Genomic DNA, 114108 nt, shown 5'->3' with positions numbered 1-114108 from the left:
GCCTTCGCCGCCGATAAACGCCGCCACTTCACCTTCGTTTTGCCACATGCGCTGCAGATACAGGCGCGGCCCGCGCAGCACCAGCGGCGTAGCGCTACTGCCGTCACCGACCGCTGCGCTGGCCGCCAAACGCTGCTGCCAACGCGCGCTATCCGGTCGCCCGGCCGCCTCCCACACCGCCAACGCCAACGCCGGCTGGCGCCCATCAAACAGCGTGTCCGCCTGCAGTTGCTCCAGCATCAGACAGACGTGGCCGGCCCCCGCCTCTGCGCTCAGGCAGGCGGCGGCCAGCAAAATATCGGGCTCGTCTTCGTTCGCCACCACGCGGGCGAACTGCACGTCCAGCGGGCGCAGCACGCCAAGCGCCACCGCCTGCTCCAGCAGTGCGATCATGATCCTTCCTCCGTCGCCGCAGCTTCGCCGCTGAACAAGCGATCCATCCCCTCCACCAGCTCAAACTCGGGGAGACAGGTGAAAATGCCGTTGCCCGGGTGCGCCGCATCCACGCCGCGCAGGAACAGATAAATCACCCCGCCAAAATGGCGCCGATAATCGTAATCCGGCAACCGATGACGCAGATAACGATGCAGCGCCAGCGTATACAGCTGGTATTGCAGATCGTAACGATGCTCCGCCATCGCCTGCTCCATCGCCGGCCGGGTATAGGCGCTACTGTCTTCCCCCAGCCAGTTGGACTTGTAGTCCAGCAGGTAGTATTTGCCCTGCCAGCAGAACACCAGGTCGATAAAGCCTTTCAGCATGCCCTGTACCTGATGAAAATCCAGCTCCGGACAGCGGGCGGAAAGCGGATCGTAACGCTTCACCAGGGCATCGAGCTCCTTCGCCTGCAACAGCCGGTTGATCGGCAAATAGAACTGCAGCTCGGCCTGCTTGTGCTGCGGCGTCAGCGCCGCCAGCGTCACGCCGCTGTCGGCAAGCGGCGTATTGAGCAATACCCGCATCCACGCCAGCAAAATCGGCTGCCAATGTTCGGCGAACCCGTGCTGTTGCAGCTGCGCCAGCAGCCACTGTTCGTCCAGCGGCTGAGTGAAGTCCAGCGTTTCGAACAGGCTGTGCAAGAAGGTGCCGGGCGTTGCGCCGCGCGGGAAGGTATGCGGTGTGAGCGCTGGCTCACTTTCTTCCCCGCGCTCGCCCGCGGCGTCGACATCCAGACGCGGCAGCAGATCCTGCATCAGGCTCGCGCCGTGCTGTTGCAAACCGGTATAGCTGGTCACTCGCCAAAAATCCTGGATCCGCCGGGTAAAGTTTTTCGCCGCCAGCGCTTCAGCCAGCGCCACCTGGGGCTGCCAGGGCGCCTCGTCCGGCGGTTCCACCAGCGACAGCGCAATGCCGCCGCCCGCCAGTTGCTGCAGCCGCTCCTGCAGATACGCGGCGTCGCCGGCCTGCCCGCCCTGCACAAGATAACCCAATGCGCTGCGGTGCAGATCGGTCTCGCCCTGTTTCTTGCGCGTGCCCTGGAACAACGGCGCGATGCCGATGCTGCAGTGGTACACCGAGCGGGTCAGCGCCACGTACAGCAGACGCAGGTCTTCCGCCAACCGCTCCTCCTCCGCCCAGGCCTGGCTCTCTTCATTGGCGTCGAGATCCAGCAATGCCTGGAAGCTGTGGCGATCGTGATACAGCGCCTGTTGCTGCTGGCGGAAATTGCCGACGAACGGCAGCCATACCAAATCGAATTCCAGCCCCTTGGACTTGTGGATGGTGATCACCTGCACCAGATGCCGGTCGCTCTCCAGCCGCAGCTGTTGATTGTCGGACTGGCGATTAGGCTGGGCAATCTGCTGCGCCAGCCAGCGAACCAGCGCATGCTCGCTGTCGAGCTGCGCCGCCGCCTCTTGCAACAGCTCCCCCAGGTGCAGCACGTCGGTCAAGCGACGCTCGCCGCCGGCGCTGGCCAGCAGGTTCTCCGCCAGCTGGCGCGCTTTCATCACCTCGCTCAGCATCGGCAACACGCCGCGGCGCAGCCAGAGCGTGCGGTAATTGTCGAATTCATTAACCAACGCGTCCCAGGCGCGCTCATCACGGCTCAGGCCGTCCAGCGTCGGCGCGTCCAGCCCCATCAGCCCGGTAGCCATGGCGCTGCGCAGCGTGCGCTCCTGTTCCGGCGCCAACACCGCCTGCAACAACCACAGCAGGTCTTTGGCCTCCGGGGTGTCGAACACGCTATCGCGGTTGGACAGATACACCGACGGAATGGACAGCGCGCTCAGCGCATCGCGCACCAACGCCGCCTCATTCCGGCTGCGCACCAGCACTGTGATATCGGAGGCTTGTACCGAACGAGGCTCCTTGCCGCCCTGCAGCCACGCCTGGCCCTGCTGCCCGGCGCTGAGCCAGTCGCGAATTTGCGTGGCGCACAGGCGCGCCATCAACTGTTGGTAATCACTTACACCGACGCCTTCCCCCTGCTGCAGCCAGAACTGCATCGCCGCTTGCGGCTTGCCGTGCAGGTCAAACGCCAGCCCTTGGTTCTTTTCCGCCGCGCTGACCTCGATAAAGGGGATTTGGCCGAACAGGAAAGGCTTTTCTACCTGAGAAAACAGGTGATTGACGCTGGCGACCATCGACGGCGACGAGCGCCAGTTGGTCTCCAGCGTATAGTGGGCGCTCACCTCTGAACGCGCCCGCATGTAAGTAAAAATGTCGGCACCGCGAAAGGCGTAAATCGCCTGCTTGGGATCGCCGATCAGCAGCAGGCCGCAATCGGGCCGGCCGACGTAAAGCTTTTGGAAAATACGGTATTGCTGCGGATCGGTATCCTGGAATTCATCGATCATCGCCACCGGGTAGCGCTGACGGATCGCCTGTGCCAGCTGTTCACCACCGCCGCTTTGCAGGGCGCCGTCCAGCCGGCTGAGCAGGTCGTCAAACCCCAGCTCGGCGCGCTGGCGCTTTTCCTGCTGAATGGAAGTGCGGATCTCGCTGAGCGCACGCGCCATGATCAGGTCGCGCAGCGTCAACGGCTCATCGAACAGCTCGTCGATCGCCGTGAACAGCACATGCCGCGGCGGCTCGCCTTTCTTGGTCTTCTCCAGCAGCACCGACTGGCGAAATTTATCCAGTTCCTTCGGCAGCTGATAGTCCTGAGTCTCCTGCCCGCTCCATTCGCCGACCTTGTTCAGCCAGTTCGGCAGGTGCTTGCTGCTGTAACTGCGCTTATCGACGCCGGACTGGGCGATCAACGCCTCCAGATCGCCCGCCGCCGCCCGCCATTGCGCCTTGATGGCGTCGATACGCGCGACGATCTGCTCGTGGCGCATCAGGACGGTTTCTTCGTCCTTCGGCGGGCGACGCAGCGCCGGCGCCTCACCGTGCAGATAGCCGGAAAGATCGGCCAGCAACGCTTCCGGGCCGCTCCACTCTTGGCTGACCGCACGCGCCACGCCCAGCGGCAACGGATAGCAGTGGCGACGCCAGAAGTCGGCACAGGCCTGCCGCCGCAGCGGCAGCTCGTCCTGCACCAGCGTTTGTTCAAACAGCATGCCGGACTCGAAGGCGTTGTGCGTCAGCATTCGTTGGCAAAAGCCGTGAATGGTGTAGATCGCCGCTTCATCCATCTGCCGCTCCGCCGCCAGCAACTGCGAGGCGGCGTCGGTCAAATCGTCAATTTCAGCCATCAGCGCCGAAAACAGCGGGTTGGCGCTGACGCCCCGCACGCAGGCGATGCGTAATCCGTGAATGTTGTCGCGGATACGCCCGCGCAGCTCCTCGGTGGCGGCCTCGGTAAAGGTCACCACCAGGATTTCTTCTACCGTCAGCGGGCGAGGAAACGCCGCTTCACCGCCCAACCCCAGCAGTAAACGCAGGTACAGCGCGCCGATGGTAAAGGTTTTGCCGGTGCCCGCCGACGCCTCGATCAGGCGTTCGCCGAACAGCGGCAGCGTCAGCGGCTCCAGCCTCTGCGGGGCCGTTTCCGTCATGGCGTCGCCACTTTGCGCGGTAGGATCTGCTGCAATGCAGACGCGTTCGGATAGGTGACCCAGTCCTTAGGCGCCGCGTAATCCGCCTTGTCTTGCCCGCTGCCGCTCACCTGTGACAGCACCGCCAGCCCCTGTGGCTGGATCACCGCCTGGTGGAAATAATCCGCCAGCTTGGCCGGCGTCAGCTGCTGCACCTGCGCGATCAGCTTCTGACGGGTATCGAAGGCGAAATTGCCGCGATCGAAATCGTTGGCGAACCGGCTGGCCTCTTCGCTCAGGGTTTGCGGCCGCTGCTTCAGCTCATTGATGAGCGCCTGTTTGTACTGCTCAAAGTCCGCCTCGCTCATGTCGCGCAAGCGCTTCTCGGTTTTCGGGTAGAAATCCTGATAACGCTGGTACAGGTAGGCCGGCTGCTTGCTGTTGCTCTGCAACAGGAAGCCCACGCCCCACTGGCGCCCCACCGACATCGGGAAGGCAAAGACCGCATACCCCAATTGCTCCTGAGTGCGCAGTTGGCTATAGAACCACGGCTGAATAATCTGCCCCAGCAGCGAGCTGTAGGCCATGCCGGTCACTTCGTCGTAGCCGGTCGGCACATAGACCGCCGCCAGCGCCGAGTCAGTGCTGCTGCCCACCTGTTGCAGGTTGGCCAGCTGATTCTTGTCCACCACCACGTCTTCGCCGTGCCACCATTCGATGCCGGTACAGCCCAGGCGATGTTTCAGCGTCGACGCCAGCGTGTCGACCTGCTGCTTGCTCATGTTGCCCACCACCAATAGCTCTGGCGTGGCCTCGGCCAGCAGGCTATCGCGATAGGCCAGCACGTCTTTCAGCGTCAGCGTCTTCAGCACTTCGCGGCGCTCGCTGCGTTCGGAATACGGCACGCGGGAAACCATCTGCACCGGCTGAATGGCCAGCTCAAACGCCTTGCCCTTCTCGGCGGCGTCCAACTGTTCCAGATACCAGGATTTGGCCTGCGCCAGCTGATCTTCCGTCGGCGTGAAGCTGGAATAGCCCTCGATCAGCGCCGTCAGCAACTGCGGCAAACGCTGGGTAAAACCGTTGGCGTTAAACATCAGGCCGTTGTTCGGCGAGGTCGAGAAGCTCAGTCCGCCGACCGATGCCTGATAGCTAAGCTGATCCAGCGCGAGGCCGGCCAGATAATCCGTCAGCGAGAACAGCACCTGGTTACGCGCGGAATCCATGGTTTTGGCGTTGCGGAAAGCGACGGTGACGTCGGCCTTCGGCTCGTCGGCGAAGTAACGGCTCGGCATGTACAGCACGCGCAGGCCAGGTTTATCCACCACCATTTCCGGCTTTTTGAACTCGTGCGACGGCTTGGTCAGGGTAAAGTCATCCGGGATGTACGGGTTGAGCGCTGGCAACGACAGGGAAATGCCGCTGCCCAGCTGCTGCCACTGCGTAAAACGCTGCGGCGTGATTTTGTCGACCTGGTAAGGCGCGTTGACGAAATAGGCCGTCTTGTTGTGCGGCTCATCCGGGCTAACGAACCAGATGCGCGCGTTTTGCGGCGTCATGGCATCCAGACGTTCGGCGATCGCCTTAGGATCATAACGATCGGCCAGGTAAGGCGCGTCCAGCGCATGCTCAACCGGCACGCGCAGCATGGTGTCCACCAGCCATTCGATGTAGTCCATGTCGCGCGTGATCGACGGATAACGGAAATCCAGGTTCAGAACATGCGAGATTTCATCGAAGTAGCTCTGCTTGATGCCTTCGCTGCGCAGCATTTTCAGGTAGTTGAAAATGGCGGCGACGACTTCGTCGCGCTGGGCCAGGCCTTTGTCGGTCAGTGAAACGCTGATGGCGAAGACGCCGCCGTTGCGATCGACCATCGGATCGGCGCCGGCATTGATGGCGTCCGCCAGCCCCTGCTTCTGCAACCAGTCAGACAGGGTGTTCTTGCTGCGGTTGCCGATCAGGTAGCTGATGTAGGTATCGGTTTTGCTGCGAAACGCGGCGCTGTTGTTATCGATGCGGAACTCGACCTTCAGCTGCTTGCGCGGCTGCGCCGGCACATAGTGAATGATGATGCCCTGCTGTTCCGGCGTCACGGCCGGCACGGTGATCGGCGGCACGCTGGCGTCGTGATTCGGCACGCGGCCAAAGGTTTTTGCCGCAATATCAGCCAGCTGCGACAGTGGCTGATTGCCGTACAAAACGCCCATCATCAGGTTGGCGGAGTAGTAGCGTTTATAGAAGCCGGTCAGCTCATCGTGCAACTTGCTGTCCGGCTTGTCTTTCAGCGTATCGAGATTACCGCCGGAGAAGCGCGCGCTCGGATGCGCCGGGTTAAGGGTTTCCGCGCCGACCTGCGCCATACGCATGCCGTCGCGCGAACGTGCCATCGTCAATTCGGCGTTCACCGCGTTGCGCTCGCGATCGGCATTGCCCGGATCCAGCAGCGGCTCGGCAATGGCGTCGGCCATGCGATCGACCGCCGGCTCCAGCGCGTCATTTTCCACTTCCAGATAGAAGGCAGTGCGATAAGAGGCCGTGCTGGCGTTGTGGCTGCCGCCGTGCTTTTTCAGGAATTCGGACAGGTTCTCCGGCTCTGGGTAACGTTTGGAGCCCATCAGTACCATATGCTCCAGATAGTGCGCCAAGCCCAGTTGGCTGTTCGGATCTTCGAGTGACCCGACCGGCAATGCCAGCGCCGCCAGCGATTTCGGTGCCTGGGCATCGGACACCAGCAACACCGTCATGCCGTTAGCCAACTTGATCGCTTCATACTGACGTGGATCGTGTTCGCTCTTGTTGATCTTCTCCGCCAGCGGTTGCCATCCTTGCGCGGCCCAACTCAACGGTGCCCAACACATAGCCAATAATACCAGCCCGGCGATACGGGCCAACTGTCTGCGCATATCCAAAATAAACCCCTATTCTGACGTCGCTACGCCCACTCCCTGACGTTGGCGACGTGCATCAAAACCACATAATCAAATCGGTACTCGCCGGGTTCTTCGCCAATGTGGCGGCCCGAAACACGGCGGGTATATGCCTGTACGTTATGTAAGACCGGGAATTACCCCAATGGTTGAATATAACCTTCGTTATTTTTACCACCTCCCGCCGCACAGCACCACCGGGGGATTGTTACCCCAGGTTATGCCGCGCCACCGGCAACAGATAACGCTCTGTTTCGGCCAGTATTTGCGCCAAGTATTCATTATCCAATTGGCGGAACACTCGCTGCACGTAGGGGTCCTCCCCTTCTCCGGGAATGCGCTGATCGCCCTGCCAGGCCTGCAGCAGTTTGGCGCGTGCCTTAATTTGCGCTTCTTCCTCCCAGTCGATTTCCTGCGTTTCCGGCAGATAGCACTGACTTAGCCACGCCCAGCCGCTCTTGTTCAACAGCAGCAGCGGCTGACTCAGACCGCGCTGATAGCCCGCCAGCAGTTCCGCCAGCTGCGCCTGCGCCTCTTCTGGCGCCAGCGCGGCAAAGCGCCAGGCGGAATTCTTGCGGCCATACATGCGGCTCTCGCCGGTGCCGCCGGCGCAGCAGTACACCAGGTGCTCCAGCCACAGCAATATGCCGTCCACCGCCGACAGCGTAGCGGGCCGCCAGCGCAGCAGGCCGTCATCCTGCACCTGATGCAGCCAGCCGCTGAGACGTACGCCGGCGATATCGATATCCAGCTCCAGGCTATGGCTCTCTGCGCGTTCCGCACGCACCTGCTCGGCCAGTTCGCTCATCTCCTCCTGCTGCTTTTGCCAATAGATTTCGCCGAAGGCGCCATAGGGCAAGCCGCCGGCGGCGCGCACCCGCTGGAACAACCGTTCGGGATCGTCGCCGTCTATCAGCGTATTCAGCAGCTGGCTGTTGAACTGGTAGCGGCTGAGGTTATCCAGCGTGAAGGGTTCTTCGTCGGGCAGCTCGGTCTCTTCCAGGATAAAACTGACGCCCAGCCGCAGTTGGAAAAATGCGCGAATCGGATGGCGGTAAAATCGCAGCAGCTCATCCAACGATATTTGCTGCAGCGCTTCGGCAGGCAGCGGCTGGTTGAACGCCGGATGCGCCGCACCGCGCCCATCGGCGGCGGGCAGCCACTCGGCGGCATAGCTTTGCACCTCCGAGCCCGGCAAGAAATTCTCGGCGGCGAACGGCATGCGCGCGTGCCACTTCAGCAAGTGCTCACCAACCCGCCGGGCGCTGTCGTCTGCGCTGAGTTCCTCATCTCCCGGCAGACAATAGCTTTGCTCCAGGTACTCCAGCAGCTCGGTGACCAGCACCGAAGGGTAGCGCGGGCTGTTGTCTTGAATGGAACGGCCGATGAAACTGATATACAGCCGCTGCTGAGCGGACAAAATCGCTTCCAGGAACAGATAGCGGTCGTCATCGCGACGGCTACGGTCGCCGCGTTTGACCTGCTGCGCCATCAGATCGAACCCCAGCGGCGGCAGCGTGCGCGGATACACGCCGTCGTTCATGCCCAGTAGGCACACCACCTTGAACGGAATGGAACGCATCGGCATCAGCGTACAGAAGTTGATTTGCCCGGCGAGGAAGCGCTGGCTGATGCGCTCCTGATCGAGGCGCGCCGCCAGATCGTCGCGCAGAATGGTCAACGGCACCTCGTCGGGATAGCGCGCCGCCAGGCCAAAATTGATGGCCTGCTGCCACTGCTGTTCGATCAGCGCCAGCACAACTTCGGTGTCGCTGTCCGCAGCGAAGAAGGCATCCAGCAGTTGCCGGCACAGCGGCAGCCACGCTTCGAGCGGGCGCGCTTCGCTCAAGATTTGCCGCCAGTGGCTGAGCTGCGCCAGCAGATCCGCCAACTGCCCCGCCAACTCGGCGACCAATCCGCTCGATTCGTCATAAGGTAAAATGCCCTGCCAATCGCCGGCATTGCTGTCCATCGCGTAGCCGAGCAGCATGCGCGTAATGCCGAAACGCCAGGTATGCTGGCCGGTGGCGGGCAGATCCAGTTCGCGCACGTTATCGTCGTCCAGGCCCCAGCGCACGCCGGATTCACCGACCCAATGACGCAACAGGCGCAGCCCCTCTTCGCCAATGGCGAAACGGGCGGCCAGGGCCGGCACCTCCAGCAGCGCCAGTACCTGTTCTGAGGTAAAGCGGCTTTGCGGCAGATCGAGCAGTGAAATGAACGCCTGCAGCGCCGGATGCGCCTGGCGCGCTTTACGGTCGGAAATGGCGAACGGCAGGTAGCGCTCGGCGGGGGCATTGCCGAACACCGCCTGAATGTAAGGCGTGTAGCTGTCGATATCCGCCACCATCACGATGATATCGCGCGGCGTCAACGACGGATCCTGCGCCAGCATGCTCAGCAACTGATCGTGCAAAACCTCCACTTCCCGCTGCGGGCTGTGGCAGGCATGCAGGCTGAGGGAGCGGTCGTTCTCATCAAGCGGACGTTTGCTGAAGCTGCTTTCCAGCGTTTCCGCGGTAATACCGATTACCGCATGGTCTTCCAGCTCCAGCATATCGCGCTGAACGGCGTGCAGCATGGTATCGGCCGGGATATCGACAAAGGCGTCGACCTCTTGCGCCCCTTCCATCTGCGACAGCAGATAGAGGTGATCGCGCCCCAGCTTGCCCCAGGAGGCCAACAGCGGGTTGCTGAGCTGCTGCTGGCCTTCGGCGTCAAACAGGCGCGCCGCGTCATCCGGCTCGCGGAACAGTCCCTGCTCACGAGCCTGGTGGTAGTGACGGCGCTTGCGGCTCTGCAAGCGAGCCAGGAAAGCGTAATCCTGAATGTCGCCCCAGTAATAGCGACAGGGGTTGGTGAACATCAGGTGGATATCGATATGCCGCCCCAGCGCCTGCAGCGCCTCCAAATAGACCGGCGGCAACGCCGAGATGCCGCAGATAAACACCCGCGGCGGCAAACCGGGCGGGCACGTTTTTGCCTGCTCCAGCGCGTGGATAAAGCGGCTGTACAGATTGGCACGGTGCCATTCAGGCTGCCCCAGCTCTTGCGTGTACTCCACCAATCGCGCCCAGAGCGGCGCCTGCCATTGCTGAGCTTCCGCCAGACCGTCGATATGCTCACCGCGCTGCCAGCTCTCCAGCCACTGCGGGCGATAAACCAAATACTGGTCGAACAGGTCGGCGACCCGGCCGGCCAACTGGTGGATCTTGCGCTTGTCGCCGTCATCGGTCAGATAGTGCTGCAGTGGCGCAAACGCCGGCTGGGTCAGCATCTCCGGCAACAACCACATCAGCTTCCAGGTCATGGCGTCCTTGCTGAAGGCGCTCTCTTTCGGGATATCCGGCAACACCCGGGTGAACATGTCCCAAATAAAGGTCGCCGGCAGCGGAAACGCAACATTGGCGGCGATGCCGAACTGTTCCGCCAGCTGCATCTGCAGCCATTGCGCCATGCCAGGGCTCTGCACCAGCACCACTTCCGGTTGAAAAGGATCGGCCAACGGATCTCTGGCTATCAGCGCGCTGGTCAGCGTTTTCAACAAATCCAGCTGATTGGAATGATAAACCGTGAACATCAAGGCTCCTTTAAAACAAAAGACATACCGGCTTAAAAGCGGGTGCAATACCAGCGGCTCAGCGTTGCCCACTGCCGCTGCGGCGTTTGGATCCTGATCGTCAATCGGCGGCAATCACTCTCGGCATCGTCAAGCGCCGTCTCGCGTCGCCACCCTTCCGGCAGCGGTTCAGCCTCGAGCCGCCCGGTGGCGGCAAACGCCTCCAGCTGCTGATGCGCCAGCCCCCAGGCTTGCCGGTAGTGCCACTGGCGCTGAAACGACTGCAACAGCACCTGATGATACTGTAACAAGCCCAGCAGCGACACCGAGAACAGCAAGGCCGCCACCAACACTTCCGGCAGGCTGAAGCCGTTGCGGGATAGCCGTCCAGCCCGAGCGTTAGCCGTCACAGTCGGCCAGCCTTTTCTCGGGGCAAAAATCCAGCCGACCGCCCGGCTGTGCTTGCACCTTGCCAGCGGCCTCCGCGCCGTTAAAGGTGCCCCATTGATACAGCCATAGCGGTTCACCGCCGCGCATCTCGCCAAGGCCGCGTACCGTCACAACGCCCGCTCTGGCAGACAGCCGAGCGCAGGCCGTCAGCTCCGCGCGCTGCCTGCATAACCAGGCCGCCGCACTCAGCTCAGCGCGTGGCCAGCGCTGGCTCATGCCCCAACTCAGCGCCGAAGCGGCCTGATTGTAAGCCTGAAGGTAACGCTGCTGATCGGCAGCCAGTAACAGCGCGTTATCCAACTGCCGATGCTGAGCGTTAAGCAACATCAGTCCGAGCGCCAACAACAGCATCACCGCCGCCAGGGTGCTACCGCCTCGCTGGGTGCGCCGGTTCATGGCAGCGCCGCCATTTCGACGCTCCCGCTCAGGCTGCGCCCGATACGCGCATCGCTGGCGGAGCGCCCCGCCAGCGTCAGGCGAGCCAAGGTCGCGCCGTGATTGCCCCGCTCTATCGCCACATGAAACCGCTCAATGCGCACCTCGTCATGGTCGAGTAGCCGCTCCCAGCCACCGCCATCGCATTGGCTCACGCCGCGCTGCCCTTCCAAGCCGCCATTGCGCAGCCGGTAACCGAAATAGCCTGCATCCTCGCCCGAAGTGAGCCATTGCCCGCTGCGAGCAATGTCGTAGGCGACGATAACGCAGCTGCCCGCCGCTTCTCCCGCAGCCTGGCCGATCAGCAGCGGCCGGCCGGCGCACTGCCCGGCGCAAAAACCGGCGCGGCGCAGATCTTTCTCAATGCCGAACGCCAACTGCCGCAGCGTTGACTCCAGCCGAAAGTGCTGGCCGACGGCCACGCTTTGCTGGCGCAACAGCGGGTAAGTTTTCGCCGCGCCGAGCGCGATTACGCTGCCGAAGACCAACGCCAACATCACCTCCGGCAAGGTAAAACCGCGTTCTAAAGTCAACATAGCGCCATGCCCCTGAGCCGCTGCCCTTCGCTGCACAAACGCAGCCGCCCACGGGCGGAGAGCACCAACCGCAGGCTGCCTGCATCGTTGCTGAGAAGGATGTGCCCCGCCTGTGCGGTATTGCGCAAACCGTAAAACCCAATCTCTTTGCCGGTGTAGCCGCTCAGCGCAACGTCGCGATAAGACGGCGAGAAGACAGAGCCTTCGGCGGAAGCGCAATCCGGCGGCGGCACGCCACCGCCCAGACACCAGGGCGTGCCGTTCTTGAACCACAGCAGCGTCGTGCGGTTACGCCAGTTGGCGTCCGCCTGCAAGCGCATCAGAAACGCCAGCAGCTGTTGGGCCGTATGTTCCAGCCGTAGCGCTTGCTGATGATAGCGCCATTGCCCGACGCCCCAGCCGGTCAGCATGGCGGCGATCAATATCGCCGCCAACAGCTCAATCAACGTCATGCCACGCTGGCGATCATCAATGTTCGAGAGAGTATTGTCGTTCATGCCGCCAGTGTAAGGGCCGTAACAACGCGGTAAAGCCACATGCGCAAGCGCTGCGGCAAGCTGCGCAATGTTTCCTCTACGACGGCAGGCGGCGACAAAAAAATGCGGCGCGGTGCGCAATGCGGATAAAAAAAGGGGCGCAATCGCTGCGCCCCTGATGTGATGCGGTTAAGGTCAGATCGCGACCGGCGCCTTGATGGCCGGATGCGGATCGTAACCTTCGATCTCGAAGTCTTCGAAACGGTAATCGAACAGCGAAGCCGGTTTGCGTTTGATCACCAGTTTCGGCAACGGACGCGGTTCACGCGTCAGCTGCAGCTGAGTCTGTTCCATGTGGTTGCTGTACAGGTGGGTATCGCCGCCGGTCCAGACGAAATCGCCCACTTCCAGATCGCACTGCTGCGCCATCATGTGCACCAACAACGCGTAGCTGGCGATGTTGAACGGCAGGCCGAGGAAGACATCGCAGGAGCGCTGGTACAGCTGGCAAGAGAGCTTGCCGTCCGCTACGTAGAACTGGAAGAACGCGTGGCACGGCGCCAACGCCATCTGATCCAGCTCGCCGACGTTCCAGGCGGAAACGATGATGCGGCGCGAATCCGGATCCTGCTTCAGCTGTTGGAGCACGTTGCTCAGCTGATCGATCTGACGGCCGTCCGCTGCGCCCCAGGCACGCCACTGTTTGCCGTACACCGGGCCGAGATCGCCGTTTTCATCGGCCCACTCGTCCCAAATGGTGACCTTGTTGTCACGCAGGTAGGCGATGTTGGTATCGCCGTTCAGGAACCATAACAGCTCATGAATGATCGAACGCAGATGACATTTTTTGGTGGTCACCAACGGGAAACCTTCCTGCAAGTTGAAACGCATCTGGTGGCCGAAAATCGACAACGTGCCAGTGCCGGTACGGTCGGCTTTAGGGGTGCCCTCGGCGAGCACCTTGTTCATCAAATCCAGATACTGTTTCATTTGTCCCTCACGACAGTTGTTGCTGCGGGCGACGACGGTACGCCCAAATCATCATAATAACACCGGCCACCACCATCGGGATGGACAGGATCTGCCCCATGCTGATCACGCCGTCGAACAAGCCAAGCTGGGCATCCGGCTGGCGGAACGCTTCAACGATGATGCGGAATGCGCCATAACCGATCAGGAACAGGCCCGATACGGCGCCCATCGGCCGCGGCTTGCGAATAAACAGGTTCAGAATGATAAACAGCACCACGCCTTCCAGCAGCAGTTCATACAGCTGCGACGGGTGGCGCGGCAGTACGCCGTACTGGTTCAGCAGCGGCAGCAGAGAAGGATCGGCGGCGGCGAGGGCCACGTCTTCGCTGCGCGAGCTTGGGAACAGCATTGCCCAAGGGGTATCGGTGGTCACGCGGCCCCACAGTTCACCGTTGATGAAGTTGCCGAGGCGGCCGGCACCCAGACCGAATGGGATCAGTGGCGCGATAAAATCGGAAACCTGGAAGAAGGTGCGTTTGGTGCGGCGAGCGAACCAGAACATCACCAGAATCACCCCCATCAAGCCGCCGTGGAACGACATGCCGCCATCCCAGACCTTGAACAGATAGAGCGGGTTATCCAGGAACAGCGGCAAGTTGTAGAACAGCACATAGCCTACGCGGCCGCCGACGAATACGCCCAGGAAACCGGCGTAGAGCAGGTTTTCAACTTCGTCTTTGGTCCAGCCGCTGCCCGGCTTGTTGGCGCGGCGCACCGCCAGCCACATGGCAAAAACGAAGCCGACCAGGTACATCAGGCCGTACCAATGCAAAGAAACCGGGCCAATGGAGAAAATGACCGGATCAAATTTAGGAAACGCCAGATAGCTATTGCTCATCTATCACCACAACATGTCTGTTATTTTTCCCCATGCGGGGGCGGCAGGTGCCAAGCGGCGACGGAGATTATCCCGCGCCTTGCAAACGGCAGCGTTAGCCGCTGTGGTGTGCAAGGCGACGAGCATGCGCCGCGCTGAGGTTGCGCATCATAACATAGGCTTAGCGCGGTCCGGTCCGGCAGGGCGGGAAAAGTTCTGTAAAAAAATCACACCGCACGGCGGCTATCGGCCCCCGCGGATCAGCCCGCCCATGCCGCGCCGCTCCATAAACGCCGCCACCAGATGGCGCACTTCGGTGGTCATCTGGGTGTTCAACACCCGCTGCGCCAGCACTTCGGCGTCGGCAAGGTCGATATGCCGCAGCAGGTATTTGATGCGCGCCACGCTGCGGCCGTTCATGCTCAGATTACGATAGCCCATACCCACCAGCAACAGCGCGCCCATGGGATCGCCGGCCAGCTCACCGCAGAGGCTAAGCTGCAACCCGGCTGCTTTCCCCTGCTCGGCAATCAATCTCAGCACCTGCAACATCGCGGGATGCAAACTGTCGTACAACGAGGCGACCCGGGTGTTGTTGCGATCCACCGCCAGCAGGTACTGCGTCAAGTCGTTAGTGCCGACCGAGATGAAATCAACGCGACCGGCCAGATGCGGGATCAGGAAAATCATCGACGGCACTTCCAGCATCACGCCGATTTTCGGTTTCGGGATCGCGTAGCCGAGCACTTCTTCCACCTCGCGCCCGGCGCGGTCAATCAGGCGCTTAGCCTCGTCGACCTCTTCCAGGCTGGTGACCATCGGCAGCAGAATGCCCAGGTTGCCGGTGCCGGCGTTGGCACGCAGCATCGCGCGCACCTGAATCAAAAAGATCTCCGGCTGATCCAGGGTAATACGGATGCCGCGCCAGCCCAGGCAAGGGTTCTCTTCGCTGATCGGCATATAAGGCAGTTGCTTGTCGGCGCCGATGTCCAGGGTGCGCAGCGTGACCGGCTTGCTCGGGTAAAGCTGCAGCATGCCCTGGTACTGCGCGACCTGCTCCTCTTCGGAAGGGAAGCCGCTTTGCAGCATGAACGGGATTTCGGTGCGGTATAGCCCCACGCCATCCACCCGGCCGCCCAACAGCTGTTCATGTTCAGGGCTGAGGCCGGCATTCAGCATCACCTGAATGCGCTCGCCGCTTTTCAACTGCGCCGGCTGCTCGACGTCGTCTTCCGCCAGCTTGCTCAGCTCCAGCTCTTCGCTGATCAGCCGTTGATATTCCTGCACCAGTACCGGCTCAGGATCGACCAGCAGTTCACCGCGATAACCGTCGACGATCAGCAACCGCTGGCTGAGCAGAGAAGGCTGGATGTCGGCGCCCATCACCGTCGGCACCCCCATCGCCCGCACCAGAATCGCCGCATGCGAGTTGGCGGCACCGTCGCGCACCACCACGCCGACCAGGCGATCCTGCGGCACTTCGGCCAGCAATGTCGCGGTCAGTTCATCCGCCACCAGCACAAAACGCGCCGGCCACTGGGTGGCCCCCTGGGTGGTGTCGTCGAGGTGGAACAGCAGGCGCTGGCCCAGCGCGCGCAGGTCGCTGCCGCGCTCGCGCATGTAGGTGTCCTGCAGTTTGGCGAACTGCTCGGCAAAGGTTTCTATTACCTGTTTCACCGCCCACTCCGCCACCGAACCGTTGTCGATTTCGGCGAACAGTTCGCGCTTGAGACGGGCGTCGTTTAACAGGTGAGAATAAAGATCGAAGATCGCCGCGCTCTCTTTTTGCGAACTGGCGGCAAAACGCTTGCTGAAGCGGCGAAACTCCGCGCCGGCCTCTTCCAGCGCCAGCGTCAGGCGCTCGCGCTCGCTGGCGGTGTCCAGCGTCGACGCGCGGTAAACCTGATCGAGCGAAGGCTGGCTGCTGTCCTGCCATCCTTCCGCCACCGCCACGCCGGGCGAAGCCGCCAGCGCGCGCACGCGCGTTTGGCGATACTGGCCGAAAATGGCGTTGAGCTGCGACTGTGACAGGATCCCGGCCATCTGCGTGGCCAGGGTGACCATGAAAGACTCTTCGCTTTCGTCGAACTGGCGCAGTTCGCGCTGCTGCACCACCAGCACGCCCAGCAGCTGGCGCCGATGAATGATCGGCACCCCAAGGAAGGATCGGAAACGATCCTCTTTCACCTGCGGAACGTATTTGAAACTGGGGTGGCTTTGGGCATCGGCCAGGTTGATAGGCTCGGCCCGGCGGCCGACCAACCCGACGACGCCCTCGTCAAACGCCAATGCGATAGTGCGCCCGCGCGGCTTTTTCAGCCCGCGCGTGGCCATCAGGTAGTAACAGCGGCGATCGTTGTCCGCCAGGTAGATGGAACACACTTCGGTGTCCATCGCCAGACAGGTTTCATTGACCAGCAGATCCAGCGCATCCGTCAGACTGGCCGCCGCGGCCACCTTCTCTACAATTTCTCGCAAGCGCGTGAGCATAGTCGGCTTAACTTAACCTCTCTTTCGGCGATAAGCGGGGGCCTGCCGCGGCGCCGCCTGCTCTTGCATCGGCATCACGGTCACGGCGAATTCTTTCATCACCCGGCGGTAGACGTCACGTTTGAACGACACCACCTGGCGCACCGGATACCAGAAGCTCACCCAGCGCCAACCGTCGAACTCCGGCGTGCTGCTGCGCTGCATATTGATATCAGCGTCATTGCACAGTAGCTGCAACAAAAACCATTTTTGCTTTTGGCCGATACAAACCGGCTTTGTGTCCCAACGCACCAAACGTTTCGGCAATTTATAGCGCAACCAGTTGCGGGTCGAAGCCAGGATGCGCACATCCTTTTTACTCAGCCCCACTTCTTCGAACAGCTCACGGTACATCGCCTGCTCCGCAGTTTCGCCAGGGTTAATCCCACCTTGGGGAAACTGCCAGGAGTGCTGACCGTAACGGCGGGCCCATAAGACCTGCCCCTGACGATTACAGATTACGATACCAACATTCGGGCGGTAGCCATCATCATCGATCACCGGACTACCTCGATAAGCTTAAATTCGCATAGATGTCCTGATTGTTTCACACAAGCTACAGGCGGTAAACCACTGCTTTACGGCGCTGCGGACCGGATAACATTAGGATAACTCACAGATATAGGCAAAGTTATAAACATACCCCAGCCTTTCGGGCCGGTTTTATTCACTTTTTCTGTGGATAGGTGTGTGCAGAACTCGAGGGATAAGCCGGTACAACTCTTAAACCCCAAAATCCCCCACCGCCCCCAAAAACACATATTTATTTTAAAAACATATGTTTAATTAATGCCGCATCATTATATACAGGGTAAAAATGTGATCTATGCACGGTAAGGATCTTACCCTGGCGAAAGATCCACCAACGCCGTTTTTATCCACAGATTATCCGAGCAAGTTACGCACAAAACGGACAAATTCGTAAAAAACCGCCCGAGTCAAGGCTGTAAATTGAACCAGTGATCGGTAAAAATTTGGGTTATCCCATAAATCTGTGGATAAATAGGTGTAAGATCCTGTTTATTGTCGGTGGCTTCAGGTGAACAAGCCCCGCCAGTGCATTGCCTCCCCCGCAAGGAAATTAAAAAAGTCATGTAAAATCATGCTACTATTATTCTTTTCCCCAGGCGATGACGGTTATCGTTCGTCGTGCATAATTGCAGTACGTTTTTCAACCAAATTCGACAGGCTTGATTTATGGCGTTTTTATCCCCTTTGCCGCCCCCGCCGGAAAATGAACGGCAGCTGTTCGAGCGTGCTCAGGCGCTGGCCGGCGCCAGCTTTGGCGAGCTGGCCGACCGCGCACAGCTGCCGATCCCCAAGGATCTGAAGCGCGATAAGGGCTGGGTGGGCATGCTGCTGGAGCTGTACCTCGGCGCCATGGCCGGCAGCAAACCGGAGCAGGACTTTCCCGAACTGGGCATCGAGCTGAAAACCATTCCTGTCGACGCCGCCGGCAAACCGCTGGAAACCACTTTTGTCTGCGTCGCCCCGCTCACCGGCAACAGCGGCGTCACCTGGGCCAGCAGCCACGTTCGCCACAAGTTGGCGCGCGTCTTGTGGATACCGGTAGAAGGCGAACGGCAGATCCCGCTGGCCGAACGCCGCGTCGGCTCGCCGCTGCTGTGGAGCCCGAGCGCCGCAGAAGAAGAGAGTCTGCGCCGCGATTGGGAAGAGTTGATGGATCTGATCGTACTCGGCCACGTAGAGCGCATCACCGCGCGCCACGGCGAAGTGTTGCAGCTGCGCCCCAAAGCCGCCAACAGCAAGGCGCTCACCGAAGCCATCGGCGAACAGGGGCAACCTATCATGACGCTGCCGCGCGGTTTCTATCTGAAAAAGAGTTTTACCGGCGCGCTGCTGGCAAGACATTTCTCAATCTAAGCGATTTCGTTTAACTCTGGTTTAGCTAACCCTGTCAGCGCCACGATAAACGCGTATAATTCACGCTTTGCATTTATTAAGTATTAAGGTGTGCCGGGCAATGTTCGAATGGATTATGGATCCCAATGCCTGGTTAGCGTTAGGTACGCTAACCATTCTTGAGATCGTACTGGGTATTGATAACATCATTTTTCTGTCGCTGGTGGTGGCCAAGCTGCCCAAAGCGCAACAGAACAAAGCTCGCCGGCTCGGTCTGGCCGCCGCCATGATTATGCGCCTGGCGCTGTTGGCCTCCATCGCCTGGGTGATCCGCTTGACGCACCCGCTGTTTACCGTGTGGGATCACGCCATTTCCGCCCGCGATCTGATCCTGCTGTTGGGGGGGCTGTTCCTGATCTGGAAAGCCAGCAAAGAGATCCACGAAACCATCGAAGGCACGGAAGAAGAGCACCACACCAAGGTGCACAGCTTCTTCGGCGCGATCGTGCAGATCATGCTGCTCGATATTATCTTCAGTCTGGACTCGGTGATTACCGCCGTGGGCCTTTCCGACCATCTGTTCATCATGATGGCGGCAGTAGTGATCGCCGTCGGTGTGATGATGTTCGCCGCCCGGCCGATCGGTGAGTTCGTCAATCGCCATCCGTCGGTGAAAATGCTGGCGCTGGCGTTCCTGATCCTGGTGGGCTTCACGCTGATGCTGGAAAGTTTCCAGGTGCACGTGCCGAAAGGCTACATCTACTTCGCCATGTTCTTCTCGATGTCGGTAGAAGCGCTCAATCTGATGCGCAGCAAGAAAAACCGCTCGCCGGAATAGCCCTACCCGGAAGCCGCCATCGGCGGCTTCCATCGCTTCGTTGACCTCTCATTTCACTTTTTCTTATCAGATAAAGACTTATCTGAGACGCCCTTCGCCGAGAGTTTGCTAATCTTGAAATAACAACCTTTTCTGGATAATCGAGGATCCGCAGGATGAAAAAGTGGGTAATGGCAGTGTCTGCGCTGGTGATGGTGGCCGGCCTGGCGGGATGTTCCAGCGACTACGTGATGGCGACCAAAGACGGCAACATGATCCTGACGCAAGGCAAGCCAGAGATCGACAAAGATACTGGCCTCATCAGCTATAAAGACGAGAAAGGCAACCACCGCCAGATCAACGGCGATCAGGTTTCCCAGGTTATCGAACGCTAATCACCGCCCGCCGGCTATCGCCCGCGCGTGCGCGGTAGCCCTCATTCGTGTCCGCACGGAATCCGCTTCCCCCATCTTCACCGCTTGGTTATAGTCAGGAAAGGCGACATCGCCGCCCGACGGACTTTGCGCCGTCTTCTGACATTGGGCTCCTGTTTCACCGGGCCGCGCGGCCCGTCAGCGCTAACAAGAAAGGAAGGCCGTTAATGCAATACCACCGTATTCCCCACAGTTCTTTAGAAGTGAGCGTGCTGGGACTGGGCACCATGACCTTTGGCGAACAGAACACCGAAGCCGACGCCCATGCGCAACTGGACTATGCATTGGCCGCAGGCGTGAACCTGATAGATACCGCCGAACTGTATCCGGTGCCGCCCCGCCCGGAAACCCAGGGCCTGACCGAGAGCTATATCGGCAGCTGGATCAAGGCACGCGGCAATCGCGAAAAAATCGTCCTGGCCAGCAAAGTCTCGGGCCCGGTGCGCGGCACCGACAGCAGCATCCGCCCGCAGCAGGCGCTCGATCGCAAGAACATCCGCGCCGCTCTCGACGCCAGCCTCAAGCGGCTGAACACCGATTATCTCGATCTTTACCAATTGCACTGGCCGCAGCGCGCCACCAACTGCTTTGGCAAACTCAACTATCAATACACCGATGACAAAGCTACGGTTACGCTGCTTGAAACGCTGGAGGCGCTGACCGAGCAGGTGCGCGCCGGCAAGATTCGCTATATCGGGGTTTCCAATGAAACGCCCTGGGGCGTGATGCGCTACCTGCAGCTGGCGGAGAAACACGAGCTGCCGCGCATCGTGTCGATTCAAAACCCGTACAGCCTGCTGAACCGCAGCTTTGAGATTGGCCTGGCCGAGATCAGCCAGCACGAAGGGGTGGAACTGCTGGCCTATTCCAGCCTGGCGTTCGGTACTCTGAGCGGCAAATACCTCAACGGCGCTAAACCGGCCGGTGCGCGCAATACGCTGTTCACCCGCTTCAACCGTTATTCAGGGCAGCAAACCCAGCTGGCGATCGCCGAGTACGTGGCGCTGGCCAAAAAACACGGGCTGGATCCTTCGCAGATGGCGTTGGCCTTCGTGCGTCAGCAGCCGTTCGTCGCCAGCACCCTGCTGGGCGCCACCACGGTGGAGCAGTTGAAAATCAACATCGACAGCCTCGATGTGGTATTGGATGAGGACGTGCTGCAGGCGCTGGAAGAGATCCATACCCGGTTTACCATTCCGGCACCTTAATACAGCCGGGGCGCAGCCTGGCTGCGCCCCGTTTTTTACCGCCGCTGCGACCACCACAGCACGCTAATCGCCAGCGCAAACACCACGCCAAACCCTACGCCGACGCCCACCACCGGCACGCCCAGCTTCACCACCAGCGAATACAGCGCCAGCATCAGCAACATGGCGGCGTTTTCACCCAGGTTTTGCACCGCGATCGCATTGCCGGCGCCGACCGAATGCTTGCCCCGCTCCTGCAGCAACGCATTGAGCGGCACCACGAAGAAGCCCCCCAGCATGCCGATGATCGCCAGCAAGACATAGGCATTGAGCATGGTGGTTTGCAGCGCGAACACCGCGACCGCGACGCCGATCAGGATCCCGGCCGGCATGCAGCGTTTTACCGTCTTCAGCGTGACGAAGCGCGCGGCAGCGCCGGCCCCCACCACGATACCGACGGCCACCATGGCGTTCAGCAGCGTCGGCGTGGCGTTATCGGCGATGCCGAGCGCCACCGGCACCCACAGCACCAGCAGAAAACGCAGCGTCACGCCAGCCCCCCAGAACAGGCTGGTGCCGATCAAGGAGAAACGCGTCTGCCCATCGCGCCATAACGTGACGCAGGCGGTAAAGAAGCTGTTCGTCATGGCCCGCGGGCGCCAGGAGGCCCCCGGGCGCGCCGCCGCCAGACGCGGAATATACAGGTTGGCGACCACCGCTCCCGCGTAAACCAAGGCGCAGGCCGCCAGCGCCGCGACCACATGCCAGTCCGCCAGAATACCGCCGGCCACCGACCCGGTCAGAATGGCGGCGATGGTCGAGGCCTCCATCAGGCCGTTAGCCTTGACCAGCTTCTCGCCGCTGGTGATCTCGCCCAGAATGCCGTATTTGGCCGGCGAATACGCGGCGGCCCCCACGCCGACCAGGCTGTAACCGAGAAACGGGTTGAACCCAAAGCAGATCACCAACGCCCCTGCCAGCTTCAGGGCGTTGGCGAACATCATCACCCGTCCTTTGGCGAAGCTGTCGGCCACCTGGCCGACAAACGGTGCCAGGATGATGTAGGTGGCAACAAAGGCCATCTGCAGGATCGGCTGGCTCCAGTCCGGATACAGCTGCTGCTTGATCAACGCAAGCGTGGCGAACAGCAGCGCATTGTCGCCGAACGCCGAGAGGAACTGCGCGCTGATGACGGCGATCATGCCGCGTGACAACAAAGGGGATTCGGTCGAAGGATTCATCAGGCACTCTCCGGCTGTTCGGCCATATGACGCAGGGTGACAAAATCGGGTTTGCCGCTGCCGAGCACCGGCAGCGTTTTCAACAGGCGAATATCACGCGGCACCGCCAGCTCCGGGCTGCCCAGCTCGCGCGCCACCCGCAGCAATGCCTCGCGGGTGATGGCGGGATCGGTGGTGAACAGCACCAGCGCCTCGCCTTTGCTGCTATCGCTTTTGGCGGTGGCGGCATGCAGTTTTTCCGGCGACAGCCGCTGCGCCAGCAATTCGACGCTCTCGAGCGACACCATCTCCCCCGCCAGCTTGGCGAAGCGCTTCACGCGGCCGCGAATGGTGCAGTAACCCTGCTCATCCAGGCTGACGATATCGCCGGTGTCGTACCAGCCCGGCTGCAGCACGCCGTTCTCATCTTCCGCCGCCGGCGGCTCCAGCTCGCCGGGGCGCTCAACCCGCAGATAGCCTTTCATGATATTCGGCCCCTTCAGCTGCAGGCGGCCGCCGTTATCGATGCCCGGCACCGCGATCAGGCGCGCCTCCATCTGCGGCATGATGCGGCCAACGGTGCCCACTTTCGTCGCCAGCGGCACGTTAATGGAGACCACCGGCGCGCACTCGGTCACGCCATAGCCTTCCAGGATGCGGATGCCGTATTTGTCCTGGTAGATCTGTTTGGTGCTGTCCACCAGTTTTTCCGCGCCGGCCACCACGTAGCGCAGGCGGGCGAAATCATACGGATGCGCGAAGCGCGCATAGTTGTTGAGGAAGGTCGCCGTGCCGAACAGCACCGTGCAGTTGCGGTCATACACCAGCTCCGGCACCACGCGATAATGAAGTGGGCTGGGGTAGAGAAAAATGCGGCTGCCGGTGATCAGCGGCGTGAGCAGCCCCACCGTCAGACCGAACGAGTGGAACAGCGGCAGCGACGACATGAAGCGGTCGCGCGGCGTGAAGTCGGCGATGGTGCGAATTTGTTCTACGTTGGCCAGCAGGCTGGCGTGCGAATGCACCACGCCCTTGGGGTGGCCTTCGGAACCGGAAGTGAACAGGATCAGCGCCGCGTCTTCCGGGCGTTGCGGCAACGCCGCGCGCTGCGGCTGCAGCAAATGCCGCAAAATCCACAGCTTGTCCGCCAGCGTGACCGTATCTTTCAAATCTTCCAGATACACCCAGTTGGCCTGCGGCACCTGTTCCGGCAGGTGAGTCAGCTTGCCCTTTTCCAGAAACTGGCGCGAGGTGACGATGGTCTTGATGCCGGCGGCAGTCATCGCGCTGTTCAGGCCGTTGGCGCCGGCGGTGTAGTTGAGCATCGCCGGGATGCGGTTACGCAGCGAAGCGCCGAAGATCGCCGCCGCGGTGATGATGGCGTTCGGCAACAGCAGGCCGACGTGTTCCCCTTCGGCGGTAAAGCGCTGCAGAATACGGCTGACGCCCAGCGATTTCTTGATCAGCGTCTGGTAACTGTCTTCTTTGAAAGCGATGTCTTCGATACAGGGCTTGCGGCGCCCGTAGCGGTGCTGCGCCGCCAGCAAGGCATGGAACAGCGTCTGCGGTTCACGCGTATCCATCCGCGCCCGCATCATGATCTGCATCAGCCGATCGCCCGCCAGCGCCCGGCGTTCACGCGCGCGCGGCGCTTCCGGCATCGGCAGCGTGGTCGGCGGCAAGATGCGGATGCTGATTCGCGGGAACCAGCGGATCTTGAATACCCCGGCCATGCGGCCGAACGGGCTGAATTCAGGGCCGTCGATCCGCACCGGCACCACGGTGGCACCCGATTTGGCGGCGATAAACGCCGCGCCGTCGTAGATTTTCATCAGCGCGCCGGTCACGGTGATGCGCCCTTCAGGAAACACCACGATCGGCCGCCCCTGCTCGACCATCCGCACCAGCTGTTTGATGGCCATCGGCTTGGTGGGATCGAGCGAGACGAAATCGATGTAGGGCCGCAGCCAGCGCATAAACCAGCTCTCGCCGATGCTGGCGTAAACCGCAAACACCGGTTTAATCGGCAGAAACAGCGCCAGCAGCACGCCGTCGAGGAAAGAGACGTGGTTCGGCGTAATCAGCAGTTTTTGCCGCTCGAAGTGCTGGACATCCCCTTCGACCCGAACCCGAAACAGCAGGCGAAACAGCGCGCGCAGCAGTGAAAAGATCATGCCCTTCTCCCTTGGCCATGGAGGCGTAAATCGTTGTAGGGAAAAGAATACTATATGGCAGGCAAAAAAAAACCTACGCATCCGCGTAGGTTGGTGCAATTGAAAATGGCTTCAACATACAGAGTATGCTGATTTCTCACCAATCAATACCTCTGGGATCACCTACTCTAGAGAGATGGCGTGCAGGAAACTACCGGCGAATCGCAAGAGTTCTGCTCCAAATGCAACCAGCTGTAAATTTCCCGCGATCTGCTGTAATAACTCAATGAAACTTAAACCTTCCCGCAGCGGCGAAAAAATAAATATAACAACGACGGCGAGCCGGTTATCCCGACGTGAAATCGTCATTCATCGCGCGCTGACCTCCACCAGGCAGCTCATGGCGTTCGGCCCCTGCGTCAACGATGAGGTGCCGATATCCAGCGTCAGCACGTTCGGGTTGCCCGCCTGTTCGACCGGCCGGCGCTGCGCGTCGTAACCCGGCTCGAACCAGGCGCCGGTCGCCATCAACACCACGCCGCGCGTCACGCCGTCGGTGAGGGTCGCCCCCGCCAGGCAGCTGCCGCGCGCATTGCTGACCAGCACTTCGCTACCCTCTGCCACGCCGCGCTGCGCCGCGTCTTCGGGATGCATATACAGGGTTTCGCGCCCGGCGGTCTTATTGCCCTGCGCCAGCGGCGCCGGATCCATCTGGCTGTGCAGACGATCGCTCGGTTGGATGGAGATCAGATGCAGCGGCCAGGTTTTGGCCTGCGGCGCGCCCAGCCACTCCACCGGCGGCCGCCACTGCGGATGCGGCGCGAAATCCTCGTAGCGGTAACCGGCGATCCGCTCGCTGAACAGTTCGATCTTGCCGCTGGGCGTCTGCAGCGGACTAGCCTGCGGATCGGCGCGGAACGCGTCAAAAAAGACGAACTCCTTGGCCGGCGCGGGCAGCTCGACATAGCCCCGGCGCCAAAAATCCTCAAACTCGGGCCAGGCGACGCCGGCACGCCGCTGCGCCGCGCCGCATTGCCGATAGATCTCTTCGATCCAGGCCCGCTCGTCGCGGTTTTCGGTAAAGCGTTCGCGATAGCCCAGGCGCTCCGCCAGATCGGCGAAGATGTCAAAATCGTTGCGCGCCTGATGCTGCGGCGCAATCGCCTGATGCATCGCCAGCACGTAGCGATCGCGCGAGGAGCCGCCGATGTCGTTGCGCTCCAGCGAGCTGGTGACCGGCAACACGATATCCGCCATTTTGGCCGCCGCCGTCCACCAGATATCTTGTACGATCACCGTATCCGGCTTCTGCCAGCCTTCCACCAGCCGGTTCAGCTGCTGATGATGATGGAACGGGTTGCCGCCGGCCCAGTGCACCAGGTGGATATCCGGGTAATGCCGCGTCTCGCCGCAAAATTGATAGGCTTCGCCGGGGTGCAGCAGCATGTCGCAGATGCGCGCCACCGGGATCGCCAGCCCGGCCGGGTTATCCCCTACCGGCATGGTCGGCGCGGGGGTGTCCACGCGCGGGTTGCCGACGCCGTTCATCGAGCCATGGCCGAAGGAAAAGCCGCCGCCCGGCAGCCCCACCTGGCCCAGCATCGCCGACAGCGCGATCATCATCCAATACGGTTGCTCGCCGCGGTGCGCGCGCTGCACGGAGTAGGAACAGGTGATAAAACTGCGCACGCCGATCAGCTGCCGCGCCAGCCGCGCGATGCGCGCCGCCGGAATGCCGGTAATGGCGCTGGCCCAGGCCGGCGTTTTCGTCACGCCGTCGCTCACGCCGTTCAGGTAATCCGCCAGCTGTTGATAGCCTACGCAGTGGCTGTGCAGGAAGGCTTCGTCCTGCGCGCCCATCTGCTGGATTTCGTAAGCCAGCGCCAGCATCAGCGCCACGTCGGTATTCGGCCGGATCGGGATCCACTCCGCGTTGACGAACCCGGGGCAGTCGTCGCGCATCGGGCTGATGTTGACAACCGGCGTGCCCTTCTGCGCCAGCTTTTGCAGCCAGGGCTTGAGCGCATGCTCCGCCGCGCCGCCGGAAGAGACCTGGGCGTTTTTCAGCGCCAGCCCGCCAAACGCCACAAACAGCTCGCAATGCTCCACCACGCTCGGCCAGCTGGTGACGCGCCCGGTCAACGGCGAGAAAGTGCCGATCACATACGGCAGGAAAAACTGCGCCGCGCCCCAGCTGTAGTTGCCCTGCTGATCGACCCCGCCGCCGCCGCTGAAATAGAACCGCCGTACCAGCGAACGCGCATGATGCAAACGCCCGGCCGACGACCAGCCATAAGAGCCGGTAAACAGCCCGGAGGCACCGTAGCGATCGCGCACCCGGCGGTTCTCCTGCGCCACCAAATCGAGCGCCAGCTCCCAGTCCACCTCGACGAAGTCTTCCCTGCCGCGCAGTGTGCGGTCGCTGCCCTCGCGCTTTTGCAGCCACGAGCGGCGCACCGCCGGCTTGCGGATACGTTTATCGGAGTAAACCATCGGGACGATGGAATCGAGCAGCGGCGAAGGATCGGGATCGTCGGCGAAGGGTTCACAGCGGATAAGCCGGCCGTCTTCAACCACGGCGGTATAAGCGCCCCAATGGGCGAGCTGCGGATAGCGTTTAATGGACATGGCGTTCTCGGCGCAAATCGGAATGCACAGACGTTACCTCAGCCCGCCGCCAGAGCCAACGTACAAATTGCGCTATCGTTCGGCGGCCGATGGTTATGCGTACAGACGCGAAGAGATTCTGCAACGGCCGCCACAAGTTGCGCACGAGACCGCTTGCAGCCCCGGTTTTTTTCCGCAAAACTGAGGGATGTAAGCGATTACCCAGGATGTGTTGACTGATATGGCTACGATAAAGGATGTTGCCAGGCTGGCGGGTGTTTCCGTGGCCACGGTGTCCCGCGTGATAAATAATTCCCCCAAGGCCAGCGAAGGGTCGCGCACCGCGGTGCTGGCCGCCATGGAACAGCTGCAGTATCACCCTAACGCCAACGCTCGAGCGCTGGCGCAGCAATCCACCGAGACGCTGGGCCTGATCGTCTCCGACGTTTCCGATCCCTTCTTCGGCGCGATGGTCAAAGCGGTCGAGCAGGTGGCCTACGCCACCCACAATTTTCTGCTGATTGGCAACGGTTACCACGACGCCGAAAAAGAGCGTCAGGCGATTGAACAGCTGGTGCGGCACCGCTGCGAAGCGCTGGTGGTGCACGCCAAGAGACTGAGCGATCGGGAACTTTGCGGCTGGATGCAACAGATCCCGGGCATGGTGCTGATCAACCGCACGCTGCCGGGTTTTGAAACGCGCTGCGTGGCGCTCGACGATCGCTACGGCGCCTGGCTGGCGACCCGGCATCTGATCCAGCAAGGGCATCAGCGCATCGCCATCATCTGCTCCACCCACCAGATTTCCGACGCCACCGATCGCCTGCAGGGCTATCTCGACGCGCTGCAGGAGCACGGCATTGCGGTGGATGAAAAGCTGATCGCCTACGGCGAGCCGGACGAGATCGGCGGCGAACAGGCGATGACTGAATTGCTCGGCCGCGGCCGTTCGTTCTCCGCCGTTACCTGCTACAACGATCCGATGGCCGCCGGCGCGCTGTCGGTGCTGAGCGACAACAGCGTCGACGTACCGGGGGAAATTTCGCTGATCGGTTTCGACGACGTGCTGATTTCGCGCTACCTGCGGCCGCGCCTGACCACCATTCGCTACCCGATCGTAGCGATGGCCACCCAGGCGGCGGAACTGGCCCTGGCCTTGGCCAATCGCCAACCGCTGCCGGAAATCACCAACATGTTCAGCCCGACGCTGGTGCGCCGCCACTCGGTCGCCACCCTCAACAACGCGCACGAACAGCCGTAATTCGCGCCGCCGCATGACGCTGTAAAGCGGGCGCAGCACGCCCGCCCGCTTATTAGATAAGCTCCAGCGCGATCAGTTCTTCGATGGTTTGCCGGCGGCGGATCAGGCGCGGCTCGCCGTTTTCGAACAGCACTTCAGGCAACAGCGGACGGCTGTTGTAGTTGGAGGACATCGATGCGCCGTAGGCGCCAGTGTCGTGGAACACCAGATAATCGCCGATCTGGACCGGCGGCAGTTCACGGGTTTCCACGCCGCCGCCCGCCTGCTGGGTGAACACGTCGCCGGATTCGCACAGCGGCCCGGCGATCACCGTTTCGCGCAGCGGTTGCCCCGAGGTATCGCGCCCATCGGCCGGCAACAGCGAAATATGGTGATAGCTGCCGTACATTGCCGGGCGCATCAGATCGTTAAAACCGGCGTCCACCAGCACGAAGTGGCGGCTGCCCATGTCTTTTACCGCCCGCACTTCGGCCACCAAGACGCCCGCTTCCGCCATCAGGAAACGCCCCGGTTCGATCTCCAGCTGCACCGGATGCCCCAGATGCGCGGCGATGCGTTCACGCGCCCGGTTCCACAACCCGAAATAGTGTTCGGTATCGATCGCCTCTTCGCCGTACTGGTACGGGATAGACAGGCCGCCGCCGGCGGAAATGGCGCTGATGTCATGACCGAGATCGATCACCTGCTGCACCATCGCATCACAGACCCGTTCCAGATGCTGGTAATCGACGCCGGAACCGATGTGCATGTGCACGCCGATCAGCTTCAGGCCGTAGCGGCGGATCTTCTCCACCGCCTGCGGCAGGTCGGCATACCAGATACCGTGCTTGCTGTTCTCGCCGCCGGTGTTGGTTTTCTGGCTATGGCCGTGGCCAAATCCCGGGTTAATGCGCAGCCACACCGGGTGCCCTGCGGAAACCTGGCCGAGCTGATCCAGCATGTCGATGGAACCGGCGTTGACCGGGATCTTCAATTCGCTGACGCGCGCCAGCGTGGCGTGATCCAACACGTCCGCAGTAAACACGATCTCGCTCGGTTCGCCGCCCGGCTGAAAACCGGCCCGCAGCGCCCGCTCGATCTCGCCCAGCGACACCGAATCCACCTTCACGCCCTGCTCGCGCATCAAGCGCAAAATATGAATGTTCGAACAGGCCTTCTGCGCGAAACGGACGGTATCGAAATGGCGCAGCTGAGCGATGCGCTGGCTGATGATGTCCGCATCATAGGCCCAGACCGGGCAGCCGAAACGTTGCGGCAAGGCCAACAGGTTAGCGGCGTTCAACGCGGTGGAGGTGTCGTGCAACGGGCGTGGCATGGTGATATTCCCAATTCGAAAATGACGGCAGATAACGCCATAGTGCCGCACGCTGAATCGGGTGGAAAATATCTATTTAGCCGTAGTCTATTCATTTATGATATGGCTTTCCCCTTAACCGAGCGTCCTCGCCATGCACAGCATCTCTTTACGGCAGATCGAAATCTTTCGGGCGGTGATGACCACCGGTAACCTGACCGAGGCGGCGGCCCTGCTGCAAACTTCGCAACCGACCGTCAGCCGCGAGCTGGCGCGCTTTGAAAAGCTGATCCGGCTGCAGCTGTTCGACCGGGTGCGCGGTCGCTTGTCCCCCACGGTGCAGGGCCTACGGTTGTTCGAAGAGGTGCAGCGCTCCTATTACGGTCTCGATCGCATCGTCAACGCCGCCGCCGGCATTCGCCAGTTTCAGCAGGCACAGCTGTCGATCGTGTGCCTGCCGGTATTTTCTCAATCGCTGCTGCCGGCGGTGTGTCGGCCCTTTATCGAACGTTACCCGGAAGTCAGCTTCAGCGTCATCCCGCAAGAGTCGCCGCTGCTGGAAGAGTGGCTGTCTGCCCAGCGTCACGATCTCGGGCTGACGGAAACCACCCTGACGCCGGCGGGCACCGAGCGGGTGACGTTGATGACGTTGAACGAAGTCTGCGTGCTGCCGACGGGCCACCCGTTGCTGGTGAAAGATCGGCTGACGCCGCAGGACTTCGCCGGGCAGAACTTTATCAGCCTGTCGAGCACCGACAGCTATCGCCATCTGCTGGATGCATTGTTCGGCGAACAGCGCGTCGAGCGCCGCATGGTGATGGAAACGCACAGCGCGGCGTCGGTGTGCGCCATGGTGAGGGCCGGCGTGGGGGTGTCGATCGTCAACCCGCTGACGGCGCTCGACTATGCCGGTAACGGTGTGCACGTGCGGCCGTTCAGCATCGACGTGCCGTTCACCGTCAGCCTGATCCGGCCGCTGCACCGCCCTTCATCGGCGCTGGTCACCGCCTTTATCGACCACCTTCATCAGCAGGCCGCCGCCTTTGCCGCCCGGCTGGCCGCCGCCGTCAGGCGCTGAAAGCGGCGTGGGAATATTGCCGAAGCATCAGCGCAGCGTCGCCTGCCACTGCGGATCGGTGGCGAACCACTCCACCAGAAAGTCCAGCATGGTGCGCAAGGTGGCGGGCATCTGGCGGCGTGAGGTATAGATGCCGTAGATGCCCATCGACTGCGGCCGGTAATCCGGCAACAGTTCGACCAGTTCGCCGCTGGCCAGCAGCGGCGCCGCCGAATAATAGGGCTGCATGGAAATGCCTGCCCCCTGCACCGTGCCGGCCATCAGCACCACCGACTCGTTGGCGCTCAGGTTGCCGCTGACCGCCACCGCCGATTTCACGCCCTGAGCATCGAAGTGCCACAGGCTTTTGCCGAAATAGGAGTAGGTCAGGCAGTTGTGCAACGCCAGATCCTGCGGTTGACGCGGGGTGCCGTGCGCCGCCAGATACGCTGGCGCAGCGCACACCACCGATGCGCAGGTGGACAGCGGGCGGGCGATCAGGTTGGGATCCAGCTCGTTGGTGATGCGCAGCGCCAGATCGATGCGCTCTTCCACCAGGTTCACCGCCCGGTTGTTCATCTGCAGATCGACCGCCACCTGCGGGTGACGCTTCAGATACTGAGCGACGGCCCCCACCAGCGCCGTTTGCCCGAGCGACTGCGAACAGGTGATGCGCAGCAGGCCGCGCAGCTCATCGCTCTGCCCTTCCTCCACCAGGTCGATCTCCCCCGCCAGCGCCAGCATTTGCCGGCAGCGTTCCAGAGTACGCTCCCCGGCGTCGGTCAGACTAAGCTTACGGGTAGTGCGGTGCAGTAAACGCGCTCCGGCCCATTGCTCCATCTGCGCCAGGTAGCGCGTCACCATCGCGCGCGACATCTCCAGCGTTTCCGCGGCAGCGATCATGCTGCCGCGATCGACGATGGTGACAAAAACCTCAGCGGCGGTAATGCGATCCATAATTAGTCCGATTTATGCAACGAATAATTGCTTATTATCTGGTTTTTCTATCGCTTTATGCAACCTAACATCATTACAACATTAACCGATACCCAAGGACCTCTGCCCATGTTTAAGAAATCACTGTTAACTCTGGCCTTCACCGGCGTCGCCACCCTCAGCACCTACGCCACCGCGGCCGATACCCTGACCATGGAAGTGTATAACCCGGGCGAGAAAAGCGTGTTCCCGGTGTCTTCCGAAATCATCAGCGGCAAACACGAAGTGGCGCTGATCGACGCTCAGTTCCAGCGTAACGATGCCGAAGCGCTGGTGAAAAAGATCAAGGCGACCGGCAAGAAACTGACCACCGTTTATATCAGCCACTCAGACCCGGATTTCTATTTCGGTCTGGACGTGATTAAAGCGGCCTTCCCGGAGGCGAAAATCATCGCTTCGCCAGGCACCATCAAGGACATCAACGCCACCAAAGACGGTAAAGTCGCCTATTGGGGCCCGATCCTGAAAGACAACGCGCCGAAAACCGTGATCGTGCCGCAGCCGCTGCAGGGCGACAGCTTCACCATCGACGGCCAGAAAGTGGAAGTGAAAGGCCTGAACGGCCCGACCCCCGATCGCACCTTCGTGTGGATCCCGGCGCTGAAGGCGGTCGTAGGCGGTGTCGCGGTCGCCGGTGACAACATCCACCCGTGGATCGCCGACAACCAGAGCGTGGAATCGCGCCAGCACTGGCAGCAGACGCTGAAAAACATCGAAGCGCTGAAGCCGCAGGTCGTCGTGCCGGGCCACTTCCTGCCGGGTGCAGCACAAACCCTGGCATCGGTGCACTTTACCCAGAAATACCTGACCACGCTGGAAGCCGAACTGCCGAAAGCCAAGGATTCCGCCGCGCTGATTGAAGCGATGAAAAAGCACTACCCGACGCTGAAAGACGAGTCGAGCCTGGAACTGAGCGCGAAAGTGCTGAAAGGCGAGATGAAGTGGCCGCAATAAGCGCCCGTGCGTGATTGAACCAGCCCTGGCGCCGCGGTGAGCTGCCGCGCGCCAGACGAGGAGTAAAGATGACCGAAACCACTCTGCATTACATTTTCGATCCGCTGTGCGGCTGGTGCTACGGCGCCGCGCCGCTGGTGAAAGCGGCTCAGAGCCTCCCCGGGCTGAAGGTCGTGCCGCACGCCGGCGGCATGATGACCGGCAACAACCGCCGCCAAATTACCGACGAATGGCGCAACTACGTCATTCCGCACGACAAACGCATCGCCGAGATGACGGGCCAGCCTTTTGGCGAAGCCTATTTCAACGGCCTGCTGCGCGACACCACGGCGGTGATGGATTCCGAGCCGCCGATCACCGCTATCCTGGCGGCGGAAAAGCTGGCGGGACGCGGGCTGGACATGCTGCACCGCATTCAGCAGGCACACTATCAGGAAGGCCGGCGCATCGCCGACACGCCGGTGCTGGAAGCGTTGGCGAAAGAGCTGGGGTTGCCTTCGGCGGCGTTTATCGCCGAAATGCGTTTCAGCAGCGGCGCGCCGACCGCGCAACACATCGCGGAAAGCCGGGCGCTGCTGGCCAAAGTGCAAGGCCAGGGCTTCCCGACCTTTGCGCTACAGGACAGCGAAGGCCGCCTGCATCTGCTGCCGGCCGGCAACTATCTGGGTAATGTAGAAGCCTGGAAAAACCTGCTGGGCGCCGCCGCGCTGGCGTAACCAACCTTTCTCGCCCCGACTGCCGGGGCGGGTCATTCGACCCGCACGAACCGCCCTTCAGCCCGCACGTTGTGACCGAACCCGCAATCCCCGCGCGTGTGCATCTCCAACGTTTGCTCACCAAACGCCAAAGTGACGTCGCAGACCTGCGCGCTTTCCGAGTCATGCTGATGATAAACAGCTTTGCCGTGCTCGATCGGCAGCTCGGCGGTGAAGTCGCCCATGTTCGGGCCGTAATACAGCCCCATCTGCGGCATGGCGTAGCCGGAGAAATCGATCAGCCAGCGCTCGCCCTGCGGCTTCACCACCACTTCGCTCCACACGCCGCGCCCGGCGTATTGCCAATACACGCCGCCCGGCCCCTGCGGCTGCGGCCGCTGCGCCAGCCGTTGGCGCAACAGGCTCATGTTGTGCTGCGATTTGTCATCGTGCGGCGCCAGCGCCAGATAGGCCTGCGCCTTGAGCAATTCGCCGGCGTGCATCAGCGACAGCGCCACGTTGTTGTAAGCCGTGGCGACGGCCTGCTCGCTCAGGCCGCAAAACTCGCTCCAGGCTGCCTGATCGCGAAAGATGTCGGCAGCTTTGGCGTAATCCTGCCGCTGATAGGCCTTTTTTCCCAGCTCGGCGTAGCTCGCCACCTTTTGACAATCGGCGGCGATGTCCGGCTCGTCAATGTGCGCCCAGGCCCGGGCGCTGGCGAAGACGCCGCAGGTCAGCAACAGGGGAACCCAAGCCTTCATCGTTTATCCTTTCTGCAAAAATTCGGCGCCAGTATAACCGCCCGGCGGCGGAGTGTATGCCGCAATTGCGCCCATCTGCGCACCGCTGACGATTCAACCGCCTTATTTCAAACGGTTAGCGAGGTCAAAACTGCTTACAGTCGCGGTTTGTTTGTTACCGGCCCGCGGCCCATGCTGAACAAAATGCCGCAATTAACGAGTCGCTATGAACGCAACCCCCTTGCAGAAACACGCCGTTTGGCAGCTGATCAAACCCTTTTGGGTGTCGGAGGAGCGATGGCGCGCCTGGATGATGCTGATCGCCATCGTCGTCCTGTCGCTCGGTCTGGTCTATATCAGCGTGCAGATCAACCAATGGAACCAGGTGTTCTACGATGCGCTGCAGAACAAAAACTACCCGGTATTCAAGGCGCAGCTGTGGCGCTTTACCTATCTGGCGCTGATCTTCATCGTGCTGGCGGTCTACAAGATCTACCTGACTCAGGGGCTGCAGATGCGCTGGCGGCGCTGGATGACGGAAAAGTTCATGGAAAAATGGCTGGCGCACCAGGCGTATTACCACACCGAGCAGCAGCAGATCGTCGATAACCCCGATCAGCGTATTGCCGAAGATCTCAACGTATTGACCCAATATACCCTGTCGCTGTCGCTCGGGCTGCTCTCCAGCCTGGTGACGCTATTTTCCTTTATCGACATCTTGTGGCACGTCAGCGGGCCGATGACCTTCGCGCTCGGCCAGCACGCCATCACGCTGCCCGGTTATATGGTGTGGTTCGCGCTGCTGTATGCGGTGCTGGGATCGCTGCTGATCTGGTGGGTCGGCAAACCGCTGGTCATGCTGGGCTTCAATCAGGAACGGTACGAGGCGAACTTCCGTTTCGGCCTGATCCGCATCCGCGAAAACAACGACGCCATCGCGCTGTACCACGGCGAACCGCGCGAGGCGCAGCAGCTGGGCGATCGTTTCGACACCATTCGCAGCAACTGGTGGGCAATTATGCGCATTACCCGGCGGCTGAACATCGCCACCAACTTCTACGGCCAGCTCGCCATCGTGTTTCCCCTGCTGGTGGCCGCGCCGCGCTACTTCTCCGGCGCCATTCAGATGGGCGGCCTGATGCAGATAGCCTCAGCCTTCGGCCAGGTGCAAGGTGCGCTGTCATGGTTTATCGACGCGTTTAACGATTTGGCGACCTGGAAAGCCTGCGTCAACCGTTTGGCCGGCTTCAACGCCGCCGTCGATCAGGTGCATCATCAGCCGCGCGGCGTTCAGCTGCGGGAAGAGACCGCCCATCCGTTAACGCTGGATAACCTCAGCCTGAACTTGCCCGACGGCCAGCCGCTGCTGGCCGGCGCCGAGATGACGCTGCAACGCGGCGAACGCCTGCTGATCGTCGGCCCTTCCGGCTGCGGCAAGTCGACGCTGCTGCGGGCCATCGCCGGTATCTGGCCTTACGGCGCGGGGACTATCGGGGTAGCGGCCAACGCCAACACGCTGTTCCTGCCGCAGCGCAGCTACATTCCGATCGGCACGCTGCGCGAAGCGTTGAGCTACCCGAGCCTGGCGTCGGAATACAGCGATCCGCAGTTGATGCGGGTGCTGGAAAACTGCCGCCTGAAGCACCTGCAGCGCTGGCTGGATACCTCCGCCAACTGGAGCCATCGCCTGTCGCCGGGCGAGCAACAGCGGCTGGCGTTCGCCCGCGCCCTGTTGATTCGCCCGAGCATCCTGTTCCTCGACGAGGCCACCAGCGCGCTGGACGACGAAACCGAACAGTTGATGTACTGCCTGCTGGTGGATGAACTGCCGGACGTAACGCTGATCAGCGTGGCGCACCGCAACAGCGTGGCGAAGTACCACCAGACCTGCTGGCGCTTCAGCCGCAGCGAAGATCAACCGGCGCGCCTGGCGCTGAGCCCGCTGCCGGTATAACCCGCAGACCGACGGCGTTCGTTCAGATGCCGTCGGTTTGCACGTCTTCGCATTTCACCCGGCGGCGCTCATGCCATAGGCTCGTCAGGCCGCGTTTGCCGCACGCCAGCGCCACCTCGCGAAACTCATCCAGGCTCAACCCGTCGCGCTCCAGCATCATTTCCGCCGCCAGCTGCATATTGACGCCGGTCAGCACTTCGCAATCGCCCTGCGCATCCGCCAGTTCGCAGGCGCTGCGGAACGGCGAGCCGCCGAGCATGTCGGTGAGAAACACCACGCCGTCCGGCTGCGCCACCGCCGCCAGCGCCGAGCGCAAGGCGTCGTTGAGCTGCGCGGTGCTCATCTGTTCGGGGAAATCGACCGCCGCGCAGTGCGGCTGCGGCCCCACCACCTGCTCCACCGCCTGCAACAGCCCGGTGGCGAAGCCGCCGTGGCCGGTAATCACAATGCCTGGCATAGCCCACTCCTCACAAAATGCCGATAAATTTGCCCGCTACGCCGATCGCTACGGTGACGCCAATCAGCTTCACCGGCGAGAAACCGCGCTTCATCAGGAAGAAAATGAGCAGCGTGAAGCACAGCGGCAACAGGTTGGGCATCAGCTTGTCCAACACGTCTGTCTGCAGCGCCACACTGGCCTTGCCGGCATGCATGACCAGCGGCGTGGACAGGTGCACATACGAGGCCACCAGTGCGCCGATCACCGTCATGCCGACGATCGACGCGGCATGAGAAATGCGCCGGGTGTGGGTCTTCAACAGCGCCAGCGCGCTGGTGCCGGCCTGATAGCCGTAGTGCGCCAGCCCAAAGCGCAGGCCGAAGTGGAACAGGTTGAACAGCAGCAGGAAGACGATCGGCCCGAACAGGCTGCCCTCCAGCGCCAGCGAAGCGCCTATCCCGGCGCAAATTGGCAGCAGCGTTAGCCAAAACAGCGCGTCGCCGATGCCGCCGAGCGGCCCCATCAGCGCCACTTTCACCGCGCGAATGGTGGAGATCTTCTCCTTGTTCTGTTCCATCGCCAGCACCAGGCCGGACAGGAAGGTGACGTCGAACGGGTGCACGTTGATAAATTCCATGTGCATCTTCATCGAGTTGGCCAGATCCTGCGGGTTGCGGTGGATCTTGCGCAGCCCGGGGATCAGCTGATACAGCCAGCCGCCGGCCTGCATGCGTTCATAGTTGAACGACGCCTGCAGCAGCAGCGAACGCCAGGCCATGCGGTTGATGTCGCCACGCGTCAGCGCTTCGGCGGGTTGGCTGTCCAGGTAGTCGTCCTGCTCCACCTGGCTGGTGGCCAGCGCCTGCGCCATGCGTTGCTCGGCCTTTTGCGCCAGCAGATCGTCGGAATCGTTAAATGCCATCTTCGGCGTCCTCCTGCGGAGCGGGCCGGGCCGTCGCCTCTGCCGCGCCGCGTTGCGTGTTGAAGAAGTCGATCAGGGCGATCGCCAGGGCACCCAGCGCCACCGCCAGGATCGGCAGCTTGAGGAACGTGACCGAGATGAAGCCAAGGATAAAATAGGCCACGTAGGTTTTTTTCATCATCACCTTCATCAGCAGCGAGAAGCCGATCGCCGGCATCATGCCGCCCGCCACCGCCAACCCGTCCAGCAGCCAGCCCGGCGCCTTCTGCACCATGGCGCTGGCCGCATCGGCGCCGAAGTAAATCGGCAGGAATGCCACCACGAAATAGAAGATGAACAGGATGCTGATGCCGAGATAGTTCACCCGTTCGATGCCGCGCCAGTTCAGCTCCTTCACCATGCGATCGCAGCGGTGCATCATCGGCGAGAACAGCGTAAACAGCAGCGTGATGCAGCCCTGCACCGCAATCGAGAACGGTACCGCCACGCCGATCGCCACTTTCGGGTCGGCCTTGGTCAGAATGGCGAACGCGGTGCCGATCACCCCGCCAATCACCACGTTAGGCGGTTGGGCGCCCGCCAGCGGCACCATCCCCATCCACACCAACTCCAGCGTGCCGCCCACCAGCAACCCGGTGTAGACATCGCCCAAAATCAGCCCCACCAGCGGCCCCATCACCACCGGCCGGTGGAAGTGGGTCAGGCCGTCGAACAGGTCAACCCCCGCCAGCCCGGCCAACAGCGCAATCAATAACGCATCCGTCAACATGCTTTCCCCCTGGCTCAAAAGAGCAGTTTGCCGATCGCCTCGCCCGCCTCATCCGGCACCCGACGCACTTCGCACTCCACGCCCAGCGCCGCCAGCGCGCGAAACGCGGCCACGTCGCCGTCGTCCAGCGACACCGTTTTGTGCACCTGCCGCTTCCCCTCGGCGAAGTGCATATTGCCGACGTTGACGAACCGGATCGGCACCCCGCCGCGCACCAGCGTCAACACGTCCTGCGGCGTTTTGCACACCAGAAAAATCTTCTGCCGATCCGCCGCCTTGTGGATCACGTCGATGGTTTTCTGCAGCGTGAAGTAGCGGGTCTGCACCCCTTCCGCCACCACCATGTCCATCAGGTTCTGCTGCACCGGATCGGCGGCCGCCTCGTCGTTGGCCACCACCACCAGGTTGGCGCCGAGGGTGTTGGTCCAGGTCACGCCCACCTGGCCGTGCACCAGGCGATTGTCGATACGGGTCATTAAAATGTTCGGCATGCTAGCGGCCCTCCGGGTAGCAGGCGGCGTGATAATCGTCGAGCACCTGCGTCACTTTATGCAGCACCCACTCCTGCGGATCGGCGCTCAATTCGCCGGCGTTCAGCGCCCGTGCCTGCTCCGGCAGGTACTGGCTGAGCAGCGCCAGCGGCGCCGGGCTGCGGCGCAGGTTGTCCAGCAAACCGTCGACCGCCTGCTGCACCTGCGGCTGCGGCCAGTAGTAACGCACCCGATCGCTCAGGCTGTAGTGGCGATCGAGATACTGCTGGTGCGGCGTGCCGTGGTAGTAGCGGCTCCACTGCTGCGGCTGCTCGCGCATCACCTGCTCCAGCGTGGCGCACAGCTGCGCCGACTGGTGTTCCCCCAGCCATTCACGCTCGATGCGATCGAGGGCGAACAGCGCTTCGCGCAGCGCGAAGGTCAGCGCCGGCCCCACCTTCAGGATGGCGAAGTGATCGCGCACCAGTTGGCGGTAGGCCTGCGGTGGTTGGTAGTCCGTAGAGTGCGCTTCATAGATCATGCCCGGCTGCCGTTCGATGAAATGGCTCAATGCGTCGGCGCGCTGCGGTTGGTAATGCTCAACGCTGTGGTGATCGAACTCGACGCCCGGCTGTACCACCAGCGCGATAGTTCGCTGCCAGGCATCGTTCAGCTCGGCTTTTTGCCAGGCGATGCGGTGCGTTTCCAGCGTTTGCGCCACCGCCTGCGGCGTGGTGACCTGCAGACCCGCCAGCGCCTCCTGCGCGCCGCCCGGCACCGGCACTTCGGTGCCGATCACATAAACCGGCGCTTCGCCGCCGCTCTGCGCCCAGGCCCGCTCCGCCACCGCGCACAGGCGCGCCGCACGCTCAGCGACCGTGGCATCCCCCAGGGGCGAGGGATCGCCGGCGCACGACATGGAACAATCGAGGTGAATTTTGCGAAATCCGGCGCGAACGTAATCGTCGATCAAGGTTTCCGCCAGCGCCATCGCCTCCTGAGCCGGGCGATCTTGCCAGGCGTTGGGCCCCAGATGATCGCCGCCCAGCCACACTCTCTCGCGCGCCAGGCCAACCTCATCCGCCAGGCGCCACAGCGCATCGCGGAACTGGGCCGCCGTTTGGCCGGTATAGCCGCCGAACTGATTGACCTGGTTGGACGTCGCCTCTACCAATACCGGCGTGCCGCGCGCTTTGGCCTGCCGCAGCGCGGCCTTCAGAACCCAGGGATGGGCGGAACAGACGGAAAAGATCCCGACCGGCATACCGGCCTTGTGCTGCTCGACAAGCTGTAACAACTGCTGCATGAAGCCCCCATGCAGGCGCCCTGCTACCGATCGGCGATGATGACCTCCACGCCCAGCTCGGTTAACGCCCGCTCGTAATCGTCCGGAAGACGGCTGTCGGTGATCAGCCGATGGATTTGTCCGGCTTCGCGAATCATGCAAAAGCTCTTGCGACCGAATTTGCTGGCATCCGCCACCGCGATAATCTCGCGCGCCACCTCGCACATTACGCGATTGAGGTGCGCCTCACCGGGGTGAGGCGTGGTGATGCCGGCGCTCAGATCGAACCCGTCGACGCCCAAAAACAGCTTGTCGAAGCGGTACTGACGCAATTGCTGCTCGGCAGCCGGACCGTAGAGCGAGTAAGAGTTGCGGCGCACGCTGCCCCCCAGCACCATGACCTCCACCCCGTCATTTCCCGAAAGCTCGTAGGCAATGTTCAGCGCATTGGTCATCACCACCAGATCGCGCCGCCCCTTCAGGAACGGCACGATCTGCGCGGTGGTGGAACCGGAATCGAGGATCAGCGCATCGCCGTCGCGCACATAGCCGGCCGCCGCGTTGGCGATCAGCGTTTTGACGTCGCGATTCAACCGCCCTTTGTCCCGCAGCGGCCGATCGAAAGCGAATTGCTGATTGAGCATCGCGCCGCCGTAAGCGCGCAGCGCACACCCTTTTCGTTCCAGAAAGCGCAGATCGTTGCGGATCGTCACCGTGGATACCGCAAACTGTTTGCTGAGCTGCTCCACGCGCACGCTGCCGTGCTCGCATAACAGATCGATGATGTGTTCACGTCGCTTTGCGGTATTCACTGGCATGAGCTGCGGTCCTCAGGTTTCCGGCATCGCCGGGGAGAAGATGGCTTTCGCTCTACTGCGCTGGCATTACAGCAAAGCGAAAGCAATGAAATTGTGATCGGGCTTACAGCCCCGTTTTAGCAAAAAAACCGCCAAAAAACCTTTCGAATCGAAACGGATCGAAAAGCCAAAAAGCGGAAAGGGGGAAAAGTGAAATGCCATGACGGGCGCGAACGCCGGGGGGCCACGGCGCCGGCGGTGAGGAAAGCGAAAGCGGCGCATGGCGCGCCCCGCGCCATGACTTTTAGTTCACTCAGTGACCAGGATCACATATTGGCAATTATCCTGCGGCCGGCAGGGGTTAACCGCCATCATCCCGCCGGCCCGTCCCCTTGTCAGCGTGAGCCATCTTCCCTACACTTGCGATCGGATACCGCCAATTTGTCGGTACGTAAGCGTTAACGTCAATCAACGCATCACGCCATGCAGCACTGATTGACTGCATGCCCTGGTGCGAGGAACCCATGCCGCAACCCGCTTCATCCCCAACGTCCACCGCGACCCCGCGTCGCCGTTTACACCGCCCTGTCCTGCTGATCGTCGGCATTATGCTGATCGCGGCCAACCTGCGCGCCGCCCTGACCAGCGTCGGCCCACTGTTGGAGCAGATCCAGCAACAGCTGGCGTTGTCCGCCACCGCCGCCGGCCTGATCAACTCGTTGCCGCTGATCCTGTTCGCCGTTCTCTCGCCATTGACTCCGGCGCTGGCGAAACGCATCGGCATCGAGCGCACCCTGGGCCTCGCCCTCGCGCTGCTGGTCTGCGGCATCGCGCTACGTTCCCTGCCGCAAGACGCCATGCTCTGGCCGGGCAGCATCCTGATCGGCGCCGCCATTGCCTTCGCCAACGTGGTGCTGCCGACGCTGGTGAAAAGAGATTTCCCGCATCGGGCCGCCGCGATGATCGCCGCCTATGCGGCGGTGATGTCACTGGTTGCCGCCATCGCCTCCGGTCTGGCGGTGCCGCTGGCTGCCCTGGCCGACCTCGGCTGGCGGTTCTCTTTGCTGTGCTGGGGTTTGCCCGCCTTGCTGGCGCTGCTGGTGTGGCTGCCGCAGCTACGGCGCTCGGCCACTCCCGCCACCAAAGAACCGCAGCCGACGGAGCCACAGCGCTATCGTTCTCCCTGGGGCAGCGCGCTGGGCTGGCAAGTGGCGATGTTCATGGGGCTGCAATCGATCGCCTTCTACACCATCATCGGTTGGTTCAGCGCCTTTGCCGCCAGCCACGGCACTTCCGCCCAGCAGGCAGGATTCGAGCTGTTCGTTTACCAGGTGGTCGCGATCGTCGCCAACTTTGTCATGGTGGTGATTTTGCCGCGGGCGCGCGATCAGCGGGCAATCGCGCTGGGCAGTTCCCTGCTGATCTTTATCGGCGTCGGAGGATTATTGGTGCAACCCGCCAGTTCACTGGTGTGGCTGACGTTTGCCGGGTTGGGGGCGGGGAGTTCGCTGGTGCTGGCACTGTCGTTTTTTGGCTTACGCAGTCAGCATCATCATCAGGCGACGCTGCTGTCGGGTATGGCGCAATCCGTCGGCTATTTGTTGGCGGCGCTGGGGCCCACGTTGTTCGGCCTGCTGCACGATCTGACGGATGGCTGGCGTTTGCCGCTGATCGTCCTGCTGTGCCTGACCGTTTTGCAAATGCTGTTCGGCGCGCTGGCCGGCCGCAGCCGCGTGATCAGCTAGCGCCGTTGGGCGATGGGCCGTGCCGGCTCAGGCGCGCTATCCTGCCACAAGTCTTCAATGAAGGCGCGTTGCTCATCGCTCAACACCCACGAAGGCGGAATTTTGGACTGCGCACGACGCTGTGCGCCCTCACGGTTTTTAGCCTGCTTTTTGTTCACAAGTCGCCTTCCTGCTTAACCTACTTAATTCAGTAACCAATAAATCACGGCGCCGATGAGTAGCCAAAACAGCCCACTCCCGATAAATACGCACAGCCATGCTTTACGTTTGATATCTGATCCATCCTTGCTCACCACAGCGCCCTCAACCAATAGATTAAACCATTCAAATTGAGATTATTGATCTATTTTAACGATCGATAAAGTCGTTTTTTCCTATGGCATTTTAAAAAACTGCTGCTACCCATAGACCTGCACTGCAGCCTCAGTAAGGACGGCACCGTGGATACCCTTGTTATCGGCAGCCGTTAACTTGTATTGATAGGCGAACGAATGTGCAGTGTGCCACACCTTGAGAGGTCAAAATTAAACCACTGGTAAATAATTCAGCAGTCAATTATTTGACTGGTCATAAGGCAAATCGGCAACAGACCGCGCTGAAGGGGGGAGAGAAAATGAAGCGACGTACTGAAATCCTGCGGGGGAGCACCGGCCCGTTTTAGTCTCGCCCGGGCCGGCGTGAGTTAACCGATTCTACTGACGGAATCCCGGCTGGCGTGTTCACGCTCAATGCCGGTCAACTCGCGTAAATGGCCTGAGCGCATCTCAAGCAGCCGATCGGCGTGTTCAAAGTAGTGATCGTCATGGCTGATGGCAAACACCGTTTTGCCCAGCGCGCGCAATTCAGGCAACAGCTCGCGATAGAAAATCCGCCGGAACTGCGGATCCTGATCTGCGGCCCATTCATCCAACAGCAGAATATCGCGCTGCTCTGCCACCGCCAACAACAGAGCCAGGCGTTTACGCTGCCCCTGCGACAGCTGCGGGTTGGTCACCCTGGTGCCGTCGAACTGCAGTTTGCTTTTCATATTCAACCGATCGAGCCAGCCGGCGACCAATTCCGCATCGGGTTCACCACCTTCCGGCCCCTGCAAGCGATCGAACTGATGAAAATCGGTGAAAATCGCCGAAAACAGCCGACGGTAGTCCGGCATATCCGCCGCGGTCTGTGCGACGCCATCCAGAACGATGTGCCCGCTCACCGGTTGGTACAACCCGGTCAACAACATCGCCAGCGTTGACTTGCCGCTGCCGTTGCCGCCGATCAGAAAGACCAACTCACCACGGCGCAGCGTCAGATTGAGCGGCCCGACGGCAAAACCGGGCTGCTGTTCGGTATCCGCATAGTGAAAAACCACGTCGCGTAGCTCCAGCGTCTGCCAGGAACGGCCAACGGCGGCAGGAAACGCCGCTTGATACTCGGCCAGGCGCAGCGTCTTCAGCTTGTTAAAGGCCACTTCGGCGCTGACCAGCGTCGGAAACGCCCCGACCGCCTGCAGTAATGGCGTGCGCAAGAACAGCAGCGTCAGTGAATAGGTGGCGGCCACCGCCGAGTCCGCCCATCCCAGACTGTTGGCCATAAAGAACACCAGCCCAATCGCGCCCAACATCATGATATTTGACCAGTTGAGCGCGCTCAAATGGAAGGTGTCGGCGCGAATGATATGGTAGCGATAAGCTTGCGCATCGGGCTGATAGGCCTGTTCGTACAGCGCCTGCGCCCGCTTGCGGTTCAACGTCAGCTCCTTACGACCGTCAATCACCGACTCATAACGATGATAGAGACGCTCTTCAGACTCACGCAAACTGGCCATATGACGATAAACCCGTGACACCAGGCAGCCGCTGCCCACGACGGTCACTGCCACCCAGACTGCCGTGACCGCCAGCATTTTCGGTGATAGCCACCCCAGATAGGCCGCCGCCCCCAGGGTTAAAATCACCCCTTGAACCAGCTCAGGCAAGCGCACGAAGGCGACGGTAATATTGCGGATATCGCTGGACAGGCTGGCCAACAATGAGGCACTACCCAATTGTTCAAGGCGTTCAATATCGGTATCCAAAATGCGCTTCACCAACTGCCCACGCAGGCGATAGACGAAGTAATGGCCCAATGTCGTCAGCGCCAATTGCGAGCCCAGCGTGACCGCCATCAGCAATGCCAGCAGGGCGAGAAACATCGGCAGCACGGCCAATGCATTGCCGCCGGCCTCCATCAGGTATTGATTGATAAATGCAATGATACCGATGCCTAAACCGGCGCTGGCCATGGTCAGCGCCATGACAGCCAGAAATGGCCAACGGTACTGGTGATAAACCACCCGTAGCAGTTCCATGAAAAAACCTCTGAAGTCGCGATCTGGCAGGCATTGTAAGCGGCGTGAGAATGAGATCAAGACGAATTCTCATCACAATTTATCAAGCACCGATCAGAGAGAGGGTATCTCATGGCTGTCTGACGGATGAAAACTCTCCATGGGGCTCTTAAAGAGATGCTAAATATTCGCTAATTAAATAGCCTCATGAAACAAATTAAATAACCATATAAAACACAAAATATATTCACTTGAAAAATGAAAAAATAGAAAAGATAAAAAAACCATCTATTAAAAAATGAAATTATTTATTTCCTTTGCTGCCCATTATGCTCCAATGCTTTAATAAAACTTCATGATAGAAATCGCCAACATCAAAGACGCAGGAAAGAAAAATGAAAAAAAGGAAATTTCTCAGTCAGGTTGAAATTGAGCAGCTGATTGCTGCCGTGCATGAGGGGAAAAATAGCATTCGAGATCGTTGTCTACTATTAATGTGCTTTATTCACGGTTTACGGGTTAGCGAACTGCGTGCTTTACGCCTGGAGGATATTGATCTTACCTCCAATCGGATCCATATATCCCGGCTGAAAAACGGGTTTTCCGTTCAGCATCCGATCCAACCGCGAGAACGGCAGGCGCTGTTACATTGGTTGACCCAGCGGACGAGCTATCCTGACGCAGAAGCTCCATGGTTATTCCTGTCGCGCCATGGCGGACAAATATCACGTCAGCAGCTGTATCGATTAATGAGAATGTATGGCGAAATGGCCGGTATTAGCGTTCAGGTCCATCCTCACATGTTGCGACACTCCTGCGGCTACGCCCTTGCGGATAAGGGGATCGATACGCGTTTGATTCAAGATTATTTAGGACACAAAAATATCCAGAATACGGTGATCTACACCGCGACCAACGTAGAACGATTCCGCGCAATCAGCATTTAATCTCACAATGAGAATAACTACGCGGGACCTCGTCCTTTGCTAAACAGCGCATCGAGTTTGGTACAAACATCAGATGGGAAGATGCAGCCCGGCACGTCATTAACGGCCTACTCCAGCACGACTTTAACGCCGAGCTGCTTTTCATGCCTCAGCGCCCAGGGGCACGCCGCACTGGTTATGCTAGCGGTAAACCTGCCGATAAATCATAACGCCATACCCTTTCATTAAAGGCTAGGTCCCCTTTGACCATTTCCCCCCCAATTGCCGCGTAATATTGCCGTGCAAAGAAAACAGTTCGCTGTCATTCTTTACCTGCAGTTTACGCATGGCGCTGCATTTATGCGCGCTGATCGTCTTGATGCTGCGGCGTTGCAACTCGGCGATTTGCCGCAGGCTCATACCGTTAAACAAAAAGGCCAAAACGTCGCTCTCACAGCGGGTCAACTTTCGCGTGCTAACCTCCTCTCCACTCACGGAAGCCGCCAGAACAGCCCCAATCTGCGGACTCAACACACGTTCCCCCAGCAACACGCGATTAAAAAACTCCGCCACCAGCGGCAAAGCGTCATCTCTGGCAACGATGCTGACATTAGGCTGGTTCAACAGGCGCCCTAACTCTTCTGCATTCTGGCAGCAGGTATAGACGATTACCCGCAAGTCGGGCAGCTGCGTGCTCAGAGCCAGCAATGTTTCTCTGCCCTGAGCCACGGTCTCATCTTCGCCGTCCATTTCGGTAATCAGCACGTCGGCCTGCTGATAGACCACGCTGTCCGCCACCGCGCGGACGCTGGTTTCCTTTACGACGACTTTTGCCTGGGTTGGCAGCGTTTTTAAAAAACTCGCCAACCCTTCCAACGTTAATGGACATCTGTCCATTATCGCTATGTTCAGCGGTTGCTGACGCCATAAATGCATAATCTGCTCCTGTGCTTGCTTAGCCGAAAGGCATTTCGCGCATGCCTAGCGAACAAAGGATGAACCTTGCGCAGCCATCCATTTCCCCTGAAGGTATAACTCTCCATCGCTGTGAAATCCCAACTTCAACATCGCATTGCGTTTATGGGTGCTGACGGTGCGTATATCACGGCACATCGTTAACGCCACGTTGGTTACGCTTTTACCGGAAAACAGCTGGGTCAGCACATCCAACTCCTTCGCCGTCAGGGGCTTGTCAGCCGTCGCTTCATGCAACTGACGTTGACGCACCCGATAGCTGAAACTGCTGCAGCCCGTCAAAACCTGTTGGACGCAGTGAGTCAACGCAATGGCCGGCTCCTGCTTCAACATCAGGCCGCTGATGCCGGAGGCGATCAGTTGCCGTAACAGCTTCGGTTCATCCAGCGCCGTGCAAATGACTATCGCGGTGTCCGGCGAGTTTTCGCGGACTTCAGCGATCAACCGGAAACCGTCCAATACCGACTCCGATTTACCGCACAAATCCATCACCAATAAGCGGTGCACATGCTGAGTGAATAAGGTTCTCAATGCCACTAGGTTCGTCACCTGCCGAACGTTGTCGGGCTGCAGGCCGCAGGACTCAATCAAGCGATTTCTCATCCCCAACGCCGTGATGAGGCAGGGCTCCATGATGGCCACGGCCCCCGTCGTTGCCTTACCGGCCGCCAAAGTCGTTCTTGATGGATAATTACTGTTCATATCATCACATTAAATCTGTCGTTAGCATTCCACTTAGGACGGTATTTTGTCTACTGATAGACAAAAGTGACCTGCAGGACACCCTCTATCGAGCCAGGCGTAGAACCGCCATTGGTGCTGTATGCCCGCGCCCGCAAATTGAATTTGGCTTCATGCGTCGCCTGATTAACTGACTGGGTCATGCTCTTGCCATTGCCCAGGTTTGCTCCCTGGTTGTTTTGCAATTCAATTTGGACCCGACGAGAACCGCCGGTGCTTTTATATAAGCTGGTGCTTTCCTCAGCGGCCGTCCCGCTGAAGGTCGCGACAACTGACGTGGTGGTACTCGGACAGTTTTTTAGCGTCAAAGGGAACTCCACCCAAGGGCTGGAGGCCCCGGAGGTCGCCAGGACGGCGGCGGAAATGTCATCCCCCAGATTGACCGAAATCGAGCCGTTTGCGCCGTCGATTTCGCAGGGCGCCGCTTTGATGTTGCCGGTAATGACTAGTTTTGATGTGGCTTGCGCTGTCGGCATGGCCAAGAGCAACAGGCCAGCCAGCGCCAATTTGCAGCTGATACCGCTAATAACCTTCCCCATACTTTATTCCTTCTCGTTAAACGCCGGGCACGGCCCGCTACCGTTGAAATATCCGTTTATTGAATTTCTGCCTGAATGGTCGCCGTTGCATTGAACTGCCCGACGGCAGGGAGCTGGCCGGTGGTGTTGATCGGATAGATGCTGATCCGTGAACTGCCACTCTGATTGGGATATTGGAAGTTATCGATTAGCAAGCGCCCGCTCTGAGGCCGAATCACATTGCCCTGCATATCCTTAATCATCACGCCAATGTCGCGATTGCTGGTTTTCAGCGCCTCAGGCATGCTGCCGTCAGCCTCGCCGCGGAATGACAGGCTGACCTTGACGCCGGCGGAAATATTGCGACAGGCCAGCGTCAGCGTTCTCTCTTCTGGAGTAAAACGGGGCGGCATCGCGCCCTTGGTTTGGATATTCGAGGTCAAGATGTCGCCAAAATTGACCGTAACCACTTGCGGATCGATAACACAACTCTGCGGCACGGTGACGGTGCCACTCATTGATATCGTGGAGACCGGCACATCGCTTTTCACGCCACTCGCCACCGAGACATAGGTGTCCACCAGGCGGGTGCTGGGGATTGTGGTCACGCCAACGAAAGGGCGGCGGAAATACAGATGAATTCGCCCGCGAGCGCCGCTGTTGTAGGGCGTGCTGGCACAGGATTCGTCATCGCCATCCATATCGGTCTTAAAGTTAGACTCATTGGTGAACGGTGCGGCAATAAACTCATTGCGATATCCCGCCACGAAAACTTCGCTCGCGACCCCCAGGTATTCATTCAACGCGTAATACGTTAACCCCCCGCTGCTGAATACCGGCTCGCTCAGCAGCATTTTGGCGGTGACATAAGACGCCGTACGCGTCTGGCATTCGCACTTCACCCGATAAGAACCGGGCAAATTCCAGTTGCCGCCGTCAGCATTCTTAATAATCCGCCCCACCACGTTTTGCGACGGGTCGGTTAAAACCGGGGAAAAGAGGAATGAAAACCCATGAGTCCCCGAAATAGGAGCACACTGCCCGAAAGCCGCCTGTACTTGTGGTGCGCTGAACGTTGCGCACGCCAATAGCCCGCCGACGATGATCCCTCGTTGAATCGATATTCCTGTCGCCATCATATGTACCTTATAAACACTGCCCGTTAACGAGACGAATCCCACCGCTCTCGAGCTGATTAGCCAATTGATAGTTGACCTGACATTGCTGAGCCGCGTCATTGCCCCACTTCACCCGCAGCTGCCCACTCTCCGCCAGGCCGGCCAGATAAACCTGGCCACCGTCGCCGACGATGCCGGCATTGTCAGAGGGGCTGTTGAGATTGCTGACGGTGGCGCCGAACGGCACCGGGTCACCGCTGCACGTCAGCAAGGTCAACAACACGCGGGCACCGACGTCCGGATTGAAGCGGGCACGCACCACGGCGCCGCGGGTTGGGATCACCGTTTGGCTGCTCAGCGTCATGTCGACATCTTCAGCAAAAGATTCACCGTCCAATCCGACGATATTGCGCCGGTAAGGCGTCAGGTAAGGCACGACCGCATAGCCGCGCCAATCGGTGCTCACCCCGGTTTGGTTCAGGACATCCACCCCTGACGCGCCGGGCGCCTGCACCAACGCCACCGTATCGCCCAGCGGCTGCGACAGCGTGACGCCGTTTTGGTGCACCAGAACGCCCCCCTGTACGCCGTAGTTCACCTGCCGGCGATGGCGATCGTAGCCATACCCCAGGTTCCACTCGGCGAGGGCGCCTTTGTAGTCCGCCTGAATATTGCCGTTCGCCCCCACGCCCCTGCCGGTATAGCCCTGGTTGATGCTGTAGTTGAGGTTATTGCCCGGCAAGGCGGTACCGCTCAACCCAAGGTTATTGCTGGTAGCGCCATTGCGGCTGGCGTTCATGCTGTAGGTGGCATAGCTGCCCGGCAGCCATTTGCTGAGCGGTACGCTGACGTTGAACGCTACGATATGGTCACGAATACTGCTGCGATTGCCGTTACTGTCGTAGCCGTTCTGGTTGAAGGTGTAATTCAGACCGTAACTGACGGCCTCCCAGCTGTTGTTGTAGCTGAGGCTGACAGACTGCGAACGGCGGTTATCGTCCCAGTAGTCTTCGTTAAACAGGCTGAGCGACAGCGTCCCCCCCCGCTCCCACAGGCTTTGGCTCATCGTCAGCTCGGCGCGACTCTTCTTGTGATCGTTATAGATAGCGCTGTTGCCGCCGTAGCTCTCCAGCGCCTCTTGCAGGTTATAAAAACCGCGCGTGGAATAGCGGTAGCTGGCCAGACTAAAGTTGGTGCCGGTTTCAATGAAGTTCTTGCCGTAACGCAAACGCCATGACTGCCCCTGCTCCTTCGGCCGGGTTTCCTGCTTGGTCCAGGCCTGGGTGACATCGGCAGACAGCGCGCCCACCGCCCCCAGGTTCTGCCCCCAACCCAGCGCCAGGGACTGATACTTACTGGCCGCCTGCACGCCGCCATACAGCGTGGCCCCCCACGGAAGACCGTAGATCCCGGTCGCCTGGCTGAACGGGCGTTCATCAACGCCACCGCCGTATGAACGGTATTTCCCGCTGGTCAGGCTGTATTTAAAACGCCCTTCGCGCTGCAATACCGGCACCACGGCGTACGGCACCACAAAATGCTGCTCCTGGCCGTCAGCCTCACGCACGTTCACATTCAAGTCGCCGCTGCCGCCCGTGGGATACAGATCGGTAATTTCAAATGCCCCCGGCGGCACATAGCTTTGATAAATCACATAGCCGTTTTGCCGGATTACGATCTGTGCATTAGTACGCGCGATCCCGCGCACCACCGGCGAGTACCCTTTCATGCTGTCCGGCAGGATGTCGTCCTCAGAGGCCAATTGCCCCCCACGGAACTGCACGCTATCGAACACATCGCTGGGCGTTGTGCTGTCCCCCAGGGTCAGGCGGCTTTGCAACGCAACGATATCGCGCTGCAGGTAGGTGTTGATTGAGCGCCAGGAAGAAGAACCGCCGGTGTAATGGTTCCAGATCGAATAGTTACGCAGGCGCCAGGCGCCCCAGTTGATGCCCGAGCGCAGATTGAGGTAATAGTTATTGTTGTTTTGCCGTTCGCTGTCGCGCATCTGGTTATTGGCGCCGCTGAAGTTGTAATTGACCAACAGCGCCGGTATGCCGGAGTCCCATTTATCCGGGGAAACGTAGTCACGCGCATTCAAGCGCAGTGCCGCTTGCGGGATGCTCAAATTCAGCCTCAGCTGATTGAACAGGAATACCGCAGAGGCCTGTGGAATGGTCTGTGCCAGGTTGACGCAGCTATCCCCGGGCACCATCGCCGGAAACATGGCCACCCTGACGCCCAATTCAGCCAATCTTTCCGTGCTGAAACAAGGCTGCAGCGCTTGCTTCCCGTCGGCTCCCGGCATAAGCCGAAACTCGACGTCAAGGCTGTCGATCTGTTCGCCGTTAAGGTAAAGATCGACCCGGTAGTTCCCGGGCGCCTGGCTGCTGTTCTCCTCAAACACCGAGAGATCGGCGCCGCGCAGCGCCGGATTATCAATTTCCAGCAGCGCCGGGTTGAAATAATCGCGCGCATGAGCCGTGCCGATCGAGCTCAGCAGCGCCATTTGGCAAGATATCAGGCCGGCCAGAACCGATCGCGCCCCTGGTAAACCAATGCAATTCGGGTTATTCATCCTTTTAACTCCCTGTCCCGATTGGCTCGGCCCGACGAAGAATCAGGTAAGCCGAACGCCTGCTCCAGCGTTATCCCAGAGCAAAAAAACACGCACCGCGGCCCGGTTATAACGTGCTGGTGAAGGTCTGGCCGGTGCCGCCATAGTCGTTGATGATTTGCCAGCTCAGGCTGCCACCTGCGCCACTTGCCGTCGGCAACGGGAAACTGGCACTCGCCTGCGGCGCCACCATGGTGTTGCCGGTAATGGCGCGGCCATTCAGCTTCAAATTGAAAAAGGTGAGGTAGTAGGGAGAAGGGTTGGTCACCTGCAAACGATCGCCGCTGCGCCGCCACGTCACTTTACCGGCCGCCTCTTCCAGATTGCCGACGAGCCCCTGCGGGCGATAAATCAGCTTGATGCGGGTCTTGATCGCAATTTGCAGCGTGTTCTCTTTCTTTTCCACCGAAGGAATAGCCTTCACATTCAGCCAAGACAGCGACTCTCTGTCCGTCGGTAAATTGCCGCCCGCACGTACCACGCGCAGCAGGTTATTTTGGCCCCCGTCCAAACGAAATAGCGGCGGCGTGATAATAAAAGGCGCTTTCGCGCTATCGCCCTCTTGCGCATCGACCCAGGATTGGATCAGATAAGGCACCGCATCCGGATTGTTGATATTCAGAGCAGACTCTTTTTTACCGCCGTCGTAGATGAGGCGCGTCCCACCCACTACTACACCGGCCTGTACCGGAACCCAAAGCGTCATCAACAACGCCGCCGTCAGCGCAAAGTATCCAGCTTTCATCTCTTTCTTCCCGTTCCCATCACCGATGAACAAGAGCCAGAGAACACGCCCTCTGGCTCATTTTTCTAACTGTTTCGCCGCCGTGACGGCATAGACTTACTGATAAACGATGGTGAAGTTGGCCGTAGCGTTGGCGCTACCGACGGAAACGTCGTCATAAGCGAAATAGCGCGCGACAAAGCCCAGGGTGTTGTCTTTGTTCTCTTCCAGCGCATACACGCGGGAATCGTTGCCGATATTGAGCACGTTGCTGCCGTCGTCCAGCAGCTGTACGCCAATACCGCCCGCGACCCCAGCGGTGCCGGCGCCGGTCAGTTGCAACAGCCCGGACTGCCCCTGCACCTGAGTACCGTCAAAACGCACGGTGGCGCCGGTCACAGTTTGCGGGCAGTTTTTCAGCACCAGGTTGAAGGCTTTGGCGCCGGCGGTTTTAGACAGGGCGAATGCGTCTTTGGCAATCTTACCCAGAGCGACCTGCTTGTTCTGGGAGTCTGGATCGACGGTGCAAGACTGATCGGTAATGGAGCCAGTGATATTCAGCGCGCCGTCAGCAGCAAATGCAGAGGGGATAAATGCGGACGCGGTCAATACAGCTACAGCCAACAGATTCTTTTTCATCCTACTTTCCTTAAAATTATGCAAAATATGCATGGGGTTTATTTCCGACATATCCTTAATGTCATTCCTTTTATTTAGTTCCATGAATGTGAAGGGCCGTAGCCAGACTGATTAATGGCTTCAGGCTTATTCACCCAAACGATTCATTTTGAACTAAAGTGACTCCTTTGGTTTTTAAAACCAATAAAAACCCATTTAACAGGATTTAAAACCAGCTGAGTAACAAAGTGATATTAAATCAGACTAAAAAACCAAGGCGTAAACTCAATGATTTAAATCCGCGGATTTTTGATTAGGATTTTGCTTAGATTAAGAGGAGGTAGGGGATACGAGAAAAAATCACAACACACTGTTTTCAAAAAGAATTAAGCTTTAAACAGGAAAGAGGGCATGGGAATATTGACATTGTTTTTACGCGTCCTTACAGTATGTTTCAGTTTAGTTCAAAGTGACTCCTTATCGTTATTAACTTAAATCACACTTACCAAATTTCCTTAAAGCGCTGTGCATTGCTGGCGGTATAAATCACCGTATTCTGGATATTTCGGTGCCCGAGGTAATCCTGAATTAAACGGGTGTCGATACCGCGGTCCGCCAATGCAAATCCGCAGCCATGCCGCAGCATATGTGGATGAGCGTTGACCTCCAATTTGGCCACCTTGCTGTAATGGCGAATCAACCCGTAAATACGTTGGCGCGACAGACGGCCACCGCGGTTGGACAGGAACAGCCACTCTTGATCGGCCCAGCGGTGCCGTTGACGCTTATCCAACCAGCGCCGCAGACATTGCCTTTCGCGCAGATAGAGCGGATGGACGGTGGAAAAGCCATTTTTCAACCGATGTACATAGATATTACCGCCTTCCAGATCGATATCCGATAAGCGCCACCCCCCTATTTCGCTGGCGCGACACCCATGAATAAAACACATATAAATCAAACAATAATCGCGTTCTGGATTCTTTCCCTGCAGCGTGACCTCAAGCAGTCTCTCCACTTCGGAAGGCGTCAGATGTTTACGATTAGACATACAACCTCATTACTTTGCTCGGAAAAATGTGGCTGTCATTTTCCTTTTACGTCACCACAATGGACACTCAGGGTAGCCCCTGGCTTATGGATAGGTTCCTGCATCCAGCGCGGAGTATAGCGGATTTGCCGAATGCGAACAGCGCGACAGGCGTTATTATCACGGGCATCAACCACCCTTGTGAGTCGCTCTTGCGAATGGGTTCCGCAGATTCCCGGCATTATCACCACACGGCTTCCTGTTTGCTTTAGCTTGCGTTATCACTGCCTGGCACGATGTGGCGTAAGATTGATAAATTAACCGGCAAAACAAAGAATATTCCTAAAAAATATTGCCATGTCATTAACACTCGCCATTAATAACACCGCCAAAATGAGAATGAAAAACCGCCACCACGGGTTCATATTAACCTGACGGATAAGCATTAATAATTATGGATATCGATAACAGAGTGAAACTGGAAGGGTAAGAGATGAAATGGCAGTCACAACAGACGAAAAAAACCCAGGCCTGACCTCAACAAGCGATCGCCTGGGGGGATGAAATTATTGACGGATTATCACGTGGCACAATTCACCGAGCGTCAACTCAGGGTGTTCGATAAGCATTTCCGCAGTGAGCGTAATGCCGAATTCTCGCCGAACCACCAGCATCAGCTCCATATAATCCAGGCTGTCCAGCCCAAGCTGTTGTAGCGGCATATCTGCCGACAGCTGCGTTCTCTCCAGCCCTCTGGCTTCGTACAACATGCCGCAAATCGTCTCATATAACCGATGATACTTTTCCATAGGCCCTATCGCTATTCATTGTGATAACCAAATACCAGCGCCGCATTGGCCCCGCCGAAACCGAAGCTGAGGCTCATGACATTACGCAGACGGCCATGCCGATGCCCCTCGCGAATATAATCAAGATCGCATTCGGGATCGGTCTCGTGCAAATGGCAGGTTGCCGGCATCATTTGTTGCTGTAACGCTTGCAGGCAGACGATGGCCTCAAAACTGCCGGATGCGCCAAGCAGATGCCCAGTATAGGATTTCGTGCTGGAAATCGGCGTGCGGTAAGCATCGCGCCCCAGAGCCGCCTTGATCGCCTCGGTTTCGCTCACATCGTTTTGCCGCGTAGAGGTGCCATGCGCATTGATATAGTCGATTTTATGACTGTCGAGCTGCGCCTGCTCTAAAGCCCGTCGTATGGTTTTCACTTTCGCCTGCTGATCCTCCGCCGGGGCGGTAAGATCGAAAGCGTCTGAAAAATTGCCGTACCCTTTGATCTCCCCCAGGATCGTCGCACCACGCGCTAAAGCCGCTTCCCGTTCCTCAAGGCATAACACGGCGGCCCCCTCCGCCAGGACGAAACCGTTGCGATCCCGGCTGAACGGGCAGCTGGCTTTGGTGATATCTTTCTGCTCCCGGCTCAACAAACGCAACGCATCCATATTCCAGATCGCACCGTTGCCGCTCAGCGATTCCGACGCGCCGGCCAGCATCATTGCGGCGCGGCCGCTGCGAATCACTTCAAACGCATCGCCAATCGCGATGCCGCCGGTCGCACAGGCCGCCGCCGGCGAGCCTTGATAACCCCGTAGCAGCCAATGCTGGCCGCATATGGCGGTCGCGATATTGGGCATCGCGTGAAAACAGCCAAACAGCTGCCCCAATCCGGATTGCAGATAGTCCGCATTGTTTTGCATGATCTCATCCTGCCCTCCCCAGCCGCTGCCAATAATCGCCCCGCACTCCAACGACGAATAAAAGTGCGCAGGCCCCCTGTAGGAGGATGAAAACGCCATTTCGATCGCCTCTGCGGCGGCGGCAAGCGCCAACCTGGCGAATCTGGGTAGCCGGCGACTTACCCGCGCAGCAACGCCCTCCAGCGGCGGTTCAGACTCCAGCAAAGCAAAAAAGCGCGCGTGGATCCCCGCCGCCGATTTATCGTGATAGCGATAGGCCAGGCGGCTGGCCATGATAGCCTGCCAGTTTTGCTGCGCGTTGCCGCCCAGCGCGGTGACGGCACCGTAACCGGTGACCACCACTCGTCTTATTTTCTCCATGTTTATTCTCCTTGCCCCGATGCGAAAGCCTCGTTGCCGCCCAGCGCCAGCCAGAGCTGCATCGTGGCGTTCAGGTAGCGGTATTGCAGCGCCGACAGCGAATTTTTGCTGGTCAACACCGCCTCTTGCGCATCCAGCAGCGTTTGCAGCGCGACGGAACCGGCCTGATATTGATGCCGCGCCAACGCCACGGCTTGCCGGCTCATCGCCAGATGCCGCCGCTGGTTGCCGATTTGCCGCTGTGCTTCCAGGCGTTGTCGCATGGCGTTGTCCACATCGGCCAGCGCGCGGTAGACCGCATCGCGAAATTGAATCTCCGCCCGCTGCGCCTGCAACGCCGCTTTGTCACTGGACAAGCGCATCTTGCGCCATTCGATAAACGGCAGCGTCAACGTGGCCCCCAGCGAACGCGAAGGTTCACTGAACCACCGGCGGAAAAGCCCACTGCCGGCATCCAACCCGGCTTCCAGGCTCAGCGTCGGATAAAAACTCAACCTGGCCGCCTCGGCACCGGCCAGCGCCGCTCTCAGGCGGCGCTCTGCCGCCTGAACATCCGGCCTGCGTGCAATCACCGCCGCCGGCAGGCGCTGCGCGATAGCCACCTCTTCAAGCGGCAACGAACGCCGTTCGCTATAGCGCAGCAGCGGCGATCGCCCAAACAATAACGCCAGCGAGTTACGCGCGTCTTCCCGCTGCCGCTCCAGCTCATGCAGCTGATTCTCTCTCGCCAACAGGTTCTGTTCCGCCTGCAACAGCTCGAATCGGCCAACGTCGCCCGCGGTGTGACGTGCCGCCACCAGCCGCAAAGTTTCACGCGCGATCGTCACCATCCGTTGCTGATGGATAACTTGCTGATTCAAATCGGCAATCTGCCAATACCCGCGCGCGGTAGCCCCTATCAAGGTCAACGCGGTATTGCGCCGGTCCGACGCCGAGGCGACGGCCTGCCATTCTGCCTGTTCGCGAATGCGCGCCAGCTTGCCCCATAAATCCAGTTCATAGCTCAGAGAAAGCCCTGCACGGTAGCTTTCCTGCGGCGTAGTCGTGCCCCGCAGCGCTCGGGTATTGCGGCCACTCAGGCTGGCGGCCAGATCCGGCGTCAAATTGCCCTGCGCTAATCCGGCCTCCAACATGGCCTCACGCCACTGCAATCCGGCCAGCGCCAGATCCTGATTCGCGATCAGCACGCCGTCGATCAGCGCCGACAGTTGCGGATCGTTGAAGTTTTCCCACCAGGCGATGCCCGCGCGCAGTGAACCGGAGCGCTCATCGACCACGCGCCACTGCGGCGGCAACGACGGTGGCGCCGTGGCGTCGATCGGCCGCCATCCGCAGGCGCTCAGCGACAGCATCACCAGCCCACAAACCCAAAGTCGGCTCATTCTCGCGCCAGCGCCTCCACCGGCTGCAGGCGCGCGGCGGTGCGGGCGGGAAAGAACCCGAACCCGACACCGATCAACGCCGAGAATCCGCAGGCCAGCAACAGCGGCGGCCAGGTAAAGATCATCGTCACCTGCGGCGCCAATCCGCTCAGAGCCCCTTTAACCAACGCGGCGCAGGCGATCCCCAACACGCCCCCCAGGCTGCAGATCACCACCGCCTCGATCAGAAACTGCCGCATAATGTCCCTCTCAGCGGCGCCCACCGCCAATCGAATACCGATCTCATGGGTCCGTTCCGTCACCGAAACCAGCATGATGTTCATTACCCCCACACCGCCCACCAGCAGCGAGATGGCGGCAATCGCGGTAATCAGCAGCTGCATGGAGTCTGAGGCGCGCTGAATGGATTGCGTCAGCTGATCGTCGGTCAGGGTGAAGAAATCCCGCCGTCCGTGTTCTACGATCAAACGCCGGGTCGCATCCCGCCCCGCCTCTTCCAGCGTCAGTTTTTCATTCACTCGCATCACAATGGATTCCAGCGGCATATCGCCGGCGATGCGGCCGGTGAGGGAGGTATAGGGCAGCCAGGCAAGCGGTTGAGAGCCGGCGTATTGAGCGCCGCGACGCTGCGCGACGCCAATCACCCGATAAGGCACGCCCGCTATCAGCAATACCGCGCCTACCGGGTCTAGCCGGGAAGAAAACAGCGCCTGCTTTAACAAGGGATCAATCACCGCTACCGGTGCACGCTCACTCAGATCCTGCGCGGTTAACAGGCCGCCGGAAAGCAGGCGAATGCCCTGCGTGCGGAAATACCCTTCGCCGACGCCCATCACGGCGAGTGGCACCTGTTTGCCTTCGCGAACGGCCAGCAGTTGGGTGCCGATCACCGGCGAGACGCTGTCGACGTAAGGCAGCGCCGCCAACAATGCAGCATCGCGCGCGCTCAGCGAACGCGCGAAATCAGGGCGCGATTTTTCCCACCCGAGGCCAGGGCGAATCTCCAACGTGCTGGTGCCAAGCTGGCTGATTTCCTTGAGAATATTACGCCGTGTGCCCTCCCCGATGGCGATGGCGGAGACCACCGCCGCAATGCCGATAATGATGCCGAGCATCGACAACACGGCCCGGACCCGATGCCCCAGCAATGCTCGCCAGGCCATACCGACAGCCTCTTTCAGCGCCACACCCGGTGCCATGCGCTTCAGGGGGGCTACCGGCGATAGCGGCCGTTCGAACGTAGCAGGCTGTCGGGAGGCCTCATGGCGACGATCCGCCACGATCTCGCCGTCGCCGATCTCAATGATCCGCCGTGCCTGCTCGGCGATCCGCCGATCGTGCGTCACGATAACGACGGTGTGCCCGACCGCGTTCAGCTCGTGCAAAATGGCCATCAACGCCTGACCGCTGGCGCTATCCAGCGCGCCGGTCGGTTCATCGGCCAAAATGATTTCCGCACCGTTCATCAGGGCACGGGCAATACTGACCCGCTGCTGTTGCCCACCGGAAAGCTGCGCCGGACGATGACCGCCGCGCTGCGCCAACCCGAGCCGAGCCAACAAATACGCTGCCCGCTGGCGGCGCTCTGCGGCCGGCATGGCGGTATACAACGCCGGGATCGCCACATTCTCGCCGGCGGTCAGATAGGGCATCAGATGATAGCGCTGGAAGATAAAGCCGATATGCCGGCTGCGAAGCTGCGCCAGGCGATCGCCGTCGGCTTGCCCAATAGCCACCCCGTTGATGTACACATTGCCCTGAGAAGGCTTGTCCAGACAGCCGATGATGTTCATCAGCGTCGATTTTCCAGAACCGGAGGCGCCGACGATAGCGACCAATTCCCCCCGCTGAATGCTCAGGGATACGCGCTTGAGGACCGCAATTTTCTGCTCCCCGGCCTGAAACTCGCGCGAGACGTTTTCCAACGCAATAATGGGCTCGGCGTTAGCTGACATGGCCTTCCTCCGCATCAGGCTGCTGATCCAGCAGCACCCGTTCCCCTGCGCTCAGCCCTTCCAGCACTTCGGCATAGCGACGATCGCGGGTACCGATACGCACTCGGCGTACCACGGTCTGCTCGCCATCCAACACCTTGACCTGGTAATCCCCTTCATCCAATGCCTCGCCCAGCGCAGCCATCGGCACCCGCACCACGCCCTGCGCGCGTTCGGTAATGATAAATACCTGCGCCGTCATCGAGGTGCGCAATCGGCGTTCGTCGTTGGCGACGGCAAACACGCCGTTGTAATACACTGCCGCCGTTTGCTGGCTTGAATTCCTGCCCAGCGGGTCGGTTTCCAGCGCCTCCGCCGGCGCCTGCTGTATCGCACCCATGGCCCCCTCATATCGGCGGCTGGGATCGGCGGCGACGTAAAACCACAGCGGCTGCCCCGTCTTCACCTGCAAAATGTCATTTTCCGATATGCGGGTGTGCACCATCATGGTATCCACGTCTGCCATCACCAAAATGGTCGGCGCGCTTTGCGACGAGACGATGGTCTGCCCTTCCTGGGTGACAATGCCCAGCACCTCGCCGTCGATAGGGGCGGTAATACGGGTAAAAGCCAGATTGGCCCTGGCGGTTTCCTGCGCCACTTCGGCCTGGACGATCTGCGACTCGTTCACTTTCAACTGCGCCAGTTGCGCGTCGCGCTGCGCCTGCGCTTTTTCCAAATCGCTGGCCACGCCGGCGCGGTCACGCGCCAGCGCCCTTTGCCGCGTCAGTTCCAGCTGGTACTGCTTCAGCTGCGCCTGGCTCGCCAGTTTCTGTGCCTGTGCGCTGCGTAATTCGGCCTGTGACTTGCGCAGCTCGTTAAGCTGCAGCGTCGGATCTATCTCGGCCAACAGTTGCCCCTGGGTCACCCTGTCCCCCTGTTTGACATACAGTTTTTTCAACTGCCCGTTGACCTGTGCGCCAACGTTCACCTGCCGGATCGGTTTTAGAATACCGGTCGCCAACACGCTTTTTTCGATGTCCCCGCGCTCGACGCGCGCCGTTTGCGGTGGTTGCATGTCAGGAGACCGATTCAGCAACGACAGCCCGCCAACCATCGCCACCAAAACGCACAGCGCCAGCGCCACTCGCCGCCAGCGTCTCTTCCCGGACTCGTCACTCCACCGCAGCACAATCATTCATCCTGACGTCATGGGGGAATTCAGGCACCAACCGCCCCTGAGACATGCGCAAGACCCGATCGAACAACGGCAACAGCCGCGGATTATGGGTGACCGTCACCAGGGTTTTACGATTTTCACGGCAATGCACCACCAGAGCCGACATCACCGTCGCCGCGGTCTTTTCATCCAGATTCGCCGTCGGCTCGTCCAGCACCAACACCGGGCAACGGCTGTACATGGCGCGCGCCAGCAACAGACGCTGGCGTTGCCCCAGCGACAGCCCGGCATGGCTCTCCCGCACCAGGGCATTCACGCCCCCCGGCAGCTGCGCCACCGCGTCCGCCAACCCCAGGCTGCGCAGCGCCTGCTCCACCTGCCGTTGCTGGCCCGGCGCAGACGGCGCGAACAGCGTGATGTTCTGCAACACTGAGGCATTGAACAGAATGTCCTCCTGGCTTTGCAGGAAAAACAGCCGCTGCGCGGCGGCGCTTGCCAGTACGCGCCCATCCAGCGCCAGCGCCCCCTGCTGCGGCGTCAGCAGGCAGGCGAGCACCTTCAGCAACGTGCTTTTACCCGCGCCGGAACCGCCGCAAATGGCAATACACTCTCCCCGTTCCAGTGTCAGAGACAAATCGCGCAACACCGGTTGGCCGGCATCGTAAGCGAAGGTCACCCCCCGATACGCCAGCCGCGCGTCAAAATGGCTCACGCTTTCGTCCTCAGACGGTGCCCGAACGGATACCGCAGGAAACAGGTCCCGCGCGCGTTCATCGATGACGTGCAGCTGGTTTTTCTGCAAAACGGCGAAAAAGATCTTGCTGCTGTACGAGGTAAAGATTTCGCGCAGAAAGCTGTAGGCGAAGAATGCCCCCAGGCTGAGCTCGCCCTCCTTGAGCAGCGGCAACGCCAGCAGCATGAACAACACCATCTCCAGACTGCCGATCAGCTGGTAAATGCTGCCCTTTATCTGATCATAGATCTTTTGCTGCTGCAGGCAGTTGAACAACGAGCGGGCATGTTCGGCGAACCCTTCCTGCCGCTGGCCGGCCAGGCCGGCGGACTTGATGGTCGAAAACCCCTGGATGGTTTCCAGGATGAAGTCATTTTGCACCGCGCTTCGCACCTGCAGCTGCTGGGTGTAATGCCGATCGCGGTAGATGGCCCACACGCTGACCGCCCCCATCAGCAGCACGCCGACAACCGGCACCAGTGCCAGCATCGGGCTCAGATACCCCATCACCGCCAGCGCGATGGCCCCAATGATCCAGTCGGTGCGCAGGCCGTTATCCAGTTCGATTTTCTGGCCGGCGGCCATCTGCCAGCTGGTGAAACGGCTGAAGATCTCGCCGGGGGCGCGTTTGCTGAAGAAATTGAGCGAGTTTTCCAGCAGGCGAGAAAAACCGGCGGCGCCGTGCAACAACACGAAATTTTTGATGAAACGTTCGGTAAAGATGCGAGCAACCAGCGCCAACGCCGTGGACGCCACGAACGCCAATAGATAGTAGGCATAGGGGAACGCGACCTCGCCGGCCATGGCGAACACCTGATTGATCGCGCTGGCGACCATCATCGGCATGATGAACAGCGTCAGCGAGATAAAAAACGTCATCGCCGCCAAGCGATAAATGCCGGCGATGCCGGCGGTATCCTTCAGGCTTAAGCTGGCGAAAGCGCGCCGGCGGCCGCTGCGCGGGGCCGGTGCACCAGCCGGTATCTCATCGCGATCCAGCACCAACGCATAACCGCTGATTTCCGCTTTCAGGGCAGCGTACGGCAGCAGTTGCTGCCCCAATGCCGGATTCATTACGCATACGTATCCCCCCTGGCGATACGCCAGCAACACATAGTGGCCTGCGCCGTAATGCAAAATGGCCGGTAAAGGCAGCGCCGCCAGATCCTGATGCTCAAACGCCACCGGATAAGCCGGTAGCGCCAGCTCTCCCAAAATGGCGCACAGCGTCGCCAGCGAAGTGCCGTGCTGCGAAGCGGGATAACGCTCCCGCAGTTCCGTCAACGGTGCGCGAATGCCCTGAGTTTCCGCCAGCATGGCGATACAGGCCAGCCCGCACTCATTGATTTCGCTCTGCAAGACCGGCGTAGGAAGGATGTTTTCCATACGTAGTGATATCCCTGACTTATTCGTTGATGAAAAATAAAGAGTGCGAATGCCATAACAGCCAATCATCCGCATGCCGCCGGAGGGTTCGCTCGACGATCGCCGGCATGGCGCGGCCGACCCGGTCTGCAGCGACCGGCTCTTCGATGTGAATGCGGATGCCGCGATCGAAATAAAGCGAATAGAACACCACCTGAGCCCGTAGCGCCCGGGACAGCCGAACGAGGCCGCTGTGCAAATGTGCCGGCCGGCCGAACAGATGACAGGCCAGTTTGGCCGCAGCATCCTGACTGCTGTGCAGGGTGTAATCCGGCGTGATGTCCGGGAAGAGGATGATGTTGCGCCGATGTTCCGCCGCTTCCAGCATCGCCTGCGATAAGGTACCGGCGATGTGTCGCGGATCGTCGTGAATCGAGCAATAGTCGAGCCGCTGCCGCCATTCGTCTTCCGGCGCTCGCTGCGCAAACGCCTGCACATCGCCGGAAACGATCACCGTGGCTCGTCTGGGATAAACATTCGCACCGACCAGCGTCGCCAACACGTCGGAGACCGTATGCATCGGCGCCAGCAGTACCGGCACGCCCGCGCGATGCAGCGGTTCCACGACCCGATCGAGCTGCGCGGAACAGTGCGCCAAATGCTTCATCAGCGCCGCATTGCGAGCATAGACCGCCGCGAGATCCAGCCACTGCCGCCGCTGCATCAGCCAGGCGAAGTCCAGCTTGCCCTCCCCCAACAGGCTCTGGCGGTTCGCCAGCGCTACCGCATGCCGGTGGCGAAAGCGACGCTGCGGTCTGCTTCCCCTCAACCGCCGGCGCACTTCCAGCCACAGGCGATAATCCACGCGCCGCAGCACAGCACACGTCATGCGGTTGCCCATCCCGGCACCCGTTGCCGATAAGCGGGCCATCGCGTCCAGACCGTTGCGCCAGGCCAAATACCCACGAACCGCGAGCAGGCGCATCACGGGGCCAGCGGCTTATCGTGCTGCAGCAGCGACAGCAGCTGCCGGCTGAAAGCAGAAAACTCACGATCTTGCAGCGCCAGCCATTTGCGATTGACGATAAAACTGGGGGTCGCGTTGATCTGGTAATAGCGGCTCACTGCCGTCATATACGCCAACAGCTCTTTGACCCGCTCTGACCCTCTGGCCTGCTGATAGGCAGCCTCATCGATACCGTTGGCCGTCAGCCAGGCGCTGAGCTGTTTGTCGTCCGCCAGGTTGAGGTTTTCTTTGATAATGGCGCGGTAAGCGGCGGGGCGATACTGCGCTTCGATCCCCATGATCGTCAGCGTGGCGAACAGGGGCGCAAAGGCCGCCATGCCGGCTTGACTGTCGTCGCTAAGGTGCAAGCGCACCAGTTTGGCCCCCGCCGGTAAACTTTTTTCCAGCTCGGCCACGCCGCTTTCGTTGACTTCACAATAGTGGCAGGCATAGGAGAAGACTTCGACAATGGTATTATCGTCTTGCAACGGGCTTTGCTCGATTTTTTCCGGGGCGATAAAGCTCAGGCTTTCTGCCTCCGGCGGTTGCATGACGTAATGTTTAAAATAAAAGGCGGTCAGAAAAGAAGAGGCAAAAATAATGACCAGCGTGTAGCTAATGAAAAGCAAGGGACGTTTATACATAACGGACGCATCCTGCGCATATATTAATACTCACCCGGCAGGGTGAATACATGAAAAAGAGTTAATACCGTAAATAATGAGAACGTAAAGATGACTTTTCGCCCGGTATCAGGCGGGCCAGCGCGAACGCTGCCCGCCTGCCCACCGCTAATCTAAATGCAGGGGATTAACCCGCCTCAGCTTGGCGTGGTTGGGTTAGACGGGCAGCTTGCTACCGGCGCCGGGTGATAAGTCTTTCTCACACCGCCAAACTTATCGGCGCAGGTAGTGACCAGCTGGCAGGTGCGGTTATTGCCGCTGCCCACCCAGGCAAACTCCTTGGTACAAACAAAAGTACCGCCGACGATGTTTCCCGCTTCTGACAGATTGATTTTCTTCATTACAATATCCTTATATATATTAAAATATAAACACACTACCCATTACTCTGTCGGCAGACAGAGCAATTCTTCAATACATTTTAAAACCATCTAATTAATAACAATGAGAGCGCTTCGGGAAAAAGCATAGCCATCCCAAACGAGCAGATCAATACAATTATTTACACTGCAAGAGAAAGTTAATCGAATAAGTAAGCCGTGAATGCGGGACTATTCCAATTTAAATTAGTCTAAAAACAAGAAAAGTAGATCAAAGCCTATTAAAGCAAGAAAAACATAAAAGGATAATTCTCAATAAAATGAAAAAACAAATAAGAAAAATTCAGATCTGACCAGTTGGCGACGACGTGCAACACGCTGAAAAGATTGCTTCCTGCCGCGCCGGATTTACACTGGGCAGCAGGACTCTCACTCTACAGGATGCCCATGCTCGCCACTCACGAATACGCCAACGACCTGATTCTGTTCGCCCTGATTGTCGACTGCGGCTCGTTCAGCAAGGCCGCGGAGAGCGCCGGCATCACCAGCTCGGTGGTCAGTAAACGCATCGGGCGGCTGGAAAAATCGCTGGGTGCCCGGCTGTTGTACCGCACCACCCGCAGCCTGACGCTGACCGAAAGCGGCCAGGCACTCTACCAGCAGGCCAAAGAGATCGGCGCCAAAGTGCAGGAGGCGCTGTACGCCGTCAGCGAAAAGAGCGAAGAGTTGACCGGCACCATTCGCATGTCGGTGCCGACCATTTCCGGCGAGCTGCTGCTGAGCGAGAGCGTGGCGGAATTTTGCGCTCTGCACCCCAGCCTGAAGGTCGAGATGCGGCTGGAAAACCGCTTTGTCGATCTGGTGGAAGAAGGTATCGATCTGGCGATCCGCACCGGCACCATGCCGGATTCGAGCCTGATTGCCCGGCCGATCTTCGATTCCCGCTGGGTGATCGTCTGCTCGCCGGGGTACCTGGAAAGCCACCCGGAACCGCGTAGCGCCGAAGACCTGCTTGGCCACAACTGCCTGACCTACACCTACCAGGAGAGCGGTACCGCCAACTGGCTGATGAAGCGGCCGGGACGCAACGAAATCTACGAGCTGCAGGTTAACGGCAACCTGTCGGCCAACAATGCGCGAGCGATCCGCAAAGCGGTGATCGGCGGCCACGGTATCGCCATGGTGCCGCGCTGCATGGTGTATGAAGATTTGCAGGACGGCAAGCTGACCGAGATCTTGGCCGGCCACTGCGGCAAAGTATTGGGCATTTACGCCGTCTATCCTTACACCCGCAATCTGCCGTTAAAAACCCGTCTGCTGATCGAACATATCATCGGTTCCTACCAAAATATCAGCCATTATTTTTGAGTTCCCTGCTCTGATTATTTCCCCGCGGCCGCAAAAAGCCGCGGGGATTACCGCATTTTTGGACATAATCTATTGAACATTACCGCTTAATTAATGTGAACTCACGCATTTATCACACAAAATCGCTTCCTATCAAACTGATTTTAAAGCAGTTAATTTAACCCCTTCTGCCGGCCAGTTTCCCACCGCCGCCGCCGTTCGCCGATGTTAAAAAAATACCGCATGGCATCGTCACCAACGTTGTGATTAGAATGAAAATGTTGCGGTAATTAACCTTTCAGCTACATATCTCTGCCCATAAAAATAATAACCCTGAGGATCTTATGCCCCTGCTTTTCAGTATTGCGCCCATCGTCCTGCTGATTTGGATGATGACCAAAAGGAATGGCGTGCCCTCTTACCTCGCCCTGCCGCTGACGGCCGCCGTGGTGTATGCCGTACAGCTCCTGTGGTTCGATGCCTCGCTGCGGCTGCTGCATGCCAATATCATCACCGCACTGGTGTCGACGCTGACGCCGATCACCATCATCGCCGGCGCCATCCTGCTCAACAAACTGATGCAGGTAAGCGGCGCGGAAAACGTGGTGCGGCGCTGGCTGGAAACCATCAGCCCCAATCCCGTGGCCCAGCTGATGATTATCGGCTGGGCGTTCGCCTTTATGATTGAGGGCGCCAGCGGCTTCGGCACCCCGGCCGCCATCGCCGCGCCGATTCTGGTCGGGCTGGGCTTCAACCCGCTGCGCGTCGCCCTGCTGACGCTGGTGATGAACTCGGTACCGGTCTCCTTCGGCGCCGTGGGCACTCCCACCTGGTTCGGCTTTGCCAACCTCGGTCTGTCGGACGCCAGCCTGCTGGAGATCGGCCGGCAGACCGCGCTGATCCACTTTGTCGCCGGCTTCGTCATTCCTTTGCTGGCGCTGCGCTTTATCGTTTCCTGGCAGGATATCCGCCGCAACCTGCCGTTTATCCTGCTCAGCGTGCTGAGCTGCACCGTGCCCTATCTGCTGCTTGCTCAGGTGAACTATGAATTCCCGGCGCTGGTCGGCGGCGCGATCGGCCTGGCGCTCTCGGTACTGTTGGCGCGCGGCGGCATCGGCCTCACCCGTAGCGACAAATCGCAGAGCGCCGGTCAGGCCGTGCCGTTCTTGCAGGTGGTCAAGGCCATGACCCCGACCCTGCTACTGATTGCTATTCTGATAGTGACGCGCATCCATCAGCTGGGCCTGAAGGCGCTGCTCAACAACACCGCGCTGCTGTGGCAGGAAAACCTCGGCTGGCTCGGGGAGCTGCGCATCAGCCGGGCGCTGATCGTCGAACTGCAGCAGGTGCTGGGCACCTCCGCCGCTGCCGGCTACAAAACGCTGTATGTCCCGGCGCTGATCCCGTTCCTGCTGGTGGTGCTGCTGTGTATTCCGCTGTTCCGTCTGAATGGCGGCCAGGTGCGGCAAATGTTCAGCGAAACCGGCGGGCGCGTCGCACGGCCCTTTATCGCCCTGTTCGGCGCGCTGGTGATGGTCAACCTGATGATGCAGGGCGGCGACAACGCGCCGGTGATCCTGATCGGCAAAGCGTTGGCGGCGCTGACCGGCGAGAGCTGGCTGCTGTTCTCGTCGTTCCTCGGCGCGCTGGGCTCGTTCTTCTCCGGTTCCAATACCGTCTCGAACCTGACCTTCGGCGGCATTCAGCAGTCGATCGCCCGGAGCAGCGGCCTTGACGTCAATCTGACGCTGGCCTTGCAGTCCGTCGGCGGCGCCATGGGCAACATGGTGTGCCTGAACAACATTATCGCCGTCTGTTCGATCCTCGGGATCGGCAACGCCGAAGGCAAAATCATCAGAAAGACCGTGCTGCCGATGCTGGCGTACGGCGGGATTGCGGCCGGTATGGCAGCGATCCTCACGCTCTGACTGAACACTCGTTATCGCAAGCAAGACAAGAAGGTAAACACTATGATCATCTCCGCGTCAACCGACTACCGGGCCGCCGCCCAGGCCAAACTGCCACCGTTTTTGTTTCACTACATCGACGGCGGGGCCTACGCGGAGCATACGCTGAAGCGCAATACCGCAGATCTGGCCGATATTGCCTTGCGCCAGCGCGTGCTGCGCAATATGTCCGAACTCAGCCTGGAGACCACGCTGTTCGGCGAGCAGCTGGCGATGCCGGTGGCGCTGGGGCCGGTGGGGTTGACCGGCATGTACGCCCGCCGCGGCGAAGTGCAGGCCGCGCGTGCCGCGGCTAAAAAAGGCATTCCGTTCACGCTGTCCACCGTGTCGGTCTGCCCGATCGAAGAGGTGGCGCCGGCGATCGATCGGCCGATGTGGTTCCAGCTTTACGTGCTGAAAGATCGCGGCTTTATGCGCAATGCGCTGGAGCGCGCCAAGGCCGCCGGCGTGAAAACGCTGGTGTTTACCGTCGACATGCCGGTGCCGGGCGCCCGTTACCGCGACGCCCACTCAGGGATGAGCGGCCCTAACGCCGCGCTGCGCCGCGTGCTGCAGGCGTTTGCCCATCCGCAGTGGGCCTGGGATGTCGGCCTGCTCGGCAAGCCGCACGATCTGGGCAACGTCTCGGCCTACCGCGGCAAACCCACCAGCCTGGAAGACTACATCGGCTGGCTGGGTGCCAACTTCGATCCGTCGATTTCCTGGAAAGATCTGGAGTGGATCCGCGAATTCTGGGACGGCCCGATGATCATCAAAGGCATTCTGGATCCGGAGGACGCCAAAGACGCGGTGCGCTTCGGCGCCGACGGCATCATCGTCTCCAACCACGGCGGCCGCCAGCTGGACGGCGTGCTGTCGACCGCGCGCGCCATGCCGGCGATCGCCGACGCGGTGAAAGGCGACATCACCCTGTTGGCCGACTCCGGCATCCGCAGCGGCCTGGACGTGGTGCGCATGATCGCCCTGGGGGCCGACAGCGTGCTGCTGGGGCGCGCCTTCGTCTATGCGCTGGCGGCGGCCGGCGAAGCCGGGGTGGCTAACTTGCTGGATCTGATCGACAAGGAAATGCGCGTCGCCATGACGCTCACCGGCGCGAAAACCATCGCGGAGATCAACGCCGGATCGCTGGTCAGAAACGCCTGAATCAAAGCGGCTGCACGCCTTCCGGGTAGGCGTTGTAGCTCATCTTGCTGATGAAGGCCCCGGCCGGTGACACCAACACCCGGCCGGCGGCGTCCAGCCCGAGGAAGGTACCGGTGCAGCGCCCGGAAATAAAGTCGAAGAAGAACACCGAGCACACCGGGATAATCTTTTCCCGGAAGGTGAACAGGAACATCTCGTCCTCAAACTTGTAGTAGGTGGCGTAGTCCATATCGCCGTGGCCGAATTGCTCGCCGCGCAGGTTTTGCCAGGCATAGCGCTCGGTATTGACGTAGAAGTGTTCGTAATAGTGGTTGGGGCTGTAGACATTCAGCGTACGATAGCCGATCAGCTCGCGGGTCAGATGCGGCGCGACGCCACTCGGCGTGACGCCGACAATCCGGCCGACGTGGAAGCTTTGCTTGAGGCGCGAGCCCTTTTCCACCGTCTGTTCCGGCAACAGCGTGCTGCGCACCAGCAGCGCCCGGCCGCTGTCACGATTGAGTACCAGCGTCAGGCACTCGTTGCCCGGCGACTGCAGCGGAATATTGAAGAAATAGCGTGCGGCGGAGGTTTGCACCTCTTCGTAAGCGTCCTCACCGCTCTCCCCTCCCCAGGCCCACAGCACCCGTTGCCGATCGGCACTGAAGCGCAGCGTGATTTCCCCGTCGTTGTCAAAGGCGATCTGCAGCGTTTTGCCCCGCCAGTCCTGGGTGCCCGGCAGGCGGTTAGTGTCGATACCGCGCGCGAAATCGTCGTAATTCTTCCAGTCCGGCTCGGCATTTTGATTCAGTACGGATTGATCTGCTGACATCTTCACTCTCCTTGATTGAATGGGATGAAAACCGCCTCAAACGTCGGCGACGCTCGCCGGTTTCACCGCTCTGCGGCTCACCACCGCGGGGGCGGTTTCATCGAGAAAACAACTCAGTACGCCGGCGCACACGGCGCCCGCGGCCGCCAGCCACATCACGCTGACCAGCCCGTAGCGATCGGCGATCAGCCCGGCGATAAACGGCGCCAGACAGCCGCCAATCACCTCGCCAATCCCCATCACCAGCCCCAACGCGGTGGCGATACGGGCCGGCGATACCGTTTCCGACGGGATGGTGGCCATAAACAGCGTGAAGCAGCCAAGGCCGGTATAAGACAGGAACACCAGCACGCCCAGCAGCCACGGGTTATCGACGTAGCTCAGGAACAGCGGGCAGCACACCGCCAGCAGCGAAAAGAAGATCAGCGTCGGCTTGCGGCCGAGGCGATCGGAAATCGCCGGCACCGCCACGCCCCAGAACACCCAGGCGGCGCCGATGGCGCTCATGATGCCGCCCATCGTGCCTTCGCCGAAGCCGCGGTCGGTCACCAAAAAGTTGGGGGTGAAGGTAATGATGATCATGAACCAGGTGACGAACACGCAGGAGATCAGAATGCACAGCGCCACATTCTTGATTTTAAACAGCTCGCCGTAAGCGGCTTTGTTCGCCGCCTTGCCGGCCGCCGGCGCGGCGCTGAAAGCGGGATCCTTCTTGCCGTTCACATAGCGATAGATCAGCCACGCCAGAATGATGCCCGGCACGGCGGTCAGATGAAACGCCATGCTCCATCCCCACTTCTGCGCCAGATAGATGATCAGCGGCGGCGCGATAATGCCGCCCAGCAGCCCCGGCGCCGCGCCCTGGATCAATCCCATGTTGAAACCGCGGCGCTGCGGCTGCGATTTTTCCACCATCAACGACTGTGCGATCGGCAAAACCGGCCCTTCGGCGATCCCCATCAGCGCCCGGAAGATCAGTAGCATGGCAAACCCGCTGACCAGCCCCGACAGCGCGGAGAACAGTGAAAACACCAGGATCGACAGGATCAACATCGGTTTACGGATATTAAAGCGATCGGCTATCGCCCCCAGCCCCGCGCCGGATAGCGCCCAAGTCAATGCCAGCACCGCCGACAGCGTGCCAAGATGCACGTTGCTGAGCTTGAGGTCGGCGGCAATCATCGGAAACAGGAAAGAGATAGTCAGGCGATCGACGAACACGCAGCCGAACACGAAGAATAAAATAATCAGCAATCGGTTCTCTTCGCTCAATCGCGAGCGCTGCCCTGGCGAGTTATTCATAGCGTCATTGGTCCATAAGTTAACTTATGAATGGCGAGCGGCCATGGCATAAGTCGATTAAGCGCGCAGCCAAGAGAAACATTGGCCATCGGTCACGATAACAACTCATTAACATATTAACGATATAAACTTATCTCAAGTAACGGGCATGTCAAACGGCCGTTGAAAACGACGGCCGGGTGGCAAATCAGGTATTTTTCACAAAGCGCGAATGACATGAAAATAAATCAATATTATGTTTTTACTGATTTAAATAAAATTACCCGGCACTTTTTACTTTTATTGAAAAAGCCAAAATGCCGTGATTTATAAACAGGTTAATAAATAAAACTTAACCTTCCCTTATAAATTGACGCTATTTCCCTTTTCATCGGTCGTATTGCCCCACCCGCTTTATTATTTGAATCCGTTTGCTTTATCGCGGTTATGGCGCGAACGATTAACTCCATTGTGTTAATCAATAATCACGTTATGACATTATCAATGCTGAATAATAATAAAAGCGTAGGCCGTGACAGGAATCACAAACAGAACGCCCTTTAACGCCCTGTGAATGGGTTATTACCGGCTCGGCTAGCTTATGCCAACTCGATCCAACCCCGGATGAAAAAACGGCGGCATGATAAGCAGCAGGTAACCAGCAAGGAGATGAACATGACGACAGCACTGACAAAAGCCGGTTTCTGGCGCAAAACCGCCGACTCTTCATCGCTGCGTGAGCCACGCGTGCTGATTCGGGTCTACGTTGGCGAAGGCGAAATCGATCGCACCATCGCGTTTTACGAGCAGCTGCACGGCGTAACGGCGGACATGCGCTTCGATTTTCCCGAGCATCGGCTGGTATTGGCGGCGGTGGGGCCGTTTCTGATCCTGGAGGGGGCGGAAGAGCAGTTGCGCCCTTTCCGCAGCACCGTCGGCACGCTGCTGGTCGATGACATTTATCCCTACCACCAGCGGCTGCTGGCCGCCGGAGCAGAGATTTTCTTCGGCCCGGTGGAGGTGCCCACCGGCGCCTGTTTCAATGCGCGCCTGCCGGACGGCACGACTGTCGAGTACGTGCATCACCGGCCGCGTGCAGACGAATAAACCGCCTCAGGGCAGCACCGGCTTCATGGCGTAACGACACAGATCCTTGCGCAGGCTGACCATGTACAGCACGATCACCGCCGAGAACGGCAGGCCGCACAGCACCACCGCCGTCTGCATCGCGCTGAAACTGCCGGCATACAGCAGGCCGGCGCATACCAGCGTAGTCACCGCCGCCCAGAATACCCGCAGCCAGGCCGGCGCGTCATCATGGGCGGAACCGCCCTGGCAGGAGAGGTTCGCTATCATCAGCGTGCCGGAATCGACCGGCGTCAGGAACAGCACGAAGCTTATCACCACCACAAAGCCGGCGGTCAGCTGGGTATAGGGCAAGTATTCGAACAGCTTGAACACCGCCATCGGCGGATCGCTTTGCGCCACCTGCCCCAGGATCGCCTGTCCGCCTTCCAGCACCAGGCTGATGGCGGTATTGCCGAAGATGGACAGCCACGCCAGCGTGAAGCCCAGCGGAATCAGCAGCACGCCGAAAATCAGTTCGCGAATGGTGCGTCCTTTGGAAATGCGCGCGATGAACAGCCCGACGAACGGCGCCCACGCCACCCACCAGGCCCAGTAGAACAGCGTCCAGGCGCCCTGCCACTGGCGCGCCTTGCCGTACAGATACATATCGAAGCTGCGGCTGACCAGCGAGGTCAGATAATCGCCGAGGTTCTGCAACATGCCGTTCAGCAGATTCAGCGTCGGCCCGGCCAGAAACACGAACAGCAGCAGCAGGCACAGGAAGCCGACGTTGATGTTCGACAACATGGCGATGCCCTTCTCGACGCCGGTGACCGCCGCCAGCGTGGCCACCACCATCATCACCACGATCAGGGCCAGCAGCACGCCGGTGCTTTGCGGAATATCGAACAGATAAAACAGTCCCGAGTTCACCAGCAGCGCGCCGATCCCCAGGTTAGTTACCATCGAGATCACCGTCACCAGAATGCCGAAACTGTCCACCAGATGGCCGACGCCGCCGTGGGTGCGCTCGCCGAAGATCGGGTATAACGCAGAGCGCAGCGCCAGCGGCAGGCCGCGGCAATAGGCGAAATAGGCCAGCGCGGTGGCGATCAGCGCATACAGCGCCCAGCCGTGCAGCCCCCAGTGCAAAAAGGTCAGCGCCATCGCCTGTCGCGCCGCCTGCACGCTGCCGCCGCTGCCTTCCGGTGGCGACAGGAAATGATCCAGCGGTTCATAAGCGCCGTAGTACACCAGCGCAATGCCGATGCCCGACGAGAACAGCATCGCCACCCACGAGGGATAGCTGAACTGCGGCGGCTCGTCATCCTGGCTGAGGCGAATATGGCCGAAGCGCGACAGCGCCAGCCAGAAGACGAATGCCATACAGGCGACCATCAACAGCATGTAGTACCAACCGAACACGTCGGCGACCCAGCTTTGCGCGGCGTTCAGCCACAGTTTGCTGGCGGAGGGAAACAGCACGACCAGCGATCCCAGCAGCAGGATCACCGCCGCCGAGCCGAAAAATACCGGAACATTCAATCTGACAGGTTCTTCGTCAAGCGATGGAGGAGTTTTTGTTGTCATTGGCAGGCTTCCATGGTGCGAAAGACAGACGATTTCAATGCAACCTTCAGTTAACATTTTATCGTCATTTATTTGACATTTTTGCAGCATATAGAGTATTGATTGACCGTTCAATCAATCAAATCCAAAGTGTGATTGGCCTATCAGTTGGGGAAAATATGTACCGCAGAGATATTCCGGAGCAGCGTAAGGAGCAGCTGATTAACGCCGCCTTCGAGACCATTAACGTCGTCGGGCTGGCCGGCGTCACCCTGTCTCAGGTGGCGAAAGAAGCCGGGCTGTCGACCGGCATCGTCAGCCACTATTTTGGCGATAAAGAGGGGTTGCTGAGCGCCACCATGCGCAAAATCCTGCGCGATCTGCGCGACGCAGTGGCCGAATGCCGCGCGCAGGCGGCAAGCGACAGCCAGTCACAGCTGTTCGCCATTATCCAGGGCAACTTCCATCCCAGCCAAACCAACGCCGTGTCCATGCGCGCCTGGCTCGACTTCTGGGCCGCCAGCATGCACCAGCCGGTGCTGCGCCGCCTGCAGCGCGCCAACGATCGGCGACTCTATTCCAACATTTGCTGCCAGTTCCGCCGCGAGCTGCCGCTGCGGCAGGCGCGTGATGCCGCGCGCGGGCTGGCGGCCATGATCGATGGGCTCTGGCTGCGCGGCAGCCTGGCCGGCGACGAGACAGACCTGAAGCAGGACTGCCGCATCGCCTGCGACTACGTGGCACAGCGGCTCAATGCCGCGCAGCCGCTGGGGTGAACGCCCTCGTCAGCGCGATTCCTGCTCTTCGCTGTACTGGGTTTGCCACATCGCGGCGTAGCGGCCGTTCGCGGCCAGCAGCGCCTCGTGCCCCCCGCGCTCGACGATCTCCCCCGCCTCCAGCACGATGATCTCATCGGCGTCCACCACGGTGGAGAGCCGGTGGGCGATCACCAGCGTGGTGTGGTTGCGGCTCACCTCGCGTAGGTGCCCCTGGATTTCACGTTCGGTCTGGGTATCCAGCGCGCTGGTCGCCTCGTCGAACACCAGGATGGCCGGATTTTTCAAAATGGTGCGCGCGATCGCCACCCGCTGCTTTTCACCGCCCGACAGCTTCAGCCCGCGCTCACCCACCCGGGTGTCGTAACCGTCGGGCAGACCGACGATAAAATCATGGATATGCGCCAGCCGCGCCGCCCGCTCGATTTCTTCATCGCTGGAGCCGGTTTTGCCGTAGCCGATGTTGTAGCGCAGCGTATCGTTGAACAGCACCGTATCCTGCGGCACGATGCCGATCGCCTGCCGCAGGCTGGCCTGGGTCAGCTGGCGAATGTCCTGGCCGTCGAGGGTAATGGCGCCGCTCTGCACGTCGTAGAAGCGGAACAGCAGGCGCGACAGCGTGGACTTGCCCGCGCCGGAGGCGCCGACCACCGCCACCGTGTGGCCCGCCGGAATGGTAAAACTCACCTGCTTGAGGATCGGCCGGCGCGTGTCGTAACCGAAGCTGACCGCATCGAACCGCACTTCGCCGCGATCGAGGCGCAGCGGCTGCGCATCCGGGCTATCGACGATTTCACGCTTTTCCTGCAGCAGATCGAACATGTTCTCCATGTCGATCAGCGCCTGGCGCACCTCGGAATAAATAAAGCCGAAGAAGTTCAGCGGCTGATACAGCTGCAGCAGGTAGGCGTTGACCAGCACGAAGTCGCCGACCGTCATCGTCCCCTGCGTAATGCCCTGCGCCGCCATGGCCATCATCACGATCAGTCCGATCGAAATAATGGCGGTTTGCCCCAGGTTGATCGCCGTAAAACTGAATTGGTTCTTGATGGCCGCGTATTCGTACAGCCGGCGCGACAGGTCGAAACGCTCGGCTTCGAATTCTTCATTGCCGAAGTACTTTACGGTCTCATAGTTCAGCAGGCTGTCGATGGATTTGCTGTTGGCGTCGGCGTTGGCCTTGTTGAGCTCGCGGCGAAAGCGGGTGCGCCAGCTGACCGCCAGCACGGTAAACAGGATGTAGCAGCCGACCGTCGTCAGGATCGCCAGCGCGAACCAGCCGTTCAGCATATGCCACATGATCGCCGTGACCAGCGAGAGCTCGAACAGGATCGGCACGATGGAGAACAGCAGCCGCGACAGCACCGTGGACACCGCCTGGGTGCCGCGCTCGATGGACAACGACAGCCCGCCGGTCTGGCGCTCCAGATGGAAGCGCAGACTCAGCGCATGCAGCTGGCGAAACACCCGCACGCCCAGCAGGCGCGTGGCGTTCTGGCTGACGTGGATGAACATCACGTTGCGCAGTTCCTCAAACAGCGCGCCGCCCACCCGCGCCACGCCGTAGGCGACGATCAGCCCCAGCGGCACCGCCAGCATTTTCGCCGTCTCGCCGCTCAGCGCATCGACCATCGCTTTGTAGGCCAGCGGCACCAGCGTGGTGCTGACCTTGGCCGCCACCATGAACACGAAGGCCACCACCAGATACCCCCGCAGGCGCGGGTTGTCTTTCGGCCACAGGTAGGGCAGCAGGAATTTCAGCAAACGGGAACGATCCATCATGTAATATTCATCTTCTCGGTCGGGATCGCGGCACACGGCCGCGCGGGGGTTATGAGTTTGGCCTGGCCGGCGGCAAACGCCGCAGCCATCCCGTTGTCCTGCGGCGGCAACTCAGCATCATCCGTCAGGAGAAGCGGCGGCGGCTCGGGCAAAGTTCAGGCATGGAGGAGACAATCACATGACCCAGACGTATGCAAAGCGCTTTGCGCAGGTCTTTGACTATATCGATCGCCACCTGGACGAGGCGCTCACCGTCGAAAAACTGAGCGAAGTGGCCCACTTTTCGCGCTTTCACTTTCAACGCCAGTTTAGCGCGTATTGCGGCATCTCGGTGTGGCGTTATATCCAGTGGATGAGGCTCAAACGCGCCTCGTACCGCCTGGCGTATAACCCGCTGGAGCCGGTGATTGACATCGCGCTGGACGCCGGTTTTCAAAACCCGGAGTCCTTCAGCCGCGCCTTCAAACAGGCGTTCAGCCAAACGCCAAGCCAGTTTCGCAAACGGCCGGCCTGGATCGATTGGCAGCAGCGCTTTCCCGAGCCGAAACACAAAAGGAAACAACCCATGAAGGTAGACATTGTCGACTTCCCGGCCACGCCGGTGGCGATGATCGAACATCGCGGCCCGTCCGCGCTGGTCAACGAAACCGCCGCGCGCTTTATCGAGTGGCGCAAAACCAGCGGCCTGTCGCCGGTCAGAAGCAGCCGTACTTTCGGCATCGCACCGCACGATCCGGCCACCACCGAAGCGCAGGACTTCCGCTTCTTCATTTGCGGCGAGGTTACTGCACCGATCCCCGAGGACAACGCCTTCGGCGTGGTGAACAGCACGCTGCCGGCCGGGCGCTGCGCGCTGCTGCGCCATCACGGCTCGCTGGATGGGCTCTCGGAAAGTGCCCATTATCTGTACCGCGAGTGGTTGCCGGCCAGCGGCGAGGAACTGCGCGATTTTCCGCTCTATTTCCACTACCACAACTTCGTGCACGAAGTGGCGGAATATGAACTGGTGACCGATCTTTACCTGCCGCTGAAGTAACTGACATCTGGCTCCGCAAGGAGCCAGATTGACGTTAACAGGACGGCGACGAACCTTGCGGCGGCAGATAGCGCTGCGGATCGAGCGCGGTCGCACGGTAGCGGATCTGGAAGTGCAGGAACACCGAATCGGTGCCGGTGCTGCCCATGGTGCCGATCTTCTGCCCCGCCTTCACATCCTGGCCGTTGCGCACCAGCGTGGTGTCGTTGTGCGCATAGGCGGTAATAAAGTCTTCGCCGTGCTTAATCATGATCAGGTTGCCGTAGCCGCGCAGCTGGTTGCCGACGTACACCACTTTGCCCTTGGCGGAAGCGTAGATCGGCTGGCCGCGTTTGCCGGCGATGTCGATGCCCTTGTTGCCGCCATCTGAATTGGAGTAGGCCTGCACGATCCGGCCGCTGGTCGGCCAACGCCAACAGCGGGCAGCGCCCGGCGGCGGCGTTTGCTTGGCGATCGCGGCGGAAGAAGAAGAGGTTTTACGGCGCGTGGCGGCGGTTTTGGTCGGCGCACTGCCGCTCAGCCGCAGTTTCTGCCCCACTTCCAGGCTATAGGGCGGGCGTATCTTGTTGATTCTGGCCAGATCGCTGACTTCGCTGTCGGTGATCCAGGCGATGTAGTACAGCGTATCGCCCCGTTTGACGGTGTAGGACTTGCCGGTGTAGGTGCCCTTCGGCAGTTTGTCGTAGTCGCGGTTGTAGGCATTTTTACCCGAACACCCGGCCAACAACAGCCCCAATGTCAGACACGCCGCGATGCGGCGCCACCCAGCCCATTTGCTTCCTGTGCTCAAATCCAGTCCTCGGTCGTCTTTTCGGTTCTGATACCCGTCAGCCGCACAGTGTAACATTTGCGCCGGGTCAGTCAAAAACCCCCAGACGGTCTATGCTAAACAGGTAAGGATGACTGATTAATTACCCAACGACGAAATGGAGTACTGTCATGTTGAACCTCGACCGCAATAATCTGCCCCTCCTGAGCGAAGAACTGCTCAAAAAGCAACGCACCACCCTGCTGATCATCGCCTTCCTGCTGCTGGCGGGCGGGATACTGTGCCTGGTCAATCCTTTCGCCTCCGGCGCAGCGCTGAGCATCGTGGTCGGCATCCTGCTGCTGTTGAGCGGCGCCGGGCTGATTATCGCCATGATCGCTAACCGGGCACAGAATACCTGGCCGATGATCGGCGGCATTTTGCTGGGCGTGGCCTACCTGATTATCGGCTATGTGTTCATCACCAGTCCGCTGGCGGGCATTCTGGCACTGGCGGTGTACCTCGCCGTGCTGTTCGCGCTTGGCGGCATCGCTCGCCTGGCAGCGGGCTACATGCGCCGCGGGCTGCCGGGCAACTGGCTGCAGTTCGTTATCGGCGTGCTCGACTTGATCATCGCCTGGATGCTGATCGGCTCAGGCCCGGCGGCATCGGTCACGCTGGTGACGGCCATCGTCGGCATCGAGATGCTGGTCAGCTCCTTTGCGCTGTTCCAGGCGGCGAATCTGTTTAAACGCGCCTGACGCTACCGGCCCGCCGCCGCGGGCCTCATCGCTTTCGTTGTTTCCAGACAAAACAAGGCGATACCCCCTCTGCTTGTCCGTGGTTATCTTCATCGGTAAGTGCCAATATAGGCGCAGACAAGGGAGCTGAAACCGATGACAACCCATTCCAACCCGTTGAACTCGCGGGAAGTCTGCCTGCAATTACGCCACTTCAATCAGGTAATCGGGCAACAATGCCGCAATATGGCGCGCCAAAAAACCACCTGCCCATGCTGCCTGACGGACATTGCCACCGGCTGCGATGCCGGTATCAAACTGTGTGGGCAGCAGCTAGCCAAACCCAACCCGCAAACCCCGTTATTCCGGCAGATTCGCAACTTGCTGCTCGATCTGCGCGCAGAAGCGATAGGAGTTCACAGAATAGACGTCCTGAACCGCACCAATAACGAAATATCCTGGCTGTTGCGCGAGCTGTATTTCGAGACGTTCTGAACATAAGGGCCGCGCGCCCATCGCTTAACGTCAATCGGCGCGGCTATCATCCGCGCCGAATTACGGCGACACCATTCTCATCTCCCCCTTATTCTCCCCCTTTTAGCGCGGGCGTTCATCCAGCTTTACGACCGCCGTCACACCTCGCCACCGCCAAATTGCGTTGGTTATAGAGTCGTCTACAATTCAATCGAATTACCCCCTACAACATCAGAAATTATTATTATTAGAGGTGATTATGTTACAGAAACACGAAAACGTAATAAGTATGACTGTACTAAGCCCGCAAGCCACCCAACAACTGATGCCTTCGTTTTCCTCCTTGCCCCACACGCAACACGCCGACGGCAAATATCGCCTGCGCCGTTATTCGGTCGTCAAATACCTCAACCCCAACGTCGCCGAAGTGGGGCCGCGCACCTTCATGCAGTCCGATCAGATAAACCATTTCCAGGGCAACGTGGTGCGCCGCTTCGAGCCTATCGACAGCGCCGTGCTGCAGAGCGCCGGCATGGCGGAGATGTGCAACCTGTTTGCCGAAAATAACGAACTGCCGGAAGGCGCCGAGATAGAGATCCACCAAATGCGCGTGGTCGCCATCCAAAAAGATACGCTGGTGGCGCCGGAAGGCATTCACCAGGACGGTTTCGACCATATCGCCATGATCGCCATTCACCGGCACAACATCGTCGGCGGTGAAATCATGCTGTACGACGACAGCCACCACGATCCCTTCTTTAAAAAAGCGCTGGCGGACGGTGAAGCCGTGCTGCTGGCAGACAGCAAACTGTGGCACAACGCCACGCCGATCAACGCCGTAAGCCCGAAAGAAGAAGGCTACCTGGATCTCTTCGTCCTCACCGCGCGGGGAGAGAAAGCATGACCTTTACACCCGAGCTCGCCCGCGCCCAGTTCAGTGCCCTGTCCCAGCACATCGACGGCAAACCGGCGATCTTTTTCGACGGCCCCGGCGGTGCGCAGGTTTCACGGGGCGTGCTGGAAAAAATGACGGACTACCTGGGGAAATACAACGCCAACCTGGGCGGGCACTACTTCTCCAGCCGAGTCACCGGCGAGGTGATGGGCCAGGCGCGGGAATCGGTGCGCGCCTTGTTAAATGCGCCTTCGCCCGACAAAATCGTTTTCGGCATGAATATGACCACGCTGACTTTCCATCTCAGCCGCATCATCAGCCGCGACTGGCAGGCCGGCGATGAGGTCATCGTCACCGCGCTCGATCACTACGCCAACGTCTCCAGCTGGCAGCAGGCCGCCGCAGACCAAGGGGCCGTGGTGCATCAGATACCGCTGGAGAGCGCCGACTGCGCATTGGATGCCGCGAAAGTGTGTGAGCGCATCAACGCCAATACCCGCCTGGTGGCGGTCAGCTACGCCTCCAACGTCACCGGCAGCATTGTCGATATCAGCGCCATCGTCGAAGCTGCGCATCGGGTCGGCGCGCAGGTGTATGTCGACGCCGTGCACTATGCGCCGCATAACCTGATTGACGTGCAGGCGCTGGGCTGTGATTTCCTGGTGTGCTCCGCCTACAAGTTCTTTGGCCCGCACGTCGGCATGGCCTATATCGCGCCGCAGTGGCTGCAACGCCTGCGGCCGTACAAAGTCGAGCCGGCCACCGATGTCGGCCCCGGCCGTTTCGAGACCGGCACGCAAAGCTTCGAGGCGCTGGCCGGCGTCGCGGCGGCGATCGACTATCTGGCGCAGTGGGGGACGCCGGGCGCGCCATTAAGGCAGCGTTTGCAGGAGAGTTTCGCCGCCTACCACCGGCATGAAGAGGCGCTGTGCCGCCACTTTTTGCAACGGCTGAAGCAACTCGACGGCGTGCGGCTCTACGGCCATTCACAGGCGGACAGCACGCGCCGCACGCCAACCTTCGCCCTGACCTTCAGCGGCCAGACGCCTGACGCGATCGCCCGCCGCCTGGGGCAGCACAACATCTGCGCCGGCAGCGGGCATTTCTATGCGCTGGGCCTGATCCAGCAGCTGGGGTTGCAAGACGGCGGCGTGCTGCGCATCGGCATGATGCACTACAACACCCAAGGCGAAATAGACACGCTGTTTAAGGTGATCGCCGAAGATATCCTCAGTTAACTCGCCACATCGGCCCGCTTACCTTATTGAGCGGGCCATCGCGGCACGCTGGGGGTAGAATCAAGGGGATTTTATTTTAGAAATGGATTTTTATTTTGCGAAAATATGCAGTTATCGCCGCAGCATTGATGATGTCTTCCTGTGCCACGCCGGAGAAATGGGAAGCGCAAACGGCAACCCCAACGCCCCTTGACGCGGCCAGAACCCACTGCCGGCAAGAAGCCGAACAGCGCTATCCCGTGAACCTGTCTTTGCACACCAGCTCGCCGACCTTCTCCTCCATGACGATCAACGGCACGGAGATCCCCAACGCCGGTGGCGGCGCTTTCCCCTCGGACAGCAATGAAATGCGCAGAACAGAATTCGTTAATGCCTGCATGAAGTTGGAAGGATGGGAAAATAAAAATAAGGTGACGGGATTATTGGCATTTTTATTTAACTAACGGCAACACAGAATAACTCGGAATTACCGCGCTCAGGCAGCGGTAATTCCGCCTTATTAACCGGCACCGACAGCCTGACTATTTTGCTACGATATAACAGGTTACACCTCTCCTCCATTCAGGGCGATAATCAAACAAATGGAATAAATCAATTTATGAGTGAGAAAGACACCCCCCTAAAAAAGCCGCAGAGCCATATCAACAAAGCGGTATTCTTCACCTCTGCAGTCCTCATTTTTCTTCTGGTCGCGTTCGCCGCCTTTTTCCCCGACGTCGCTGACAAGAACTTCAAGCTTCTGCAGCAACAAATTTTCACCAACGCCAGCTGGTTTTATATTTTGGCCGTGGCGCTGATTTTGCTCAGCGTGACGTTTCTGGGGCTTTCCCGCTACGGCGACATCAAACTTGGCCCCGATCATGCGCAACCCGATTTTCGCTACCACTCATGGTTTGCCATGCTGTTTTCAGCGGGGATGGGCATCGGCCTGATGTTCTTCGGCGTGGCAGAACCGGTGATGCACTATCTCTCGCCACCGGTCGGCACGCCCGAGAGCGTCGAGGCGGCCAAACAGGCCATGCGCCTGACCTTTTTCCACTGGGGGCTGCACGCCTGGGCGATCTACGCCATCGTGGCGTTGATTCTGGCCTTCTTCAGCTATCGGCATGGCCTGCCGTTGACTCTGCGCTCTGCGCTTTATCCGATCATCGGCGAACGTATTTATGGCCCTATCGGCCATGCCGTCGATATCTTCGCCGTCATCGGCACCGTATTCGGGGTCGCAACCTCGCTGGGTTATGGCGTGTTGCAGGTCAACGCCGGGCTTAACCACCTGTTTGGCGTGCCGATCAACGAAACCGTTCAGGTGATCTTGATCGTGGTGATTACCGGGCTGGCCACCATTTCCGTGGTTTCAGGGCTGGAGAAAGGCATACGCTTTCTGTCAGAGCTGAACCTTGGCCTGGCGCTGTTGCTCCTGGCCCTGGTCTTGCTGTTGGGGCCAACCGTCCTGCTGTTGAAATCCTTTGTGGAAAATACCGGCGGCTATCTGTCCGAGCTGGTCAGCAAGACGTTCAATCTGTATGCCTACGAGCCAAAATCCAGCAACTGGTTAGGCGGATGGACGCTGCTCTACTGGGGGTGGTGGCTCTCCTGGTCGCCTTTCGTCGGTATGTTCATCGCTCGGGTTTCCCGCGGCCGAACCATCCGCGAATTTGTCACGGGCGTGCTGTTCGTCCCGGCAGGCTTCACCCTCATGTGGATGACGGTGTTCGGCAACAGCGCCATTTACCTCATCATGGAACAGGGCGCGACAGACCTCGCCACTACGGTACAGCAAGATGTAGCGTTGGCGTTGTTTAACTTCCTGGAGCATTTCCCGTTCTCCAGCGTGCTTTCGTTTATCGCCATGGCGATGGTGATCGTCTTTTTTGTCACGTCCGCCGATTCCGGCGCCATGGTCGTAGATACGCTGGCTTCGGGCGGCTCCAGCAACACGCCGGTTTGGCAACGCATTTTCTGGGCGTCGCTGATGGGCATCGTCGCCATCGCCTTGCTGATCGCCGGGGGGCTCAGCGCGCTGCAAACCGTCACCATCGCCAGCGCATTGCCGTTCTCGGCCATCTTGCTGATATCCATTTACGGTTTGCTTAAGGCGCTGCGCCGCGACCTGACCAAGCGCGACAGCCAAAATATGGCCACCATCGCCCCCACCGCCGCCCGCAACCCCATTCCCTGGCAGCGCAGGCTGCGCAATATCGCCTATCTACCAAAACGCTCGCTGGTTAAGCGCTTTATGGATGAGGTTATCCAACCGGCCATGACGCTGGTGCAGGAAGAGCTGAGTAAACAAAACACGCTCAGCAGCATCAACGCCACTGCGGAAGACCGCATTCGTTTCGAGGTCGATTTGGGCGATGAGCTTAACTTTATCTATGAAGTCAGACTGCGCGGCTACAGTTCGCCGACGTTCGCTCTGGCCGGGTTGGATAACGATGAACAGCAAGCCGAGCAGCACAAGTATTATCGCGCGGAGATCTACCTGAAAGAAGGCGGCCAGAACTACGATGTCATGGGCTGGAATCAGGAGCAGTTGATCAACGATATTCTCGACCAGTACGAAAAGCACCTGCATTTCTTGCATCTGGTACGCTGAAGGCCAACATGCCGTCCCCCGGGGCGGCATTTTTTTGCCCTGCTTTCTTCACCACGGCGCTGATGATGCTGATGGGATGGCGGACAACCAGTGATAACGCTTACAGGGGCAAAGGATTGGGTTGGAGTAATCTTTCGGAGAATCAGGATATTTTCAGGAGGGAGTACTGGAGCGGGTGAAGGGAATCGAACCCTCGTATGCAGCTTGGGAAGCTGCCGTTCTACCATTGAACTACACCCGCATCGGTGTGCGACAGGCATTATAACCGGTTATCGGCGGCGGGCAAGCGGAGATGGCGCGTAACTGTCGATGTTTTAAGCGGTTAAGTCCGGTGGGCGAAAAAAAACCGGCGCAGTTGCCTGCACCGGTGGTTTCACGCTAAACGGAATTATTTCTGTGGGCGCATCGCCGGGAACAGAATCACGTCGCGGATGGTATGGCTGTTGGTGAACAGCATCACCATACGGTCGATACCGATGCCCAGACCGGCGGTCGGCGGCAGGCCGTGCTCCAGCGCGGTGACGTAGTCTTCGTCGTAGAACATCGCTTCGTCGTCGCCGGCGTCTTTGGCGTTCACCTGATCGGCAAAGCGCTGTGCCTGATCTTCGGCGTCGTTCAGCTCGGAGAAGCCGTTGCCGATTTCACGGCCGCCGATGAAGAACTCGAAGCGGTCGGTGATTTCCGGGTTAACGTCGTTGCGGCGCGCCAGCGGCGACACTTCAGCCGGGTACTCGGTGATGAAGGTCGGCTGAATCAGATGGCTTTCCGCCACTTCTTCGAAGATCTCGGTCACGACGCGGCCCAGGCCCCAGCTCTTCTCAACCTTGATGCCGATGGATTCGGCGATGGCCACCGCTTTGCCCATGTCGGCCAGGTCAGCCAGATCGGTTTCCGGGCGGTATTTCTTGATCGCCTCGGTCATAGTCAGCTTCTCGAACGGCTTGCCGAAGTCGAACACTTCGTCGCCGTACTGTACCTGAGAGGTGCCCAGCACTTTCTCGGTCAGGGTGCGGAACAGCGTCTCGGTCAGCTCGATCAGGTCTTTGTAATCCGCGTAAGCCATGTAGAGTTCCATCATGGTGAACTCTGGGTTGTGACGCGGAGAAACGCCTTCGTTACGGAAGTTGCGGTTGATTTCGAACACGCGCTCAAAGCCGCCGACCACCAGACGCTTCAGATACAGTTCCGGCGCGATGCGCAGGTACATGTCGATATCCAGCGCATTGTGGTGCGTGATGAACGGACGCGCGGACGCGCCGCCCGGGATCACCTGCATCATCGGGGTTTCGACTTCCATGAAGCCGCGTTCCACCATGAAGTTGCGGATAGCAGACATCACCTGAGAACGCACCTTGAAGGTGTTGCGCGATTCTTCGTTGGCGATCAGGTCCAGGTAACGCTGGCGGTAACGGGTTTCCTGATCCGCCAGGCCGTGGAATTTGTCCGGCAGCGGGCGCAGCGCTTTGGTCAGCAGACGCAGCTCGGTGCAGTGGATCGACAGTTCGCCGGTCTTGGTTTTGAACAGCTTGCCGCGTGCGCCGAGGATATCGCCCAGGTCCCACTTTTTGAACTGGTCGTTGTACACGCCTTCAGCCAGATCGTCGCGCGCGACGTACAGCTGAATGCGGCCGCCCACGTCCTGCAGCGTGACGAAGGATGCCTTGCCCATAATGCGGCGGGTCATCATGCGGCCGGCGACGGTCACTTCTACGCCCAGCGCTTCCAGCTCTTCGTTGTCTTTATCGCCGTACGCGGCGTGCAGTTTGTCGGAGGTGGAGTCACGACGGAAGTCGTTCGGGAACGCAATGCCGTTCTCGCGCAGGCCGGCCAGTTTCTCGCGGCGGGACTGCAGTTCGTTATTGAGATCCAGCGCCTGATCGGCGCCCTGTACTTGTTGTTCAGACATTTCTATTCCTCATAACCCGGCTTTCAAACTTGCCTCAATGAATTTATCCAGGTCGCCATCCAGTACGGCCTGCGTGTTACGCGTTTCGACGTTGGTGCGCAAATCCTTGATGCGGGAGTCATCCAGCACGTAAGAACGGATTTGGCTGCCCCAGCCGATGTCGGACTTGTTGTCTTCCATCGTCTGCTTATCAGCATTTTTCTTTTGCATCTCAAACTCGTACAGCTTGGCTCGCAGCTGTTTAAACGCTTGATCCTTGTTCTTATGCTGAGAACGATCGTTCTGGCACTGCACCACGATGTTGGTTGGCAGGTGAGTAATACGTACGGCGGATTCGGTTTTGTTGACGTGCTGACCGCCCGCACCGGAGGCGCGGTACACGTCGATACGCAGATCCGCCGGGTTGATTTCGATATCGATATCGTCGTCGACTTCCGGGTAGATGAACACCGAGCTGAACGAGGTGTGGCGACGGCCGCCGGAGTCGAACGGGCTCTTGCGCACCAGGCGGTGAACGCCGGTTTCAGTGCGCAACCAGCCGAACGCGTAGTCGCCGATGATCTTGATGGTGGCAGACTTCAGGCCCGCGACGTCGCCGTCGGACTCTTCGATCACTTCGGTCTTGAAGCCCTTGGCTTCAGCCCAGCGCAGGTACATGCGCAGCAGCATGCTGGCCCAGTCCTGCGCTTCGGTGCCGCCGGAGCCGGCCTGGATATCCAGGTAGCAGTCGGCGCTGTCGTATTCGCCGGAGAACATGCGGCGGAATTCCAACTGATCCAGCTTGCTCATCAGTTGATCCAGCTCGGCGACCGCTTCGTTGAAGGTCTCTTCATCGTCGGCTTCCACCGCCAGTTCCAGCAGCCCGCCGACGTCTTCGCCGCCCTGCTCCAGCTGATCGATGGTTTCAACGATGGCTTCCAGCGCGGCGCGCTCTTTGCCGAGCGCCTGTGCGCGCTCCGGCTCGTTCCAAACGTCCGGCTGCTCCAGCTCGGCGTTGACCTCTTCTAGGCGTTCCTTCTTGGCATCATAGTCAAAGATACCCCCTAAGAACCGCAGTCCGCTCGGACAGGTCCTGAATTCGGTTTTTTACCGGGTTAATTTCAAACATGGTTTCGTTCTTTTACGTTGATGTCGTCGATGGCGGAATGCCATTGGAACCGCTAATTCTAACGGATCCGGGCGGCAGTTTATAGCGAGTTGGTCAGTTTTTGTGGCGATCGGGCGACAAAGCGGGTGGCAGGGAGAGCAGGAATTTCGCCAGCGTTTTATTACCGGTGCCCCCCACGCCGCTAAGCTGTTCAAGTATTGAGCAAGGTGGTCATTGAGACTATAGTCGCTATGATGACTCACAGGGACAGGCGGTGCCAAAATGGACATTTTCGTCACGGATGATTTCGACAAATTTATGAAGAAAAATCGCATCGTCGATCAAAAGATTTGCACGGCGGCTCACGAACTCGCGCACGGTAACCATGACGGCGATCTGGGCGGTGGCGTCTACAAGAAGCGCATTTCGCTCAATCGGGGTAAACGGGGTGGAGCCCGATCCATCGTGGCGTTTAAACGCGGACATCATCAGTATTTTGTTGATGGGTGGCTGAAAAACGCCGTAAAACAGAGCGGTGCAAAAGAAATCAACGATGATGAATTGGCAACCTATCGCGAGCTCGCCAGAGATTTTCTTGCCATGCCGCCGGAAATTATCAAACGAGCCATCGATAGCGGCTACTTGCGAGAGGTGAAATGCGATGACTGATAATCGCCTGCTCAGACTGCAAAAAATGGCACAGCGTTTTAATGAGGTCGGTGCCGTGTCAGACGACACAATGCGCAACATCACTGCGCGAGTTCAGGCGCAGGAACAACATGCCCGGCGTGAACAGCATGAGCAAATGGACGGCGCACGCATCAAAATGCTGCGCAGACGGCTCGGCCTGAGCCAGGCCGATTTGGCGGCCGTGGTCAACATGTCGACCACCAGCGTACAAAAATGGGAACGTAACGCGGTAAAACCCCAGGGAGCCGCGCTCAGAATGCTGGAGATTATCGAACAGAAAGGGGTCGCCAGCCTGATCATCTCGCCACGAAACTGATGGGCGTTCGTGCACCGTTCACTTACCGCTGCACGAACGTCAATTTCACTTCAGCGCGGCCAAAGATGCTGGATCAGCAGCTGCACGTTGCGGTTGCCGCGAAACTCGTTGACGTCGAGCTTGTAGGCCAGTTCGACCTCGCGCACGCTGCTGTCTGGCCACAGCGTGGTGTCCACGTTGAACGCGATGCCGTCGAGCAGCGGGCCGCCGCCGAGCGGTTCCACCATCAGCTTCAGGTGTTTCTCGCCCACCAGCCGCTGCTGCAGGATGCGGAATTTGCCGTCAAAGGTCGGTTCCGGGAACGCCTGGCCCCACGGGCCGCCCTCGCGCAGCAGCTCCGCCGTCGTCAGCGACAGCTCCTGCATCGCCAGTTCGCCGTCGGACCAGATCACCCCTTCCAGCATCGCCGGATCGAGCCATTCTCCCACCAGCTCGCCGAAGCGCTGGCGGAACTCGTCGAACCTGGCCTCTTCCAGCGACAGCCCGGCCGCCATCGCGTGGCCGCCGAACTTCATCATCAGGCCGGGGTTCAGCATATCCAGCCGCTCCAGCGCGTCGCGCATGTGCAGGCCGGGCACCGAACGGCCGGAGCCTTTCAGGATGCCGTCACCCGCCGGCGCGAACGCGATCACCGGGCGGTGGAAACGCTCTTTGATACGCGAGGCGAGGATACCCACCACGCCCTGGTGCCATTCCGGGTGATACATCGCCAGCCCGTAAGGCAGCTCGGAGCTGGTGCGCTCCAACTGGTCGCACAGCTGCAGGGCTTCCACCTGCATGCCCTGCTCTATCTCGCGCCGCGTCTGGTTCAGCGCGTCGAGATCGTTGGCCAGCATACGCGCCTGCGCGATGTCGTCGCTCAGCAGCAGCGCCACGCCGATCGACATGTCGTCCAGCCTGCCGGCGGCGTTGAGACGCGGGCCGAGGGCGAAACCGAGATCGTTGGCCGCCAGCTGGCGGGCATCGCGGTTAGCTACCTCAAGCAGCGCGCGGATGCCCGGACGGCATTTGCCGGCGCGGATGCGGTTTAACCCCTGATACACCAGAATGCGGTTGTTGGCGTCCAGCGGCACCACGTCGGCCACGGTGCCGAGCGCCACCAGATCCAGCAGTTCCGCCAGATTGGGCATCGCCAGCGCGCGCTGTTCGAACCAGCCGCTGTCCCGCAGCCGGGCGCGCAGCGCCAACATCAGGTAGAACGCGACGCCCACTCCGGCCAGCGATTTGGACGGGAAGGCGCAGCCGCGCAGGTTGGGATTGACGATCGCTTCGGCCGCCGGCAGAGTCTCGCCCGGCAGGTGGTGATCGGTCACCAGCACCTGCATACCCTTGGCGTGCGCCACGTCGACGCCGGCGTGCGAGGAGATGCCGTTATCGACGGTGACGATCAGCTCCGCGCCGCGCGCCGCCGCCTGCTCCACCACTTCTGGGCTCAGGCCGTAGCCGTCTTCAAAGCGGTTCGGCACCAGGTAGTCGACGGCTGCGCCGCCCATGCTGCGCAGCGCCAGCACCGTCAGCGCGGTGCTGGTGGCGCCGTCGGCGTCGAAATCGCCCACCACCATGATGCGGCGACCGGCGGCCAGCGCCTGTTGCAGCAGGCTGACGGCGTCGTCGATGCCGTCCAGCTGTTGCCAGGGCAGCATGCCCTTGACGCCGCGCTCCAGCTCCTGCTCACCCTGCACGCCGCGCAGGGCGTAAAGCCGGCGCAGCAGCGGCGGCAAACTGGCGGGCAGATGCGTGTCGTCCGCCGCCGGACGGCGGCGTAGTTGCGTTTTAATACTCACCGGCGATTAACCACCGGCTTTGGTGGCGGCCTGGTGCGCATCCAGCATGGCGGCCATTTCTTTTGGCCCCTGATAGCCCGGGATCATCATGCCGTTTTCCAGAATGATCGCCGGCGTGCCCTGAATGCCGAACTGCACGCCCAGCTCGTAATGCTTGCTGATGTCAGTTTTGCAGGTGGCCGGAGAGATGGCGTCGCCCTTCATGGCGGCGTCGAACGCCTTGGCCTTGTCGGCGGTACACCAGATAGACTGCATGTCTTTCTCAGCCTGGGAAGCCAGCCCCTGACGCGGGAACGCCAGATAACGCACGGTGATGCCCAGATCGTTGTACTCTTTCATCTGCTGGTGCAGCTTATGGCAGTAACCGCAGGTGATATCGGTGAACACGGTGATCACGTGTTTCTCTTTCGGCGCTTTGTAGACGATCATCTGATCTTTCAGCGCGTCCATCTTGCTGCTCAGCAGTTGGTTGGTCACGTTGACCGGCTCTTTGCCACTGACGTCGAACAGCGGGCCCTGCAGGATGTGCTTGCCGTCTTCGGAGGCGTACAGCACGCCGCTGTCGGTCAGCACGGTTTTCAGGCCGTTAACCGGCGAAGGCTGCACGTCCGCCTGCTGGATACCCAGGCTGGCGAGCGCTTTTTTGATCGCCGCGTCATCGGCATGGGCGGCACCGGTCACCGAAGCCACCAGCAGAGAGAGCAGCATTAAACCTTTTTTCATTGTTCCAATCCTTTCGAACCCGCCGCTCAGGCGCGCGGGTGATGCTGTTGATGTAGCTGTTTCAGTCGTTCGGTCGCTACATGAGTATAAATTTGCGTGGTCGAGAGATCGCTGTGCCCTAACAACATCTGTACGACACGGAGATCGGCCCCATGGTTCAGCAAATGGGTGGCGAACGCGTGCCGCAACACGTGCGGCGACAGACGTTCGCTGTCGATGCCCGCAAGGATGGCATAGTGTTTGATGCGATGCCAGAACGTCTGTCGGGTCATTTGCTGGCAACGGGTGCTGGGGAACAACACATCCAGCGTCTGGCCGTTGACCAGCCACGGACGGCCGTGTTCCAGATAATTTTCGATCCAGTAGACTGCCTCTTCACCCAGCGGCACCAGCCGCTCCTTGTTGCCCTTGCCGATCACCCGCACCACGCCCTGGCGCAGGCTGACGTCGCTGATGCTCAGCCCCACCAGTTCGGAAACCCGCAGCCCGGTGGCGTACAACACTTCGAGCATCGCCTTGTCGCGCAGCTCCAGTGGTTGATCGACGCAGGGCGCCTGCAGCAGCGCATCGACCTGCGCCTCGCTCAGATCCTTCGGCAAACGCTGCGGCAGTTTGGGAGACGCCAGCTGCGCGGTGGGATCGTCGGCGCGCAGTTTTTCGCGATACAGGTACTGAAACAGGCGGCGCATGGCGCTCAGCAAACGCGCGGAGCTGGTGGCCTTGTAGCCGCCGTCCACCCGCTCGGCGAGAAAGGCCTGCAGATCCAACGCCTGTGCCTGCAGCAAGGCGGTGTTTTGATGGCCAAGCCAGGTGCCCAGGGCCTGCAAATCCAGCCGGTAGGAGGCCAGCGTATTTTCCGCCAGATTGCGCTCAAGCCACAGCGCATCCAGGAATTGTTCAATCAGCGCATTGTCTTGCTGTTGCACGCGGTCCTCTCTTTGTTGCATTTCCACCCGCGCCATTATGCCTTAAGCCGACGCAAATCAGGTATACTCGCTGCAATTCTCTAAACAGCAACGTAACGGTTTACACATGAAGATTGGTCTGTTTTACGGCTCCAGCACCTGCTACACCGAGATGGCGGCAGAAAAAATCCGTGAGATTCTGGGTGAAGACCTGGTCGACCTGCACAACCTGAAAGACGTCTCTCCCAAGCTGATGGAGGACTATTCCATTCTGATCCTCGGTATCCCGACCTGGGATTTCGGCGAACTGCAGGAAGACTGGGAAGCGATCTGGCCGCAGCTGCCTGCGCTGGATCTGAAAGGCAAGATCGTCGCCATGTACGGCATGGGCGATCAGCTCGGTTACGGTGAGTGGTTCCTCGACGCGCTGGGTATGCTGCACGATCAGATCGCGCCGCTGGGCGTGCAGTTCGTCGGCTTCTGGCCGACCGACGGCTTCGAGTTCACCAGCCCCAAACCGCTGAGCGCCGACGGCAAACACTTCGTTGGCCTGGCGCTCGATGAGGTCAACCAATACGATCTGAGCGAAGAGCGCCTGCAGCAATGGTGCGAGCAGATCCTGTTGGAGATGGAGCCGCTGCTGTAGCCGCTGTCGGGCGCTGAGCGCGCCCGATTTCCCCACTTATTTCCACAGACGGAAGCGTGGCTCCTCTTCCCCGGCCGGCGTTTCCTTGGTCAACCGCGCCGGATCCGCCACCTGATACCAGTCCAGCTTGCGCGTCAACAGCATAATGCCCGCCAGAATGGCGAACAGCAGCCCCGCCCCCAACACCAACGCATTGTCCTCCGACTGCAACAGCAAATAGAGCACGCCGTACAACAGCAATAGGCTCGCGGCGAACAGCGCACCGCGCAGCTTGCCGCGCAGTACGGCGCTCAGATAGAAGCCGATCAGACCGCTGCAGGCGATGCTGGCCGCCAGGTAAGCGAGAGCGAATCCCAGGTGTTCGGAGAAGGCCAGCAGAATCAGGTAGAACAACACCAGCGCCGCGCCCACCAACAGGTACTGAATTGGGTGCACCCGCAGCCCGGTCAGGGTTTCGAACAGGAAAAACGCCATAAACGTCAGCCCGATAAACAGCAGCGCGTATTTGACCGCGCGCTCGGCCAGCTGATAGTGATCGACCGGTTCGACCAGGCTGGCGCTGAAGGCCGGCAGCTTGTCCTCATCGATAATGCTATCGTCGTAATGGAACGCACTGTTGATATTGTTGGCGAACCAGGTGCTGCGCCAGCGAGCGCTAAACCCTTGCTCCGTCACCTTGCGTTCATCAGGCAGGAAGTTGCCGAGGAAATTCGGGTGCGGCCAGTTGCTTTGCAGCTGCAATTCGCTGCTGCGCCCCAGCGGCACCAGCGACAGGCTGCTAGTGCCCGCCAGCGTCAGGGTGAAGTCGGCGTTCAGCCCCTCTTTTTGTTGCAGCGCCGCCAGCGTCAGCGGTGCGTGGATCCCCTGGCGCAACGATCCCACGCCGGTGCCCGGTTCAAACGCCACCGGCTGCGGTATTTCCAGAGGAGAAATGCTCTTGATGCCGCGAGAGTCGCTCAGCGCCACCAGCAGGAACGGCTGGCCGAGGGTCACGTTGGCACGTTGCAAATCCGCCAGTTCCGGCTGGCCGAAACGCACCTTGAAGTTCAGCGGCCCCTGGTAAACCTGCGTCTGATAAATGCCCAGTTTACGCACCTCTACTTTCGGCGCCCCCAGCACCTGAAGCGACTCCGGCAGCAAATAGCGGTAATGCTGCACCCGCTGCACTACCGTTTGTCCTTTCTCGTCTTTCTTCTCTTCTCGTTCGACGTAGGGAATGACAATCAACGGGCCGAGCACGCGCTGTGCCCCGCTGGTGCTTTCGCTTACCTGCCCGACCACGCTTTGCCGATAGCCGCTGCGTTCGTCGATCACGCTCATCAGTTGGGCGATGGGGATCAACATCACCACCATCAATCCCAGCAGCGTGGTTATTTTCCAGAAAAGTACCGATTTCATCATGCTCGCTCCTCATAGGTAATGAGGCCACGATAAAACCCGCAGGTGAAATCAGAATGTGGTTATGTGAAGGGAAGGTGAAGTCACAGCGATAACCTGAAAGTCGCTTCCACCCCGTGCGGCCGGCGGTTGCGCAGGTGAATGCCGCCATGATGCAGGCGGGCGACCTCCTGCACGAAGTTCAGCCCCAGCCCGCTGCTTTTTGGCCGTTCGGCGCGCGGCAGCGAATAAAAACGTTCGAACACCTTATCGAGCGCATAGTCCGGAATGCCGCTGCCGTCATCGCAAACGCTGATGCAGTAGTGCTGTTCCCGCCGTTCGCCTCGTACGCTGACGCAACCGCCCGGCGGGGTAAAGTCGATCGCGTTGTCCAGCAGGTTGGTCAGCGCCTGGCTGATCAGCAACGCATCGCCGTTCAGCGTCACCTCTGCCAGCGCCTCCAATTGTAACCTGACGCCGCGCTGCGTCGCCTGCGCCTCTTTGCCCGCCACCGTCTGGCTGACCAGCGCCGCGATCGCGATGGGCGCGGTCTCCATGTCTGGCCGACTCTCCAGCCGCGCCTGCACCAGCAGTTTGTCCACCAACTGCTGGATGCGTGCGCTTTGCTGCTCGATATTGGTGAGAAAACGCCGGGCGGTCTCCGGCGGCGGCAACTCTTGCAACAGCTCTGCCGCGCCCCTGATCGCCGCCAGCGGGCTTTTCAGCTCATGCGTCAGGGTATGTGCATACTGTTCGATATATGCTTTGCCTTCCAGCTTCAGTCGCATGCTCTCCAGCGCCTGCGCCAGCTGCGTCAGTTCCCGGCCGCCCATTTTGGGCAGCGGCGCGTTTTCTCCCTGCGCCACCCCGTCGGCATAGCGCACCAGCCGGCCTATCGAACGGGTGATCCACCAGACGAATACCGCCCCGATCAGCAACGCGATCCCCAGCAGCAATGCGCCGGCCCACAGAATGCGCCGTTCGCTGCGTTTGATCACCGGCGCCATGGTGCTGTTGGGTTTGCCCACGGTGAGTACGCCGATAATACGCCCTTGTTCTATCACCGGCGCGGCCACATACATCACCGAACTGTTTTCATCCTGCGGGTCGCTGCGGGTACTGCGGGCGCCGTACTGGCCGCGCAGCGTCCGATAAACGTCATTCCAGCGCGAATAGTCCTGCCCCTGCGCGCGGCCGGCAGAATCGAAGATAACTCGCCCCTGGGCATCGGTAAGATAGACGTGGTATTCGCTGCGATCCTTGCGGATGCCGGAGATATTTGCGCCGATCGGCCGCTGGTTCAGCTGCGTAAACGCCTGCGCCAGTTGACCATGCGCCGCATCGCCGCGCTGCATGTCCTGACGGGCGATCTGCGCCAGCAGGTTAGCGGTGTCCACCAGCGTGCCTTCGGTAGCGCGCCGCACGCCGGGCTTCACTTCCTGGACGAAAATGCTCAACACGAAGTACCCGGCTACCGCCACGATCAGAAAATATCCCAGCAGCAGGCGCAGCCCAATTTTCATGGCTGGCGGCTCACGCTGTAGCCCAATCCGCGGTGGGTGTGGATGGGCGGCTCACCGGGTTCCACCGCACGCAGCTTGGCGCGCAGCGTTTTGATGTGGGTGTCGACGGTGCGATCCAGGCTTTCTTCCGCCTGCGCCCAAACGCTTTCCATCAGTTGCTGCCGCGAGAACACCCGTCCGGGCGCCAACAGCAGAGTCTTCAGCAGCAGGTATTCGTAACGGGTCAGCGGCAGCGGCCGCTGATGGTAGGAGATGGTGGCCGCGTCTTCGTCGAGCGTGAAAGCGCCGAAATGGTAGCGCGCGCTCTGTTGCAAGCGCTGCTGCTTATACAGGCGGCGCAAAATGGTGCGCACCCGTGCGCTAACCTCGCGAGGGGAGAACGGCTTGGCGACATAGTCGTCGGCGCCGATCTCCAGCCCGATCAGGCGATCTACTTCATCACTGCGGGCGGTAAGAAACAGAATCGGCAGATCGGCCGCCTGAGCCAGCAGGCGGCGACACAATTCAAAGCCGTTGATATCCGGCAAACCGACATCGAGGATAGCGAGCGCGGGCGCGCCTTGCGCCAGCGCCTGCAACGCCGGTTCCGCGCGTTCGAACCAGCGCACCTCGAAGCCTTCGCTCTCCAGCGTGTAAACCAGCGTATCGGCAATGCTGGGTTCATCCTCCACCAACCAGAGTACGGGTTTCATCAGGCCTCCTCGCCGTCACCCGCCGGCGGATACAGCAACAGCTGCCGCAGGTGGCGCCACTCCTCTTTGCTCATGCAGTCGGAAGCCAGCCACAGCCGGCGGCGCTTTTTGCCCTCCGTCGGCTGCAGCGTCAGCAGCATGCCGTAACCCGGCATCCACGGTTTTTTCGCCAGCCGCCACTCGCGGCCGTGCCAGCTGAAGCGCCGGTCCGCCAGCAGCCGCAGCTCGCCCTGCACCGCGGCGATGCGCTTCTGGCTGCGAATGCACTGAAACACCACCAGCGTCAGCAACACCAGCCAGAGCGGGCCCAAGCCTTCCGGCCAGGGCGAAATCAGGATCAGCAGGATCAGAACGCCGTGGGTCAACAGGGAAAACAGCTGAGTGCGCCAGGAAATGCGGATATCACATCGCCACTGGGCCACGGTCTTTATTTCGCGTTTGGATCAGGGTCACCATTCTCTGCAGCTCGCTGTCCTGCGGCGCGCCATGATTCATCAGCCAGTTGAACAAATCGGGATCGTCGCACTCCAGCAGGCGGATGAACAACGCCTTGTCCGCGTCATTCAGGCTGTCGTATTCGTATTCGAAGAACGGCATGATGGAGATGTCCAGCTCGCGCATGCCACGGCGGCAAGCCCAGTGAATACGTGCTTTGTTGTTAATATCCATGTTGTTATGACTCACCTCTTTTCAGCGCGGCAGCGCCAGCGCAGGGTTCAAATGACACACTGTATGGCAACGCCGTCGCAATATAATTCCATCAGCCGGGGATCTGTCTGCAAGGGTGCCCAAGCCGCAAGCCTATAGAGTAACAATTTGACATACACGCCGGGAAGGCGCTTTGCTGCGGAAAACGTAATAAAGCGCAAAATGCCAAAAAAAGCGCCCCCCGGCCCCACGGCGCGAATAACAGTTTGCAAAGCCCGCCGCCTCTTTTACCATGGGTTCAATACCCTTCAGGTAAGCTAAACGTTGAGCAGGAACTTACTATGGCGCATAACATTCCATTCCCACCCCGTCAGCCCTCCGCTTCCACCCATCTGCCCCTGACGCTGATCTCGCTGGAAGATTGGGCGCTGGTGACGCTGAACGGGCCGGACACGGTGAAATATCTCCAGGGCCAGGTGACGGCGGACATCGACGCGCTGGCGGCCGATCGGCACGTGCTGTGCGCCCACTGCGACGCCAAGGGCAAAATGTGGAGCAACCTGCGTCTGTTCCACCGTGGCGAAGGCTTCGCCTATCTGGAACGCCGCAGCGTGCTGGACAGCCAGCTGGCTGAAATCAAAAAATACGCGGTATTCTCCAAAGTCACCATCGCCGCCGATAACGATGCGGTGTTGCTGGGCGTCGCCGGTTTCCAGGCGCGCGCTGCGTTGGCGGGCCTGTTCGCTACGCTGCCGGATGCCGAACACCCGGTGGTGCAGGACAGCGAGACTACGATTCTGCACTTCAGTGCACCGGCGGAACGTTTTCTGCTGGTGACCCGCCCCGCCGTGGCCGAACAGCTGATCGGCAAACTGCATGACCAGGCGGAACTGAATGACAGCGGCCAGTGGCTGGCGCTGGAGATCGAAGCCGGTTATCCGGTTATCGACGCCGCCAACAGCGCGCAGCTGATCCCGCAGGCCACCAACCTGCAGGCGCTGGAAGGCATCAGCTTCAGCAAGGGCTGCTATACCGGTCAGGAAATGGTGGCGCGCGCCAAATTCCGCGGCGCCAATAAGCGTGCGCTCTACTGGCTGGAAGGTAAGGCGGCCCGCGCCCCGCAGGCGGCGGAAGATCTGGAGCTGCAGCTGGGTGAAAACTGGCGCCGCACCGGCACCGTACTGGCGTCGAGCCAACTGGCCGACGGCACGCTGTGGGTACAGGTGGTGATGAACAACGATTTGGACGCCGACAGCAAGCTGCGGGTGCGCGACGATGCCGCCAGCCAGCTGGCGATCAAACCCTTGCCCTACTCGCTGGCCGAAGAGAAATAATCCATCGGCCGCAGGCGCCCTGCCTGCGGCCGTCTTCGTTACTCGTCCAACTCCCCGTCGCGCTGCACCAGATAGATCAGCACCAGGATGATGGTGACGAAGAAGCGAAACGCATCGGGCACGCCGTTCCATTGTTTCGACATCCACATGCCGAACCACTCCCCCCCAATCGACATAAAGCCGACCTGCCAGGTGAGGAAACCCAGCGTCAGCCCCACTACCGCCAGTTTTTTCCGGCCGTTGAAGGTTTTAGCGGGCAGTTTCAGGCCGCACAGCAGTCGCAGGCCGCCGATCCAGCACAGCAGCGCGGTCAGGCTCTCCAGCGCGATGATGAAGATATAGCCGGCGTGATGCAGCCACGGCGTCTGTATCGAACGGTAGCCAATGGTGGCGTCGGGAAAAATGGTGTCCATCATAAAGACGTGGCGCACAAAGGCGAAGTTGGAGCCGTAATCGGTAATATTGCCGAAGGCCACCAGCGAAGCGAACAAAGCGATAGCGCAGACCAGCAGCGCTTTGGATAAGCGAACGATCATCGTGATGAGTCCTGAACAAAGTTAAGAGAAAGAGTATGCGGGCTCAGAAATGAAAGAACGGGCTTGCTGGATACCCGAAAGAAGCAAGCGCCTCTTTTTTAAAACAAAAGAGGCGCCTGTTCAATACGCATTCAGACGTAGCGATAACGTTTAGACGTACAGGTAGATCGCCATGAAATGGCAGGCGCTGCCGCCGAGCACGAAGGCGTGCCAGATGGCGTGGCCAAAGCGGATGCGCTTGGAGGCGTAGAAAATCACGCCGAGGGTATAGACCACCCCGCCTATCGCCAGCAGCGTGACGCCGCCGGCCTCCAGCCGCGTAACCAGCTGATAAATCACGATCAGCGACAGCCAGCCCATCGTCAGGTAGGTCACCAGCGACAGGGCTTCAAAACGGTGGGCGAAGGCCAGCTTGAACAGCACGCCCAGCAGCGCCAACCCCCAGATTACCGCCATCAGGCCCTTCGCCAGCGGCGAGTCCAGCCCCACCAGCAAAAACGGGGTGTAAGTCCCGGCAATCAGGAGATAAATGGCGCAGTGGTCAAATTTTTTCAGCCAGTGCTTGGCCTTCTGATGCGGGATCGCATGGTACAACGTGGAAGCAAGAAACAGCAGGATCATGCTGCCGCCGTACAGGCTGTAACTGGTGATGGCCGTCGCATCGGCGCCGGTATTCACCGCCTGCACCAGTAGCAACACCAGGCCGACGATACCGAACACCAGCCCGATGCCGTGGCTGATGCTGTTGGCGATCTCTTCCGCCCACGGATAAGCCGCGGCGACAATCTTATTGTTCCCGGCTTTCACTACGTCCGTTTTCCCCATAACGCGCAACCCCTCAAAATGCCCTGCTTTGTGCGAAATTAACGCAAAGCAGCTTAACTGAGAATAATTCCAGTGTACACGTGTACGCTAAAATAAAAATGTGAACGCGTGTAACCATCGAAATCGCTCGCCCGGTGGTCTACAATCGTCAGGCTTCAACCCACCCACCTTGAGGTTTACACCATGTCATCCGCTGTACCCGCGTTAGATTTCGGCTCAATGACCCAGGTCATCCAGTTCCTGATGGAAATCGATAAGTTGAAAGGCGTGCAACGCCGCACCAAAGTGCTGGGCACCCAGCGCCAGGAAAACTCCGCCGAACACAGTTGGCACTTCGCCATCGCCGCCATGAGCCTGGCGCCCTACGCCGGTGATGACGTAGACATTCAGCGCGTGATCCAGATGGCGCTGCTGCATGACATCGTGGAAATCGACGCCGGCGACGTGCTGGTCTACGATCTGGCGGCCCGCGCGGCGATCCACGATCAGGAAGTGGCGGCGGCGCGCCGTCTGTTCGGCATGTTGCCGGAGGCTCAGCGCGAGTATTTCACCGCTTTATGGCAGGAATATGAAGATGGCGAAAGCGCCGATGCACGCTTCGCTTTGCTGCTGGATCGCACCATGCCGATGCTGATGAACCTGCACAATGAAGGCCAGAGCTGGGTAGAGAACGGCATCAGCCTGGAGCAGGTGCTGGCGCGCAATGCATCGATCGCCGACGTGCACCCCGAGCTGTGGCACCACATGGAACAGCACCTGCGCGATGCGCAGCGCAAAGGCTGGTTGAAGTAAGTGAACCGGGCTGCCGCGGCAGCCCTTCAACGTCAAGCGAACGCCCGCTGGCGTTCCAACGCCTCCTCATAGCTCGGCATCGACCCCGCCGCCCCGGCGCGCTCCACGCAGACCGCCGCGTAGGCGGCGGCAAAGCGCACCGCATCGGCTAACGGCACCTGATTCGCCAGCTGCGCCGCCAGGGCGCCGTTAAACGCATCGCCCGCGCCGGTGGTGTCTTTCGGCTGCGCTGGAAACGCCGGGATCAGCTCGCTGTTTTCCCCGTCCGAGAACAACGCCCCTTGCGTGCCCAAGGTCACGATCAGTAAGCGAATGCCTTTGGCATGCAGCAACTGCGCCGCCTGGCGCGCCGAAGCCACATCCCGCACCGGCACGCCGGTCAGCAACGTACACTCGGTGGCGTTGGGCGTCAGCATATCGACCTGTGCCAGCAGGCTGTCCGGCACCGGCTGAAACGGCGCCGGGTTGAGAATGATGAACGTCTGCGCCTCACGGGCGATGGCGATCACCTGCTCAATCGCCGGCAGATTGTTCTCCAACTGGGTCAACAGAATGTCCGCCGCGGCGATCGCCGGCCGACACTGGCGCACCTCGTCTTCGCTGACCGTCAGGTTGGCGCCGGGATCGACGGCGATCATGTTCTCCGCCTCCTCACCGGCAACGTAGATAAGCGCATTGCCGGTCGGGCAATCGCCGGTCGAGAACAGCGTCACCGCATCGAAACCGGCGGCGGCGAGGTGGCGCCGGGCGAAGGTGCCGAAGTCGTCGCGCCCCACCTTGCCGATATAATGCACCCGCGCCCCGGCGCGCAGCGCGGCGGTGGCCTGGTTGGCCCCCTTACCGCCCGCGCCCATCATGCTGTTGCGGGCGATCAGCGATTCGCCGGGCTGCGGAAAGCGCGCCATGCCGGCGACGATATCCAGGTTGAACGAACCGAACACGCAGACTTTGCCTTTCATTGCGGGTACTCCCTGCTCAATTGGAGGTGGCGCCGGGCGGCCAGGCAGGCGCCTTTGCTGCCGGTTTCATCGGTCAGGCGGCTGATGGAGATCGCCAGCCCCTGCGCCGGCTGCGGCCCGCGCAAATGGCGGCGGATCTCTTGTTCCAGAAGTGCCAACGGGAAACCGCTCATGGCGATCACGCCGCCGCCCAGGATCAGCTGCTGGGGATCGAGCACGTTCATTTCGATGGCGATGGTCTGCGCCAATCGTTCGACGAAGCGCCGCAGATCCGGATGTTCGCCGTGGCGTTCGAACAGCCGTTCGAACGGCGTTTGCGCCGCGTTGGCGCGCGCCCAGCCGGTCAGCCAGTGGCCAGAGGTCAGGCTCTCGACGCAGCCCCGTTTACCGCACGGGCACTCACCCTGATGGCCCGGCCAGGGAATGTGCCCCAGCTCACCGGCGGCGCCGTGCGCCCCGTGATAAAAGTCGCCGTTCAGCCACAGGCTGTTGCCCATGCCGGTGCCCAGATACAGCCCCACCGCCACCTGCGGCAGCGCCGGCAGCTGCTGCAAGTCCCACCACAGCAGATGATTGACGTCTTTATCCATCCGCACCGGCAGCGCCAGCGCATCGGCCAACAGCGCCGCCACCGGCTGGGCGTCCAGCGCTGGGATAAACGGCAGCGACAGCACCCGCGAGCGATCCCGGCTGAGGATCCCCGGCAGCCCGAGCATCACCTGCGCCACCTGACGATCTTTGCAATGCCCGGCGATCAGGCGGCCCAACGCCACCAGCGGATCGGCCTGCCGTGCCCAATCGGCGGTCGCTATCTTGAGGTACCCGCTGAACTCGCCGTCATCATCCATCAACAGCAGGCGGGTATTGGTGCCGCCGACGTCTACGCCAAGAAAATGCCGCATCATGTCCCCCGCCTCAGGCCGCCTGCCGCATCTGATCCAGCATTTTTTCCCATGCCGTCTCCAGATCCGGATCGAGGTTGAACAGCCCGGAGCTGCCGACGATCAAGACTTCCGCGCCGGCGCCCATCAGATCGCGGTAGGTGCGCTGATTGCAGGATCCGTCGATCTCGATCAGATAGCTCAGGTTTTGTTGGCGTTTCAGATCGCGCAACTGGCGGATCTTTTCCAGCATTTCGGGAATGAACGGCTGCCCGGCATAGCCCGGATCGACGGTCATCACGGTGATCTTGTCCAGCAGATGAAGGTAGTGGCGGATAAACTCCACCGGCGTAGCCGGGTTCAGCACTACCCCCACTTTTTTACCCAGCGCGCGGATCTGGTTGATCACCCGGAACGCATCGCGGTTGATGGTTTCGGCGTGCGGGCAGATAAAGTCCGCGCCGGCACGGGCGATCGGGTCGATAAAATCGGTCGGGTTCTCCACCATCAGATGCACGTCCAGCAGCAACGAGGTGTGCGGGCGGATCTGTTCGATAAAGAACGGCGACAGCGTGATGTTTTTAACGTAGTGCCCGTCCATGATGTCGATATGCAGCATATCGGCGCGGCGGTTCAGCACCGCCAATTGCTGGCGGATATCCATCAGGTTCATGCACATCAGTGAAGGTGAAATCTGGTATTTCATTAGCGTTATCCTGCGCAAAAGGGAAAAGGATCAGTGGCCCGCTGCGGCTCTGGCCTGGGCCGCGCTGCGGCGCATCGCCCGCCGCTGCCGATAGCGATGGCGGAAAAACTTCAGCGCCAGCACTGCGATCAGCACCGCGCCCCACATCGCCAGGCTGAAATGCGGGCTGACGTTCATCAGGTTCAAACCGGTGGCGATCACCTGCAGCACCACCAGCGCCAGGACCACGCCGCTGACCCGGCCAAAACCGCCGAATGGATCGGTGCCGCCCAAAATGATCGCCAGCACCGTCAGCAGCAGATAAGAATCGCCGTAGCCCATGCGCGCCGAGTTGAAGCGCGCCATCATCACCAGCCCGGCGATCACGCACAGCAGGCTGGAGAGGGTGTAAATGGCGATCAGCACCCGATGGGTATTCACGCCGCTGAAGTGGGTGGCGTTGATGTTGCTGCCACTCATGTAGATGCATTTGCCGAGCCGGGTTTTCTGCAAGAACAGCGCCAGCAGCACGGCAACCGCCAGGAAGATCCACAGCGGTACCGGCACGCCCAGCACGCGCTCGGCGCCGATAAACCGCACGATCTCCGGCATGCCGCTCAGGGCCGCACCGCGCGTCAGATAGATACCGATGCCGTTGACCGTGGTCATGGTGGCCAGCGTCACCAGAATCGGATGCGCGCCGACGTAGGCCACCAACGCGCCGGTCGCCGCGCCGATCATCACGGCCAGCAGCATCGCCGCCGCCAGCGCCAACACCAGCCACAGCGCCTGTAGCCCCAGCCCGGCGTCCGGCGGCAGATAGCTGATGAACAGCCAGGCCATCAGCAGGCTGGTCAGGTTGGCGCTGGCGATAATGCACAGGTTCAGGCCGCCGCTGAGGATCGGGATGAACATCGCCAGGGTCAGCAGGCCCAGCTCCGGCAGCTGGAACGCCACGCTGGTGAAGGTGGCGCCGCTGAAGAAGCGCCCCGGCATCAGCAGGCTGAAGGCCAGCACCACCGCCACCAGCAGCGCCAACAGGCCGACAGCAGTGCCGTCCGGACGAAATTTCAGGTAGTTGCCCATCAGGCGCTCCTCAGGCGAAACCGACGTCGGTTTCTTTGCGTTTCTTGTAGTGGGTGACGGTAATCGCCGCGACGATCACCAGGCCGATCACCACGTTCATGAAGTAGCTGGACACGCCGATCAGGTTGAGACCGTTTTTCAGCACGCCGATCAGGAATACGCCCATCAGCGTGCCGATCACGCTGCCCTTGCCGCCGTTCAGGCTGGCGCCGCCCAGCACCGCCGCCGCCAGTACATCGAGCTCACCGCCCACCAGCGCATTGGGCACCACCTCCCCCATGCGGTACACCTGCACCAGGCCGCCGATCGCCGCCATCACGCCCAGATAGCCATAGGCGAACAGGTGCAGCAGGCCGACGCGGATGCCGATGCGCCGCGCCGACTCCGCATCGCCGCCGACGGCAAACAGCTGGCGCCCGAGGTGCGTCTTGTTCAGCAGCAGCCAGGTCAGCAGGGCCACCGCCAGCATCACCAGCGTCGGCAAACCGAGCTGATAGCTCTGTTCACCCAGCTGAAACGGCAGCACGCTGCGCGGCAGCGTCCACCAGTCCGGCAGCGCGTACAGGCTGCGGCCGTTGGTCAGCCACATCAGCATGCCGAACAACAACGCCTGCATACTGATGGTGACGATGATCGAGACGATGCGCAGGCAGTAGATCAACAGCGCGTTGACCATGCCCAGCGCGGCGCCGATCGCCAACGCCAGCAGAATGCTGCCCGCCGGGCTGGCCAGCCCGTAGTGGGTCGCCAGCGTGGCGATCAGGTACTGCACCACCGAGGCCACCGCCGCGAAGGAGATATCGATACCGCCGGTCACCAGCACCACGAACAGGCCAAGGGCGAAAATGCCGCTCACCGCATAGCTTTCGCTGAGATCGAGCAGGTTTTGCACCGTCAAAAACCGATCGCTGAGCAGCGAAAAAACGATGACCGTCAGCAGCAGTACCCAGGCCAGGTAGCCTTCGTTGCCGCGCGGTTTCAGGCTGAATCTACGCATTGACCGCCTCCGCCAGCTGGTGCTGGCTCACCTGCCCCGGCAGGTATTCGCCGATCACGCTGCCGCCGCTGAAGTGCAGCACCCGATCGCAGTTGTAATACACCTCCGGCACCTCGTCGGAGATCAGTAAAATGGCGATCCCCTCCTGCGCCAGCAGATGGATCAGTTGATAGATGCTGGCCTTGGCGCCAACGTCGACGCCGACGGTCGGCGAGTCGAGGATCAGGATCCGCGGCTGGGTCAGCACCCACTTGGCCAACACGATCTTTTGCTGATTGCCGCCGGACAGCGTCGAAACCGCCTGCTCCGGATCCGCCACCCGCACGCCAAGTTTGGCGATCCACTCCGCGACGATGCGATTCTTGCGGTAGTCGTCAATCAGGCGAAAACGCCCGCGCAGCTTATCGAGAATGGTCAGCACCGCGTTGTCCGCCACCGACTGTTGCTGCACCAGGCCGAGCGTCAGGCGATCCTCCGAGACGTAGCCGATGCCGGCTTTGATCGCGTCCTCATGGCCGCGAAAGCGCACCGGTTTGCTGTCGAGGTAGAGCTTGCCGCTGTCCGGCCGGGTCATGCCGAACAGGCTCAGCGCCAGCTCGGTGCGCCCGGAGCCGAGCAGGCCGCATAGACCGAGCACCTCCCCCTGATGCAGCCGGAAGCTCACGTCCTGATACTGCCCGGTGCGGCTGAGGCGATCCGCCTCCAACATCACCCGATCCTTATTCATGCTCGGTGACTTCAGGCGATAGTCCAGCTTCAGACCGGTCATCAACTCGGTCAGACGATCGCCGGTGATCTCCGCCGCCGGCCAGGTGCCGATCTTGTTGCCGTCGCGGATCACCGTGACGCGATCCGAAATTTCCAGCACCTCGTCCAGCCGGTGGCTGACGAACACCACGCAGATGCCTTTCGCTTTCAGGTAATCCACCGTGCGCAGCAGCTGATTGACCTCGGTGCGGGTCAGCGAGGCGGTCGGTTCATCCATGATCACCAGCCGCGCCTCCGCCACCAGCGCGCGGCAGATCGCCACCTGCTGGCGCTGGGCGATCGGCAGCTCCGCCACCCGTTTGTCGAGATCCAGATGGAAACCCAGCTCCTGCAGCAGCCGCTCGGCGGTGCGCCGCAGCCGTTCCGGGCGGTACCATCCCAGCAGCCCATGCAGGTTGTGCTCGAAGGCGATGTTTTCCGCCACCGTCAGGTTGGGAAACAGCGACAGATCCTGGTAGATCACCTGAATGCCGAAGGCGCGCGCCTGATCCGGCGACAGCCGACCGAAGGTTTGCCCGTCGATGGTGATGCGGCTGCCGTCGTCCGGTTGATACACGCCGGCGATCGCCTTGATCAACGTACTCTTGCCGCAGCCGTTGGTACCCGCCAGGCAGTGCACTTCCCCCGGCATCAGCGCCAGCGAGATAGCGTTCAGCGCACGCTGGCCGCCAAAGGTCATCGACAGCTGCTGCAGCGCGATCAGCGGCGCGCCCTGCGTTGCCGTATTACCGGAAATCGCCATGATTACAGCCCCATCTTCACCAGCTTCGGCAGGTTTTGCTTATCCAGGCTTTCGGTGGCGTTGCCGAGAATGGTGTGCTGCTGCGCATCCACCTGCACCTTGCCCATGCCTTCGATGGTCATGCCGTCGGTGATTTTTTCTCCCTTATGCATCATGTCGGCGATGCGCACGAACACTTCGCCCGCCACCAGCGGATTCCAGATATAGCCACCCTTGATGGCGCCACGGTTGACCAGCGAAGCGCCCTGGCCCGGGCTGAACGGCCCGATGACGCAGATATCGTTGCTTTTGCCGCGGTTGAGCACCGCGCGCCCGGCGCCGATCGGCCCCTGTGAACCAAAGGCCAGCACGCCTTTCAGATCGGGATATTTGGCCATCAGATCGTTGGTGGTGCGCACGCTGTCATCCAGCGATTCGCCCACGCCGAACTTGTCGCCCACCAGCTGCATGTTCGGGTAGTGCTGCTTCTGGTAGTTGATCGCCGAGTCTGACCAGGTGATGTGCAGCGGCACCGTCAGGCTGCCGACATACACCGCGTACTTGCCCTGCTCTTTCATGCAGGCGGCCAGCGCTTTCATGTGGTTGACGCCGTGCTGCGAGGCGTCCACCAGCTCAAAGTCCCAGTCGGCGTACTTTTGGCCGGGGGATTCGTGCACGATCACCTTGATGCCCGCTTCCTGCGCGCGCTTGAGCACCGGCTCCAGCACCCGGGCGTCGTTCGGCACCACGCCGATGATGTCCACCTTCTGCGCGATCAGATCTTCGATGGCGCGCACCTGCAGCGCCGGGTCCGCCGCCGTCGGCCCGACCATCCAGGCGTCGATGCCGCGTTTGGCGCCCTCGCTTTTGATGCCGGCCTCCATGGCGTTGAACCAGGGAATGCCGCCGATCTTCACCACCACGCCCATTTTCAGCTTGTCCGCCGCCTGCGCGGAGACCGAAAGCAGCAGCGAGGCAAACAGACCGACCAGTACGGATTTTTTCATTGTTCTCTCTCCACAAGTGTTGGCTGTAATAAGGGTTTTCGTTGTTGTTATCGCGCCGCCCTTTTCGCGGCGGGTGAAACTTCAATCACGTCTACGTTGTTCCAGGCCAGTTCCTGACGAAATTCGTCGTCGCTGAGCCGATCGGTGATTAAGGTATCTATCTCCCGGTAGTGGCAGATGCGCGCGAACGAGCGGCGGCCGAACTTGTTGCTGTCCACCAGCAGGAACTTGCGCTCCGACGCCAGCAGCATCTGCTGCTTCAACCGCGCATGGTGCTCATTGCTCTCGCGGATGCCGCCGTCCTGACAGATGCCGTGGCAGGAGAAGAACAGCTTGTTGATCACAAACTCCTTCAACATCTGTTCCGCCAGCACGCCGATAAAATCCTCGTACTTGGCGGAATACTCGCCCCCCAGTCCGATGGTGCGCACGTTGGCCTTGCAGGCCAGCGTCTGGATGATGTGCAGCGAGTTGGTCAATACCACCAGCGAGATATCCGGCAGTTGGCGCGCCAAAAACCAGCTGGTGGAGCTGCTGTCCAGCAGCAGACAATCCCCCGGCGCGATAAATTCCAGCGCGCGTTTGGCGATGCGCGTTTTCTGCTCCGGCGCCTCGTTGCTGCGCTGGCGGAAAGATTCCCCCTGGTCTATCTCAGCGGGCACATAGGTTTTCTCCACCGCCGGCGGCTCGACGAACACCGCGCCGCCGTGGCTGCGCAGCAGCAGGCCGCGCCGTTCCAGCAAGGCCAAATCACGCCGCGCCGTCTCGATAGAGATATGGCACAGCTGCGCCACCTCCTGCACCATCACGCGGCCGCGCTGGCTCAAGACTTCGGTGATAAAGCGATGACGTTCTACAGGCAGCATGTTTCTTTTCTCCTCCAGGACGATGATTACGATATCGATTTGCCGCGCCGTGTTTTGCGCGCAGACGCAAAGCGCATCGCCCCGCGATCGGTCAACGATGGCGGTGTGATAGTTGTCAAAAAAATCGGGAAGGAAATGAAATGAATAATTACGAAAGTGTGGAGTAACAGTCAGTTATGATGTGTTCGCGTCTGCGACAGACAGGAGAGAAACGGTAAACGGTCACAATTCCACGTTCCGCAACATGACCGTTAATGACCGTTTTTGTGGTTTTGACCGAACGCCGCCGAGCGGCAGCTAATGCTGGTAGGCTTTACCTGAAAAACTGCAAAAAAATCCGGTGAGAACCTCACCGGACCGTTACCCGTCTGACACGACTTATTCCTCGCGCTCATGCTCTTTCAACATTGCCTCACGCAACACAGCGTTCAGGCGTTTCTGATAGCCTTTGCCTGGCCGCTGAAGCCAGGCCAACACATCCGCATCAATTCGGATGGTTTTCGATACTTTCATCGGTTTATAAAAACGCCCCTGCACCGCAGTCTGCCACTTTTCCTCACCCAAGGCCGGGGCATCGGCATAATCGATCTCCTCATCCGGCAGCGCACTCAACGAAGCAATTTGCGCTTTCTGCTCCTCCGTCAACGGAGGGAGTACGCTATGCGCCAGATTTTTGGCTGAATTTTTGCGCTTCATATCTTCCCCTCTCTTTGGCATCGGCCTTGCGTGCTGAAATGATACGCACGATCTCTACTGTATCGCCTTCGACATCCGTTTCGATCGTCGTATGCGCCACCAGCAGCAGCAAACAGGAGCCGACCATACCGAGCGTTTGCCAGCGTTCTTCTCCGCCCTCGATCCTCTCCAGCACGGCCAAATGGTTGGGATCCAGAAAAACCCGTTGCGCAATCTCAAAACTGACGCGGTGTTTACGCTGGTTGCTGTGATTTTTATCCTGATTCCATTCAAAATAAACATACATTTTTGTAACTACATTTTGATTGTTATTTAATCAAAATACACTCCGCACGGCGGGATGTCAAAACCCCCTCATGCATTCAACGCCCGCCTGCGGCCTCGATAAAAGTGCCGGTCACGTAAGACGCGGCGTCAGACAGCAGCCAGGCGATCGCCTCCGCCACTTCCTGCGGCTGCCCGCCGCGCTGCATCGGTAAACTGTCCTTCACGCGATCCACCCGGCCGGGCTCGCCGCCGCTGGCGTGCATCTCGGTATAGATGAATCCGGGCCGCACGCCGTTGACGCGGATGCCCTGCGCCGCCACCTCGCGCGATAACCCGATGGTCAGGGTATCGACGGCGCCTTTCGAGGCGGCGTAATCGACGTATTCCCCGGCCGCCCCCAACCGGGACGCCGCGGAGGAAACGTTGACGATAGCGCCGCCCTGCCCGCCATGGCGCAGCGCCATGCGCTTCACCGCCTCGCGGCAACACAGGAAGTAACCGGTCACGTTGGTGCCGAGCACCTGATTGATGCGCTCGGCGGTCAATTGTTCAATGTTCGCCTGCTGGAACAGAACCCCGGCATTGTTGACCAGCGCGCTGAGCGTGCCCAGCCCGGCGTCCAGCGCAGCGAACATCGCCATCACCTGTGCTTCATCGGCCACGTCGGCCTGCAGCGCCAGCGCCTTGCCGCCCTGCGCCTCAATCTGCGCCACCACCTGCCGCGCCGCGCTTTCGTCGCGCAGGTAATTCACCCCCACCGCATAGCCCTGCCGGGCCAGCCGCAAAGCGGTCGCACGACCAATTCCCCGGCTCGCGCCTGTGACCAATGCCACTTTCGTCATATTGTTTTTCTCTGGTTGGCGATATCAACACAGCGGCCTGTGCACAGGCGCCCCGTTTGCCCGTCAGAGTATAGAGCCGCGCGCTAAAAAACGCTTTAAAGCTGAGCCAGGCGGCGCAGCTGCTTTTTAATGCGCGCTTTGACGCAGCCGTAGGCGTCCGGCGTCGTCACCTGATGCCCCCGTTGTAAGCCGGCAGCATGCAGGCCGCTATGGCCATGGCTCTGGGCGTCGCCGCGAAAAGACAGCATCAACAGAACGAGCACGGCCGCCACGCCTGCATATATCAGCCGCCGCGAGGTGCCCGCAGGCGGGGAACCGTCAGTCTGCATGTTTCGCTCCTTCTGTTGTGGTATCGAATGGCAGCAAAATAACTGAAATTCCACCGCGTTCCCTTAACGCGAGATTAAAGCCAGATTAAGGTTTGCTTAAGAACGCGCAGGCAAAGCGAGTTTCCCCGTTGTCTTCCCGGCAGGGTTATAGTTAGATAATCGCGACTTGAAGATCTCAGCGGAACAAACGTGAACATACTGTTGGTGGAAGACGACCTGCAATTAGGCAAGGCGCTGTGCCGCGCATTGGAGCTCACCGGCTTTAATTTGTGCTGGGTGCGCCTGCTCGCGGACGCGGAAAATAAACTTTCACCCGGCGGGTTCGACCTGATGCTGTTGGATCTTACGCTGCCGGACGGCGACGGTTTGCAAAAGCTAATCGCCTGGCGCGCAGCCGGGCAAAATATCCCCATCATCATCCTGACCGCCCGCGACCGCATCGAAAGCCTGGTGAACAGCCTGGATTCCGGCGCGGACGACTTTCTGGCCAAACCCTTTGCGCTGCCCGAGCTCATCTCACGCGTCAAGGCGGTCAACCGACGCATGGCGGGCTTCGCTTCGCAAACCTGGAGCCTCGGCACGCTGTATCTCGACCCGGTAAACCATCAGGTGACGCTGGATAACGCACTGCTGATGCTGTCGAAAAAAGAGTATCACCTGCTGCACGAGCTGATGCGCTGTGCCGGCACCGTGGTGCGCAAAGCGGTGTTGGAACAGCGGCTGTTCGGCCACGGCGACAGCGTGGAAAGCAACTCGCTGGAAGTGCACATGCATAATTTACGGCGCAAGATCGGTAAAGAAAGAATTATTACCGTACGCGGCATTGGTTATTTGCTGAAGAAAGAGTAGCAGGATGATCGGTTTCAAATCCTTCTTTATGCGCACCATTATTTTCCAGGTCCTGGCCATTTTATTATTGTGGGGGATCCTCGTCGCCTGGGTGAAATATTGGTATTACCCCGACATGGAAAAATATTTCGATAACCAGCAACGCATCGTCGCCGTGGGTATCGCCAATATTCTCGATGAAACCGGCACCGACAATATCGATTACCGCGGCATCATCAAGACCATTGAAGGCATGTACATTGATTCCATCAATAACGGCATGCAGGATCAAATCGATTACCACCCGCTGTTCGTGGTTTACGATCGGGACAACCGGGTGCTTTACAGTTCGCAGACGCAGGGAGAGCCGCTGCGCCTGCCGCCTTCGGTGCTGTCCGGCTCCGTTAAGTACGCCGGCGCCAACTGGCATCTTGCCGGCAGCTGGAGCGAAAAGCGTCAATACCGGGTGATCGTCGGCGAGTCGTTCAACGATCGCACCACGCTGTTCGGTAACCCGGCGGAAAGCACCGCCATGCCGCTGCTGGGCATTCTGGCGGCGATCATCATCACCCTGCTGTTTACCGCCTACTTCAGCCTGCGGCCGCTGCGCCAGATCGCCCGCACCATCTCCGATCGCCAGCCGGGTAACCTGTCGCCGATCAACGTCAGCGAGCAGTATCAGGAAATCCGGCCGGTGGTGGTGGAGGTCAACAAGCTGATGGCGCGCATCGACGCCGCCAACCAGCGCGAAAAACGCTTTATGGCCGATGCGGCGCACGAACTGCGCACGCCGATCGCCGCCGTGCTGGCGCAGCTGCATCTGCTGACCCAGGTCTCGGAGCAACAGGAGCGCCGGGAGATCATCGGCGACATGCAGCAGGGGCTGGATCGCGCGGCGTCGCTGTCGCGCCAGCTGATCAACCTGGCCAAGCTGGAGGCGGAGGATTTTCCGCTGAAAATCGAGGCGGTGGACATTTACGCCGACATTGGCAAATGCATCGCGCAGCACGTCCCCTATGCGCTGGAAAAGGATGTGGAACTCTCGCTCGACGGCAGCGAGGACGTGGTGATAAACACCGATCGCCATGCGCTGATTGCCATCTTCACCAATCTGCTGGACAACGCGCTCAAGTACGCGCCGCCCGGTAGCCGCATCGAAGCCAATATCCGTTCGCTGGCACCGCTCGGCTGCTATATTACGTTGCGCGACAACGGCCCCGGAGTGAGCGAAGAGCACCTTCCGCGCCTGTTTGAACGCTTTTACCGCGTGCCCGGCACGCAGCAAACCGGCAGCGGGCTGGGATTGGCCATCGCCCGGAACCTGGCCGACAAAATCGGCGCGCAGCTGCGCGTCACTGAAGGCCTCGACGATCGCGGCATCGGTTTTATTATCGATTTGCCGGAAAGTTACCGGCCACAGACTGAGAGTGAATAACGATCATGAGCGCCCCTGTTCTGCTGCAACGGCAGCAACTCGACCGCCTATGGGATATCGACCGCAGTGAAGTCATCGACACCCTGTATCGCCTGCAGGACGGCAAGCTGCAAGCCTACCCGGACTACTACGACGTGCGCGGTTGGGATCCGCACGACCAGGAAACCTATACGCCAATCCACGAAGCCTGCTTCGATCGCGGCGGCGCGTTCTTCGCGCGGTTCGAAGGCGAGGAGATCGTCGCGGCGGCGGCGCTGGACACCGAGCCGCGCGGCCCGCAGCGGGATCTGCGCCAGCTGCTGTTCTTTTACGTCAGCGCGCACCAACGCGGCCTGGGGCTGGGCAAGCAGCTGTTTCAACTCTGCCTGCGTCAGGCGGCGCAGGAAGGCGCCGCCGGGCTATACGTCTCCTCCATCCCTAACAAAAGCACCGTAGACTTCTATCTGGCGCAGGGCTGCCGGCTCATCGAGCGCCCGGATGCCGAGCTGTTCGCCCGCGAGCCGGAGGATATTCACCTGGTCTGCCCTTGCCGTTAACGGCAAGGGCCTAACGGGCGATGCGTATCACCGAACGCACGTCGCTTTTCTTGTTCAGATCCCACACCTCGGCGATCTCCGCCAACGCGTGCTCCTGCGTCTCGATAGTGAGCGCGCCCGTCGCCGCCAGCGCCAGAATTTCGGTCGCGTAGCGCTGCATCTCCGGGATCGGCGGGAAGTTGCCGGTGCCGCTGCCGAGGATCTGCAGCTGATTGCTGCGCAATACCGCCGCCGGCAGCCGGATGTCCGGCGCGGCCATCGAGCCAACGTTGACCAGGCGAATGCCGCGCCCGCCGGCGTAAGACGAGAGATCGTGATTATTGAGCGTCGCGAGCAGCGCTTCGGTCGCCGGGCCCCAGATATAATCGACGATCACCTGATAACCGCCCGGCCCCGCCGCCGCCGCGAAGGCCTGCGTCAGCGCCTCGCCCTGCAGGCTCAGATCCACCGTGGCATCCACGCCCAACGCCTCCAACACGCTCAGCCGACGGCCGGCGGCAACGATGCGCCCGGCTCCCGCCTGACGCGCCGCCGCAACCGCCAGTTTGCCCGAGGTGCCGGTAGCGCCGATGATCAGCACCGTTTCACCGGGCTGCAGATCCGCTCGCCAGCGCAGCGGCAGCCAGGCGGCGAAGGCCGGATTGATCAGCGCCGCCGCCGTGGCGTCGTCTACCGCCTCCGGCACCGGCACCGTCCATGACGCGACGCTGCGCTCAGCCATCGCGCCGTAAGGACGGCGGAAGGAGGCGAAATAGACCCGTTGCCCGTCGGCCGTCCGGCCCACGCCGTCGGTGCCGGGCACGATCGGCAGCTGCTTGGGGCTGGAGTAATGGGTGCCGGCGACGGTAGCGCGATCCAGCTGTTTGATGCCGGCCGCCAGAACCTCGATCGGCACTTCATTCGCCTGCGCCTGGGGCTCCTCAAAGGTGCCGAAAACCGGGGCTTGCCCCAGCGCTGTTACGATTGCCGCTTGCATGGTGACTCCTCAAATCGTGGGAACGTACAGAAAAGAATAGGCCGCAATAAAATAAAAAGGGACACCGCATGATGCGGTGTCCCCCGAACACAAACTTTGCCGAACGTGTTATTCGTAATCGCTCATCGGCACGCAAGAACAGAACAGGTTACGGTCGCCGTACACGTCGTCCAGGCGCTTAACGCTCGGCCAGTACTTGTTCTCGCGCACGCCGGCCACCGGGAACACCGCCAGCTCGCGGCTGTACGGGTGCTGCCAGTCGCTGACCAGCTCCGCCTGCACGTGCGGCGCATTCACCAGCGGGTTATCTTCCAGCGGCCATTCGCCTTTGGCGACGCGATCGATCTCGCTGCGGATCGCCAGCATCGCATCG

105 protein-coding genes and 1 tRNA gene (2 of these 106 cut by a window edge) are annotated in these 114108 nt (G+C 60.2%); 31 read left to right on the top strand and 75 right to left on the bottom strand.

Features of this window, described 5'->3' with window-relative positions:
* The 12 genes from recD to rppH all read right to left on the bottom strand — a co-directional run.
* A protein-coding gene (recD, locus tag ACJ8QI_RS21055; protein WP_442533032.1) for an exodeoxyribonuclease V subunit alpha crosses the window boundary here: on the bottom strand, positions 1–393 show its 5' end (the start). The gene continues 1458 nt to the left of window position 1, outside the view; 393 of the gene's 1851 nt are visible here — the first part of the coding sequence; its start codon is at positions 391–393; the stop codon falls past the left edge of the window.
* On the bottom strand, positions 390–3941 hold the full coding sequence (gene recB, locus ACJ8QI_RS21050) for an exodeoxyribonuclease V subunit beta (protein ID WP_442533031.1): 3552 nt from the start codon (positions 3939–3941) through the stop codon (positions 390–392). The genes recD and recB overlap by 4 nt, the downstream gene beginning before the upstream one ends.
* Positions 3938–6826 carry a pitrilysin gene (gene ptrA / locus ACJ8QI_RS21045; RefSeq protein ID WP_070913928.1) on the bottom strand — a complete coding sequence of 963 codons (2889 nt, stop codon included), beginning with the start codon at positions 6824–6826 and terminating at the stop codon, positions 3938–3940. The genes recB and ptrA overlap by 4 nt, the downstream gene beginning before the upstream one ends.
* Before the next feature lie 232 nt (positions 6827–7058).
* Complete coding sequence (gene recC / locus ACJ8QI_RS21040) at positions 7059–10430, bottom strand: exodeoxyribonuclease V subunit gamma (RefSeq protein ID WP_442533030.1); 3372 nt, start codon at positions 10428–10430, stop codon at positions 7059–7061.
* Between the two features lie 32 nt (positions 10431–10462).
* Positions 10463–10819: a prepilin-type N-terminal cleavage/methylation domain-containing protein gene (locus ACJ8QI_RS21035; protein ID WP_442533029.1), complete on the bottom strand. Its 357-nt coding sequence runs from the start codon at positions 10817–10819 to the stop codon at positions 10463–10465.
* Entirely contained in the window at positions 10809–11255 is a 447-nt protein-coding gene (locus ACJ8QI_RS21030; RefSeq protein WP_087763673.1) for a YgdB family protein, read from the bottom strand. Before ACJ8QI_RS21030 ends, ACJ8QI_RS21035 begins: the two co-directional genes overlap by 11 nt.
* Positions 11252–11830: a prepilin peptidase-dependent protein gene (locus tag ACJ8QI_RS21025; protein ID WP_070913907.1), complete on the bottom strand. Its 579-nt coding sequence runs from the start codon at positions 11828–11830 to the stop codon at positions 11252–11254. The genes ACJ8QI_RS21030 and ACJ8QI_RS21025 overlap by 4 nt, the downstream gene beginning before the upstream one ends.
* Complete coding sequence (locus tag ACJ8QI_RS21020; protein ID WP_442533028.1) at positions 11824–12327, bottom strand: prepilin peptidase-dependent protein; 504 nt, start codon at positions 12325–12327, stop codon at positions 11824–11826. The genes ACJ8QI_RS21025 and ACJ8QI_RS21020 overlap by 7 nt, the downstream gene beginning before the upstream one ends.
* A 174-nt stretch (positions 12328–12501) precedes the next feature.
* Positions 12502–13296: a thymidylate synthase gene (gene thyA, locus ACJ8QI_RS21015; protein WP_016929918.1), complete on the bottom strand. Its 795-nt coding sequence runs from the start codon at positions 13294–13296 to the stop codon at positions 12502–12504.
* A gap of 7 nt (positions 13297–13303) precedes the next feature.
* A complete protein-coding gene (gene lgt, locus ACJ8QI_RS21010) occupies positions 13304–14176 on the bottom strand; it encodes a prolipoprotein diacylglyceryl transferase (protein ID WP_015378920.1) in 873 nt (290 codons plus the stop codon).
* Positions 14177–14398: 222 nt separating this feature from the next.
* Positions 14399–16645 (bottom strand): phosphoenolpyruvate--protein phosphotransferase, encoded by a 2247-nt coding sequence (gene ptsP, locus ACJ8QI_RS21005; RefSeq protein ID WP_038878700.1) that lies wholly within the window; start codon positions 16643–16645, stop codon positions 14399–14401.
* A 12-nt stretch (positions 16646–16657) separates the two neighbouring features.
* Complete coding sequence (rppH, locus tag ACJ8QI_RS21000; protein WP_004931849.1) at positions 16658–17185, bottom strand: RNA pyrophosphohydrolase; 528 nt, start codon at positions 17183–17185, stop codon at positions 16658–16660.
* A gap of 696 nt (positions 17186–17881) precedes the next feature.
* Between rppH and mutH the strand changes: the two genes are divergently transcribed.
* The 4 genes from mutH (at position 17882) to ACJ8QI_RS20980 (ending at position 21006) form a co-directional block, all read left to right on the top strand.
* Positions 17882–18568 carry a DNA mismatch repair endonuclease MutH gene (mutH, locus tag ACJ8QI_RS20995; protein ID WP_197830806.1) on the top strand — a complete coding sequence of 229 codons (687 nt, stop codon included), beginning with the start codon at positions 17882–17884 and terminating at the stop codon, positions 18566–18568.
* A gap of 100 nt (positions 18569–18668) precedes the next feature.
* The gene (locus ACJ8QI_RS20990) at positions 18669–19385 is read left to right on the top strand and encodes a TerC family protein (protein WP_049273516.1); all 717 of its coding nucleotides are present in this window, start codon (positions 18669–18671) and stop codon (positions 19383–19385) included.
* 155 nt (positions 19386–19540) lie between these two features.
* Complete coding sequence (locus tag ACJ8QI_RS20985; RefSeq protein WP_038878690.1) at positions 19541–19759, top strand: YgdI/YgdR family lipoprotein; 219 nt, start codon at positions 19541–19543, stop codon at positions 19757–19759.
* Between the two features lie 206 nt (positions 19760–19965).
* Entirely contained in the window at positions 19966–21006 is a 1041-nt protein-coding gene (locus ACJ8QI_RS20980; protein ID WP_060423007.1) for an NADP(H)-dependent aldo-keto reductase, read from the top strand.
* A 35-nt stretch (positions 21007–21041) separates the two neighbouring features.
* Here ACJ8QI_RS20980 and lplT read toward each other — a convergent pair whose 3' ends face one another.
* From lplT to ACJ8QI_RS20965, 3 genes are all read right to left on the bottom strand, one after another.
* On the bottom strand, positions 21042–22226 hold the full coding sequence (gene lplT, locus ACJ8QI_RS20975; RefSeq protein WP_049202156.1) for a lysophospholipid transporter LplT: 1185 nt from the start codon (positions 22224–22226) through the stop codon (positions 21042–21044).
* The gene (gene aas, locus ACJ8QI_RS20970) at positions 22226–24379 is read right to left on the bottom strand and encodes a bifunctional acyl-ACP--phospholipid O-acyltransferase/long-chain-fatty-acid--ACP ligase (RefSeq protein WP_442533026.1); all 2154 of its coding nucleotides are present in this window, start codon (positions 24377–24379) and stop codon (positions 22226–22228) included. Before aas ends, lplT begins: the two co-directional genes overlap by 1 nt.
* 348 nt (positions 24380–24727) lie before the next feature.
* Positions 24728–26986 carry a molybdopterin guanine dinucleotide-containing S/N-oxide reductase gene (locus ACJ8QI_RS20965; protein WP_442533025.1) on the bottom strand — a complete coding sequence of 753 codons (2259 nt, stop codon included), beginning with the start codon at positions 26984–26986 and terminating at the stop codon, positions 24728–24730.
* A gap of 220 nt (positions 26987–27206) precedes the next feature.
* On the opposite strand from ACJ8QI_RS20965, the gene galR reads away from it, so the two are divergent.
* A complete protein-coding gene (galR, locus tag ACJ8QI_RS20960; RefSeq protein WP_060422992.1) occupies positions 27207–28226 on the top strand; it encodes an HTH-type transcriptional regulator GalR in 1020 nt (339 codons plus the stop codon).
* A 52-nt stretch (positions 28227–28278) separates the two neighbouring features.
* On the opposite strand, the gene lysA is transcribed toward galR, so the two are convergent.
* Complete coding sequence (lysA, locus tag ACJ8QI_RS20955; RefSeq protein ID WP_049202160.1) at positions 28279–29541, bottom strand: diaminopimelate decarboxylase; 1263 nt, start codon at positions 29539–29541, stop codon at positions 28279–28281.
* A gap of 133 nt (positions 29542–29674) precedes the next feature.
* Here lysA and ACJ8QI_RS20950 point away from each other — a divergent pair, with 133 nt between their 5' ends.
* Positions 29675–30598 carry a LysR family transcriptional regulator gene (locus ACJ8QI_RS20950; RefSeq protein ID WP_094460604.1) on the top strand — a complete coding sequence of 308 codons (924 nt, stop codon included), beginning with the start codon at positions 29675–29677 and terminating at the stop codon, positions 30596–30598.
* A gap of 27 nt (positions 30599–30625) precedes the next feature.
* On the opposite strand, the gene ACJ8QI_RS20945 is transcribed toward ACJ8QI_RS20950, so the two are convergent.
* On the bottom strand, positions 30626–31534 hold the full coding sequence (locus ACJ8QI_RS20945; protein WP_015378928.1) for a LysR family transcriptional regulator: 909 nt from the start codon (positions 31532–31534) through the stop codon (positions 30626–30628).
* A 108-nt stretch (positions 31535–31642) separates the two neighbouring features.
* Here ACJ8QI_RS20945 and ACJ8QI_RS20940 point away from each other — a divergent pair, with 108 nt between their 5' ends.
* Both ACJ8QI_RS20940 and ACJ8QI_RS20935 read left to right on the top strand, forming a co-directional pair.
* Positions 31643–32527, top strand: coding sequence for an MBL fold metallo-hydrolase (locus ACJ8QI_RS20940; RefSeq protein ID WP_033635778.1), 885 nt, complete (start codon positions 31643–31645; stop codon positions 32525–32527).
* Between the two features lie 68 nt (positions 32528–32595).
* The gene (locus ACJ8QI_RS20935) at positions 32596–33243 is read left to right on the top strand and encodes a DsbA family protein (protein ID WP_038878652.1); all 648 of its coding nucleotides are present in this window, start codon (positions 32596–32598) and stop codon (positions 33241–33243) included.
* A gap of 32 nt (positions 33244–33275) precedes the next feature.
* Here the strand turns inward: ACJ8QI_RS20935 and ACJ8QI_RS20930 are convergent, their stop codons facing one another.
* Positions 33276–33983: a hypothetical protein gene (locus ACJ8QI_RS20930; RefSeq protein WP_060422980.1), complete on the bottom strand. Its 708-nt coding sequence runs from the start codon at positions 33981–33983 to the stop codon at positions 33276–33278.
* Positions 33984–34188: 205 nt separating this feature from the next.
* Here ACJ8QI_RS20930 and ACJ8QI_RS20925 point away from each other — a divergent pair, with 205 nt between their 5' ends.
* Entirely contained in the window at positions 34189–35916 is a 1728-nt protein-coding gene (locus ACJ8QI_RS20925; RefSeq protein WP_442533024.1) for an ABC transporter ATP-binding protein/permease, read from the top strand.
* A gap of 22 nt (positions 35917–35938) precedes the next feature.
* Here the strand turns inward: ACJ8QI_RS20925 and agaF are convergent, their stop codons facing one another.
* From agaF to agaR, 6 genes are read right to left on the bottom strand one after another with little or no spacing between them, the layout of a single operon-like run.
* Positions 35939–36373, bottom strand: a complete 435-nt coding sequence (agaF, locus tag ACJ8QI_RS20920) for a PTS galactosamine/N-acetylgalactosamine transporter subunit IIA (RefSeq protein ID WP_033635782.1) — start codon at positions 36371–36373, stop codon at positions 35939–35941.
* A gap of 10 nt (positions 36374–36383) precedes the next feature.
* Positions 36384–37277: a PTS system mannose/fructose/sorbose family transporter subunit IID gene (locus tag ACJ8QI_RS20915; RefSeq protein ID WP_016929936.1), complete on the bottom strand. Its 894-nt coding sequence runs from the start codon at positions 37275–37277 to the stop codon at positions 36384–36386.
* On the bottom strand, positions 37267–38046 hold the full coding sequence (agaW, locus tag ACJ8QI_RS20910; RefSeq protein ID WP_019455697.1) for a PTS N-acetylgalactosamine transporter subunit IIC: 780 nt from the start codon (positions 38044–38046) through the stop codon (positions 37267–37269). The genes ACJ8QI_RS20915 and agaW overlap by 11 nt, the downstream gene beginning before the upstream one ends.
* Before the next feature lie 14 nt (positions 38047–38060).
* Positions 38061–38537: a PTS N-acetylgalactosamine transporter subunit IIB gene (gene agaV, locus ACJ8QI_RS20905; protein ID WP_019455696.1), complete on the bottom strand. Its 477-nt coding sequence runs from the start codon at positions 38535–38537 to the stop codon at positions 38061–38063.
* A 1-nt stretch (position 38538) separates the two neighbouring features.
* Positions 38539–39822, bottom strand: coding sequence for a D-tagatose-bisphosphate aldolase, class II, non-catalytic subunit (locus tag ACJ8QI_RS20900; protein ID WP_442533023.1), 1284 nt, complete (start codon positions 39820–39822; stop codon positions 38539–38541).
* A 23-nt stretch (positions 39823–39845) separates the two neighbouring features.
* Positions 39846–40619, bottom strand: a complete 774-nt coding sequence (agaR, locus tag ACJ8QI_RS20895; RefSeq protein WP_004931804.1) for a transcriptional repressor AgaR — start codon at positions 40617–40619, stop codon at positions 39846–39848.
* 503 nt (positions 40620–41122) lie between these two features.
* Between agaR and ACJ8QI_RS20890 the strand changes: the two genes are divergently transcribed.
* The gene (locus tag ACJ8QI_RS20890; RefSeq protein ID WP_070914503.1) at positions 41123–42343 is read left to right on the top strand and encodes a CynX/NimT family MFS transporter; all 1221 of its coding nucleotides are present in this window, start codon (positions 41123–41125) and stop codon (positions 42341–42343) included.
* A 182-nt stretch (positions 42344–42525) separates the two neighbouring features.
* Here the strand turns inward: ACJ8QI_RS20890 and ACJ8QI_RS20885 are convergent, their stop codons facing one another.
* On the bottom strand, positions 42526–42639 hold the full coding sequence (locus ACJ8QI_RS20885; RefSeq protein ID WP_072265486.1) for a YmiA family putative membrane protein: 114 nt from the start codon (positions 42637–42639) through the stop codon (positions 42526–42528).
* A 386-nt stretch (positions 42640–43025) separates the two neighbouring features.
* Positions 43026–44678 (bottom strand): multidrug ABC transporter permease/ATP-binding protein, encoded by a 1653-nt coding sequence (locus ACJ8QI_RS20880; RefSeq protein ID WP_336844373.1) that lies wholly within the window; start codon positions 44676–44678, stop codon positions 43026–43028.
* Positions 44679–45052: 374 nt separating this feature from the next.
* Between ACJ8QI_RS20880 and ACJ8QI_RS20875 the strand changes: the two genes are divergently transcribed.
* Entirely contained in the window at positions 45053–45604 is a 552-nt protein-coding gene (locus tag ACJ8QI_RS20875) for a tyrosine-type DNA invertase (protein ID WP_141960106.1), read from the top strand.
* 231 nt (positions 45605–45835) lie between these two features.
* Here ACJ8QI_RS20875 and ACJ8QI_RS20870 read toward each other — a convergent pair whose 3' ends face one another.
* From ACJ8QI_RS20870 to ACJ8QI_RS20790, 17 genes are all read right to left on the bottom strand, one after another.
* Entirely contained in the window at positions 45836–46519 is a 684-nt protein-coding gene (locus ACJ8QI_RS20870; RefSeq protein WP_442533022.1) for a LuxR C-terminal-related transcriptional regulator, read from the bottom strand.
* Positions 46520–46564: 45 nt separating this feature from the next.
* Complete coding sequence (locus ACJ8QI_RS20865) at positions 46565–47260, bottom strand: LuxR C-terminal-related transcriptional regulator (RefSeq protein WP_442533021.1); 696 nt, start codon at positions 47258–47260, stop codon at positions 46565–46567.
* A 50-nt stretch (positions 47261–47310) separates the two neighbouring features.
* Positions 47311–47838 (bottom strand): fimbrial protein, encoded by a 528-nt coding sequence (locus ACJ8QI_RS20860; protein WP_055313676.1) that lies wholly within the window; start codon positions 47836–47838, stop codon positions 47311–47313.
* A gap of 56 nt (positions 47839–47894) precedes the next feature.
* Complete coding sequence (locus ACJ8QI_RS20855) at positions 47895–48956, bottom strand: fimbrial protein (RefSeq protein WP_442533020.1); 1062 nt, start codon at positions 48954–48956, stop codon at positions 47895–47897.
* A 7-nt stretch (positions 48957–48963) separates the two neighbouring features.
* Positions 48964–51513: a fimbria/pilus outer membrane usher protein gene (locus ACJ8QI_RS20850; protein ID WP_442533019.1), complete on the bottom strand. Its 2550-nt coding sequence runs from the start codon at positions 51511–51513 to the stop codon at positions 48964–48966.
* A 106-nt stretch (positions 51514–51619) separates the two neighbouring features.
* Positions 51620–52297, bottom strand: coding sequence for a fimbrial biogenesis chaperone (locus ACJ8QI_RS20845; RefSeq protein WP_442533018.1), 678 nt, complete (start codon positions 52295–52297; stop codon positions 51620–51622).
* A 96-nt stretch (positions 52298–52393) separates the two neighbouring features.
* Complete coding sequence (locus ACJ8QI_RS20840) at positions 52394–52915, bottom strand: fimbrial protein (protein ID WP_442533017.1); 522 nt, start codon at positions 52913–52915, stop codon at positions 52394–52396.
* 481 nt (positions 52916–53396) lie between these two features.
* Positions 53397–53945: a tyrosine-type DNA invertase gene (locus tag ACJ8QI_RS20835; RefSeq protein ID WP_044030581.1), complete on the bottom strand. Its 549-nt coding sequence runs from the start codon at positions 53943–53945 to the stop codon at positions 53397–53399.
* 545 nt (positions 53946–54490) lie between these two features.
* The gene (locus tag ACJ8QI_RS20830) at positions 54491–54733 is read right to left on the bottom strand and encodes an acyl carrier protein (protein ID WP_060422950.1); all 243 of its coding nucleotides are present in this window, start codon (positions 54731–54733) and stop codon (positions 54491–54493) included.
* Positions 54734–54744: 11 nt separating this feature from the next.
* Positions 54745–55998, bottom strand: a complete 1254-nt coding sequence (locus ACJ8QI_RS20825; protein ID WP_102985190.1) for a beta-ketoacyl-[acyl-carrier-protein] synthase family protein — start codon at positions 55996–55998, stop codon at positions 54745–54747.
* A 2-nt stretch (positions 55999–56000) separates the two neighbouring features.
* Complete coding sequence (locus tag ACJ8QI_RS20820) at positions 56001–57380, bottom strand: efflux transporter outer membrane subunit (RefSeq protein ID WP_442533016.1); 1380 nt, start codon at positions 57378–57380, stop codon at positions 56001–56003.
* The gene (locus ACJ8QI_RS20815; protein WP_342121489.1) at positions 57377–59335 is read right to left on the bottom strand and encodes an ABC transporter permease; all 1959 of its coding nucleotides are present in this window, start codon (positions 59333–59335) and stop codon (positions 57377–57379) included. The genes ACJ8QI_RS20820 and ACJ8QI_RS20815 overlap by 4 nt, the downstream gene beginning before the upstream one ends.
* On the bottom strand, positions 59325–60431 hold the full coding sequence (locus ACJ8QI_RS20810) for an efflux RND transporter periplasmic adaptor subunit (protein WP_227818450.1): 1107 nt from the start codon (positions 60429–60431) through the stop codon (positions 59325–59327). The genes ACJ8QI_RS20815 and ACJ8QI_RS20810 overlap by 11 nt, the downstream gene beginning before the upstream one ends.
* Positions 60432–60489: 58 nt before the next feature.
* A complete protein-coding gene (locus ACJ8QI_RS20805) occupies positions 60490–62613 on the bottom strand; it encodes a peptidase domain-containing ABC transporter (protein WP_442533015.1) in 2124 nt (707 codons plus the stop codon).
* A 19-nt stretch (positions 62614–62632) separates the two neighbouring features.
* Positions 62633–63577 carry an ABC transporter gene (locus ACJ8QI_RS20800; RefSeq protein ID WP_087763658.1) on the bottom strand — a complete coding sequence of 315 codons (945 nt, stop codon included), beginning with the start codon at positions 63575–63577 and terminating at the stop codon, positions 62633–62635.
* Positions 63577–64242, bottom strand: coding sequence for a DsbA family protein (locus ACJ8QI_RS20795; RefSeq protein WP_442533014.1), 666 nt, complete (start codon positions 64240–64242; stop codon positions 63577–63579). Before ACJ8QI_RS20795 ends, ACJ8QI_RS20800 begins: the two co-directional genes overlap by 1 nt.
* 176 nt (positions 64243–64418) lie before the next feature.
* The gene (locus ACJ8QI_RS20790; RefSeq protein ID WP_087763657.1) at positions 64419–64622 is read right to left on the bottom strand and encodes a DUF4762 family protein; all 204 of its coding nucleotides are present in this window, start codon (positions 64620–64622) and stop codon (positions 64419–64421) included.
* 426 nt (positions 64623–65048) lie between these two features.
* On the opposite strand from ACJ8QI_RS20790, the gene ACJ8QI_RS20785 reads away from it, so the two are divergent.
* The 3 genes from ACJ8QI_RS20785 to lldD all read left to right on the top strand — a co-directional run bounded on the left by ACJ8QI_RS20785 (position 65049) and on the right by lldD (position 69058).
* On the top strand, positions 65049–65969 hold the full coding sequence (locus ACJ8QI_RS20785) for a LysR family transcriptional regulator (RefSeq protein WP_060443595.1): 921 nt from the start codon (positions 65049–65051) through the stop codon (positions 65967–65969).
* Positions 65970–66292: 323 nt separating this feature from the next.
* Positions 66293–67876, top strand: coding sequence for an L-lactate permease (locus tag ACJ8QI_RS20780; protein WP_442533013.1), 1584 nt, complete (start codon positions 66293–66295; stop codon positions 67874–67876).
* Positions 67877–67918: 42 nt separating this feature from the next.
* Positions 67919–69058, top strand: coding sequence for an FMN-dependent L-lactate dehydrogenase LldD (gene lldD / locus ACJ8QI_RS20775; RefSeq protein WP_047570674.1), 1140 nt, complete (start codon positions 67919–67921; stop codon positions 69056–69058).
* Between the two features lies 1 nt (position 69059).
* Here the strand turns inward: lldD and ACJ8QI_RS20770 are convergent, their stop codons facing one another.
* On the bottom strand, positions 69060–69869 hold the full coding sequence (locus tag ACJ8QI_RS20770; protein ID WP_084827202.1) for a MoaF C-terminal domain-containing protein: 810 nt from the start codon (positions 69867–69869) through the stop codon (positions 69060–69062).
* 36 nt (positions 69870–69905) lie between these two features.
* Positions 69906–71171 carry an MFS transporter gene (locus ACJ8QI_RS20765; protein ID WP_047729954.1) on the bottom strand — a complete coding sequence of 422 codons (1266 nt, stop codon included), beginning with the start codon at positions 71169–71171 and terminating at the stop codon, positions 69906–69908.
* A gap of 654 nt (positions 71172–71825) precedes the next feature.
* On the opposite strand from ACJ8QI_RS20765, the gene ACJ8QI_RS20760 reads away from it, so the two are divergent.
* On the top strand, positions 71826–72257 hold the full coding sequence (locus ACJ8QI_RS20760; RefSeq protein ID WP_048234779.1) for a VOC family protein: 432 nt from the start codon (positions 71826–71828) through the stop codon (positions 72255–72257).
* Positions 72258–72263: 6 nt separating this feature from the next.
* Here ACJ8QI_RS20760 and ACJ8QI_RS20755 read toward each other — a convergent pair whose 3' ends face one another.
* Positions 72264–73808 (bottom strand): BCCT family transporter, encoded by a 1545-nt coding sequence (locus tag ACJ8QI_RS20755; protein WP_442533012.1) that lies wholly within the window; start codon positions 73806–73808, stop codon positions 72264–72266.
* A 158-nt stretch (positions 73809–73966) separates the two neighbouring features.
* Here ACJ8QI_RS20755 and betI point away from each other — a divergent pair, with 158 nt between their 5' ends.
* Positions 73967–74563 carry a transcriptional regulator BetI gene (gene betI, locus ACJ8QI_RS20750; protein WP_060441322.1) on the top strand — a complete coding sequence of 199 codons (597 nt, stop codon included), beginning with the start codon at positions 73967–73969 and terminating at the stop codon, positions 74561–74563.
* 9 nt (positions 74564–74572) lie between these two features.
* Here the strand turns inward: betI and ACJ8QI_RS20745 are convergent, their stop codons facing one another.
* The gene (locus ACJ8QI_RS20745) at positions 74573–76342 is read right to left on the bottom strand and encodes an ABCB family ABC transporter ATP-binding protein/permease (protein WP_084827903.1); all 1770 of its coding nucleotides are present in this window, start codon (positions 76340–76342) and stop codon (positions 74573–74575) included.
* 181 nt (positions 76343–76523) lie between these two features.
* On the opposite strand from ACJ8QI_RS20745, the gene ACJ8QI_RS20740 reads away from it, so the two are divergent.
* Positions 76524–77381: an AraC family transcriptional regulator gene (locus ACJ8QI_RS20740; protein WP_047729951.1), complete on the top strand. Its 858-nt coding sequence runs from the start codon at positions 76524–76526 to the stop codon at positions 77379–77381.
* A 34-nt stretch (positions 77382–77415) separates the two neighbouring features.
* Here ACJ8QI_RS20740 and actS read toward each other — a convergent pair whose 3' ends face one another.
* Positions 77416–78171, bottom strand: a complete 756-nt coding sequence (gene actS, locus ACJ8QI_RS20735; RefSeq protein ID WP_225529544.1) for an amidase activator ActS — start codon at positions 78169–78171, stop codon at positions 77416–77418.
* 149 nt (positions 78172–78320) lie between these two features.
* Between actS and ACJ8QI_RS20730 the strand changes: the two genes are divergently transcribed.
* The 6 genes from ACJ8QI_RS20730 (at position 78321) to ACJ8QI_RS20705 (ending at position 84072) form a co-directional block, all read left to right on the top strand.
* On the top strand, positions 78321–78890 hold the full coding sequence (locus tag ACJ8QI_RS20730) for an HdeD family acid-resistance protein (protein ID WP_033644791.1): 570 nt from the start codon (positions 78321–78323) through the stop codon (positions 78888–78890).
* Positions 78891–79025: 135 nt separating this feature from the next.
* Entirely contained in the window at positions 79026–79364 is a 339-nt protein-coding gene (locus ACJ8QI_RS20725; protein ID WP_025304105.1) for a hypothetical protein, read from the top strand.
* Between the two features lie 268 nt (positions 79365–79632).
* On the top strand, positions 79633–80247 hold the full coding sequence (locus tag ACJ8QI_RS20720) for a 2OG-Fe dioxygenase family protein (RefSeq protein WP_224217742.1): 615 nt from the start codon (positions 79633–79635) through the stop codon (positions 80245–80247).
* Positions 80244–81476, top strand: a complete 1233-nt coding sequence (locus tag ACJ8QI_RS20715) for a cysteine desulfurase-like protein (RefSeq protein ID WP_442533010.1) — start codon at positions 80244–80246, stop codon at positions 81474–81476. Before ACJ8QI_RS20720 ends, ACJ8QI_RS20715 begins: the two co-directional genes overlap by 4 nt.
* Before the next feature lie 95 nt (positions 81477–81571).
* Entirely contained in the window at positions 81572–81919 is a 348-nt protein-coding gene (locus ACJ8QI_RS20710) for a hypothetical protein (protein WP_442533009.1), read from the top strand.
* 155 nt (positions 81920–82074) lie between these two features.
* Entirely contained in the window at positions 82075–84072 is a 1998-nt protein-coding gene (locus ACJ8QI_RS20705; protein ID WP_047729946.1) for a BCCT family transporter, read from the top strand.
* Between the two features lie 167 nt (positions 84073–84239).
* Here ACJ8QI_RS20705 and ACJ8QI_RS20700 read toward each other — a convergent pair.
* From ACJ8QI_RS20700 to prfB, 3 genes are all read right to left on the bottom strand, one after another.
* A tRNA-Gly gene (locus tag ACJ8QI_RS20700) sits at positions 84240–84313 on the bottom strand.
* 147 nt (positions 84314–84460) lie between these two features.
* Positions 84461–85978 (bottom strand): lysine--tRNA ligase, encoded by a 1518-nt coding sequence (lysS, locus tag ACJ8QI_RS20695; protein WP_033649459.1) that lies wholly within the window; start codon positions 85976–85978, stop codon positions 84461–84463.
* Between the two features lie 9 nt (positions 85979–85987).
* Positions 85988–87086, bottom strand: a protein-coding gene (gene prfB / locus ACJ8QI_RS20690; protein ID WP_096242572.1) for a peptide chain release factor 2 whose coding sequence is annotated in 2 segments (ribosomal slippage) — positions 85988–87010 and positions 87012–87086 — 1098 coding nt in all. Because the reading frame shifts where the segments join, the coding sequence is not laid out codon by codon here.
* 261 nt (positions 87087–87347) lie between these two features.
* Between prfB and ACJ8QI_RS20685 the strand changes: the two genes are divergently transcribed.
* Together ACJ8QI_RS20685 and ACJ8QI_RS20680 are read left to right on the top strand one after the other, a co-directional pair.
* A complete protein-coding gene (locus ACJ8QI_RS20685; RefSeq protein WP_060422886.1) occupies positions 87348–87734 on the top strand; it encodes a type II toxin-antitoxin system RelE/ParE family toxin in 387 nt (128 codons plus the stop codon).
* Positions 87727–88071: a helix-turn-helix domain-containing protein gene (locus tag ACJ8QI_RS20680; RefSeq protein ID WP_060422882.1), complete on the top strand. Its 345-nt coding sequence runs from the start codon at positions 87727–87729 to the stop codon at positions 88069–88071. The genes ACJ8QI_RS20685 and ACJ8QI_RS20680 overlap by 8 nt, the downstream gene beginning before the upstream one ends.
* A 50-nt stretch (positions 88072–88121) precedes the next feature.
* On the opposite strand, the gene recJ is transcribed toward ACJ8QI_RS20680, so the two are convergent.
* Genes recJ through xerD form a run of 3 tightly spaced genes read right to left on the bottom strand, consistent with a single transcriptional unit; the run spans position 88122 to position 91504 of the window.
* Positions 88122–89855 carry a single-stranded-DNA-specific exonuclease RecJ gene (recJ, locus tag ACJ8QI_RS20675; protein WP_442533008.1) on the bottom strand — a complete coding sequence of 578 codons (1734 nt, stop codon included), beginning with the start codon at positions 89853–89855 and terminating at the stop codon, positions 88122–88124.
* 6 nt (positions 89856–89861) lie between these two features.
* On the bottom strand, positions 89862–90578 hold the full coding sequence (dsbC, locus tag ACJ8QI_RS20670; protein WP_060441317.1) for a bifunctional protein-disulfide isomerase/oxidoreductase DsbC: 717 nt from the start codon (positions 90576–90578) through the stop codon (positions 89862–89864).
* 26 nt (positions 90579–90604) lie between these two features.
* Positions 90605–91504 carry a site-specific tyrosine recombinase XerD gene (xerD, locus tag ACJ8QI_RS20665; RefSeq protein ID WP_060441367.1) on the bottom strand — a complete coding sequence of 300 codons (900 nt, stop codon included), beginning with the start codon at positions 91502–91504 and terminating at the stop codon, positions 90605–90607.
* A gap of 106 nt (positions 91505–91610) precedes the next feature.
* On the opposite strand from xerD, the gene fldB reads away from it, so the two are divergent.
* Positions 91611–92129 (top strand): flavodoxin FldB, encoded by a 519-nt coding sequence (gene fldB, locus ACJ8QI_RS20660; RefSeq protein WP_038871234.1) that lies wholly within the window; start codon positions 91611–91613, stop codon positions 92127–92129.
* A 36-nt stretch (positions 92130–92165) separates the two neighbouring features.
* On the opposite strand, the gene creD is transcribed toward fldB, so the two are convergent.
* The 5 genes from creD to sdhE form a co-directional block, all read right to left on the bottom strand.
* Complete coding sequence (gene creD / locus ACJ8QI_RS20655) at positions 92166–93530, bottom strand: cell envelope integrity protein CreD (protein WP_070913821.1); 1365 nt, start codon at positions 93528–93530, stop codon at positions 92166–92168.
* 80 nt (positions 93531–93610) lie between these two features.
* Complete coding sequence (creC, locus tag ACJ8QI_RS20650; protein WP_442533007.1) at positions 93611–95029, bottom strand: two-component system sensor histidine kinase CreC; 1419 nt, start codon at positions 95027–95029, stop codon at positions 93611–93613.
* Complete coding sequence (gene creB, locus ACJ8QI_RS20645) at positions 95026–95721, bottom strand: two-component system response regulator CreB (protein WP_033644777.1); 696 nt, start codon at positions 95719–95721, stop codon at positions 95026–95028. The genes creC and creB overlap by 4 nt, the downstream gene beginning before the upstream one ends.
* Positions 95721–96143, bottom strand: coding sequence for a protein YgfX (locus ACJ8QI_RS20640; RefSeq protein ID WP_060422869.1), 423 nt, complete (start codon positions 96141–96143; stop codon positions 95721–95723). Before ACJ8QI_RS20640 ends, creB begins: the two co-directional genes overlap by 1 nt.
* A complete protein-coding gene (sdhE, locus tag ACJ8QI_RS20635; RefSeq protein ID WP_019455657.1) occupies positions 96124–96390 on the bottom strand; it encodes an FAD assembly factor SdhE in 267 nt (88 codons plus the stop codon). Before sdhE ends, ACJ8QI_RS20640 begins: the two co-directional genes overlap by 20 nt.
* Before the next feature lie 320 nt (positions 96391–96710).
* On the opposite strand from sdhE, the gene ygfZ reads away from it, so the two are divergent.
* Entirely contained in the window at positions 96711–97703 is a 993-nt protein-coding gene (gene ygfZ / locus ACJ8QI_RS20630) for a tRNA-modifying protein YgfZ (protein ID WP_060422867.1), read from the top strand.
* A 38-nt stretch (positions 97704–97741) separates the two neighbouring features.
* On the opposite strand, the gene ACJ8QI_RS20625 is transcribed toward ygfZ, so the two are convergent.
* Entirely contained in the window at positions 97742–98239 is a 498-nt protein-coding gene (locus ACJ8QI_RS20625; protein WP_060422863.1) for a DUF2165 family protein, read from the bottom strand.
* Between the two features lie 150 nt (positions 98240–98389).
* The gene (gene trhA / locus ACJ8QI_RS20620) at positions 98390–99064 is read right to left on the bottom strand and encodes a PAQR family membrane homeostasis protein TrhA (RefSeq protein ID WP_038871224.1); all 675 of its coding nucleotides are present in this window, start codon (positions 99062–99064) and stop codon (positions 98390–98392) included.
* Positions 99065–99247: 183 nt separating this feature from the next.
* Between trhA and ACJ8QI_RS20615 the strand changes: the two genes are divergently transcribed.
* Entirely contained in the window at positions 99248–99856 is a 609-nt protein-coding gene (locus ACJ8QI_RS20615; RefSeq protein WP_025304127.1) for an HD domain-containing protein, read from the top strand.
* A 32-nt stretch (positions 99857–99888) separates the two neighbouring features.
* Here the strand turns inward: ACJ8QI_RS20615 and rbsK are convergent, their stop codons facing one another.
* The 12 genes from rbsK to ACJ8QI_RS20555 all read right to left on the bottom strand — a co-directional run bounded on the left by rbsK (position 99889) and on the right by ACJ8QI_RS20555 (position 109960).
* Entirely contained in the window at positions 99889–100815 is a 927-nt protein-coding gene (gene rbsK, locus ACJ8QI_RS20610; protein WP_442533006.1) for a ribokinase, read from the bottom strand.
* On the bottom strand, positions 100812–101720 hold the full coding sequence (gene alsK, locus ACJ8QI_RS20605) for an allose kinase (protein ID WP_087763647.1): 909 nt from the start codon (positions 101718–101720) through the stop codon (positions 100812–100814). Before alsK ends, rbsK begins: the two co-directional genes overlap by 4 nt.
* Positions 101721–101730: 10 nt before the next feature.
* Positions 101731–102402 (bottom strand): D-allulose 6-phosphate 3-epimerase, encoded by a 672-nt coding sequence (gene alsE / locus ACJ8QI_RS20600; RefSeq protein WP_033635837.1) that lies wholly within the window; start codon positions 102400–102402, stop codon positions 101731–101733.
* A 30-nt stretch (positions 102403–102432) separates the two neighbouring features.
* Entirely contained in the window at positions 102433–103467 is a 1035-nt protein-coding gene (locus tag ACJ8QI_RS20595; protein ID WP_038871213.1) for an ABC transporter permease, read from the bottom strand.
* A gap of 10 nt (positions 103468–103477) precedes the next feature.
* Entirely contained in the window at positions 103478–104464 is a 987-nt protein-coding gene (locus ACJ8QI_RS20590; protein WP_060422852.1) for an ABC transporter permease, read from the bottom strand.
* Positions 104457–105974: a sugar ABC transporter ATP-binding protein gene (locus tag ACJ8QI_RS20585; protein ID WP_442533005.1), complete on the bottom strand. Its 1518-nt coding sequence runs from the start codon at positions 105972–105974 to the stop codon at positions 104457–104459. The genes ACJ8QI_RS20590 and ACJ8QI_RS20585 overlap by 8 nt, the downstream gene beginning before the upstream one ends.
* Positions 105975–105976: 2 nt before the next feature.
* Positions 105977–106960, bottom strand: coding sequence for a substrate-binding domain-containing protein (locus ACJ8QI_RS20580; RefSeq protein ID WP_060422843.1), 984 nt, complete (start codon positions 106958–106960; stop codon positions 105977–105979).
* A 47-nt stretch (positions 106961–107007) separates the two neighbouring features.
* On the bottom strand, positions 107008–107826 hold the full coding sequence (locus ACJ8QI_RS20575; protein ID WP_004931653.1) for a DeoR/GlpR family DNA-binding transcription regulator: 819 nt from the start codon (positions 107824–107826) through the stop codon (positions 107008–107010).
* 378 nt (positions 107827–108204) lie between these two features.
* Entirely contained in the window at positions 108205–108522 is a 318-nt protein-coding gene (locus ACJ8QI_RS20570; RefSeq protein WP_141960186.1) for a BrnA antitoxin family protein, read from the bottom strand.
* Positions 108485–108808 carry a BrnT family toxin gene (locus ACJ8QI_RS20565; RefSeq protein ID WP_047570632.1) on the bottom strand — a complete coding sequence of 108 codons (324 nt, stop codon included), beginning with the start codon at positions 108806–108808 and terminating at the stop codon, positions 108485–108487. Before ACJ8QI_RS20565 ends, ACJ8QI_RS20570 begins: the two co-directional genes overlap by 38 nt.
* A gap of 76 nt (positions 108809–108884) precedes the next feature.
* Positions 108885–109631, bottom strand: coding sequence for an SDR family oxidoreductase (locus ACJ8QI_RS20560; protein WP_442533004.1), 747 nt, complete (start codon positions 109629–109631; stop codon positions 108885–108887).
* A 95-nt stretch (positions 109632–109726) separates the two neighbouring features.
* A complete protein-coding gene (locus ACJ8QI_RS20555; protein WP_060441308.1) occupies positions 109727–109960 on the bottom strand; it encodes a hypothetical protein in 234 nt (77 codons plus the stop codon).
* A gap of 189 nt (positions 109961–110149) precedes the next feature.
* Between ACJ8QI_RS20555 and ACJ8QI_RS20550 the strand changes: the two genes are divergently transcribed.
* The 3 genes from ACJ8QI_RS20550 to ACJ8QI_RS20540 are packed head-to-tail and all read left to right on the top strand — an operon-like array spanning position 110150 to position 112759.
* Positions 110150–110809, top strand: coding sequence for a response regulator (locus tag ACJ8QI_RS20550; protein WP_187321685.1), 660 nt, complete (start codon positions 110150–110152; stop codon positions 110807–110809).
* A gap of 4 nt (positions 110810–110813) precedes the next feature.
* Complete coding sequence (locus tag ACJ8QI_RS20545) at positions 110814–112223, top strand: ATP-binding protein (RefSeq protein WP_049199249.1); 1410 nt, start codon at positions 110814–110816, stop codon at positions 112221–112223.
* A gap of 5 nt (positions 112224–112228) precedes the next feature.
* On the top strand, positions 112229–112759 hold the full coding sequence (locus ACJ8QI_RS20540; RefSeq protein ID WP_060422828.1) for a GNAT family N-acetyltransferase: 531 nt from the start codon (positions 112229–112231) through the stop codon (positions 112757–112759).
* A 10-nt stretch (positions 112760–112769) separates the two neighbouring features.
* Here the strand turns inward: ACJ8QI_RS20540 and ACJ8QI_RS20535 are convergent, their stop codons facing one another.
* Both ACJ8QI_RS20535 and gcvP read right to left on the bottom strand, forming a co-directional pair.
* Positions 112770–113735: a quinone oxidoreductase family protein gene (locus ACJ8QI_RS20535; protein ID WP_060441306.1), complete on the bottom strand. Its 966-nt coding sequence runs from the start codon at positions 113733–113735 to the stop codon at positions 112770–112772.
* 108 nt (positions 113736–113843) lie between these two features.
* Positions 113844–114108 carry the 3' end of an aminomethyl-transferring glycine dehydrogenase gene (gene gcvP / locus ACJ8QI_RS20530; RefSeq protein ID WP_442533003.1) on the bottom strand. The gene runs 2615 nt beyond the window's last position, so 265 of the gene's 2880 nt are visible here — the last part of the coding sequence; its start codon lies off the right edge, out of view — the gene reads right to left on this strand; it ends in the stop codon at positions 113844–113846.

Origin of the sequence: Serratia sp. CY84636, assembly GCF_052166245.1 — a bacterium.
In the GTDB taxonomy this organism is placed as follows: domain Bacteria; phylum Pseudomonadota; class Gammaproteobacteria; order Enterobacterales; family Enterobacteriaceae; genus Serratia; species Serratia nevei.
The sequence above is the reverse complement of the archived record's forward strand: the minus strand, read 5'-3'. Positions and strand labels throughout refer to the sequence as shown.

Excerpts from the sequence above, each read along its gene's own strand:
- recB (WP_442533031.1), bottom strand. The coding sequence starts at position 3,941 with ATGACGGAAACGGCCCCGCAGAGGCTGGAGCCGCTGACGCTGCCGCTG.
- ptrA (WP_070913928.1), bottom strand. The coding sequence starts at position 6,826 with ATGCGCAGACAGTTGGCCCGTATCGCCGGGCTGGTATTATTGGCTATG.
- recC (WP_442533030.1), bottom strand. The coding sequence starts at position 10,430 with ATGTTCACGGTTTATCATTCCAATCAGCTGGATTTGTTGAAAACGCTG.
- ACJ8QI_RS21030 (WP_087763673.1), bottom strand. The coding sequence starts at position 11,255 with ATGAACCGGCGCACCCAGCGAGGCGGTAGCACCCTGGCGGCGGTGATG.
- ACJ8QI_RS21025 (WP_070913907.1), bottom strand. The coding sequence starts at position 11,830 with ATGTTGACTTTAGAACGCGGTTTTACCTTGCCGGAGGTGATGTTGGCG.
- ACJ8QI_RS21020 (WP_442533028.1), bottom strand. The coding sequence starts at position 12,327 with ATGAACGACAATACTCTCTCGAACATTGATGATCGCCAGCGTGGCATG.
- thyA (WP_016929918.1), bottom strand. The coding sequence starts at position 13,296 with ATGAAACAGTATCTGGATTTGATGAACAAGGTGCTCGCCGAGGGCACC.
- lgt (WP_015378920.1), bottom strand. The coding sequence starts at position 14,176 with ATGAGCAATAGCTATCTGGCGTTTCCTAAATTTGATCCGGTCATTTTC.
- ptsP (WP_038878700.1), bottom strand. The coding sequence starts at position 16,645 with ATGCTCACGCGCTTGCGAGAAATTGTAGAGAAGGTGGCCGCGGCGGCC.
- mutH (WP_197830806.1), top strand. The coding sequence starts at position 17,882 with ATGGCGTTTTTATCCCCTTTGCCGCCCCCGCCGGAAAATGAACGGCAG.
- ACJ8QI_RS20990 (WP_049273516.1), top strand. The coding sequence starts at position 18,669 with ATGTTCGAATGGATTATGGATCCCAATGCCTGGTTAGCGTTAGGTACG.
- ACJ8QI_RS20985 (WP_038878690.1), top strand. The coding sequence starts at position 19,541 with ATGAAAAAGTGGGTAATGGCAGTGTCTGCGCTGGTGATGGTGGCCGGC.
- ACJ8QI_RS20980 (WP_060423007.1), top strand. The coding sequence starts at position 19,966 with ATGCAATACCACCGTATTCCCCACAGTTCTTTAGAAGTGAGCGTGCTG.
- lplT (WP_049202156.1), bottom strand. The coding sequence starts at position 22,226 with ATGAATCCTTCGACCGAATCCCCTTTGTTGTCACGCGGCATGATCGCC.
- aas (WP_442533026.1), bottom strand. The coding sequence starts at position 24,379 with ATGATCTTTTCACTGCTGCGCGCGCTGTTTCGCCTGCTGTTTCGGGTT.
- ACJ8QI_RS20965 (WP_442533025.1), bottom strand. The coding sequence starts at position 26,986 with ATGTCCATTAAACGCTATCCGCAGCTCGCCCATTGGGGCGCTTATACC.
- galR (WP_060422992.1), top strand. The coding sequence starts at position 27,207 with ATGGCTACGATAAAGGATGTTGCCAGGCTGGCGGGTGTTTCCGTGGCC.
- lysA (WP_049202160.1), bottom strand. The coding sequence starts at position 29,541 with ATGCCACGCCCGTTGCACGACACCTCCACCGCGTTGAACGCCGCTAAC.
- ACJ8QI_RS20950 (WP_094460604.1), top strand. The coding sequence starts at position 29,675 with ATGCACAGCATCTCTTTACGGCAGATCGAAATCTTTCGGGCGGTGATG.
- ACJ8QI_RS20945 (WP_015378928.1), bottom strand. The coding sequence starts at position 31,534 with ATGGATCGCATTACCGCCGCTGAGGTTTTTGTCACCATCGTCGATCGC.
- ACJ8QI_RS20940 (WP_033635778.1), top strand. The coding sequence starts at position 31,643 with ATGTTTAAGAAATCACTGTTAACTCTGGCCTTCACCGGCGTCGCCACC.
- ACJ8QI_RS20935 (WP_038878652.1), top strand. The coding sequence starts at position 32,596 with ATGACCGAAACCACTCTGCATTACATTTTCGATCCGCTGTGCGGCTGG.
- ACJ8QI_RS20930 (WP_060422980.1), bottom strand. The coding sequence starts at position 33,983 with ATGAAGGCTTGGGTTCCCCTGTTGCTGACCTGCGGCGTCTTCGCCAGC.
- ACJ8QI_RS20925 (WP_442533024.1), top strand. The coding sequence starts at position 34,189 with ATGAACGCAACCCCCTTGCAGAAACACGCCGTTTGGCAGCTGATCAAA.
- agaF (WP_033635782.1), bottom strand. The coding sequence starts at position 36,373 with ATGCCAGGCATTGTGATTACCGGCCACGGCGGCTTCGCCACCGGGCTG.
- ACJ8QI_RS20915 (WP_016929936.1), bottom strand. The coding sequence starts at position 37,277 with ATGGCATTTAACGATTCCGACGATCTGCTGGCGCAAAAGGCCGAGCAA.
- agaW (WP_019455697.1), bottom strand. The coding sequence starts at position 38,046 with ATGTTGACGGATGCGTTATTGATTGCGCTGTTGGCCGGGCTGGCGGGG.
- agaV (WP_019455696.1), bottom strand. The coding sequence starts at position 38,537 with ATGCCGAACATTTTAATGACCCGTATCGACAATCGCCTGGTGCACGGC.
- ACJ8QI_RS20900 (WP_442533023.1), bottom strand. The coding sequence starts at position 39,822 with ATGCAGCAGTTGTTACAGCTTGTCGAGCAGCACAAGGCCGGTATGCCG.
- agaR (WP_004931804.1), bottom strand. The coding sequence starts at position 40,619 with ATGCCAGTGAATACCGCAAAGCGACGTGAACACATCATCGATCTGTTA.
- ACJ8QI_RS20890 (WP_070914503.1), top strand. The coding sequence starts at position 41,123 with ATGCCGCAACCCGCTTCATCCCCAACGTCCACCGCGACCCCGCGTCGC.
- ACJ8QI_RS20880 (WP_336844373.1), bottom strand. The coding sequence starts at position 44,678 with ATGGAACTGCTACGGGTGGTTTATCACCAGTACCGTTGGCCATTTCTG.
- ACJ8QI_RS20875 (WP_141960106.1), top strand. The coding sequence starts at position 45,053 with ATGAAAAAAAGGAAATTTCTCAGTCAGGTTGAAATTGAGCAGCTGATT.
- ACJ8QI_RS20870 (WP_442533022.1), bottom strand. The coding sequence starts at position 46,519 with ATGCATTTATGGCGTCAGCAACCGCTGAACATAGCGATAATGGACAGA.
- ACJ8QI_RS20865 (WP_442533021.1), bottom strand. The coding sequence starts at position 47,260 with ATGAACAGTAATTATCCATCAAGAACGACTTTGGCGGCCGGTAAGGCA.
- ACJ8QI_RS20860 (WP_055313676.1), bottom strand. The coding sequence starts at position 47,838 with ATGGGGAAGGTTATTAGCGGTATCAGCTGCAAATTGGCGCTGGCTGGC.
- ACJ8QI_RS20855 (WP_442533020.1), bottom strand. The coding sequence starts at position 48,956 with ATGATGGCGACAGGAATATCGATTCAACGAGGGATCATCGTCGGCGGG.
- ACJ8QI_RS20850 (WP_442533019.1), bottom strand. The coding sequence starts at position 51,513 with ATGAATAACCCGAATTGCATTGGTTTACCAGGGGCGCGATCGGTTCTG.
- ACJ8QI_RS20845 (WP_442533018.1), bottom strand. The coding sequence starts at position 52,297 with ATGAAAGCTGGATACTTTGCGCTGACGGCGGCGTTGTTGATGACGCTT.
- ACJ8QI_RS20840 (WP_442533017.1), bottom strand. The coding sequence starts at position 52,915 with ATGAAAAAGAATCTGTTGGCTGTAGCTGTATTGACCGCGTCCGCATTT.
- ACJ8QI_RS20835 (WP_044030581.1), bottom strand. The coding sequence starts at position 53,945 with ATGTCTAATCGTAAACATCTGACGCCTTCCGAAGTGGAGAGACTGCTT.
- ACJ8QI_RS20830 (WP_060422950.1), bottom strand. The coding sequence starts at position 54,733 with ATGGAAAAGTATCATCGGTTATATGAGACGATTTGCGGCATGTTGTAC.
- ACJ8QI_RS20825 (WP_102985190.1), bottom strand. The coding sequence starts at position 55,998 with ATGGAGAAAATAAGACGAGTGGTGGTCACCGGTTACGGTGCCGTCACC.
- ACJ8QI_RS20820 (WP_442533016.1), bottom strand. The coding sequence starts at position 57,380 with ATGAGCCGACTTTGGGTTTGTGGGCTGGTGATGCTGTCGCTGAGCGCC.
- ACJ8QI_RS20815 (WP_342121489.1), bottom strand. The coding sequence starts at position 59,335 with ATGTCAGCTAACGCCGAGCCCATTATTGCGTTGGAAAACGTCTCGCGC.
- ACJ8QI_RS20810 (WP_227818450.1), bottom strand. The coding sequence starts at position 60,431 with ATGGTTGGCGGGCTGTCGTTGCTGAATCGGTCTCCTGACATGCAACCA.
- ACJ8QI_RS20805 (WP_442533015.1), bottom strand. The coding sequence starts at position 62,613 with ATGGAAAACATCCTTCCTACGCCGGTCTTGCAGAGCGAAATCAATGAG.
- ACJ8QI_RS20800 (WP_087763658.1), bottom strand. The coding sequence starts at position 63,577 with ATGCGCCTGCTCGCGGTTCGTGGGTATTTGGCCTGGCGCAACGGTCTG.
- ACJ8QI_RS20795 (WP_442533014.1), bottom strand. The coding sequence starts at position 64,242 with ATGTATAAACGTCCCTTGCTTTTCATTAGCTACACGCTGGTCATTATT.
- ACJ8QI_RS20790 (WP_087763657.1), bottom strand. The coding sequence starts at position 64,622 with ATGAAGAAAATCAATCTGTCAGAAGCGGGAAACATCGTCGGCGGTACT.
- ACJ8QI_RS20785 (WP_060443595.1), top strand. The coding sequence starts at position 65,049 with ATGCTCGCCACTCACGAATACGCCAACGACCTGATTCTGTTCGCCCTG.
- ACJ8QI_RS20780 (WP_442533013.1), top strand. The coding sequence starts at position 66,293 with ATGCCCCTGCTTTTCAGTATTGCGCCCATCGTCCTGCTGATTTGGATG.
- lldD (WP_047570674.1), top strand. The coding sequence starts at position 67,919 with ATGATCATCTCCGCGTCAACCGACTACCGGGCCGCCGCCCAGGCCAAA.
- ACJ8QI_RS20770 (WP_084827202.1), bottom strand. The coding sequence starts at position 69,869 with ATGTCAGCAGATCAATCCGTACTGAATCAAAATGCCGAGCCGGACTGG.
- ACJ8QI_RS20765 (WP_047729954.1), bottom strand. The coding sequence starts at position 71,171 with ATGAATAACTCGCCAGGGCAGCGCTCGCGATTGAGCGAAGAGAACCGA.
- ACJ8QI_RS20760 (WP_048234779.1), top strand. The coding sequence starts at position 71,826 with ATGACGACAGCACTGACAAAAGCCGGTTTCTGGCGCAAAACCGCCGAC.
- ACJ8QI_RS20755 (WP_442533012.1), bottom strand. The coding sequence starts at position 73,808 with ATGACAACAAAAACTCCTCCATCGCTTGACGAAGAACCTGTCAGATTG.
- betI (WP_060441322.1), top strand. The coding sequence starts at position 73,967 with ATGTACCGCAGAGATATTCCGGAGCAGCGTAAGGAGCAGCTGATTAAC.
- ACJ8QI_RS20745 (WP_084827903.1), bottom strand. The coding sequence starts at position 76,342 with ATGGATCGTTCCCGTTTGCTGAAATTCCTGCTGCCCTACCTGTGGCCG.
- ACJ8QI_RS20740 (WP_047729951.1), top strand. The coding sequence starts at position 76,524 with ATGACCCAGACGTATGCAAAGCGCTTTGCGCAGGTCTTTGACTATATC.
- ACJ8QI_RS20730 (WP_033644791.1), top strand. The coding sequence starts at position 78,321 with ATGTTGAACCTCGACCGCAATAATCTGCCCCTCCTGAGCGAAGAACTG.
- ACJ8QI_RS20725 (WP_025304105.1), top strand. The coding sequence starts at position 79,026 with ATGACAACCCATTCCAACCCGTTGAACTCGCGGGAAGTCTGCCTGCAA.
- ACJ8QI_RS20720 (WP_224217742.1), top strand. The coding sequence starts at position 79,633 with ATGACTGTACTAAGCCCGCAAGCCACCCAACAACTGATGCCTTCGTTT.
- ACJ8QI_RS20715 (WP_442533010.1), top strand. The coding sequence starts at position 80,244 with ATGACCTTTACACCCGAGCTCGCCCGCGCCCAGTTCAGTGCCCTGTCC.
- ACJ8QI_RS20705 (WP_047729946.1), top strand. The coding sequence starts at position 82,075 with ATGAGTGAGAAAGACACCCCCCTAAAAAAGCCGCAGAGCCATATCAAC.
- lysS (WP_033649459.1), bottom strand. The coding sequence starts at position 85,978 with ATGTCTGAACAACAAGTACAGGGCGCCGATCAGGCGCTGGATCTCAAT.
- ACJ8QI_RS20685 (WP_060422886.1), top strand. The coding sequence starts at position 87,348 with ATGGACATTTTCGTCACGGATGATTTCGACAAATTTATGAAGAAAAAT.
- ACJ8QI_RS20680 (WP_060422882.1), top strand. The coding sequence starts at position 87,727 with ATGACTGATAATCGCCTGCTCAGACTGCAAAAAATGGCACAGCGTTTT.
- dsbC (WP_060441317.1), bottom strand. The coding sequence starts at position 90,578 with ATGAAAAAAGGTTTAATGCTGCTCTCTCTGCTGGTGGCTTCGGTGACC.
- fldB (WP_038871234.1), top strand. The coding sequence starts at position 91,611 with ATGAAGATTGGTCTGTTTTACGGCTCCAGCACCTGCTACACCGAGATG.
- creD (WP_070913821.1), bottom strand. The coding sequence starts at position 93,530 with ATGATGAAATCGGTACTTTTCTGGAAAATAACCACGCTGCTGGGATTG.
- creC (WP_442533007.1), bottom strand. The coding sequence starts at position 95,029 with ATGAAAATTGGGCTGCGCCTGCTGCTGGGATATTTTCTGATCGTGGCG.
- creB (WP_033644777.1), bottom strand. The coding sequence starts at position 95,721 with ATGAAACCCGTACTCTGGTTGGTGGAGGATGAACCCAGCATTGCCGAT.
- sdhE (WP_019455657.1), bottom strand. The coding sequence starts at position 96,390 with ATGGATATTAACAACAAAGCACGTATTCACTGGGCTTGCCGCCGTGGC.
- ygfZ (WP_060422867.1), top strand. The coding sequence starts at position 96,711 with ATGGCGCATAACATTCCATTCCCACCCCGTCAGCCCTCCGCTTCCACC.
- ACJ8QI_RS20625 (WP_060422863.1), bottom strand. The coding sequence starts at position 98,239 with ATGATCGTTCGCTTATCCAAAGCGCTGCTGGTCTGCGCTATCGCTTTG.
- trhA (WP_038871224.1), bottom strand. The coding sequence starts at position 99,064 with ATGGGGAAAACGGACGTAGTGAAAGCCGGGAACAATAAGATTGTCGCC.
- ACJ8QI_RS20615 (WP_025304127.1), top strand. The coding sequence starts at position 99,248 with ATGTCATCCGCTGTACCCGCGTTAGATTTCGGCTCAATGACCCAGGTC.
- rbsK (WP_442533006.1), bottom strand. The coding sequence starts at position 100,815 with ATGAAAGGCAAAGTCTGCGTGTTCGGTTCGTTCAACCTGGATATCGTC.
- alsK (WP_087763647.1), bottom strand. The coding sequence starts at position 101,720 with ATGATGCGGCATTTTCTTGGCGTAGACGTCGGCGGCACCAATACCCGC.
- alsE (WP_033635837.1), bottom strand. The coding sequence starts at position 102,402 with ATGAAATACCAGATTTCACCTTCACTGATGTGCATGAACCTGATGGAT.
- ACJ8QI_RS20595 (WP_038871213.1), bottom strand. The coding sequence starts at position 103,467 with ATGGGCAACTACCTGAAATTTCGTCCGGACGGCACTGCTGTCGGCCTG.
- ACJ8QI_RS20590 (WP_060422852.1), bottom strand. The coding sequence starts at position 104,464 with ATGCGTAGATTCAGCCTGAAACCGCGCGGCAACGAAGGCTACCTGGCC.
- ACJ8QI_RS20585 (WP_442533005.1), bottom strand. The coding sequence starts at position 105,974 with ATGGCGATTTCCGGTAATACGGCAACGCAGGGCGCGCCGCTGATCGCG.
- ACJ8QI_RS20580 (WP_060422843.1), bottom strand. The coding sequence starts at position 106,960 with ATGAAAAAATCCGTACTGGTCGGTCTGTTTGCCTCGCTGCTGCTTTCG.
- ACJ8QI_RS20575 (WP_004931653.1), bottom strand. The coding sequence starts at position 107,826 with ATGCTGCCTGTAGAACGTCATCGCTTTATCACCGAAGTCTTGAGCCAG.
- ACJ8QI_RS20570 (WP_141960186.1), bottom strand. The coding sequence starts at position 108,522 with ATGAAGCGCAAAAATTCAGCCAAAAATCTGGCGCATAGCGTACTCCCT.
- ACJ8QI_RS20565 (WP_047570632.1), bottom strand. The coding sequence starts at position 108,808 with ATGTATGTTTATTTTGAATGGAATCAGGATAAAAATCACAGCAACCAG.
- ACJ8QI_RS20560 (WP_442533004.1), bottom strand. The coding sequence starts at position 109,631 with ATGACGAAAGTGGCATTGGTCACAGGCGCGAGCCGGGGAATTGGTCGT.
- ACJ8QI_RS20555 (WP_060441308.1), bottom strand. The coding sequence starts at position 109,960 with ATGCAGACTGACGGTTCCCCGCCTGCGGGCACCTCGCGGCGGCTGATA.
- ACJ8QI_RS20545 (WP_049199249.1), top strand. The coding sequence starts at position 110,814 with ATGATCGGTTTCAAATCCTTCTTTATGCGCACCATTATTTTCCAGGTC.
- ACJ8QI_RS20540 (WP_060422828.1), top strand. The coding sequence starts at position 112,229 with ATGAGCGCCCCTGTTCTGCTGCAACGGCAGCAACTCGACCGCCTATGG.
- ACJ8QI_RS20535 (WP_060441306.1), bottom strand. The coding sequence starts at position 113,735 with ATGCAAGCGGCAATCGTAACAGCGCTGGGGCAAGCCCCGGTTTTCGGC.